Source organism: Sutterella sp. AM11-39 (assembly GCF_003472385.1).
GTDB classification, from domain to species: Bacteria; Pseudomonadota; Gammaproteobacteria; order Burkholderiales; family Burkholderiaceae_F; genus Duodenibacillus; species Duodenibacillus intestinigallinarum.
In genome coordinates, this window is the sequence record NZ_QRLV01000005.1 from 1 (window position 1) to 115,343 (window position 115,343).

At 55.9% G+C, this 115,343-nt stretch carries 104 protein-coding genes and 4 tRNA genes (1 of these 108 running past the window's edge); 37 read left to right on the forward strand and 71 right to left on the reverse strand.

What is annotated here, in order from left to right; genetic code table 11:
- Positions 1-126: 126 nt before the first annotated feature.
- The 4 genes from DW133_RS05445 to DW133_RS05460 form a co-directional block, all read right to left on the reverse strand.
- Positions 127-201: transfer RNA gene (locus DW133_RS05445), tRNA-Thr, on the reverse strand.
- Between the two features lie 14 nt (positions 202-215).
- Positions 216-289: transfer RNA gene (locus DW133_RS05450), tRNA-Gly, on the reverse strand.
- A 72-nt stretch (positions 290-361) separates the two neighbouring features.
- Positions 362-447: transfer RNA gene (locus DW133_RS05455), tRNA-Tyr, on the reverse strand.
- A 194-nt stretch (positions 448-641) separates the two neighbouring features.
- On the reverse strand, positions 642-1,001 hold the full coding sequence (locus tag DW133_RS05460; protein ID WP_118275642.1) for a hypothetical protein: 360 nt from the start codon (positions 999-1,001) through the stop codon (positions 642-644).
- A gap of 218 nt (positions 1,002-1,219) precedes the next feature.
- Here DW133_RS05460 and DW133_RS05465 point away from each other — a divergent pair, with 218 nt between their 5' ends.
- Entirely contained in the window at positions 1,220-1,699 is a 480-nt protein-coding gene (locus DW133_RS05465; RefSeq protein ID WP_118275643.1) for a hypothetical protein, read from the forward strand.
- Here the strand turns inward: DW133_RS05465 and DW133_RS05470 are convergent.
- Both DW133_RS05470 and DW133_RS05475 read right to left on the reverse strand, forming a co-directional pair.
- A complete protein-coding gene (locus tag DW133_RS05470) occupies positions 1,696-2,643 on the reverse strand; it encodes an alpha/beta fold hydrolase (RefSeq protein ID WP_118275644.1) in 948 nt (315 codons plus the stop codon). The genes DW133_RS05465 and DW133_RS05470 overlap by 4 nt on opposite strands.
- Positions 2,644-2,717: 74 nt before the next feature.
- Complete coding sequence (locus tag DW133_RS05475; protein WP_118275645.1) at positions 2,718-3,962, reverse strand: sigma 54-interacting transcriptional regulator; 1,245 nt, start codon at positions 3,960-3,962, stop codon at positions 2,718-2,720.
- Between the two features lie 205 nt (positions 3,963-4,167).
- Here DW133_RS05475 and cydP point away from each other — a divergent pair, with 205 nt between their 5' ends.
- The 6 genes from cydP to DW133_RS05505 all read left to right on the forward strand — a co-directional run bounded on the left by cydP (position 4,168) and on the right by DW133_RS05505 (position 8,023).
- Positions 4,168-4,368 carry a cytochrome oxidase putative small subunit CydP gene (gene cydP, locus DW133_RS05480; protein WP_118275646.1) on the forward strand — a complete coding sequence of 67 codons (201 nt, stop codon included), beginning with the start codon at positions 4,168-4,170 and terminating at the stop codon, positions 4,366-4,368.
- 87 nt (positions 4,369-4,455) lie between these two features.
- On the forward strand, positions 4,456-6,009 hold the full coding sequence (locus tag DW133_RS05485) for a cytochrome ubiquinol oxidase subunit I (protein ID WP_118275647.1): 1,554 nt from the start codon (positions 4,456-4,458) through the stop codon (positions 6,007-6,009).
- A 25-nt stretch (positions 6,010-6,034) separates the two neighbouring features.
- Positions 6,035-7,174: a cytochrome d ubiquinol oxidase subunit II gene (gene cydB / locus DW133_RS05490; RefSeq protein WP_118275648.1), complete on the forward strand. Its 1,140-nt coding sequence runs from the start codon at positions 6,035-6,037 to the stop codon at positions 7,172-7,174.
- 56 nt (positions 7,175-7,230) lie between these two features.
- Positions 7,231-7,329: a cytochrome bd oxidase small subunit, CydX/CbdX family gene (locus DW133_RS05495; RefSeq protein WP_118275649.1), complete on the forward strand. Its 99-nt coding sequence runs from the start codon at positions 7,231-7,233 to the stop codon at positions 7,327-7,329.
- Entirely contained in the window at positions 7,322-7,594 is a 273-nt protein-coding gene (locus DW133_RS05500; protein ID WP_118275650.1) for a cyd operon YbgE family protein, read from the forward strand. The genes DW133_RS05495 and DW133_RS05500 overlap by 8 nt, the downstream gene beginning before the upstream one ends.
- A 48-nt stretch (positions 7,595-7,642) precedes the next feature.
- Complete coding sequence (locus tag DW133_RS05505; RefSeq protein ID WP_118275651.1) at positions 7,643-8,023, forward strand: group II truncated hemoglobin; 381 nt, start codon at positions 7,643-7,645, stop codon at positions 8,021-8,023.
- Between the two features lie 84 nt (positions 8,024-8,107).
- Here DW133_RS05505 and DW133_RS05510 read toward each other — a convergent pair whose 3' ends face one another.
- The 4 genes from DW133_RS05510 to DW133_RS05525 form a co-directional block, all read right to left on the reverse strand.
- The gene (locus DW133_RS05510; RefSeq protein ID WP_118275652.1) at positions 8,108-8,665 is read right to left on the reverse strand and encodes a YaeQ family protein; all 558 of its coding nucleotides are present in this window, start codon (positions 8,663-8,665) and stop codon (positions 8,108-8,110) included.
- A gap of 1 nt (position 8,666) precedes the next feature.
- Positions 8,667-9,614 (reverse strand): AEC family transporter, encoded by a 948-nt coding sequence (locus DW133_RS05515; protein ID WP_118275653.1) that lies wholly within the window; start codon positions 9,612-9,614, stop codon positions 8,667-8,669.
- Positions 9,615-9,761: 147 nt separating this feature from the next.
- Positions 9,762-11,057: an OmpP1/FadL family transporter gene (locus DW133_RS05520; RefSeq protein WP_118275654.1), complete on the reverse strand. Its 1,296-nt coding sequence runs from the start codon at positions 11,055-11,057 to the stop codon at positions 9,762-9,764.
- A 262-nt stretch (positions 11,058-11,319) separates the two neighbouring features.
- Positions 11,320-11,739: a hypothetical protein gene (locus tag DW133_RS05525; RefSeq protein WP_118275655.1), complete on the reverse strand. Its 420-nt coding sequence runs from the start codon at positions 11,737-11,739 to the stop codon at positions 11,320-11,322.
- 253 nt (positions 11,740-11,992) lie between these two features.
- On the opposite strand from DW133_RS05525, the gene DW133_RS05530 reads away from it, so the two are divergent.
- Positions 11,993-13,840 carry a C69 family dipeptidase gene (locus DW133_RS05530; protein ID WP_158571125.1) on the forward strand — a complete coding sequence of 616 codons (1,848 nt, stop codon included), beginning with the start codon at positions 11,993-11,995 and terminating at the stop codon, positions 13,838-13,840.
- Between the two features lie 97 nt (positions 13,841-13,937).
- Here DW133_RS05530 and ppk1 read toward each other — a convergent pair whose 3' ends face one another.
- Complete coding sequence (ppk1, locus tag DW133_RS05535) at positions 13,938-16,232, reverse strand: polyphosphate kinase 1 (RefSeq protein ID WP_118275657.1); 2,295 nt, start codon at positions 16,230-16,232, stop codon at positions 13,938-13,940.
- Positions 16,233-16,569: 337 nt separating this feature from the next.
- Here ppk1 and DW133_RS05540 point away from each other — a divergent pair, with 337 nt between their 5' ends.
- The 4 genes from DW133_RS05540 to DW133_RS05555 all read left to right on the forward strand — a co-directional run bounded on the left by DW133_RS05540 (position 16,570) and on the right by DW133_RS05555 (position 20,773).
- The gene (locus DW133_RS05540) at positions 16,570-17,226 is read left to right on the forward strand and encodes a response regulator (RefSeq protein ID WP_118275658.1); all 657 of its coding nucleotides are present in this window, start codon (positions 16,570-16,572) and stop codon (positions 17,224-17,226) included.
- 6 nt (positions 17,227-17,232) lie between these two features.
- On the forward strand, positions 17,233-18,600 hold the full coding sequence (locus tag DW133_RS05545; protein WP_118275659.1) for an ATP-binding protein: 1,368 nt from the start codon (positions 17,233-17,235) through the stop codon (positions 18,598-18,600).
- A gap of 186 nt (positions 18,601-18,786) precedes the next feature.
- A complete protein-coding gene (locus tag DW133_RS05550) occupies positions 18,787-20,217 on the forward strand; it encodes a DegQ family serine endoprotease (RefSeq protein WP_118275660.1) in 1,431 nt (476 codons plus the stop codon).
- A gap of 64 nt (positions 20,218-20,281) precedes the next feature.
- Positions 20,282-20,773, forward strand: a complete 492-nt coding sequence (locus DW133_RS05555; RefSeq protein WP_147408879.1) for a GNAT family N-acetyltransferase — start codon at positions 20,282-20,284, stop codon at positions 20,771-20,773.
- A gap of 45 nt (positions 20,774-20,818) precedes the next feature.
- On the opposite strand, the gene DW133_RS05560 is transcribed toward DW133_RS05555, so the two are convergent.
- From DW133_RS05560 to hemE, 13 genes are all read right to left on the reverse strand, one after another.
- Positions 20,819-22,228, reverse strand: a complete 1,410-nt coding sequence (locus DW133_RS05560) for a dicarboxylate/amino acid:cation symporter (RefSeq protein WP_118275662.1) — start codon at positions 22,226-22,228, stop codon at positions 20,819-20,821.
- A gap of 214 nt (positions 22,229-22,442) precedes the next feature.
- Complete coding sequence (locus DW133_RS05565; protein WP_118275663.1) at positions 22,443-23,018, reverse strand: TetR/AcrR family transcriptional regulator; 576 nt, start codon at positions 23,016-23,018, stop codon at positions 22,443-22,445.
- Positions 23,015-24,466 carry an efflux transporter outer membrane subunit gene (locus DW133_RS05570; RefSeq protein ID WP_118275664.1) on the reverse strand — a complete coding sequence of 484 codons (1,452 nt, stop codon included), beginning with the start codon at positions 24,464-24,466 and terminating at the stop codon, positions 23,015-23,017. The genes DW133_RS05565 and DW133_RS05570 overlap by 4 nt, the downstream gene beginning before the upstream one ends.
- Positions 24,467-24,481: 15 nt before the next feature.
- Positions 24,482-27,646 (reverse strand): efflux RND transporter permease subunit, encoded by a 3,165-nt coding sequence (locus DW133_RS05575; protein WP_118275665.1) that lies wholly within the window; start codon positions 27,644-27,646, stop codon positions 24,482-24,484.
- Between the two features lie 20 nt (positions 27,647-27,666).
- Positions 27,667-28,854, reverse strand: a complete 1,188-nt coding sequence (locus DW133_RS05580; RefSeq protein WP_118275666.1) for an efflux RND transporter periplasmic adaptor subunit — start codon at positions 28,852-28,854, stop codon at positions 27,667-27,669.
- Positions 28,855-29,160: 306 nt separating this feature from the next.
- Positions 29,161-30,990, reverse strand: coding sequence for a glutamine--fructose-6-phosphate transaminase (isomerizing) (gene glmS / locus DW133_RS05585; RefSeq protein ID WP_118275667.1), 1,830 nt, complete (start codon positions 30,988-30,990; stop codon positions 29,161-29,163).
- 16 nt (positions 30,991-31,006) lie between these two features.
- A complete protein-coding gene (gene glmU / locus DW133_RS05590) occupies positions 31,007-32,389 on the reverse strand; it encodes a bifunctional UDP-N-acetylglucosamine diphosphorylase/glucosamine-1-phosphate N-acetyltransferase GlmU (RefSeq protein ID WP_118275668.1) in 1,383 nt (460 codons plus the stop codon).
- A 176-nt stretch (positions 32,390-32,565) separates the two neighbouring features.
- Positions 32,566-33,591 carry a Tim44 domain-containing protein gene (locus DW133_RS05595; RefSeq protein ID WP_147408880.1) on the reverse strand — a complete coding sequence of 342 codons (1,026 nt, stop codon included), beginning with the start codon at positions 33,589-33,591 and terminating at the stop codon, positions 32,566-32,568.
- 156 nt (positions 33,592-33,747) lie between these two features.
- Positions 33,748-34,515, reverse strand: a complete 768-nt coding sequence (locus DW133_RS05600) for a class I SAM-dependent methyltransferase (RefSeq protein ID WP_118275670.1) — start codon at positions 34,513-34,515, stop codon at positions 33,748-33,750.
- A 5-nt stretch (positions 34,516-34,520) separates the two neighbouring features.
- Positions 34,521-34,940 carry a gamma-butyrobetaine hydroxylase-like domain-containing protein gene (locus DW133_RS05605; RefSeq protein ID WP_118275671.1) on the reverse strand — a complete coding sequence of 140 codons (420 nt, stop codon included), beginning with the start codon at positions 34,938-34,940 and terminating at the stop codon, positions 34,521-34,523.
- Positions 34,941-35,002: 62 nt separating this feature from the next.
- Positions 35,003-35,078: transfer RNA gene (locus DW133_RS05610), tRNA-Arg, on the reverse strand.
- A gap of 40 nt (positions 35,079-35,118) precedes the next feature.
- The gene (priA, locus tag DW133_RS05615; RefSeq protein ID WP_118275672.1) at positions 35,119-37,131 is read right to left on the reverse strand and encodes a primosomal protein N'; all 2,013 of its coding nucleotides are present in this window, start codon (positions 37,129-37,131) and stop codon (positions 35,119-35,121) included.
- A 372-nt stretch (positions 37,132-37,503) separates the two neighbouring features.
- Positions 37,504-38,574: a uroporphyrinogen decarboxylase gene (gene hemE / locus DW133_RS05620; RefSeq protein ID WP_118275673.1), complete on the reverse strand. Its 1,071-nt coding sequence runs from the start codon at positions 38,572-38,574 to the stop codon at positions 37,504-37,506.
- A 94-nt stretch (positions 38,575-38,668) separates the two neighbouring features.
- On the opposite strand from hemE, the gene DW133_RS05625 reads away from it, so the two are divergent.
- A complete protein-coding gene (locus DW133_RS05625) occupies positions 38,669-38,929 on the forward strand; it encodes a DUF167 family protein (RefSeq protein WP_233542126.1) in 261 nt (86 codons plus the stop codon).
- Here DW133_RS05625 and DW133_RS05630 read toward each other — a convergent pair.
- From DW133_RS05630 to mnmG, 15 genes are all read right to left on the reverse strand, one after another.
- The gene (locus DW133_RS05630; RefSeq protein WP_118275675.1) at positions 38,926-39,342 is read right to left on the reverse strand and encodes a universal stress protein; all 417 of its coding nucleotides are present in this window, start codon (positions 39,340-39,342) and stop codon (positions 38,926-38,928) included. The two genes, DW133_RS05625 and DW133_RS05630, sit on opposite strands and share 4 nt — an antisense overlap.
- A 200-nt stretch (positions 39,343-39,542) precedes the next feature.
- Entirely contained in the window at positions 39,543-39,953 is a 411-nt protein-coding gene (locus tag DW133_RS05635) for a F0F1 ATP synthase subunit epsilon (protein ID WP_118275676.1), read from the reverse strand.
- An 85-nt stretch (positions 39,954-40,038) separates the two neighbouring features.
- Entirely contained in the window at positions 40,039-41,442 is a 1,404-nt protein-coding gene (gene atpD, locus DW133_RS05640) for a F0F1 ATP synthase subunit beta (protein WP_118275677.1), read from the reverse strand.
- Positions 41,443-41,472: 30 nt separating this feature from the next.
- On the reverse strand, positions 41,473-42,357 hold the full coding sequence (gene atpG / locus DW133_RS05645; protein ID WP_118275678.1) for a F0F1 ATP synthase subunit gamma: 885 nt from the start codon (positions 42,355-42,357) through the stop codon (positions 41,473-41,475).
- Between the two features lie 29 nt (positions 42,358-42,386).
- Positions 42,387-43,928 carry a F0F1 ATP synthase subunit alpha gene (atpA, locus tag DW133_RS05650; RefSeq protein ID WP_118275679.1) on the reverse strand — a complete coding sequence of 514 codons (1,542 nt, stop codon included), beginning with the start codon at positions 43,926-43,928 and terminating at the stop codon, positions 42,387-42,389.
- 17 nt (positions 43,929-43,945) lie between these two features.
- Positions 43,946-44,494: a F0F1 ATP synthase subunit delta gene (locus DW133_RS05655; protein WP_118275680.1), complete on the reverse strand. Its 549-nt coding sequence runs from the start codon at positions 44,492-44,494 to the stop codon at positions 43,946-43,948.
- Between the two features lie 2 nt (positions 44,495-44,496).
- Positions 44,497-44,967, reverse strand: a complete 471-nt coding sequence (locus DW133_RS05660; protein ID WP_118275681.1) for a F0F1 ATP synthase subunit B — start codon at positions 44,965-44,967, stop codon at positions 44,497-44,499.
- A 135-nt stretch (positions 44,968-45,102) separates the two neighbouring features.
- On the reverse strand, positions 45,103-45,345 hold the full coding sequence (atpE, locus tag DW133_RS05665) for a F0F1 ATP synthase subunit C (protein ID WP_118275682.1): 243 nt from the start codon (positions 45,343-45,345) through the stop codon (positions 45,103-45,105).
- A gap of 67 nt (positions 45,346-45,412) precedes the next feature.
- Positions 45,413-46,246 (reverse strand): F0F1 ATP synthase subunit A, encoded by an 834-nt coding sequence (gene atpB, locus DW133_RS05670; RefSeq protein ID WP_118275683.1) that lies wholly within the window; start codon positions 46,244-46,246, stop codon positions 45,413-45,415.
- A gap of 19 nt (positions 46,247-46,265) precedes the next feature.
- Positions 46,266-46,622, reverse strand: a complete 357-nt coding sequence (locus DW133_RS05675; RefSeq protein WP_118275684.1) for an ATP synthase subunit I — start codon at positions 46,620-46,622, stop codon at positions 46,266-46,268.
- 219 nt (positions 46,623-46,841) lie between these two features.
- Positions 46,842-47,768 carry a ParB/RepB/Spo0J family partition protein gene (locus tag DW133_RS10110; protein ID WP_199588813.1) on the reverse strand — a complete coding sequence of 309 codons (927 nt, stop codon included), beginning with the start codon at positions 47,766-47,768 and terminating at the stop codon, positions 46,842-46,844.
- A gap of 6 nt (positions 47,769-47,774) precedes the next feature.
- Positions 47,775-48,569, reverse strand: coding sequence for a ParA family protein (locus DW133_RS10115; RefSeq protein WP_199588815.1), 795 nt, complete (start codon positions 48,567-48,569; stop codon positions 47,775-47,777).
- Positions 48,570-48,611: 42 nt separating this feature from the next.
- The gene (locus DW133_RS05685; protein WP_118275685.1) at positions 48,612-49,268 is read right to left on the reverse strand and encodes a MarC family protein; all 657 of its coding nucleotides are present in this window, start codon (positions 49,266-49,268) and stop codon (positions 48,612-48,614) included.
- 135 nt (positions 49,269-49,403) lie between these two features.
- A complete protein-coding gene (rsmG, locus tag DW133_RS05690) occupies positions 49,404-50,057 on the reverse strand; it encodes a 16S rRNA (guanine(527)-N(7))-methyltransferase RsmG (protein ID WP_118275686.1) in 654 nt (217 codons plus the stop codon).
- Between the two features lie 2 nt (positions 50,058-50,059).
- The gene (gene mnmG / locus DW133_RS05695; RefSeq protein WP_118275687.1) at positions 50,060-51,961 is read right to left on the reverse strand and encodes a tRNA uridine-5-carboxymethylaminomethyl(34) synthesis enzyme MnmG; all 1,902 of its coding nucleotides are present in this window, start codon (positions 51,959-51,961) and stop codon (positions 50,060-50,062) included.
- Between the two features lie 1,026 nt (positions 51,962-52,987).
- Here mnmG and thiC point away from each other — a divergent pair.
- Positions 52,988-54,634 (forward strand): phosphomethylpyrimidine synthase ThiC, encoded by a 1,647-nt coding sequence (thiC, locus tag DW133_RS05700; RefSeq protein WP_118275688.1) that lies wholly within the window; start codon positions 52,988-52,990, stop codon positions 54,632-54,634.
- A 52-nt stretch (positions 54,635-54,686) separates the two neighbouring features.
- Here thiC and DW133_RS05705 read toward each other — a convergent pair whose 3' ends face one another.
- Complete coding sequence (locus DW133_RS05705) at positions 54,687-55,016, reverse strand: hypothetical protein (RefSeq protein ID WP_118275689.1); 330 nt, start codon at positions 55,014-55,016, stop codon at positions 54,687-54,689.
- 75 nt (positions 55,017-55,091) lie between these two features.
- Here DW133_RS05705 and mnmE point away from each other — a divergent pair, with 75 nt between their 5' ends.
- Positions 55,092-56,462, forward strand: coding sequence for a tRNA uridine-5-carboxymethylaminomethyl(34) synthesis GTPase MnmE (gene mnmE, locus DW133_RS05710; RefSeq protein ID WP_118275690.1), 1,371 nt, complete (start codon positions 55,092-55,094; stop codon positions 56,460-56,462).
- 112 nt (positions 56,463-56,574) lie between these two features.
- Here the strand turns inward: mnmE and yidC are convergent, their stop codons facing one another.
- Genes yidC through rpmH form a run of 4 tightly spaced genes read right to left on the reverse strand, consistent with a single transcriptional unit; the run spans position 56,575 to position 59,258 of the window.
- Entirely contained in the window at positions 56,575-58,323 is a 1,749-nt protein-coding gene (gene yidC, locus DW133_RS05715; protein ID WP_118275691.1) for a membrane protein insertase YidC, read from the reverse strand.
- Between the two features lie 17 nt (positions 58,324-58,340).
- Positions 58,341-58,628 (reverse strand): membrane protein insertion efficiency factor YidD, encoded by a 288-nt coding sequence (yidD, locus tag DW133_RS05720; RefSeq protein WP_118275692.1) that lies wholly within the window; start codon positions 58,626-58,628, stop codon positions 58,341-58,343.
- Positions 58,628-59,083, reverse strand: coding sequence for a ribonuclease P protein component (locus tag DW133_RS05725; protein WP_118275693.1), 456 nt, complete (start codon positions 59,081-59,083; stop codon positions 58,628-58,630). The genes yidD and DW133_RS05725 overlap by 1 nt, the downstream gene beginning before the upstream one ends.
- A 34-nt stretch (positions 59,084-59,117) precedes the next feature.
- On the reverse strand, positions 59,118-59,258 hold the full coding sequence (rpmH, locus tag DW133_RS05730; protein WP_118275694.1) for a 50S ribosomal protein L34: 141 nt from the start codon (positions 59,256-59,258) through the stop codon (positions 59,118-59,120).
- Between the two features lie 511 nt (positions 59,259-59,769).
- Here rpmH and dnaA point away from each other — a divergent pair.
- The 7 genes from dnaA to DW133_RS05765 all read left to right on the forward strand — a co-directional run bounded on the left by dnaA (position 59,770) and on the right by DW133_RS05765 (position 70,326).
- Positions 59,770-61,113: a chromosomal replication initiator protein DnaA gene (gene dnaA / locus DW133_RS05735; protein WP_118275695.1), complete on the forward strand. Its 1,344-nt coding sequence runs from the start codon at positions 59,770-59,772 to the stop codon at positions 61,111-61,113.
- A gap of 138 nt (positions 61,114-61,251) precedes the next feature.
- The gene (gene dnaN, locus DW133_RS05740; protein ID WP_118275696.1) at positions 61,252-62,361 is read left to right on the forward strand and encodes a DNA polymerase III subunit beta; all 1,110 of its coding nucleotides are present in this window, start codon (positions 61,252-61,254) and stop codon (positions 62,359-62,361) included.
- Between the two features lie 151 nt (positions 62,362-62,512).
- Positions 62,513-65,056: a DNA gyrase subunit B gene (locus DW133_RS05745; RefSeq protein WP_118275697.1), complete on the forward strand. Its 2,544-nt coding sequence runs from the start codon at positions 62,513-62,515 to the stop codon at positions 65,054-65,056.
- Between the two features lie 83 nt (positions 65,057-65,139).
- Positions 65,140-66,078 (forward strand): 5'-nucleotidase, encoded by a 939-nt coding sequence (locus tag DW133_RS05750; protein WP_118275698.1) that lies wholly within the window; start codon positions 65,140-65,142, stop codon positions 66,076-66,078.
- 22 nt (positions 66,079-66,100) lie between these two features.
- The gene (locus DW133_RS05755) at positions 66,101-68,140 is read left to right on the forward strand and encodes an FAD-dependent oxidoreductase (protein ID WP_118275699.1); all 2,040 of its coding nucleotides are present in this window, start codon (positions 66,101-66,103) and stop codon (positions 68,138-68,140) included.
- Between the two features lie 744 nt (positions 68,141-68,884).
- Positions 68,885-69,595: a hypothetical protein gene (locus tag DW133_RS10180; protein WP_147408881.1), complete on the forward strand. Its 711-nt coding sequence runs from the start codon at positions 68,885-68,887 to the stop codon at positions 69,593-69,595.
- A 35-nt stretch (positions 69,596-69,630) separates the two neighbouring features.
- Entirely contained in the window at positions 69,631-70,326 is a 696-nt protein-coding gene (locus tag DW133_RS05765) for a BON domain-containing protein (protein WP_118275701.1), read from the forward strand.
- 92 nt (positions 70,327-70,418) lie between these two features.
- On the opposite strand, the gene lipA is transcribed toward DW133_RS05765, so the two are convergent.
- From lipA to DW133_RS05795, 6 genes are all read right to left on the reverse strand, one after another.
- Positions 70,419-71,354: a lipoyl synthase gene (gene lipA, locus DW133_RS05770; RefSeq protein ID WP_369907937.1), complete on the reverse strand. Its 936-nt coding sequence runs from the start codon at positions 71,352-71,354 to the stop codon at positions 70,419-70,421.
- A gap of 2 nt (positions 71,355-71,356) precedes the next feature.
- The gene (gene menA / locus DW133_RS05775) at positions 71,357-72,289 is read right to left on the reverse strand and encodes a 1,4-dihydroxy-2-naphthoate octaprenyltransferase (protein ID WP_118275702.1); all 933 of its coding nucleotides are present in this window, start codon (positions 72,287-72,289) and stop codon (positions 71,357-71,359) included.
- Entirely contained in the window at positions 72,282-72,950 is a 669-nt protein-coding gene (lipB, locus tag DW133_RS05780) for a lipoyl(octanoyl) transferase LipB (RefSeq protein WP_233542128.1), read from the reverse strand. The genes menA and lipB overlap by 8 nt, the downstream gene beginning before the upstream one ends.
- Positions 72,947-73,234 (reverse strand): YbeD family protein, encoded by a 288-nt coding sequence (locus DW133_RS05785; RefSeq protein WP_118275703.1) that lies wholly within the window; start codon positions 73,232-73,234, stop codon positions 72,947-72,949. The genes lipB and DW133_RS05785 overlap by 4 nt, the downstream gene beginning before the upstream one ends.
- A gap of 12 nt (positions 73,235-73,246) precedes the next feature.
- Positions 73,247-74,395 (reverse strand): D-alanyl-D-alanine carboxypeptidase family protein, encoded by a 1,149-nt coding sequence (locus DW133_RS05790; RefSeq protein WP_158571127.1) that lies wholly within the window; start codon positions 74,393-74,395, stop codon positions 73,247-73,249.
- Between the two features lie 123 nt (positions 74,396-74,518).
- A complete protein-coding gene (locus tag DW133_RS05795) occupies positions 74,519-75,148 on the reverse strand; it encodes an alpha/beta hydrolase (RefSeq protein ID WP_158571128.1) in 630 nt (209 codons plus the stop codon).
- Positions 75,149-75,181: 33 nt separating this feature from the next.
- Between DW133_RS05795 and DW133_RS05800 the strand changes: the two genes are divergently transcribed.
- The 3 genes from DW133_RS05800 to DW133_RS05810 all read left to right on the forward strand — a co-directional run bounded on the left by DW133_RS05800 (position 75,182) and on the right by DW133_RS05810 (position 77,456).
- Entirely contained in the window at positions 75,182-76,006 is an 825-nt protein-coding gene (locus tag DW133_RS05800) for a biotin--[acetyl-CoA-carboxylase] ligase (RefSeq protein ID WP_118275763.1), read from the forward strand.
- A complete protein-coding gene (locus DW133_RS05805; protein WP_158571129.1) occupies positions 76,003-76,770 on the forward strand; it encodes a type III pantothenate kinase in 768 nt (255 codons plus the stop codon). Before DW133_RS05800 ends, DW133_RS05805 begins: the two co-directional genes overlap by 4 nt.
- A 113-nt stretch (positions 76,771-76,883) precedes the next feature.
- Positions 76,884-77,456: an SPOR domain-containing protein gene (locus DW133_RS05810; RefSeq protein ID WP_199588819.1), complete on the forward strand. Its 573-nt coding sequence runs from the start codon at positions 76,884-76,886 to the stop codon at positions 77,454-77,456.
- A gap of 40 nt (positions 77,457-77,496) precedes the next feature.
- Here DW133_RS05810 and DW133_RS05815 read toward each other — a convergent pair whose 3' ends face one another.
- Both DW133_RS05815 and DW133_RS05820 read right to left on the reverse strand, forming a co-directional pair.
- The gene (locus DW133_RS05815) at positions 77,497-77,943 is read right to left on the reverse strand and encodes an HIT family protein (RefSeq protein WP_118275708.1); all 447 of its coding nucleotides are present in this window, start codon (positions 77,941-77,943) and stop codon (positions 77,497-77,499) included.
- Positions 77,944-77,994: 51 nt separating this feature from the next.
- Positions 77,995-81,921, reverse strand: a complete 3,927-nt coding sequence (locus DW133_RS05820; RefSeq protein ID WP_118275709.1) for a DUF3683 domain-containing protein — start codon at positions 81,919-81,921, stop codon at positions 77,995-77,997.
- Positions 81,922-82,203: 282 nt separating this feature from the next.
- Here DW133_RS05820 and ilvA point away from each other — a divergent pair, with 282 nt between their 5' ends.
- Positions 82,204-83,745: a threonine ammonia-lyase, biosynthetic gene (gene ilvA / locus DW133_RS05825; RefSeq protein ID WP_118275764.1), complete on the forward strand. Its 1,542-nt coding sequence runs from the start codon at positions 82,204-82,206 to the stop codon at positions 83,743-83,745.
- Positions 83,746-83,790: 45 nt separating this feature from the next.
- Here the strand turns inward: ilvA and DW133_RS05830 are convergent, their stop codons facing one another.
- Together DW133_RS05830 and DW133_RS05835 are read right to left on the reverse strand one after the other, a co-directional pair.
- A complete protein-coding gene (locus DW133_RS05830) occupies positions 83,791-84,045 on the reverse strand; it encodes a hypothetical protein (protein ID WP_118275710.1) in 255 nt (84 codons plus the stop codon).
- 13 nt (positions 84,046-84,058) lie between these two features.
- Complete coding sequence (locus DW133_RS05835; protein ID WP_118275711.1) at positions 84,059-85,321, reverse strand: septal ring lytic transglycosylase RlpA family protein; 1,263 nt, start codon at positions 85,319-85,321, stop codon at positions 84,059-84,061.
- 207 nt (positions 85,322-85,528) lie between these two features.
- Here DW133_RS05835 and gatC point away from each other — a divergent pair, with 207 nt between their 5' ends.
- The 5 genes from gatC to DW133_RS05860 all read left to right on the forward strand — a co-directional run bounded on the left by gatC (position 85,529) and on the right by DW133_RS05860 (position 90,660).
- On the forward strand, positions 85,529-85,816 hold the full coding sequence (gatC, locus tag DW133_RS05840; protein ID WP_118275712.1) for an Asp-tRNA(Asn)/Glu-tRNA(Gln) amidotransferase subunit GatC: 288 nt from the start codon (positions 85,529-85,531) through the stop codon (positions 85,814-85,816).
- Between the two features lie 18 nt (positions 85,817-85,834).
- Entirely contained in the window at positions 85,835-87,292 is a 1,458-nt protein-coding gene (gene gatA, locus DW133_RS05845; protein ID WP_118275713.1) for an Asp-tRNA(Asn)/Glu-tRNA(Gln) amidotransferase subunit GatA, read from the forward strand.
- 21 nt (positions 87,293-87,313) lie between these two features.
- Positions 87,314-88,765, forward strand: a complete 1,452-nt coding sequence (gatB, locus tag DW133_RS05850; RefSeq protein WP_118275714.1) for an Asp-tRNA(Asn)/Glu-tRNA(Gln) amidotransferase subunit GatB — start codon at positions 87,314-87,316, stop codon at positions 88,763-88,765.
- Positions 88,766-88,767: 2 nt separating this feature from the next.
- Positions 88,768-89,202: a DUF805 domain-containing protein gene (locus DW133_RS05855; RefSeq protein WP_158571130.1), complete on the forward strand. Its 435-nt coding sequence runs from the start codon at positions 88,768-88,770 to the stop codon at positions 89,200-89,202.
- A gap of 294 nt (positions 89,203-89,496) precedes the next feature.
- Positions 89,497-90,660 carry a porin gene (locus tag DW133_RS05860; protein ID WP_158571131.1) on the forward strand — a complete coding sequence of 388 codons (1,164 nt, stop codon included), beginning with the start codon at positions 89,497-89,499 and terminating at the stop codon, positions 90,658-90,660.
- A 138-nt stretch (positions 90,661-90,798) separates the two neighbouring features.
- On the opposite strand, the gene DW133_RS05865 is transcribed toward DW133_RS05860, so the two are convergent.
- The 4 genes from DW133_RS05865 to DW133_RS05880 form a co-directional block, all read right to left on the reverse strand.
- Positions 90,799-91,143, reverse strand: a complete 345-nt coding sequence (locus DW133_RS05865) for a cytochrome c3 family protein (protein ID WP_118275717.1) — start codon at positions 91,141-91,143, stop codon at positions 90,799-90,801.
- Between the two features lie 138 nt (positions 91,144-91,281).
- A complete protein-coding gene (locus DW133_RS05870) occupies positions 91,282-92,796 on the reverse strand; it encodes a flavocytochrome c (protein ID WP_118275718.1) in 1,515 nt (504 codons plus the stop codon).
- A gap of 319 nt (positions 92,797-93,115) precedes the next feature.
- Positions 93,116-94,300 carry a porin gene (locus DW133_RS05875; RefSeq protein ID WP_118275719.1) on the reverse strand — a complete coding sequence of 395 codons (1,185 nt, stop codon included), beginning with the start codon at positions 94,298-94,300 and terminating at the stop codon, positions 93,116-93,118.
- Positions 94,301-94,465: 165 nt separating this feature from the next.
- Positions 94,466-95,305 carry a hypothetical protein gene (locus DW133_RS05880; protein WP_147408883.1) on the reverse strand — a complete coding sequence of 280 codons (840 nt, stop codon included), beginning with the start codon at positions 95,303-95,305 and terminating at the stop codon, positions 94,466-94,468.
- 409 nt (positions 95,306-95,714) lie between these two features.
- On the opposite strand from DW133_RS05880, the gene DW133_RS05885 reads away from it, so the two are divergent.
- Positions 95,715-97,472: a flavocytochrome c gene (locus tag DW133_RS05885; RefSeq protein ID WP_118275765.1), complete on the forward strand. Its 1,758-nt coding sequence runs from the start codon at positions 95,715-95,717 to the stop codon at positions 97,470-97,472.
- A 128-nt stretch (positions 97,473-97,600) separates the two neighbouring features.
- Here the strand turns inward: DW133_RS05885 and pyrE are convergent, their stop codons facing one another.
- Entirely contained in the window at positions 97,601-98,278 is a 678-nt protein-coding gene (gene pyrE / locus DW133_RS05890) for an orotate phosphoribosyltransferase (RefSeq protein WP_118275721.1), read from the reverse strand.
- Between the two features lie 120 nt (positions 98,279-98,398).
- Here pyrE and DW133_RS05895 point away from each other — a divergent pair, with 120 nt between their 5' ends.
- From DW133_RS05895 to DW133_RS05905, 3 genes are read left to right on the forward strand one after another with little or no spacing between them, the layout of a single operon-like run.
- Entirely contained in the window at positions 98,399-99,175 is a 777-nt protein-coding gene (locus tag DW133_RS05895; RefSeq protein WP_118275722.1) for an exodeoxyribonuclease III, read from the forward strand.
- Entirely contained in the window at positions 99,175-99,876 is a 702-nt protein-coding gene (locus DW133_RS05900; RefSeq protein WP_118275723.1) for a pseudouridine synthase, read from the forward strand. The genes DW133_RS05895 and DW133_RS05900 overlap by 1 nt, the downstream gene beginning before the upstream one ends.
- Entirely contained in the window at positions 99,873-101,231 is a 1,359-nt protein-coding gene (locus DW133_RS05905) for an MFS transporter (RefSeq protein ID WP_199588820.1), read from the forward strand. Before DW133_RS05900 ends, DW133_RS05905 begins: the two co-directional genes overlap by 4 nt.
- 2 nt (positions 101,232-101,233) lie before the next feature.
- On the opposite strand, the gene DW133_RS05910 is transcribed toward DW133_RS05905, so the two are convergent.
- Genes DW133_RS05910 through DW133_RS05925 form a run of 4 tightly spaced genes read right to left on the reverse strand, consistent with a single transcriptional unit; the run spans position 101,234 to position 104,554 of the window.
- Complete coding sequence (locus DW133_RS05910; protein ID WP_118275725.1) at positions 101,234-101,881, reverse strand: UPF0149 family protein; 648 nt, start codon at positions 101,879-101,881, stop codon at positions 101,234-101,236.
- Positions 101,882-101,884: 3 nt separating this feature from the next.
- Positions 101,885-103,852, reverse strand: coding sequence for a phosphoenolpyruvate--protein phosphotransferase (gene ptsP / locus DW133_RS05915; RefSeq protein WP_118275726.1), 1,968 nt, complete (start codon positions 103,850-103,852; stop codon positions 101,885-101,887).
- Positions 103,849-104,118 carry an HPr family phosphocarrier protein gene (locus DW133_RS05920; protein ID WP_118275727.1) on the reverse strand — a complete coding sequence of 90 codons (270 nt, stop codon included), beginning with the start codon at positions 104,116-104,118 and terminating at the stop codon, positions 103,849-103,851. The genes ptsP and DW133_RS05920 overlap by 4 nt, the downstream gene beginning before the upstream one ends.
- A 34-nt stretch (positions 104,119-104,152) precedes the next feature.
- On the reverse strand, positions 104,153-104,554 hold the full coding sequence (locus tag DW133_RS05925) for a PTS sugar transporter subunit IIA (protein WP_158571132.1): 402 nt from the start codon (positions 104,552-104,554) through the stop codon (positions 104,153-104,155).
- A 155-nt stretch (positions 104,555-104,709) separates the two neighbouring features.
- Here DW133_RS05925 and DW133_RS05930 point away from each other — a divergent pair, with 155 nt between their 5' ends.
- The gene (locus DW133_RS05930; RefSeq protein WP_118275729.1) at positions 104,710-105,081 is read left to right on the forward strand and encodes a DUF1840 family protein; all 372 of its coding nucleotides are present in this window, start codon (positions 104,710-104,712) and stop codon (positions 105,079-105,081) included.
- Here the strand turns inward: DW133_RS05930 and DW133_RS05935 are convergent.
- Genes DW133_RS05935 through fmt form a run of 7 tightly spaced genes read right to left on the reverse strand, consistent with a single transcriptional unit; the run spans position 105,078 to position 113,954 of the window.
- Positions 105,078-106,550, reverse strand: coding sequence for a TrkH family potassium uptake protein (locus tag DW133_RS05935; protein WP_118275730.1), 1,473 nt, complete (start codon positions 106,548-106,550; stop codon positions 105,078-105,080). The genes DW133_RS05930 and DW133_RS05935 overlap by 4 nt on opposite strands.
- A gap of 10 nt (positions 106,551-106,560) precedes the next feature.
- A complete protein-coding gene (gene trkA, locus DW133_RS05940; protein WP_118275731.1) occupies positions 106,561-107,970 on the reverse strand; it encodes a Trk system potassium transporter TrkA in 1,410 nt (469 codons plus the stop codon).
- A gap of 48 nt (positions 107,971-108,018) precedes the next feature.
- Entirely contained in the window at positions 108,019-108,762 is a 744-nt protein-coding gene (locus DW133_RS05945) for a response regulator (RefSeq protein WP_118275732.1), read from the reverse strand.
- 45 nt (positions 108,763-108,807) lie between these two features.
- The gene (locus DW133_RS05950; RefSeq protein ID WP_118275733.1) at positions 108,808-111,084 is read right to left on the reverse strand and encodes an ATP-binding protein; all 2,277 of its coding nucleotides are present in this window, start codon (positions 111,082-111,084) and stop codon (positions 108,808-108,810) included.
- Positions 111,081-111,686: a DUF4390 domain-containing protein gene (locus DW133_RS05955; protein ID WP_118275734.1), complete on the reverse strand. Its 606-nt coding sequence runs from the start codon at positions 111,684-111,686 to the stop codon at positions 111,081-111,083. The genes DW133_RS05950 and DW133_RS05955 overlap by 4 nt, the downstream gene beginning before the upstream one ends.
- A gap of 7 nt (positions 111,687-111,693) precedes the next feature.
- Positions 111,694-113,001: a 16S rRNA (cytosine(967)-C(5))-methyltransferase RsmB gene (rsmB, locus tag DW133_RS05960; protein ID WP_118275735.1), complete on the reverse strand. Its 1,308-nt coding sequence runs from the start codon at positions 112,999-113,001 to the stop codon at positions 111,694-111,696.
- On the reverse strand, positions 112,998-113,954 hold the full coding sequence (gene fmt, locus DW133_RS05965) for a methionyl-tRNA formyltransferase (protein WP_118275736.1): 957 nt from the start codon (positions 113,952-113,954) through the stop codon (positions 112,998-113,000). Before fmt ends, rsmB begins: the two co-directional genes overlap by 4 nt.
- Before the next feature lie 140 nt (positions 113,955-114,094).
- Between fmt and DW133_RS05970 the strand changes: the two genes are divergently transcribed.
- Positions 114,095-114,997 (forward strand): alpha/beta fold hydrolase, encoded by a 903-nt coding sequence (locus DW133_RS05970; protein ID WP_118275737.1) that lies wholly within the window; start codon positions 114,095-114,097, stop codon positions 114,995-114,997.
- Positions 114,998-115,003: 6 nt separating this feature from the next.
- Here DW133_RS05970 and def read toward each other — a convergent pair whose 3' ends face one another.
- Positions 115,004-115,343, reverse strand: the 3' portion of a protein-coding gene (def, locus tag DW133_RS05975; RefSeq protein WP_118275738.1) for a peptide deformylase. Its footprint extends 197 nt past the window's final position; the window shows 340 of its 537 coding nt (coding positions 198-537); its start codon lies off the right edge, out of view; its stop codon occupies positions 115,004-115,006.

Below are 115,343 nucleotides of genomic sequence, written 5' to 3' on the forward strand. Positions count from 1 at the left end.
ATGGTGCCCACGTTCACATGGGGCTTGGTACGTTCAAACTTACCCTTTGCCATGGTTTAACTCCTGAACAAAAGCCGGGCATGTACCCGGGGGTATCCAATCAAGAACAGTTATGAAAAGAATCTCTGGTGCCCGTGATGCGGATCGAACGCATGACCTCTCCCTTACCAAGGGAGTGCTCTACCACTGAGCCACACGGGCACGCTTGGGAAACTTGGAGCGGGTGAAGGGAATCGAACCCTCGTCGTAAGCTTGGAAGGCTTCTGCTCTACCATTGAGCTACACCCGCCTTAGCTACAACTGCAATTCGGCCATTACCCAACTGCAATTTCACTATTGTCTGACTCCTAAGAGCCAGCGCTGGTGGAGGGGGATGGATTCGAACCATCGTAGGCGTAAGCCAACAGATTTACAGTCTGCCCCCTTTAGCCACTCGGGCACCCCTCCGTAGCGAATGGCAGATTATGCGGGCCGGAAATCACTTTGTCAAGTTTTTCCGCCGAATTGACGCGAAATTTCTTTCGCAACGACAAAGAACTGAATTTTTCGGGTTGACCCCGTCCGTTCTTTAAGTTCCTCGCTGCCGGTCTGCCGGCCGTTGTCAGCGAAGAATCCGCATTCTACACAAAAATGCGACAGTTTCAAGCAATTCCCAAAAACATTTGCAAAACTACGCCGACAACCAGCAATCCCCAGCCCGCTTTGCCGACCGTATCAAGCCACGGATAATTGTCTTCGACCCATTGCGCTTCGGCATCGACCCACCGGTCGTTGCCCAGGCTGCTGCGCGCTACCAGCAGCGGACCTAATACGTAAAGACGGTACAGAATCAGCAGAATGCCGAAGTTACCCAAGGCGCTTGCAACGGCGTTGTCAACCATGTCGGAGGCGCCAGCGGCAAACGAACCGGCCGTTGCGACATAAAAGAAAAGGCGCAGCATACCGATCTGACGTTGGCAGTTGAGTCTGTTTTTTCTGATTTCCTGCGGCAGTTGCTTCATTTTTCCCTATCAATGTTTCGTCAAAAGTGGCGTGCACGTATTGTATTGACACTTGACTCTGTTTTGCCGTGCGACAAGAAGGTTAAACACCTGTCACAAAGCATTTCTGTCAGGCGACAGCTCGTTGTGTTTGCGCTACATTGTTCCTAACCTGAACGCCGGTTCATTCACCGCGTTCTCCGACTATCAACGTCTCGCTTTGCGACAAGGAACAGAAAATGTCACTTCGTTCACTTGCTTTTGCTGCAGCGGCCGCTCTGGCTCTGACGACGGCTTTTGTTCCGGCCGTTGAGGCCCGTCCGCCGGGACCTCCGCACGGCGGCCCAGGCTGGCATCGTCCTCCGCCTCCGCCGCTTCACGCCCCGCGCCGTCACCATCATCACTTCGGCTGGCTGTGGGCTCCGGCCATCGCGGGCGCAACGATTTGGGGGCTGAGTTCGCTCTACGACGATCCGTACGACGACTACTTCAGCTACCGCTTCCGCTATCCGTACACGCCCTATGCCGCACCTTCCTACGTGACGGGCTACTCGGCGGCATTAAGCGCCGAACGTAGCGCTCTTCGCGCCGAGGCGGCCGCCAACGCCGCACAGGCGGCGGCAGCGCCCAAGACCCTCTACTGGTGCGAAGCCGAAAAAGGATTTTATCCGCAGATCCGCGCCTGCCCGACCGGTTGGACGCCGGTCGTCTCGCCTTAATTTGATGATGCTTGCGCCGCCGACTGCGGCGCAAAGCGTTTGAATACCCATCCTTCAATCACATCAGCCACATCCCGAGGGCATTCGGTAAGCGGCCAGTGCGCGCACTTGACCACGGCCATCTGGCCGTCCTTGAGCGCATTGACCCATTGGCGCATGGCCTGGGCGTCGGTAAAGGTGCCTGCCGAGGCACCGATTACCAGCATCGGTACCGTGATGGATTCGGGCGCAGGCGTCGGTCGGCCCACTTCGATCAGATCATGCAGGTAGACCGCACTGTGGATGTACTTCAAATCGGCTCGTGCCGACGAGTACTCTTTGATGAATTCCTCGAGTTCCTTGCCGCCGGCGGCAATCTTTTCGCGCGCCTTGGCATCCATTGCGCGCAGATCCTGATTCTGCAGGCGACGACTGAAGCCCAGCGCGTTACCCAAGCGACAAAACCGTTCCATGACTTTGAGATACGGCAATTTGGCGCGCATCTGCAGCGCCTTCGGTGTCAGCGCTTCGCTGATGAGAGGATCAAGAAGCACGACGCCGCAGACACGATCGGCATAACGCGCCGCAAAGTTCACGGCCACCTGTGCGCCCAGACTGTGGCCGACGACAATCGCCTTTGCAACGTTTTCGGCCTGCAAAATCGCCTCGACGTCGCCGCACCAATCTTCCAGACGCGCCTGACGGCTTGATACGCTTGCCGCGTGCCCTCTCAGGTCACAGCGCAGAATGTCAAATGCCTTCCTGAGACTTGTCCCCTCGATGAATTCTTCCCAGCGCGAGCCGTTGCTTGCCACGCCGTGCAAAAAAATCACCGTACCGGCCTTTTCGCCGGAACAAGGCAAAACGGAATAGCGCAAACTCGCGCCCGGACGCTCAAGTCGTTTGGCAGTTTCACCATCAAGCAGTCGGTAAGCGAGCTTTTCTTTTTCGTAAACAGCACTCATCGCGTATCGATTTCAGAGTCTCCGAGCAAGGCATTGTGCCATTGCGCCCATATCGGCACCAAGAATTCGCTCGATTAGATGCGGCTTTTGCTTTGCGCGTGCAGCCGATAGAGCGTGCGCTCCGATATGCCGAGCTTAGCAGCGAGCTCGCTTCGCGGGCCGCGAAAAGTTTCTACAGCCCAGACGAGATAGCGATTTTTGATGTCCGCAAGCGGCACGATGTCCTCGTCTTCACCAAGGAAAGCCGAAGAGTGTGCCGCAGGCAACGTCAGGTTGGCGCTCGTCACAGTACGATCCGCCCCCTGCGCCGCTGCGCTGAGCACATTTTTGAGCTCTCGCATATTGCCCGGCCAATCGTATCGCTGCAGCATTTCGATGGCTTCGTTGGTGATCGTGCGGGAATGAACGGGCGCAATACCGCCAACGAAAAATTTGGCAAGCGGCGCAATGTCCTCCTTGCGCTCGCGCAACGGCGGTACAAATACCTCGCGGCTAGCCAAAGCGGACAAAAAGCTGTTTTCCGTCGTAAGCTCCTGCGGCAAACGACGCGCACTTGCCGACAAACGAACCGACACTTCCAATCGGGTGCCGTCGCGCCGAGAGGTGCAGCCGCCGATACGAACTGCTTCGAGTATTTCCAGCGCCACGGGAGAGGCGCGTTCAATATCATCAACAAAAAGACTGCCGCCGTCGGCACGCTCCAGCAATCCTGCGGCATTTTCCGTGCCGCACAAAAGCGTCTGCGCGGCCGACCCGGTCAAACAGGACCCCGCCACCACAACGAAAGGCCGGGAAGCGCGGGCGCTGTTTTCATGAACCGTTCGGGCATAGAGCTCCTTGCCGACGCCGGCTTCTCCGACAATCAGGTAGGGAACGTCTTCAGAGGCAAGCCGCTCAAGCGCATGCATCACCTCGGCATGTGCCCGGCTTACACCCACCGTGCCGCGGCGAAACGGTTCGGCATCGTCGGTCTTGGATCTGAGCGTTTCCAGCCAATAAAGCGTCTTACCGTCGGCTGATCGAACCGGCCGCATCGTGACCGCGAGCTCGGTGACGCGAGCGCTGCTAAAAAGCGTCTGCTCCACACAGCTCACGCCAACCTTATCGGCCTGCGCCAGAGGACACGGCAACCCGGATTTCGGACAGGGTCCTGCACGGTGCAGCGCTTCCCAACACCTTTTGCCTTCGAATCGAAAGCGACCGTAGGCTTGCGCAAACGCATCGTTTACGGCAGCCACCGTCATGTCGTCGGGCCGAATAAGCATTGCCGGCGCATCCAAGGCGTCAAGCATTGAGGCAATTTCAGCTGCAACCGGCATTTCCCTGCACCACGAAAAACAAAAATCGGAAAACTGTCAAATTTGACAGTCATGGCTCTCATTTTCCGCGATTTCAGTTTTTTTGCAAGCGTTTGTGAACCTTTTTTGCAGTCTGTCTCTATAAGATCTGCGCTGTAAGGTTGTCCGTTTACGGCGTCAAAAAGCAGTTTCTACTGTTCCCTGCAAAAAAGGTTCCCATCCCGTTATGAGCAAAGCGACTACTTCCGGCAAATCCCGTCCGCGCCTTCTCCTTGAGATCGGCGTGGTCCTGTGCTGCAAGCTGGCCTTCATTTTCGGGCTTTGGTACTTCTTTTTCGGACCGGACAAGCGTATCGAACAGACTCCTGAGAATGTCGCCTCCGGCATTCTGATGCGCGCGGATCGAACTGCCGACGTCAGCAACTGACGATTTCTTCACCCCAAAATCCTTCTCTTGAACCTGTGCACCGCGTCCTTTATGGCGCAGAGTACGGGAAACTCGGAGCCGTTTTCTATGTTTTCTTCTGAACTTGTTGATCTGTCCCGTCTGCAGTTTGCGCTGACGGCCATGTATCACTTCTTGTTCGTGCCGCTTACGCTCGGTCTGTCGTTCATGCTGGTGATCATGGAGACGTGCTACGTCGTGACGGGCCGCGAAGTCTACAAAGACATGACCCGCTTCTGGGGCAAGCTCTTTGGCATCAACTTCGCGCTGGGCGTTGCGACCGGCATCACCATGGAATTCCAGTTTGGCACAAACTGGGCTTACTACTCGCACTACGTGGGCGACATCTTCGGTGCCCCGCTCGCGATTGAAGGTCTGATGGCCTTCTTCCTGGAATCGACCTTCATCGGTCTGTTCTTCTTCGGTTGGAAGCGCCTCTCCAAGGGCGGACATCTCGCCGTCACCTTCCTCATGGCTCTGGGTTCCAACCTTTCGGCTCTGTGGATTTTGATCGCCAACGCCTGGATGATGTACCCGACCGGCGCCGAGTTCAATTTCGAAACGATGCGCATGGAAATGACGAACTTCTGGGAAGTCGCCACGAGCCCCTGGGCACAGGCCAAGTTCATGCACACGATCAACGCGGGTTACATGACCGGCGCCATGTTCGTGGTTGCGATCTCTGCCTGGTACCTCATCAAGGGCCGCGACATCGGCTTTGCCAAGCGTAGCCTGCGTCTGGGCGCCGTCTTCGGCCTCGTTGCCACGATTCTCACCCTTCACATGGGCGACGAATCGGCCTACCGCGTCACGCAGGATCAGCCCGCCAAGGTTGCCGCCATGGAAGCCATGTGGGAAACGCACGAAGCGCCGGCTCCGCTTTCGCTTTTTGCCATCCCCGATGAAGAAGCCCGCAAGAATACCGTGAGCGTTGACATCCCCTGGCTCTTCGGCCTGATGGGCACCCGTTCGCTTTCTGAAGAAATCAAGGGCATCAATCCGCTCGTCGAAGAAAACGAAGCGCGCATCATCAACGGTCAGCGTGCCGTGTCCCTTCTGGAAGCTCTGCGCAAGGACAAGGAAAACCGCACCCTGATCCAGCAGTTCAATGAAGTCAAGGGCGACCTCGGCTACGGCCTGTTGCTCAAGAAGTACGTCAACGACGTTACGCAGGCCACCCCGCAGCAGATCCGCGAAGCGGCTCTCTCCACGGTGCCCGCCGTCACGCCGATGTACTGGATGTTCCGCCTGATGGTCGGCTGCGGTCTTGCCGCGATTCTCATCTTCGGTCTGGCTGCTTACTACAGCATCAAGGGCACGATCGCCCAGAAGACCAAGACGCTGTGGATGTGTCTGCTCGCCCTGCCGCTTCCGTGGATTGCCTGCGAAGCCGGTTGGTTTGTAGCCGAATACGGCCGTCAGCCCTGGACCATTTACGAAATTCTGCCGGTCGATCTGTCCGTGTCGAGCCTCTCGACGGGTGACCTGATCGGTTCGCTTGCCGGCTTTGCCATCCTTTACACGGCTCTCTTGATCGTGGAGTACTGGCTCATGATCCGTTACGCCAAGCTCGGTCCGAGCTCGCTGGGCACCGGCCGCTACTTCTTTGAGCGCAAGGCCTGATGGACGGACATAGGAGATTCCGAAAATGATCGATTATGAAATTTTGCGTCTGATCTGGTGGCTCTTCATCGGTGTGCTGCTCGTGGGCTTTGCCATCATGGACGGCCAGGACATGGGCGTGGGTTCGCTGCTGCCCTTCCTCGGCAAGAACGACACCGACCGCCGCTGCATGATCAACTCCGTCGCCCCGCACTGGGACGGCAACCAGGTGTGGCTGCTCACGGGCGGCGGCGCCATCTTCGCGGCCTGGCCGCTTCTGTACGGCGCTGCCTTCTCGGGCTTTTACTGGGCCATGCTCATCGTGCTTCTTGCACTGATCCTGCGTCCGGTTGGCTTTGACTTCCGCGGCAAGATGGCCGGCACGCGCTGGCGCAACACGTGGGACTGGGCTCTGTTTGTGGGTTCTGCCGTGCCCCCGATCATCTTTGGCGTAGCTTTCGGCAATCTGCTTCAGGGCGTGCCGTTTCACTTTGACGAATCGCTGCGTCCGTTCTACACGGGCAGCTTCTTCGGCTTGCTCAACCCGTTCGGTCTGCTGTGCGGCGTCGTCTCTTTGCTGATGATCGTCTTTCATGGCGCCAACTACCTGGTGCTGCGCACCGACGGCGATCTGCAGCGCCGCGCGATGAGCATCTCGACGATTTCGGGCATAGCCACCGCTGCGCTCTTCATCCTCGGCGGCGTCTGGACGTACTTCGGCATCGACGGCATGGTGGTGAGCGCCGGTCTCGATCCGGCCGGTCCCTCCAACCCGCTTCTGAAGACGGTTGACATTGCCACGGGCGCCTGGTTTGCCAATTTCGCCAACTACCCGGTTCTCTGGCTCGTGCCGATTCTGGCCGTACTCGGTGCCGTGGGCGGTGTGTTCTTCGCGAAGCAGCTGAAGGGCGGCATGGCCATCGTGTGCTCGAGCGTGATGCTTCTGGGCATCATCCTCACGCCGCTGCTCTCGATGTTCCCGTTCATCATGCCGAGCTCAACCGATCCGCGTTCGAGCCTCACGATCTGGGACTGCACGAGCTCGCAGCTCACGCTTGAAGTGATGCTCTTCGTGACGCTCCTGCTGCTGCCTCTCGTGCTGATCTACACGGGCTGGGCCTACCGCACGATGTCCGGCAAGTTGAACGCCGAGTACATCCGCAAGAACGACCACGACCTTTACTAAGGCAAAACCTGACGCAGGTCGGCGTCCGCACGACGCCGGCCTCAACGGAGGAACACATGATTTACTTCTACTGGCTCACCGGTCTTGGCATGGCCATTCTCCTGTCCGTGGTGGTTTCCACCACGCTCGACAACCGGGAAGCGGCCGATGAATAAGGTGCTGCGGGGACTCGCGCGTGCCGTCAGTCTTCTGGCGGCCGTTGCGGTTGCCGCCGTGATCATTCTTTATCCGCGCCTGGTGGCGGAAGACTCCGCCAGCGTGCCGCACGGCTTTCTGGTCGTGCTCCTGATGGGGATGAGCGCAGCTTGGGTGCACGGTTTCGGCTTCGTGCCGGAAAACCGAATCCTGCGCGTGCTCTTTTCCCCCATCATCGCCTGGCCTGTGATGATCATCGGTACCTGGGGCGTGTTTCTGCGCTAGGACGCCCCTTTTCCTGACGCCCTTTCGACACAATTCTTCGAAGGCTTTATGTCGCAAACGACGTTGTACGAACGACTCGGCGGTGAGGCGGGTTTAACCGCTCTCATCGACAAGTATCTTGAACTTCTTCGCACGAACCCTGCCTACGAGGCTCTGAGTAGCCGTTACGTCAACGGCATGGCGCATTACCGCGCCCGAATGCTCGAGTACCTGACGGGCTGGTTCGGCGGCCCCGTGCTGTACGCGCAAAAGCACGGCCTTCCGTGCCTGCGCGAAAATCATCAGCGCATTCAAATCACGGCGGAGCTTCGCGATCTCTGGTTCAGCTGTATGCAGCAGGCCCTTGCAGAAAGCATCGAAGACGAAGCGCTTCGCACCGAACTCGAAGCCGTCTTCTGGCAAATGGCCGACAGCTTGCGCAATGCCTGAGTGTTAGGCACTCTCAAAATGACAAACCCCGGCGAGAACAAATCTTGTCGGGGTTTCTTCATGGAGGAGGAAAACAATGCAATCTCAGAACACCGGCTCTCCGCGGCGCATGAGCGTCTTAACCTCAATTTCGATGTTGTGGGAATCGTCGGCAAGCCATACCACGCCGTCTTGGACCGTTGCGGCAAACTTCATATTGCGCCCGGCCATGTCGGCAAGTTTCTCCAGATCGTCGTCCGAAATCCAACGCACGGACAATTTGTCAATCTTGGACATATCGCCCTTACGGGACTGCCACCAGGGCTCGATGCGCGCTTCGTCGTAGGCAAGCACCACCACGTCCTCGCTCTTGCCGGCCGCCTTGCGCAGCGTCTTGATGTCGGGGCACCCCACTTCGATCCAACGGGCGATGTCGCCCGCGTCGTTCGTTTCGTACACCGCGGGTTCCCCTTCCGTAGAAAGACCGCGCCCGAATTCCGTCTTGTCTCCGGCAAACATCAGCCAGGCCAGCAAACGCACCATCATGCGTGCCGGCGTTTCCGACGGATGCTGCGCGATCGTGATCGAGCGGCTTTCGTAGTAGCCGCGATCAATGTCGCTTACGTCAATAAAAGCTTTGCAAACCGTTGCGCCAAGCGCCATATCAATAACCCACTCCAAGCAGCGTCAACGTCAACGGGACGGTGAGCGCAGAAATAAATGTCGAAACAAAGATGGCGTTGCTCGCCGCTCCCTCTTCACTCTCAAACTGTGTGGCCATGATGTAGAGGTTGATGGCCACGGGCAGACACGCCAAAACCGTTGCGGCGTTGGTTTGTACCGAATCAAGCCCCAACAGCACGCAGAACACCCATACCAGGAACGGCTGAATACCGAGTTTGAGCGCCGTGATGACGCTTGCCTTAGGCAGAGCCGCCGTAAAGCTGTGTTCGGCCAGCCCCATGCCCACCACAATCAACGCGCAAGGCGTCGTGGCGGTGGCCACCAACGCCGCGCTTTTATCGATCACTTCAGGCAACTGTAGCCCCGTCAAGCTCCAGCCTGTACCGATCAAAATGCCCAGCACAATCGGATTTTTGAAGATGTTCTTGAGAGCAATCAGAAACTTCTTCCAGTCAATCTTGCCGCCGGTGCGCCCGAACTCCACGCAAGCCGTGGCGCTTGTCCATAGCAACAGCACGTTGAAGATGATCAGCAAGGAAATCGTCGGCATCGCGGCCGTACCGAGACTCGTCTGCACAATGGGCACACCGAGCTGCACGTTGTTGCCAAAGATGCCACCCATGCCCGTGATGACACGTCCCGTGGAATCCTGCTTGAAGAGCTTGCCTCCCAAGAAGTTTCCGATGATGTACACCACCACGCAGGATCCGAAGAAGGCTATCAATACCTTCCAATCCACCGGCGGACGGTTGGAACCGTCGCTCATCAAGTGAAAGAGCATCACCGGCATCAGGAGCTTGAAGACAAACTGCGAGAGCGCCTTTGTCACGCTGTGACTGAACATGCCGATTTTCACAAGCGCCCAGCCCAAAAACACCATCAGAAACAATGGTGCGCACAGCGAGAGATGGTGAAAAAAGACATTCATCGCAGAATTCCCGAAATCACAGCAGGCGCATTATCCGCCAAGACGAAAAATTCCGCCAAAAACAAAGCCCCGCACGATGACCGATTGCTCGATCCCCGTCCGGGGCTACTCCTCACGTCTGCCGATAAAAGGCAGAATCAAACGAGATTAGAACTTATAGACCAACTGAACGCCGAAGAGGTAGGCGTCGAGTTTGTCGAATCGACCCACCTTTTCGTTTGAACCATTTTCTGCATAAAGGTCACGCTCACCCGTGCCATGCAACCAAGCGGCAGACACATCAATCTGCATGCTCTTCGTGGCCTGGAAGGAAGACCCGAGAGCAAACCACCACCGGTCGGCATCTGGAATGATGGCTGTACGATAACGCGGATCATCAATCGGCGAAGTTTCATAACCGATACCAGCTCTGAAGGTCCACCAATTGGTGAAACGCAAATCAGCACCTACAGAAACAAGGTACGTATCTTGCCATTGATTTACTATCTTCTTCGTCCTATCTCCGATAGCAGACGAATATTCAATGTTCAATTCATCAAAGGAAGACCAGTCTGTCCAACGGAACGTTGCGTACAAGCTTAAAAGATCGTTCACATCCCACGCCGCTGTTGCCATCGCCCACGCTGGAGTAGAAAGTGACGCTTTACCATCAGTTGTTCCCAACAATGCCGAAAAATTCGGCAACATTGCCGGAGGAACCGGAATATCTGCACCAGAAGAATCCTTAGTCCATGGATTATCAAGAGTGAAATCCCCGTCCGCATGGTGGCTGACTTTTGACCGATACGACAGGCCAAAACGCAAATTCTCCAATGGAGACCACATCAACCCCAGATTAAAACCCCATGCCCAACTATCAGCATCAATTTCACCGTCAACAGTTAAAGGAGTTCCCCCAGTTAAAGAAGTAACATCTTCCTTCATCTTCAAATCTGCCGCCGCGTACTGAATTGACATGCCAGCGCCAATGCTCAGCTTGTCAGAAACCTTCCAAGCTACATTGGGGTTAAAGTCAAATGTCAGCACCTCAGCAGAGATGCCATTTTTTGCAACATCCCAATTGTCGTCGTATTCAGTACCCATTCCGAACGGAACAGTCATGGCCAAACCAATCCACATACTGTCGTTCAGCTGATGAGAGATGTAGCCATGCGGAATAGCCTGCGTGTTGTACTGTCCATTTTCAGTGTGGCCATTGTCACCCTCATATGCCAAGTCCAAACCCACGGCCACAAACCCGGCCTGAATTTGGGTGCCCGGGTGAAGGGTCATGGTGGCGGGGTTGTAGTAAACGCCGGAAAGATCGGTACCGTCAACACCCACACCGGCGTAGGCGCGGCCCAGAGCGCCGGCGGACTGTTCGGTCAGCATGAAGCCGGCTGCATGAGCGGCGGAGGCGGCACAGACTGCCATCACGGCGGCAGCAGCCGCCTTCATCGTCATCTTCACGATTGAATTCTCCTAAGGTTCAAAAAATATCCTGTTGTTGCCGAGCACAAACGACAATGTCCAACACGTTTTTGACGTGCCGGCTCGGTCAAGCTAGGGATTTTTCGTGCGCGCAAAGAACTGCTCACAGATGCGCGCGCGTAGAAAGACGCACGCATTGTGCGCAAAGAAATTTAAATTTTGAGAGCGGCTTTTTTCAGGGGTTACCCTTAGGGTCAAACGAGCGGATTAATCCGTCGGATTAATCCTCGGGCGATCAGATCGGCTTGGCGTTCCACAAACGAATTGCGCCGCGAATGATGCGATAGCCCACCCAGATGCTCATGACGAAAAAGCCGATGAACCAGATGGCCAGGCCCACGTAGATGAAGGAGAGAATGAATCCGACGAATCCAACCAGGCAGGCAAAGCCGAAGGCGTACCAGAACGTGCGAATCTGCCAGGAGAAGTGGCTCTCCACATAGGTGCCCTTAGCGTCGGATCGCATCACGTAGTTGAGAATGACCGCCACGATCGAAGGCCAGCCGAAAAGAAAGGCGCCCAGAATCGAGCCGCCCGTCACGACCCCGATGATGATCGACAGAGCGTGCAGGCCGTAGACCACCTTGGCGACCACCACGGAAGAGGTCTCCGGCGGCAGTTGAACATCGACTTGCTGCGGCAGGTTATCGGGCATAGCGGCCTCGGATTCAAGGAAAAATCGTCCATTCAATTATAAAAACCAAGGTCTCCCCATCGGAGAAACTACAACGCTTTGTCACTGTTTTCATACACTTCACACATTCCACAACGTAAACATTTCTCTTTTTTCTACACGATATCCCCTACGAAGTTTCCTCATGTTTTACCGAGTTCGGGCGAATAATTTTCCTGTGCGCTGCGCCGGTCGACGCGGCGACTTTCATTTCCAAATGAGAGAGAACTCAGAAATGACCTTCCGCAAATCGCTTCTCGCCTGCGCCATCTCGGCCGCAGTCGCAGCCATTTCCGTCAACGCCTTTGCTTGCTCCACCGTGATCGTCGGCAAGTCCGTCTCCGCAACGGGCCACATCATCGTCGGACACAACGAAGACAACGGCGGTCGCATTTTCAATCCTCAGTACTATGTACCGCCTGCCAAGCACAAAGCCGGCGAAATGATCACGTACGAACCCACGGCCGCCAAGATTCCTCAGGTTCCCGAAACGCTGGGCTTTTATTGGTCTCAGACGCTCGACCCCAACGGCTCGTCCTTCTCCGACGGCTTTGTCAATGACGCCGGCGTCGTCATCGTTTCCAACGCCTGCACCGGCATCTACGACAACGATCAGAAACTTAAGGACGGCGGCATCGGCTACGGCATACGCCGTCTGATGGCCGAACGCGCTCACACCGCTAAGGAAGCCATCGACATCGCCATCAAGCTGCTCGGCGAATACGGCTACTTCTCCGAAGGCCGCACTTACACGGTGGCCGATAAGAACGAAGCCTGGCAGATCGCCATTCACAAAGGCAACACCTGGGTGGCACGCCGCGTTCAGGACAATGAAATCGTCTACATCCCGAACAACTTCATGATCGGCAAAGTGGACGCCACCGACACAAAGAACGTGATCGTCGCCCCGGGCCTCATCGAGCGCTCGATTCAGAACGGCCGCTACAAGCCCGCCAAAGCCGGCGTCTACAACGACTTCAACTATCGTCTGGCCGTTCAGCCGCCGGAAAGACGCGCCGCCGAATACAACCGCAGCCGCAACGAACTGGCCTGGAACTACATCACCGGCAAGAAGATCACCGATCCGGAACAGTTCCCGTACAGCGTCACGCCTGATCGCAAATTCAGCGTCGATGACGTCAAAGCCATTTTGCGACTGCATGAACCGACCATCGGCGACGATCCGGGCTGGTACCACCACAACGGCTTCGGCACGTGCCGTCCGACTTCTCACGAATCGGTCGTCTTCGAGCTCGATCCGGATCCCGAATTCATCACGGCCTTCCGCGCCTATGCTCGTCCGTGCGAAACGCCTTACGTGCCGGGATATCCGCTTGCCAAACCGGCAGCCAACGCCAACTTCATGACCTGGCAGGAAGCTACCGCCGAGCAGTTCAACGCTCAGGACAAGCGCTTTAGCTACCACGCTGAATTCGCATCCACTCCGTTTATCAATCACGCCAACGTGCTTGAGTATCAGTGGGGCGATCAGATGCCCACGCGGGACATGATCAAGACGCTCGAAGACGGCTGGATGGGCGATCGCGCTGCCGTTCATGCCCAAGCCAAGGCTGCCATGAAGGTTTCCAAGCAGAAAGCGCTTGACATCCTGCACAACTTCAACGTTCAGAAGATGCAGGAAGCCCAGGGTGCCGTTGATCGCAACCTTGCTTCGATTGCACCGCACAAGATTGTCGTTCTTGCCAAAGAATTGGATCCCAAGAGCGACGCTAACGTCAAGATTGCGCTTCTGTCCGATACGCTCCTGGACGCCACCACGATCGACAAGGACAAGACCTTTGCCGGTCCGAGCCGCGCTTCCACGGTTGCCGCCGTTGTCATGAGCAATCTTGCCAAGCCGAAGGCTTTTGAAAAGAAAGACGTCAACGGCGACGGCAAGACCGATCTGGTGATCAGCTTCTCGCAGAAAGATCTGACCAAGTACATGATGGCCGGCGCCGTCTGGGATACGTATCTGTATACCTACACGAGCGGCAAGCGCATCTGCGCATTTGACACCGTTCCGGTCAAGGGACAGACCAACAAGAAGTACTCCAACGCCGAACGCGGTCACGACCGTTAATCGGCTGCCTCGGTCCCGTCTCCGACGGGCCCTCCTTAAAAAAACTCCCCGGCGAAATTTCCGTCGGGGAGTTTCTTTTGGCGCTTTCAGTGCCGGCTTATCGCTTCAGGAGATTGAGCACGCGCTTGATGTGGCTTTGCGAATCCATCGCAACGGCCCCCGCCTCACGCTTGATCTTCTTGTAGCTGCCATCGCTTAAGAGCTCCCACGCATGCGTGTTATCGGCAAGCTGCGGATTGACGATCTGCTTCAAGATGTTGTCCATGAGCTTTTTGTCGAGCACCGGTGTGAGCACTTCGATGCGGCCGTTCAAGTTGCGCGTCATCATGTCGGCGCTGCCCACGTACATGACAGGTTCGCCGCCGTGCTCAAAGTAGTAGATGCGTGCGTGTTCGAGCAATTCGCCCACAATCGAGTGCACGCTGATCGTCTCGGACACGTTCTTGATGCCGGGGCGCAGCGAGCAGATGCCGCGCACCACGCATTCGATCTTGACGCCGGCGCGGCTTGCTTCATAGAGCTCGCGCACGATGCCCTGGTCCACGAGCTGGTTGCACTTCATGATGATGCGGCCGCCGCCCTTGGCACGATGAATTTCCGCCTCTTCCCGAATCAGGCGCGTAATGTTGGCGCGCAGATGATTGGGCGAAACGAAGATACGGCGGTAATTGTCGATCACGCCGAAACCAGTCATCACGTTAAAGAGATCCTGCACATCGCTGCAGATATCATCGCGTGCAGTAAAGAGCCCCAGGTCGGTGTAGATCTTTGCCGAAGACGCGTTGTAGTTGCCCGTGCCGATATGCGCATAGCGGCGCATGCCCTTGGACTCACGGCGCACAACCAAGCAGAGCTTGGCGTGAATCTTCAAACCGGCAAAGCCGTAGACAACATTGACGCCCGCGCGTTCAAGCTCTTCGGCCCAGTTGATGTTCTGCTCTTCGTCAAAGCGCGCCTTGAGTTCGACCACAGCCGTCACCTGCTTGCCGCGGCGGCGTGCTTCCAGCAACGCACGCACGACGGGCGAATCGCTGCCGCAGCGATACAGCGTCTGCTTGATGGCAACGACGTCCGGATCCACGGCCGCCTGACGCAGGAAGCGCAGCACGCAGCCGAAGCTGTCGTACGGGTGAAACACCATCAGATCGCGTTCGCGGATTTCGGCAAAGAGATCTTCTTCCGGATCAAAAGGCTTGGGCGTGTTGGCACGGAAAGGCGGGTACTTCAGCGCGGGCTTGTCGATCTTCATCAAGCGCATGAAGTCGTTGAAGGCAAGCGGCATCTTCAGGCGCACCACCTGAGACGGATGCACGTCCAGATGACTGATCAGGAAGTCCTGAAGCGCAAGCGGCATGCCGCGGGCCAGTTCCACACGCACGATGGAGCCGAAGCGGCGCTGTTCGACATAGTCGCGCACGGCCGCGAGCAGATCGTCGGCTTCGTCTTCTTCAATTTCGCCATCCGTGTTGCGGGTGACACGGAACATGCCGTAGTTCTTCACCTTGTAGCCGGGAAAGAGCATGCCCATGCGGTTGGCAACGAGATCCTCCATCATGAGGATGTCGCCGTCGCCGGAAGCAAAGTCAATCGTCTCTTCGCCCGTCAGATCCTTGGGCACGAAAAGGAAGCGCGGCACGTTGTTCGGGTTCTTGAGACGCGCAAAGTAGGACTTCTCGTCACTTGGGTCAGTGCTTCGGAGTTCAATCACGAAGTTGATGCTGCGGCTCGAAATCATCGGGAAGGGACGTCCGGCGTCCACTCCCTGAGGCGTCAAGACCGGCAGAATTTCGGTCTCGAAGTACTTGTCGACCATCTGCCGACGCACGCCCGTGAGTTCGTCGTACGTGATGAAATGCACGTCCTTCTTTTCAAGAGCGGGCTTGAGATCCTTGAGCCACAGTTCTTCGGCTTCATCCAGAAGTTCGCCCACGCGGCGGCGGATTTCCACGAGCTGCTTGGCGGGCGGCATCTTATCGGGCCCCGTCGGCAGCACGTTGCTGCGCGCCTGACGCTGCAGGTTCATCACGCGCACCATGTAGAACTCGTCAAGATTATTGAAGAAGATCGCCAGGAACTTGACGCGATCCAGGAGCGGCACCTTGCGGTCTTCGGCCGTCTCAAGCACCTTGCGATCGAATTCGATCCAGCTGATTTCGCGATTGGTGTACAGAGACGGGGAATCCAGGTTGACCGCGGCCGGCGCCTTCTCTTCCTTGACGGCCTTGGTCGTCTTTTTCGCGGCGCTTGTCGTCTTCTTGGCCGCCGTCTTGCGGCTGCTCTTGACGGGGGCGGTCTTTACCGCTGCCGCCTTTATCTCTTGTTTCTGGTCAGGAGTCGGAACTTCCGGCTGCTTCGCTTGTTGTTGAATCTTTTCTGCGTCGCTTTCAGTCACTTTTTCTCTCCCTCATGGCTAGTGTAAATACGAACGTGACGTCGTATTTTGTGGCGCTAATTTTTCGATTTTATTACAAGCCTTTTGCCCGCGATCGCGCCGATCTTCGATCTGTCGGTCACTCAAGCGTTTTCCCCTGTTTTTTCCGCATCGTTCCCACGCTTGCGGTTTGATGTTTCACATGGAACGTTTTGTCGTATAAGACAAAATTTGACGGGCGAACCGGACAGCTTTCGCGTTATTATTGGGCAACTTCATTTTTACCGCCGGTGCGGGGTGTTTTTGCGTCCAAGAAAAGGCGCCGCCGCACGGACGTTTGACACGAAAGTAACCAACGATGCGAATCCTTCTGGTTGAAGACGATCAAATGATCGGCGAAGGTGTCGTCGACGGGCTCAAAGCCGAAGGCTATGCCGTCGACTGGGTGCAGGACGGCAATTCCGCTCTGATCGCACTGCGCACCACTCCGTTTTCTCTTGTCATTCTGGATTTAGGCCTTCCCGGCAAAGACGGCATCAGCGTGCTGCAGGAAGTGCGCTCGCGCCGCATCCACACGCCGGTGCTGGTGACGACGGCCCGAGATACCGTGTCCGACCGCGTCAAGGGTCTTGACGCCGGTGCGGACGACTACCTCATCAAGCCGTTTGACCTTGATGAGCTCTCCGCACGCATTCGCGCGTTGCTGCGCCGTTCGGCGGGCCGAAGTGAGCCCACGATCGAACGCGGCAAACTTCTCATCAAGCCCGAAACCCGCGAAGTGTTCTACAACGGCGAACCGGTGCTGCTCTCGTCCAAGGAATACGCCCTTCTCGTTGCCCTGGCCGATCGTGCGGGCGTCGTGCTCTCCCGCGGTCAGCTCGAAGAAAAGCTCTACGACTGGGATTCGGCAGTGGGCTCCAACACGATCGAAGTGCACATCCACCACCTGCGCAAGAAGCTTTCGGACAGCGCCATCAAAACCGTGCGCGGCGTGGGCTACCTGCTTGAGACCTAGTTTCGCATGGCCGCCAGCATTCGCAGCCGAATCGTGTTCACGCTCGTTTCGGCGCTCATTGTCGCGGGACTTGTGGCCTCTTGGGCCACCTATCACTCCACGCGCTCGGAATTATCGGGACTCTTTGACGAACAGCTCCGGCACACCGCGCTCGAGCTGATTGAGCGCGGTGACAACGACATCAAACATACGATTCTTGTCGGACAGTCACCCGAGATGCGCTTTCTGGTGCAGATTTATGACGCCTCCACCAACCGCGTCTACCTGTCGCGCCGCACGGATGCGTTGCCTTTGGCCGAAAGCGTGGGTTTTAGCGACATCAAGGACGAGGCCGGCACCGAATGGCGACAGTTCACCGCCACAGTCGGCACCAAAATTGTGCAGGTGGCGCAGCCCATGGACGTACGCGACCGTCTGGCCGTTTCTTCAGCCATGAACATCGTTCAGCCGATGTTCATTTTGATTCCCTTTTTGGCGATTGCCATCTGGTTTGTGATCGTGCAGGCGCTTCAGCCATTAAACCGCACGGCACGTGCCGTGGCCAAACGCTCGCCCTCGAGCATGACGCCGATCGACACCGAAGGGTTGCCCTACGAATTAAAGAGCCTCGTTGATGCCATCAATTCGCTGATGAGACGCTTAGGCGATTCGTTAAGCGCCCAGCAGCGTTTTGCGTCTGACGCCGCTCACGAACTGCGCACGCCTCTGGCGGCCATCAAGCTTCAGGCGCAGCTTTTGTCCCGCGCCAAGGATCCGGAAACGCGCGCCAAATACGCTTCGCGCCTGCAGGAAGGCGTAGCGCGCGCCACCCGCCTCGTGCAGCAGCTTCTTACCATCGCCCGACTTGATCCGGATGCCCACGACAAGCCCATGAGCGAATTCAATCTGGCGGCCGTGGCGCAAGCCTCGGTCGAAGAGCTCTCCGTGTCGGCCGAAGCCAAAGGCATCACGCTCACGCACAACTGCACCGACGTCACCATGCTCGGCATGAAGGACGCCATTGGGCTGATGATCACCAACCTTACGGACAACGCCATTCGTTATACCCCTGAAGGAGGACGCATTGAAGTCGCCGTGCGGGACGACGGCGATTGTCATGCCGTTATTACGGTGACCGACAACGGTCCGGGCATCGCTCCCGAAGAACGAACCCGCGTCTTCGAGCGCTTTTATCGCGCGCTCGGCACCAAAGTGTCCGGCACCGGTTTAGGGCTTGCCATTGTCAGCCGCATCGTGCAAATGCACAACGGCACCATTACGATCAACGACGGCTTTGTTCGTCCGCCGCACGACGGCGAGCCCGAAGGATTCGGCGCCCAGTTCTTGGTTCGCATTCCGCTGTGTCCGGCCGCCAATCAAGCAGCCAAACTGTGAACGATTCATGGTGCTGTGCGTGCCTTGTTACAAATTTAACCCGACGGCCACAGTTCCCCACATTCATCGACGCCTTTTTCCTTTATCGTTTGCCGCAACTTAACATACGAGTGCCGACAGAGCGCGTTGCATAGCCCTTGGATAGATTCGCGCGCCCGACATTCGATACCGGAGTAATAAAAGAAAATGTTCACCAAAACGCTCAAGCCTGCCGCAGTGATTACCGCTGCCGCCATTGCTTTTTCCGGCGCTCTTTTATCCGCGACGCCCGCCGTTGCCAGCGGCCTGGCCCCGCAGACAACCGTCGCCACGACCCAGCTGCCCGACTTTGTTCAGCTCGTTGAAAAATACGGCAAGGGCGTCGTGAACATTTCCACCGTGCGCGAAGCCCGCGTCGTTGAAGGCGCCGATCCGTTTGGCTTTGACGAACGCCACGCGGAAATCTTCCGCCGCTTTGGCTTTCCCTTCCCCTTTGGCGGCGGTCCCCGTCAGGAACCTGAACGCCGCGGCACGGGTTCGGGCTTCATCATCAGCGCCGACGGTCTGATTCTCACCAACCACCACGTTGTTGACGGCGCCGACGAAATCAAGGTGCGTCTGACCGACAACCGCGAATTCACGGGCAAGGTGCTCGGTTCTGACGCCAAAACCGACATTGCCGTCGTCAAGATCGACGCCAAGGATCTGCCCTACCTCACGATGGGCAACAGCGATGAACTCAAGGTCGGTGAATGGGTGGCCGCCATCGGCAGTCCCTTCGGTCTGGACAACACGGTCACTTCCGGCATTGTGTCCGCCAAGAGCCGCAAGCTGCCGAGCGATCAGTACGTTCCCTTCATCCAGACCGACGTGGCCGTCAATCCGGGCAACTCCGGCGGTCCGCTCTTTAACATGAAGGGTGAAGTCGTGGGCATCAACTCCCAGATCTTCTCTACCTCCGGCGGTTTCATGGGCCTGTCGTTTGCCATTCCGAGCAACCTGGCCATGCAGATCAAGGATCAACTCGTGAAAAACGGCAAGGTCACACGCGGCCGTATCGGCGTGGTGATCCAGAGCGTCACGCAGGATCTTGCGGAAAGTTTCGGCATGAAGACGCCCAAGGGCGCTATCGTGAGCCAGGTTGAAAAAGACGGTCCTGCTGCAAAAGCCGGTCTGCAGGAAGGTGACATCATTACGGCCGTTAACGGCAGGGCCATTGACGACAGCGTCGACATGCCGGTCATCATCGGCAGTATGGCACCGGGCTCGATCGCCAAACTTTCCATCATTCGCAACAACAAGGACATGACGCTTGACGTCAAAGTTGAGGAAGCTCCCAACGAGAGCGCTTCATCGAACGCTTCCAAGACTGCTGCCGCCAATAAGCTCGGCGTAACAGTGCGTCCTCTCAACGATGAGGAAAAAGCCAAGGCCGAAACCGAAGGTCTGCTCGTCACCGAATCGACGGGCGCCGCCCGCAAGGCCGGCATCCGTGAAGGCGACATCATCGTCAACGTCAACGGCGTTAAGATCAAGAAGACCGACGACCTGGCGCGTGTTCTCGAAAAGAACAAGAACCTGCGTGTGTTGGTGCAGCGCCGCGACGGCCGCATCTTCATTCCGGTTCGTCTGAAGTAATAATCTTCTCCTAGTGATTTCGCAAAACGGCAGCGTCTCCTCGCTGCCGTTTGCGTTTCAATCCATGCTTATTCGCCCGTTTCTGCCTGCCGACGCCGAGCCCGCGCTCGCGCTTTTCCGCCACACCGTCAAAACCGTCAACCGCCGCGACTATTCCGAAGAAGAAGTCGCCGCCTGGCTGCGCGAAGAAGACGTAACGCCCGCCATGTGGCTCGACTCCTTCACCGGCAAAGCCGCGTTTGTGGCCATTGACGACAACGGATCGCTTACGGGTTTTGTCGACTGCAAACCTCAAACCGGCCTTATCGACCGCCTTTTTGTCGCAGCTCACCGGCAAGGAGAAGGCATCGGGTCCGCACTTCTCGCACAAGCGGAAGCCGCCATTGAGCGCCCCGTTTCCACGTTTACCGTCTACGCCTCTCTGACCGCGCGGGCCTTTTTCGAGCAAAGCGGCTATACCGTCGTCACGCCCAATCGGGTGACGCGCACGTACACGCATGAAGGCCGTTCACACACAATCGTCTTGCTGAACTTCAGGATGCAAAAAAGCCGCTGACAAAGCGGCGACCCTTTTGCGTGAAACAACTTTTTTCGTCAGAGACTACTTGGAAGTCGGATGTTCCTTTCCATAGTGCGTCTCATCGAGATGCTCGGCACGCTCGTGCATGTCGGCAGTCACACCGATCGTTTCCGGATCATCGCGTACGTTATCTTCGGCATGCTTGATTTCTTTGGATACCGAAGACCCCAACGTCTTTTTCAGAGCGTCGTTATCGACTTCCTTCAACCAGTGACCGACCACGATGCAGGCAATACCGTTGCCGATCATGTTGGTGATGGCGCGCGCCTCCGACATGAAGCGGTCGATGCCGAGAATCAGAGCAAGACCGGCCACCGGCACGTGGCCCACGGCAGAGAGCGTGGCTGCCAGCACGATAAATCCCGAGCCGGTGACACCTGCGGCGCCCTTGCTGGTGAGCAACAGCACAGCCAGAAGTGTGAGCTGCTGCACAAGCGTCATCTGCACGTCGCAGGCCTGCGCAATAAAGACGGCGGCCATCGTCAGATAGATCGCCGTGCCGTCCAGGTTAAAGGAGTAGCCCGTCGGAATCACCAGACCAACCACCGACTTTGTCACGCCTGCCTTTTCCATCTTGTCCATCATGCGCGGCAAGACCGATTCCGAAGAACTTGTGCCGAGCACAATCAGGAGTTCTTCCTTGATGTACATGATGTAGTGCAAAATGGAAAAACCGTGCCAGCGGCAGATCAGGCCCAGCACCACAAAAATGAAGAGCAGGCAGGTGAGATAGAACGTCCCCATGAGTTCGGCAAGCGGAATGAGCGAGTCGAGCCCATATTTACCGATCGTAAAAGCCATGGCACCGAACGCGCCCAATGGCGCCACGCGCATGATCATGCCAACGATCTGGAAAAGAACTCGCGAAGATTTGTCGATGATTTCAAAAACAAGCGTATTGCGTCCGCCCATCTTGTGCAGCGCGAAACCGAAAAGCAGCGAGAAGAAGAGCACCTGCAGAATCTCACCCTCGGCAAAGGCGCCCACGACGGTCGAAGGAATGATGTGCAGCAGGAAATCCACCGTGCCCTGCATCTGGCCGGGCTTGGTATAGGCTTCAACCGACTTGCTGTCCAAGGAAGCCGGATCAACGTGCATGCCCACGCCGGGTTGCACAACGTTGACGATAAAAAGACCCACGATCAGAGCGATCGTCGAGACAATCTCAAAATAAAGCAAAGCGAGACCGCCCGTTTTGCCCACCTTTTTCATGTCTTCCATGCCGGCAATGCCGGTGACGACGGTACAGAAGATCACCGGAGCGATGATCATCTTGATCAACTTAATGAAGCCGTCACCAAAAGGCTTCATCATTTCGCCGATATGCGGAGCGAAATGACCGAGCAAAACGCCGATCAGAATCGCGCAAATCACCTGAAAGTACAGCACCTTGTAGATCGGCGTCTTTTTATTTGCGGTTGTCTCAGTCATAGGTATGAGATTTTTCCGTGTTAAATCAGTCGAATAGCTTTGGGCACACCAATGGTGCACGCAAAGCCCGCAAGGGTTGATTTTCTCAGCAGCATCGGTTTCCGGCACACCGGCACAGAGAAAAGCACCGATATTTTTGAGATACCGGTGCTTTTCATCAAAGAAACCAAGCAGTTTCTCTCAGAAGAGAGCCATCAGCGTGCAGTTTAGCGAATCAGCGGATAACGGTTTTCACAATGGCGTTGATCATGCGTTCGATATCGAGTTCCGGATGCGCAATCAAACGAAACGCCATGCCGTCCACAAGAGCCATATCCATTTCCTCCATCACCTCGATTTCTTCATCGGAAACTTCCGCTGAAGACCGGCTGCGGTGCATTTTCTTGATCAACTCCCGAACCTGGGCATCCGAACGTTTGACGATCTCACCCATGGAGCTGTTTCTGGCCGCCTCTTCGAGGATCTCAATTTTGACACGAGCGCGCTGTACTGCCAACTGTTTGCGCAGAGACTCGCGAAACTGTCGCCTCTGCTCCTCCAGCGAAACGCGGCCGTTGACAATTTCATCGATTTCGCGAGCAAGGCGAGCAACTTCCCGCTGTGCAAATTCGTCAATGATGGCGTCTTTGTTCTCAAAGTAGTTGTAGAAGTTGCCCACGCTGATGCCGGCGCGTTTGGCAATCTCCTGCATCTTCGTAGCTTTGATGCCGCGCTCACGGAAACACGAAGCCGCGGCGGACAGAATCTGCTCGCGCAGATTGCCCGCCGCTCCTGACGTCAACACGGTCATTTCGCGTCCGCCGTCTGAGTCGTTTCGGCCGGTTCCTCAAGCTGCGAACCTCCGCCCAACACTTTGTAGAGCGTCACGAGACTGGCGGCACGCGACAGCTGTGCACTGATCACTGCCTGCTGCGCCGAGAAGTTCGAGCGCTGGCTGTCGAGCACTTCAAGATAGCTGTCTGCGCCGTTCTTGTAACGCTCTTCGCTCAAGCGAAGCGTTTCGGCCGTTGCAGCCGCCAACTGCTGCTGCGCCAAAAGTTCGTCGGCAACCGTGCCTTCGGTCGCCAGTGCATCGGCCACTTCCTGGAACGCCGTCTGAATGGCGAGTTCGTAGTCGGCAATCGACTTCTTCTGATAGGCCTCAGCCGCACGCAGATTGGCAATGTTCGCGCCGCCCGTGAAAATCGGCAGCGTGATATTGGGCACAAAGCTCCACGTATGCGTACCGCCGTTAAAGAGCTCGTTGAGTTCTCCCGAAATGGATCCGGCCGATCCCGTAAGCGTAATGCTCGGGAAGAACGCGGCGCGAGCCACACCGATATTGGCGTTGGCCGAACGCAAAACCGCTTCGGCCGACGCGATATCGGGACGAGCGAGCAACACTTCGCTCGGGATGTTGGATGCCACCGACACCTGCGGCTTGGTGATGTCCATCTTCAGACCTTCGGGCTCAAGCTCTGCCGGCACTTTGGTGCCCACAAGCGTCGCCAGTGCATTGCGGTACTGTGCGACCGAGCGGGAGGCCTGGACGGCGGCGGCCTTGGCCGTTGCCACCGTCTGCATGGCCTGCTGCACCTCAAGCATGCTCGAAGCGCCGAGCTCGTAGCTCTGCTGGATTAACTTCAGACTCTCGGACTGGCTGTCGTATGTCTCCTGTGCGAGCTTGAGCAAATCCTTGCTGGCGCCAAGCGACAACCAGGTCTGAGCGATTTCGGTGATCACCGTCATCTGCGCCGTGCGCTGAGCCGCCTGCGTCTGGAAGTAGGCCTGCAGCGCCTGTTCGTTCAGATTGCGGATGCGTCCGAACAAATCAAGCTCGTAGGATGCCATCGCAGCACTGGCCGAGTAGGTGTGCGACGTGACATCAACCCCCGTACTGGTCGTTGAAGCAGGCGTACGGCCGGCCGTCTCTTCGGCCTGCACCGCCACCGACGGCAACAGATCCGCACGGCTTACGTTGTACTGTGCGCGAGCCTGCTCAACCGAATAGAACGCCGAACGCAGACTGCGGTTGTTTTGCAGACCAAGTTCAATGAGCTTGGTGAGACGTTCATCGGTAAAGAAGTCACTCCACTTCTGCAGCCCTTCTGTCAGAAGCGCCGCGTTTTTCGTTGCCTCATCCTGCGGCCAAACCTGCTCGACGGGAGCCTCGGGACGCTCGTACTCGGGAGCCAAGGAAATGCAGCCCGAAAGCAGCAAGGCCGAAGCCAGAGGCAAAAGACATAAGGTTTTACGCATTTGTTTCCTCATTTTTTATTCCTGAGACTCCACGGCCTTCGGTTCGGCGGCGACAACCGGTTGGGATTTCTTTCCCGAGAAAATACGGGTCACCAACACGAAGAACGCAGGCACAAAGAAGATGCATAGGAACGTTCCCGTGATCATACCGCCCAAAACAGCCACACCAATGGCCGACTGTGCTCCGGCGCCGGCGCCCGAGGCCATGGCCAGAGGCAACACGCCCAGACCGAAAGCCAGAGACGTCATCAAAATCGGGCGAAGACGCAACCGGACAGCCTCAACCACGGAAGCAAGCAATTCCTGCCCCTGATCATGCAGATCGCGGGCAAATTCCACAATCAGAATGGCGTTCTTGGACACCAAACCGACCGTCGTCAACAAGCCCACTTGGAAGTACACGTCGTTTTCCTTGCCGCAAATCCAGGTCAAGCCCAGAGCGCCGACAACGCCGGTGGGCACCACCAGAATCACGGCAATCGGAATCGTCCAGGATTCGTACAGGGCCGCCAGAGCCAGGAACACCACAAGCACCGAAAGGGCATACAAGGGAGCGGCATTGCTGCCGGCAACACGTTCCTGATACGACACGCCGTTCCATTCGATGGAGTAGCCGTGCGGCATTTGCTGCAGAATCTCTTCGATGGCCTGCATGGCTTCACCGGAAGAAACGCCGGGAGCCGGACTGCCTTGAATATTGACGGCGTCAATGGCGTTAAAGCGATCCAGACGCGGAGAACCCGATGTCCAGCTCGTCGTCACAAACGACGAGAAGGGAACCATCTGCCCGCTGATCGAGCTCTTGACATGCCACTTGGCAAGGTCGGCCTCTTCACCGCGAGAATCCGGAATACCCTGCACGTACACCTTCTTCAGGCGTCCCTGATCCATAAAGTCATTGACATAGGACGAACCGAAGGCGGCATTAAGCGTCGTATTGATTTGCGATTCAGACACCCCCAGCGTACGGGCCTTTTCGTAGTCCACATTCAGCTGAACCATCGGCGCGTCGGGCATGCCGTTATGGAGAACCTGACGCAGACGCGGGTCTGCGTTGGCCTTGGCAAGGAACTCGTTCATGACCTGCATCAGGCGATCATGCCCCTGACCGGAGCGATCCTGCAGGAAGAAGTCAAAACCGTCGGCCACGCCCAGTTCCGGAACGGCAGGCAACTGGAACACATACCCCTGCGCGTCCTTGAAGGCCGGCGAAAAGAGCGTACCGAGAGAGCGCATCATCACGGCATTGGCCGAGGACGATTCATCCTTGCGCTCAGACCAGTCCTTGAGCTTAATAAAGCCCATGGAGTTGTTCTGACCCGTACCGGCAAAGGAGTAGCCGCGCACAGTAAACACGTGTTCGACGTCCTTTTTCTCTGCCTCGCGAATGACTCTCTGGAAGCGGTCCACCACAACGTCCGTACGCTCGGCCGTTGCGGAAGCCGGCGTCTGCAGCATCATCAGCAGCACGCCCTGGTCTTCGCCCGGCATGAAGGCGCTCGGAATCTTCATAAAGCCCAGCACCACAGCGCCGATCAAGACGGCGTAGAGCACCAGCAGGCGAGAAATGCGACGGACAAACATGCGCACCGATGCACGCACACCGCTTGTCAGCGCGTCAAAAGCCTGATTGAACTTGCCGAAGAACCCGGTCGTCGCCTTTTCGTGACCCGGCTCAATCTGCTTGAGAATGGAGGCGCAAAGAGCCGGAATCAGCGTCAAAGCCACCACCACCGAAAGCGCCATGGCCGAAACAATCGTCACGGAGAACTGGCGATAGATCACGCCCGTGGATCCGCCGAAGAAGGCCATCGGCACGAACACGGCCGACAGCACCATGGCGATACCGATCAGAGCGCCGGTGATCTGCTGCATGGATTCGACCGTAGCTGTTTTCGGATCACATCGTCGCTCCATCATCACACGCTCGACGTTTTCCACCACCACAATGGCGTCGTCCACCAGCAAGCCGATGGCAAGCACCAAGGCAAACATCGTGAGCATGTTGATTGAGTAGCCCATGAGCGCCAGGACGGCGAACGTACCCAAAAGCACCACCGGCACGGAAATCGTCGGAATGATCGTTGCACGCCAGTTCTGCAGGAACAAGAACATCACGCAGACCACCAGCACGATGGCTTCCAACAGAGTCTTGACCACTTCATGCATGGCAGCGCGCACGAACGGCGTCGTGTCAAACGGAATCACCGCTTCCACGCCTTCCGGGAAGAAGGGACGCAGTTCGTCAAGCTTTGCCTGAACGCGGGCAGCCGTTGCCAGAGCGTTGGCGCCGGAACTCAAGCTGATGGCCACACCCGAAGAAGGCTGACCGTCGTATCGGCCTTGGAAGGTATAGGTTTCCTGACCAAGGGAAACTTCACCGATATCCTTGATGCGAACGACGGAACCGTCGGGCAGCGTCTTCAAAGCGATCTGCTCGAATTGTTCGGGCGTAGTCAGCAAGGAACTTGCTCGAATCGTAGCCGTGATCATGCGCTTGCCGTTGGTGGGCTGACCGGCAATATCACCGGAGGCCACCTGCACGTTTTGCGTGCTGATGGCACTCATCACGTCGGAAACTTCGAGACCGTATTTGACCAGAAGCGCGGGATCCATCCAGATGCGCATTGCATAGGAGGCACCGAACACCGTCACTTCGCCGACACCCTCCAGACGGGCAAGCGGCTCTTCGATGTTGTTCGTCAAAAAGTCACCCAGGTCACCCGAGGTGAGCTTTCCCGACGTGTCGATAAAACCGACCACCTGCAGGAATGATGCCGAGCTCTTTTGCACCTGAACGCCCAGCTGTCGGACGGTATCCGGCAACGTCGGCTCGGCCATCGACAGCTTGTTTTGCACCTGCACCTGAGCAATATCGGGGTCTGTGCCGGCCACGAAGGTGAGCGTAATCGTCATACGGCCCGTCGAGTCGGAGTTTGAGCTCATGTAGATCAAACCGTCCAAACCCGTCATGTTCTGCTCAATCACCTGCGTGACGGTACGTGACATGGTCTCGGCCGAAGCGCCCGGGTAGGTTGCCGTGACGCGAACCTGAGGCGGCGCAATATTAGGATACTGAGATACCGGCAAGTTAAAAATTGCCAGTACGCCCGCAAGCATGATGGTGATAGCGATCACCCAAGCAAAAATCGGACGATTTACAAAGAAACGACTAAGCATGCTCTGTCATCCTCTGTCGATTATTTCGCGGCTTGGGCCGGAGCGGCTGCAGGCTTTTCACCCGCCAAGGTGTACTGCACGAGGGCACCCGGACGAACGCGCTGCAGACCTTCCACAATGACCTTGTCGCCATTTTTGAGGCCTTTATTGATGATCCAGTTGGTGCCTTCGGTTCCGCCGATCACCACATCGCGGCTTTCCACTTTGTTTTCGGCATTGACCACATAAACGTACGGATCGCCTGTCGTGCGGCGCATGGTGGCGCGCTGATCAATCTTGATCACATTCTCACGCACGCCGTCGACCAGACGTGCGCGCACGAACATTCCCGGCAACAGATCTCCGTCGGGATTGTCAAACACAGCACGCACGCGCACCGTGCCGGTGCTTTCATCGACAAGAGCGTCTTTGAAAGTAAGACGACCCAAGTGCTTGTAGGTTTTGTCGCCGTCCAAGATCAGCTGAACATCGGCCGACCCGTCCTTATTGACTTTGAGCTGGCCTTTGGCAGCCTGTTCACGCAGTCGGGAAAGCTCATCAAAGGACTGCGTCACGTCCACATAGATGGGATCGAGCTGCTGCACAACCGTCAGGCGGCTGGTCTGATTGGCCGTCACCAATGCGCCCGGCGTGACTTCAGACAAAGAGACACGTCCGGTAATCGGGCTTCTGACTTCCGTGTAGTCCAGATTGATTTGAGCGGTCGCAAGCGCTGCCTTTGCAGCCTCCACATTGGCAATGGCCACCTTGTAAGCCGCCTGAGCCTGATCGTCGGCCGAACGACTCACGGCATTGATCTTCACAAGTTCGGCGGAGCGCTTGGCATCGGCCTTGGTCGAAGCCAGGTTAGCGCGGGCCTGAAGCAAAGAGGCTTTCGCTGAAGCAACCTGCGCCTTGTAGAGTGCCGGGTCAATGCGATAGAGCGACTGCCCTTCCTTGACCATTGCACCTTCTTCAAAAAGACGCTTCTGCAGAATGCCGCTGACCTGAGGGCGAACTTCGGCCGTCTGATAAGCCGTCGCGCGACCGGGCGCATCCGTACGGATGATTGCGTCGGAAAGTTCAACCTGTTGGACGACGACTTGAACGGCCTGAGGCGTAGCGGCAGCCTGCTGCTGATTTCCTCCCTTGTCAAGGCAGCCCGTGAGTGCGGTCGCGGCAAGTCCCGCAACTACCAGCACATGCGTCGTGCGAAATTTCAAAGTCATTATGAGACTCCGTTTAATGCTTTTTTGGAATTCTTCGAGGCCCCATCCGGACAGCAACGTCGCCTGCCGTTTTCATACGGTCCCAACACAAAATGGAACGAATAGCCCCAGGACTACGTTCCGTTTAGCTGAATAAAGGTTCAGCAACCAAGACTGAACGAGCGTTCAGAATTCTAGTCAGATTTTTGCTTTTTGTTGTACCAACTGTTCAAACTTTACATTCGTGCTAACGCTAAAAAAGAAAGCCGCCGGAACTCCTTCATAGACGTTCGGCGGCCTTCGGGATAGTTTTCGCTGTACGGAGGTTTACTCTACCGTGACGCTCTTTGCAAGATTTCGGGGCTTGTCGACGTCCGTACCTCGAGCCAGAGCCGTGTGATACGCCAAAAGCTGCAGCGGGACGATATGCAGGATCGGCGACAAGTCGCCATAGTTTTCCGCCAGACGGATCACGTGCATGCCTTCGGTATCTTCAATCACGCTGTCGCCGTCGGCAAAAACGTAGAGTTCGCCGCCGCGGGCGCGCACTTCCTGCATGTTGCTCTTGAGCTTTTCAAGCAACTCGTCGTTGGGCGCGATCGTCACCACCGGCATGTCGGCGTCAACGAGCGCCAGCGGACCGTGCTTGAGTTCGCCGGCCGGATACGCCTCGGCGTGGATGTAGCTGATTTCCTTGAGCTTAAGCGCGCCTTCGAGCGCAATCGGATAATGCACGCCGCGCCCCAGGAAAAGCGCATCTTCCTTGCCGGCAAAGCGCTCGGCCCACGCAATGATTGAGGGCTCGAGCGCCAGACACCCGGCCATGGCCGCCGGAATGTGACGCAGGCTCGAGAGCGCCTGCGCTTCCTTTTCAGCGTCCAATCGTCCGCTCAGCTTGGCAAAAACCAGCGTCAAAAGATAGAGCGCCACCAGCTGCGTCGTAAACGCCTTGGTGCTCGCCACGCCGATTTCGACGCCCGCTCGCGTGATGTAGGCAAGCCGGCACTCATGCACCAATGCGCTTTGCGCCACGTTGCAAATGGCAAGCGTCTTTGTCATGCCCATCGCCACCGCATGCTTGAGCGCCGCAAGCGTATCAGCCGTTTCGCCCGACTGAGAGATCGTCACCACGAGCGTTCCGGGATCCGGGATCGTGGTACGGTAGCGGTATTCGCTGGCGATCTCCACATCCACCGGGATACCCGCAATCGCTTCGAGCCAGTACTTGGACGTGAGCGCCGCGTAAAAACTCGTCCCGCAGGCCAGCATCAGGATGCGGCGTGTGTCGCGAAACACCGTTTCGGCCTCGGGGCCGAACAAAGTCGGCGTGATGCCTTCGACGCCTTCGAGCGTGTCGGCAATCGCGCGCGGCTGCTCGAAGATTTCCTTTTGCATGTAGTGGCGATAAGGGCCGAGCTCGGCCGCGCCCGCATAGGCCTGAACGATAACGGCCTTGCGTTCGACGGGTTGCCAAGTGTCAGAACCCGTGCGAGCAAAAATTTCGCACGTGTCCTTGGTCATCGACACGATGTCGCCGTCGTCGAGATACACGATTTTGTCCGTGACCCCCACCAGAGCCATGGCGTCGCTTGCAATGAAATTTTCCCCTTCACCCAAGCCCACCACCATGGGAGAACCCTGGCGCGCGCCCACGATGCGCTCGGGATGGCGCTTGTCGAAAACGGCCACCGCATAAGCACCGGTTACGCGCGAGAGCGCCTTTTTGAGCGCTTCCAGAAGATCGTCCTCAAGGTAGAAGTTGACCAGGTGCGCCAACACTTCGGTATCGGTCTGACTTTGCATGGTCACGCCCGTGGCTTCAAGCTCGGCGCGCAGTTGAGCGAAGTTTTCGATGATGCCGTTGTGCACAAGCGCAATGCGGTTGCCCGCGATATGCGGGTGCGCATTGGCCACCACCGGACCGCCGTGCGTGGCCCAGCGCGTGTGCGCGATGCCGACGGTGCCCTGCATGCCTTCGGCCTGTACCTGTTCAGCCAAGTCCTTGACGCGCGCCACGCTGCGAGCGCGATCGATTTCGCCGTTGCGCACGACCGCCACGCCGCAGCTATCGTAGCCGCGGTATTCAAGGCGTTTCAAACCCTGCAGAAAAACGGGAACAACGTCCCTGCCGGCTACGCCGGCCACAATTCCGCACATGATTTCGCCTCCGCGATCAGTTCTTCACGAACGTGTAGCCTTCGGGAACCGGCGGCTTCCACCCTTCGATCGTCGTCTGACGGGCACGCCCCACCGTGAGCTTCTGCTCGGGAGCGTTATGGGTGAGCGTCGTGCCCGCACCGATCGTGGCGCCACTGCCGACCGTCACCGGAGCCACCAGTTCGGTACCCGAGCCGATGAAGGCGTTGTCGCCGATCACCGTGCGGAACTTCTCGACGCCGTTGTAGTTGCAAGTGATGGTGCCCGCGCCGATATTGACGCCCGAGCCCATCGTCGTGTCGCCGATGTAGGAGAGATGGTTAACCTTGGAGCCTTCTCCAATTTCGGACTTCTTGATTTCCACGAAGTTGCCGATGTGCACCTTGGCCGAAAGTTCGGCACCCGGTCGCAAGCGCGAGTACGGACCGATCTTCGCGTCGGGACCGACCTTAGCCGAGTCGATATGCGTAAAGGCTTCGATGCGGGTACCCGCTGCGATTTCGGCGTTGCGAATCACGCAGTAGGGGCCGACGTAGACGTTGTCGCCGAGCTTGACATCGCCTTCAAATACGCAGCCCACATCAATCACGACATCAACGCCGCACTGCAGCTTGCCGCGAATATCCAGACGCGACGGATCAAGCACCGTCACGCCGCTTTCGGTGAGCTGCTCGGCCAGATGGTCCTGCCAGATGCCTTCCAGTCGCGCGAGCTGCGTCTTGGAATTGACGCCTTCTACTTCAAAGCTGCGGCGAGGACGCGCGGAATTGATGCGCACGCCATCGCGCACGGCCAGTCCGATCACGTCGGTGAGGTAGTACTCGCCCTGGGCGTTGGAAGTCTTGAGTTCGGAAAGCCACCCCTGCAGACGCGCCGTCGGCAGAAGCATGATGCCGGTGTTGACTTCTCGGATCTGTTTTTGACCTTCGGTAGCATCCTTCTGTTCGACGATCGCCACGATGCGGCCCTTCTGGCGCAAGATGCGACCGTAACCGGTGGGATTGCGCAGCACGGTCGTAAGAATGGCCATGCCGTCGCCGGCAGCCGTCAGCAAACGCTCAATCGTTTCAGGCTGTACGAGCGGCACATCGCCCAACAGCACCAGGGTGTATTCGGCTTCGGGGTCAAGTTCGGGCAGCGCACACTGCAGTGCGTGACCGGTTCCCATCTGCGGTTCCTGCAGCACGAAGCGCAGACCTTCTTCCTGCGCAAAAGCGCTCTTGACGGTTTCGGCGCCGCAACCGACCACCACTACGGTGCGCGAGACGCTTTCGAGCTTCTTGACGCTTGCGAGCACGTGACCGAGCATCGGCGTACCTGCCAGAGGCTGCAGCACTTTGGGCAGGGACGAGCGCATGCGCTTGCCCTGGCCTGCAGCGAGAATAACGACGTTGATCATGAATCGATTCCTAAAAAGAGACGCCCTTTTGAATTTCAGTTGGTTTCGGGCGGGATTGGGGTTGGAAATTTCGGGATTATTCTGCCATCAGATCAGCAATTTGTGGCCTGCCAACGAAAAACCCGTCGCCGGCCTGAGCCTTTGACGGGTTATCGATTCGGAAAAAACCAAAGAAATTAAGCGGAGACCTGCTCAATGCCGGCAAGCAGCCAGCCGCTCGAATCGTCGTCCTTGCGGGTGAGCACCCAGCGTTCGTTGACTTCTTCGAATTCTCCTTCGATCTTCATGGCGCCCTTGAACTGAACAACAGCAATGTGTTCGTTGGCATCTGCCATTTTCGCGACGCCCAATAGCTTGGCTTCCAGATTGATAACTTCGGAAGTCTGCTTGGCAGCGCCACGCTGACGCAGGCTGTGCGTGAGTTCAATGAAAAGATCATCGGTGGTGAAGTCACCCAGCGAGTTGTAGTCGCCCGTGTCCCAAGCCTTCTGCAGTCGCACGAAGTTTTCCTTGGCAACCGACTCAAAGCCCGCGGCATCAAAGCCGGCCGGCACTTCGAGGGCGGGAGCTTCCTCGCCCTGAGCGGCCTGTGCGTTCTGGCGGGCAAACATATCCATGACGCTGCCAGGACGTGCACCCATCGTTTCGGGCATCACGGAAGCAGATGCCGCGGCGGCTCCGGAGGCTGAAGCGGGCGCCTCAGGCGCCTGAGTCTGACGGTAGCTCGCCTGAGGTTCTTCACGCGAAGGCTGAGTGTAGGGTTGACGCGTTGCCGTACCGGCACGGCCTCCCGCCGCACGACCCGCAAAGAAGCCGAGCACCATGCGAAGCACGAAGTAAAGCGCCACCGCCATCAAAACAGCCATGATGACCTGGCCGACGCCTTCGGAAAGACCGAGCGCGCTCAAAAGAGCGGTGATGCCCAAAGCCGCGGCAGCACCCATGAGGATGTTGCGCATCATAGAGGGCTTGGCAGCATTAGCCCCAGCGCCTGCCGCGTTTTGCTGCTGAGCTGCATTCTGACGATTGGTCTGATTCTGGCGCATGGCAGGAGCCTGCGGAGCGGGCGTTGCTTGACGCAGCGCCGGAGCCGGACGACCGAGACTCATGCCGCCGCCCAAACGACGGGCGGCTTCGGCATTGTCGATGGCCGTCGTCATCATCACCAAACCCACAGCCAAAATGGCAAAAAGCTTTTTCATAGATTTCTTTCTCTGTTTCTCTTTGACGTCCGCACACGAAAAAACACCTGCCTTTTCAGCGGACAACGGCTACCAATTGTACGGATGCGCTGTCAGCCTTAAAACAGGTGTTTTCGTTGATGTGTATGCAAGTTTTTCAACAAAACTGTCTTCTCATCACGGTTTGAGACCGATGTGAAGCGCACACACGCCGAAAGTCATGTTCTTCCAAGTCACACGATCGAGCCCCACATCTTCCATGATCTTGGCAAGCGTCTGCTGATCGGGATGCATACGGATGGACTCGGCCAGATAACGGTAGCTTTCCGCATCGCCCGCGATTTTTTGCCCGAGCCACGGCATGAGCTTGAAGGAATACAAGTCGTAAAAGGGCTTGAAGATCTTCCAGCAACGGCTGAATTCGAGCACCACCACGCGACCGCCCGGACGCACAACGCGCATCATTTCCTTAAGAGCGCGGTCCTTGTGGGTCATGTTGCGAAGGCCGAAGCTCACGACGGCAATATCAAAGAAATTGTCCTCAAAGGGAAGAGCCTCGCAGTCACAAATCGCAACATGCGCCTTGCAGCCCACGGCCTTCAGTCGCTTGACACCTTCCTTGATCATCTCGTGGTTGATGTCGGTCGCCCAGACTTCGCCGGACTTGCCGACCGCTTCGCCGAAGCGAATCGCCATATCGCAGGTGCCCGAAGCAATGTCAAGAACCTTCTGCCCTTCGGCGGCGCCCGACAGCGACACGCACGTGCTCTTCCACAAGCGATGCAGACCCAGGCTCAAGACGTCATTCATCAAGTCGTAGCGTTTGGCAACCGACTCGAACACTTCCTTGACGTCTTCTTCTTTTTCACTTTCCGGCACGGCGCGGTAACCGAAGTCAACCTGCTTTTCGGTTTCACTCGCCTTGCGCTGATTTTCTTCTGCCATGTCTGTTATCCGTGCTGTTTGGACGGGCAAGTCGCCTTGGGCTTGGGCATGAACGGCACATTGGCCGGATCGGCAGGATCACGGCTTGCCCCCGCATCCTTGAGCTGCTGCAGATAGCCTTCCCACAATTCGTCACGACGCGTGCCGATATCGTGCAAATACTCCCAACTGTAGATGCCGGAATCGTGGCCGTCGTCGAAAACAAAACGAACGGCATAGCGACCGATCGGCTCAACACCCTTGACGTCCACATCTCGCTTTCCGACCTGCAGCTTGGCCTGATCGGGCGTGTGCCCCGTTACTTCCGCCGAAGGAGAAAACACACGGAGAAATTCGAAGCTAAATGAAAAGCTCTGTCCGTCGTCAAAAGCAATGTCAAAGCGCTTGCTCTTCTTGTGCAGGCTCATGTCAACGGGAAACACCATCTGCAGGACATCCTTTGAAAAAAAAGCGCGCTTGCGGCGCGCGCTCTTACACTGTATCTGTCTGGTGCCGCCGGCGGGACTCGAACCCACATCACAGCCTTCGGAGGGCCATATTCTATCCAGTTGAACTACGGCGACGAACGGCAAGCATTATACGGGAGAGTTTCTTGTCTTTCCTTTAGATGTCGGCGGGATCCACCTCAATTGACCAGTCCGTTCCAGCATCCCGAGAGTCTGGTACCGACATCGCTGCCGACCAGGCAGCAAGGAACGCGTGAAGCCTCGCGCGGGAACCCGCTTCCACCAAGAGCTGTCCGCGCTCCCAGTCCTTGAGCCGCATAAGAGGCATCGGAACCGGTTCGTAAACGAACACATCGTCTCCCGCCAATGCCTCGGCTTTACTTCTTGCACGCCGCAGAAAGCCCAGCGCCCGATCAAGCGTCTTTGCCTGTGCCGTCAATAGAGCCTGACGGCAAAACGGCGGCGAAGCGGCTTCCTCGCGCTCCCGCAGCAGTCGCTCGGCAAAACGCTCGTAACTTTGCGCCTTCATATCGTCGTAAACGGGATGATTCGGGTAACGGGTCTGGATCAACACGCGGCCAGCTCGCTCGGCTCGGCCCGCACGGCCGGCAACCTGCATGAGCGTGGCGTACAGCCGCTCTTCGGCTCTCACGTCCGGACTCATCAATTGCGCGTCAGCGTTGAGAACCACCACCAGGCTCACGCGCTTGAAGTCGTGCCCCTTGGCAATCATCTGCGTTCCCACAACAATGTCAACGCTGCCGGCGTGCACCGATTCAAAGGCCGACTCAGCTGCCGATTTGCTGCGCACGCTGTCGCGGTCAATGCGAAGGACTCGCGCCTGCGGCCAGAGCGCCTCAATGGCCTCCTCAATGCGCTGCGTGCCGGTACCTACCGGCAGAATTTCGGCGTTGCCGCACACGGGACAGCGTTCGGGCACACCGTAGCGGCTGCCGCAGTGATGGCACACCAAACGCTTTTCCGTCTTGTGAAACACCGTAAATCCCGAGCAGTGCACGCACCGCGTCACCCAGCCGCAGGCCGTACAGCTGATCACAGGCGCATAACCTCGCCGGTTGATGAAGATCAGCACTTGACCGCCCGCTTCGATGGCCTGCGTCACCGCCTCCTTGACCTCTTCGGCAAAGACGGCAGGCTTGCGCTTGGACATATCGATGAGCTGCATGTCGGGCAAATGAGCGCTTGCCACCGCACGGCGCGACAACGTCAGCCGCTTGTACTGACCGATGCGCACCTGCTGCCAGGTTTCAAGCGACGGCGTCGCCGACCCCAGCACACAGGCAATCTTGTTGTCAAAGGCCCGCTTAAGCGCTACGTCGCGAGCTGAAAACCGCATCCCCTCTCCAGCCTTGTAGCTCGGGTCGTGCTCTTCGTCGACGATGACGAGCGAAAGTTTTTGAAAGCTCGCAAAAACGGCCATGCGCGTTCCGACCAAAATGCGTGCCCGACCTTCGTGCACGGCAAGCCAGTTGCGCGCTCTCTGTGCCGGCGTCAGGCTCGAGTGCATCGTCACGACGGTGGCCTGAGCAAAACGTGCCCTCACGCGGGCTTCAAGCTGCGGTGTCAGATTGATTTCCGGCACCAGAAGCATCACCTGCGCCTGCGGATCCTTGGCCAGCACGCTTTCGATGATGTGCAGGTAAACCTCAGTCTTTCCGGAACCGGTCACGCCGAAGAGCAAAAACGGTGCGTAGCCGGTGCTTGACGACACGGCGTCAGCAGCCGCCTGCTGTTCATCGTTGAGCACTGGCGCCGGTTCATAGGCAATCTTCTTGGTTTTGAGTTCGCGCAACTTCTCAAGCCGCTTTTCATATGCAGGCGTAGCAGGCAGCCGAAAAAAAGGCGGCAGAGCGGACAAAGCCGCTTCGCCCCTCGCGCGCAGATAGTAGTCCGCCGCAAAAGCCATTGTCTTAAGCCACTCTGCCCGCAAGGGCTTCACTTCGTTGAAGACGCGCAAGACGGATTTGATCTTTCCTGCGGGCACCTCCGTTGTATCGGCAAGCCCAGTCACGATCCCCACCACCTTACGGGGGCCAAGCGGAACCAGCACTCGATCGCCGACACGCGGCAGTACTCCGTCGCCGACGGCATAGTCCAGCTCCGGCAGCGGAGCGTCGACAATCACTTTGGCAAACTGTGGAGAAGTCATGAAAAACGTGTTCGCAAAAAAATGGATCAATTGCCGATTAAGTCTTGAGGCAACAAGAATTTTAAGAGTCGGCAAGAGCCTCTTGCAGGGTGTGTACAACCGCTTTCGGCCTGTGGATAACTGTGTGGAAAACACTTGTTTTCCCAAGCCGTACAGGGGATAAAGCCACTTTAGACCGGTTCAAGGATGTCTCAATAGGATGGTATCAATTCCCTTTAAATTCAACATGTTACACACAAGAATCAAAAGAAAGACCCTCATTTTGAGGGCCTTTTCTTTCTTCACAACCTGTGATCAAAGCTGTGGATAACTTTGTGGAAAACGATTTTTCCACAACTTCTTGGGGCAGCCGGGAGTCTGCCCACTAGAGTCTTAGGCTGCGTGCATTTGACGCGAGTAGTTGTGCACTTCGTCAACCAGGATACGAACTGCTTCAGGATCGGTGTGCTGGTTGATGCCGTGGCCAAGGTTAAAGACATGGCCGCCATTGCCGACCTTGCCGAAGCTGTCGATTACGCGGCGCGCTTCACGACGGATACTAGTCTCGTCGGCAAAAAGCACTGCCGGATCAAGGTTGCCCTGCAGCGCCACCGTATCCTGTACGCAGGCTCGAGCCTTGGTGAGGTTCACCGTCCAGTCCAGACCGATGCAGTCGGCACCTGTTGCGGCCATTTCCTTGAGCCACAAACCGCCTCCCTTGGTAAAAAGGATCACCGGGACCTTCTCGCCGTCGTTTTCTCGAATGAGACCGTCGACGATCTGCTTCATGTACTTCAGACTGAATTCCTCAAAGTAGCCGTCGGCCAGAGCGCCGCCCCAAGTGTCGAAAATCTGAACGGCCTGAGCGCCCGCCTGAATCTGGGCGTTGAGGTATGCCGTAACGGCACGAGCATTGACATCCAGAATGCGGTGCAACAGATCCGGACGCGAATACATCATCTTCTTGATCGTTGCGAAATCCTTGGAGCTGCCGCCTTCAACCATATAGCAAGCCAGAGTGAAGGGAGAACCGGAAAAGCCGATCAGCGGCACGCGGTTGTTAAGTTCGCGGCGGATCACGCGCACGGCTTCGGTGACATAGCCGAGGCTGTCTTCAATATCGGGCACATACAGTGCGTTGACAGCTTCTTCGCTTTGCACGGGCTTGGCAAAAACGGGGCCTTCGCCGGCCACAAAGTTCAGACCGAGTCCCATAGCATCGGGAACCGTAAGAATGTCCGAGAAAAGAATGGCGGCGTCGAGACCATAACGATCCACGGGCTGCAGCGTCACTTCGCAAGCCGCTTCAGGACACTTGGCCAAGGCGAGGAACGACCCGAGGCGTGCGCGCGTGGCGTTGTACTCAGGCAGGTAGCGGCCGGCCTGACGCATCAGCCACAACGGGGTATAGTCGGTATGTTCGCGCTTGAGCGCACGCAAAAAAGTGTCGTTGATCGGTTTCATGGCAAAAAATTCTGTACAAAGCGTCCGAGAAAGCACGGATTCTCGCACACCTAACCTTTGTTCTTGGTTAAGAGAGGCAGATGGAGGCGTTGTCGTGAACGTTCACGCGCGTCCCGGCGCCAAAAAGGACGCCGTTGCGGGTATCTTCGACAACAAGCTGAAAGTGGCGCTTGCGGCGCCTCCCGTCGATGGCAAAGCTAACGCCAAATTGTGCGCGTTCCTCGCTAAGAAAATCGGCACAGCTAAATCCGGCGTGACGCTGATCTCGGGCGAAACCAGTCGGGATAAGCGGGTTCGCATCTCCGGTGTTGCGCCCGAGGCAGTGTTGAAAGCGTTGAGTCCCGAAGAAAATTAACGGATCACCAACACGGGACGATCGGCCTCGGCAAGGGTCTTTTGCGTTTCGGACCCCAGGAAGAGACTGCCGAGAGAGCCCAGACCGCGGCTCGCCATCACGATAAAACGAGCATCGTAGCGCATGGCCACGCTCAGAATGCCCTCGTGCGGGGTAGCGGCGTGTTCGGCCAAAATCAAATAGGGAATACCGGCGGCCTGCGCTTCTTCAGCGATGGTCTGCAAGCGGTCGCGCACCTCCTGAGGTTCGCCTTCCAGACCGTTTTCGGGAGCATCCCCCTTGACAACCGTCATGCCAAGCAGAGGCAGACCGAGCGTTTTTGCAAGCTCCACGGCCGTCGTCACGCCCTTTTCGGACAAGCTGCTGCCGTCGGTGCAAACCTGAATCACATCCGTAAATTCTTGTGCATCCATCGAGATGCTCCTTTCCATATCAATTCCATCAAGGTGCCGCTCATCGGCGGCTGTCCTTCGAATCCTAGCGCAAACTTGAGGCAGTCAGGCGACGGACAAAAGAAAAACGGCCCTTTCGCCGACGCGCCCTCATAAAAATGAGGTCACGCCTTGAAAAGGCCGCTTCTCCAAGCAAGGCGTCTTCACGCCGTAGCACACGGTTAGTGACGCATGCGCTTGATGTAGGCGATCTGTGCAGCCAGTGCTGCCATGGTCGCTTCGAGCTTGGCAATCTCCATGTTGCTCTGCGCCTTGGCGCGGTGAAGCTTCGCTTCTTCGAGCGCCTGCTTCGCCTTGGCTTCATCAAGATCCTTGCTGCGGATGGCCGTGTCAGCCAGAACAGTCACGCGGTCGGGCTGCACCTCAAGGATGCCGCCTGCGACGAACACGTTTTCCTGCGTTCCTTCCGTCGTCGTGATGCGCACGGCACCGGGACGAATGCGGGTAAGCAGAGGAACGTGTCCGGGCAGAATGCCGAGCTCGCCTTCCTGACCGGGCAGAGCCACAAAACTGGCTTCCCCGGAGAAGATGGACTCTTCTGCGCTGACGACGTCAACAAAAATCGTAGCCATAGATTGCTCCGTTAAAACGGCTTGATGCCGGTGCACTGCGGAGAGTCGCTTTTACGCTGTCCTCCGCAGGTGCAGTGAGCCGGAATTACTTGATCGTCTTAGCCTTTTCGAAGGCTTCGTCAATCGTGCCGACCATGTAGAAGGCCTGTTCCGGCAGCTGATCGCATTCGCCGTCAACAATCATCTTGAAGCCACGGATCGTTTCCTTGAGCGGAACGTACTTACCGGGCGAGCCCGTGAACACTTCGGCCACGTGGAAGGGCTGGGACAGGAAGCGCTGGATCTTACGAGCGCGCGTCACGGCCAGCTTGTCTTCCGGCGACAGTTCGTCCATACCGAGAATTGCGATGATGTCGCGCAATTCCTTGTACTTCTGCAGCGTTTCCTGAACGCGGCGGGCGACCGTGTAGTGTTCTTCGCCGATGATGTTGGGGTCGACCTGACGGGACGTGGAGTCGAGCGGGTCAACGGCCGGGTAGATACCCAGAGCAGCAATGTCACGGCTCAACACGACGGTGGCATCCAAGTGGCTGAAGGTGGTAGCCGGGGACGGGTCAGTCAAGTCGTCAGCGGGAACGTAAACAGCCTGAATCGAGGTAATGGAACCCGTCTTCGTGGAGGTGATTCGTTCCTGCAGCTTGCCCATTTCTTCGGCCAGCGTCGGCTGGTAGCCCACAGCGGAAGGCATACGGCCGAGCAAAGCGGACACTTCGGTACCGGCAAGGGTGTAACGGTAGATGTTGTCGATGAAGAGCAGGATGTCGCGGCCTTCGTCACGGAAAGCTTCAGCCATCGTCAGACCCGTCAGAGCAACACGCAGACGGTTGCCCGGCGGTTCGTTCATCTGACCGAACACCATAGCCACCTTGTCGAGAACCTTGGACTCTTCCATTTCGTGGTAGAAGTCGTTACCTTCACGGGTACGTTCACCGACACCGGCAAACACGGAGTAGCCACCGTAAGCCTTAGCGATGTTGTTGATGAGTTCCATCATGTTGACGGTCTTGCCCACACCGGCACCGCCGAACAGACCGATCTTGCCACCCTTGGCGAACGGGCAGATCAAGTCAATAACCTTAATGCCGGTTTCGAGCAGATCCACGGACGGGCTCAGTTCGTCGAACTTAGGAGCTTCACGATGGATCGTGCGGCGTTCATCTTCGCCGATGGGACCGCAGTCATCAATGGGACGGCCGAGCACGTCCATGATGCGGCCGAGGGTCTTGTGACCGACCGGCACAGAGATGCCGGCACCGGTCGAGCGAACCTTCATGCCGCGCTGCAGACCTTCGGACGAGCCCATGGCAATGGTGCGCACCACGCCGTCGCCCAGCTGCTGCTGCACTTCAAAAGTCAGGCCGGCTTCGGCCAGGGTATTGTTCTCATCCTGTTCAAGGATAAGAGCGTCATAAACCTTCGGCATCGCGTCGCGGGGGAATTCAACGTCCACCACAGCGCCGATGACCTGAACGATTTGTCCGATACTCATTGGTTTTTCCTCGGTATTCAAATCTGTTTCTTAAGACACGGCGGCGGCACCACCGACGATTTCGGTGATTTCCTTCGTAATGCCGGCCTGACGGGTCTTGTTATAGACGAGCTGCAGTTCACCGATCAGCTTCTTGGCGTTGTCCGAAGCGGCCTTCATGGCCACCATACGGGCAGACTGCTCGGAAGCCATGTTTTCTGCAACCGACGAATAAATCAAAGCTTCGACGTAGCGCTTGAGCAATTCGTCGAGCACGGTCTGCGCATTCGGTTCGTAGATATAGTCCCACGAATACGCATGCGGTTTTTCCCCGAGGGATGCGAGCTTGTCGTCGGTAAGCGGCAAAAGCTGCTCAATGACAGGTTCCTGCTTCATCGCGTTGATAAAGCGCGAGTAAGCGAGGTACACGCAATCAACCTTGCCCTGCGCGTAAGCATCGAGCTGTACGCGGATGGCACCCAGGAGGCGTTCGAGCTGGGGATGATCGCCCAGCTGAACAGCCTGGCTCACCACTTCGAGACCGGCGTGGCCGCAGAATGCGACAGCCTTGTTACCAATGGCCGTCACCTGCAGCGTTACGCCCTGTTCGCGAAGTTCGGCTGCCTTGTGCAGAACCTGTCGCTGAATGTTCGTATTCAGCGCACCGGCCAGACCCTTGTCCGTGGTCACCATGATGAGCGCGGCCTTACCGGTCTGAACCTTGTGCTTGACGAGGAACGGATGGCTGTAGTCCGCACGTGCACTTGCAAGATGCGCAATGATATTGCGCACCTTGTCGGCATACGGGCGGGCTGCGCGCATACGATCCTGAGCCTTACGCATCTTCGAGGCCGCAACCATCTCCATCGCCTTGGTGATCTTGCGCGTGTTCTGCACGCTCTTGATCTTTCCGCGAATTTCCTTTGTACTAGGCATGTGGTCCTCTCAGAGTGTGTTGGTGCCGATTACCACGCACCGTTCTTCTTGAACTCTTCGATAGCAGACTTCATGATGGCGCCGTCTTCCTTGGACAGCTCCTTCTTCTGCTCGATGCGTTCAACCAGATCGGCGTGGTGCTGCTGCAGGTATTCACGCATGGCGCGTTCGCACTTGAGAGCGTCCTTAACGGCCACGTCGTCAAATGCACCCATTTCAACAGCGTACAACGTCACAGCTTCTTCCCAAACCTGCAACGGCTGGTACTGGGGCTGCTTCATGAGTTCGGTCACCACACGGCCGCGTTCAAGCTGCTTGCGGGTGGCTTCGTCAAGGTCGCTGGCGAACTGAGCAAATGCAGCCAGTTCACGATACTGAGCCAGGGCCAGACGCACACCGCCGCCGAGCTTCTTGATGATCTTGGTCTGAGCTGCGCCACCCACACGAGACACCGAGATGCCGGGGTTGATAGCAGGACGGACACCGGCGTTGAACAAGTCGGTTTCCAAGAAGATCTGGCCGTCGGTAATAGAAATCACGTTCGTCGGAACGAAGGCGGTCACGTCACCGGCCTGCGTTTCAATGATCGGCAGAGCGGTCATCGAACCCGTCTTGCCCTTGACAGCACCCTTCGTGAAGCGTTCGACATAAGCCGGGTTCACGCGAGCGGCGCGTTCGAGCAGACGGGAGTGCAGGTAGAACACGTCGCCGGGATAGGCTTCGCGTCCGGGCGGACGACGCAGCAACAGGGAAATCTGGCGATAAGCCCAGGCCTGCTTGGTCAAGTCGTCGTAGACAATCAGGCTGTCCTGACCGCGGTCACGGAAGTACTCGCCCATCGTGGCGCCCGCGTAGGGAGCGATGTACTGCAGAGCGGCGGATTCGGAAGCCGTAGCAGCCACGATGATGGTGTATTCCATAGCGCCGTGCTCTTCGAGCTGACGCACCACGTTAGCGATCGTGGAGGCCTTCTGGCCGATAGCCACGTAAACGCAGATCAGGTCCTTGCCCTTCTGGTTAATGATCGTATCGATGGCGATAGCCGTCTTACCGGTCTGGCGGTCGCCGATGATCAATTCACGCTGGCCACGGCCAATCGGGATCATGGCGTCAACAGACTTCAGACCCGTCTGAACAGGCTGGCTCACGGACTGACGATCGATAACGCCGGGAGCAACCTTTTCAACCACGTCGAATTCGTCAGTAGCGATCGGGCCCTTGCCGTCGATCGGCTGGCCGAGCGCGTTCACCACGCGGCCGATCAGGGCCGGACCGACGGGAACGGAAAGGATGCGACCGGTGGTCTTGACCGTATCGCCTTCGGAAATGTGTTCGTAGTTGCCGAGAATAACGGCACCGACGGAATCACGTTCAAGGTTAAGCGCGAGGCCATAGGTATTGCCGGGGAATTCCAGCATTTCGCCCTGCATCACGTCGTGAAGACCGTGCACGCGGCAAATACCGTCAGTCACCGAAACCACGGTGCCCTGGGTACGGAGATCAGCCGAAACCCCGAGGCCTTCGATTCGCTGCTTCAGCAGTTCGCTGATTTCACTAGGATTAAGTTGCATTCTTAGAGCTCCGAAATTTATGCGGTGAGCGCCGCCTTCATCTGCGCAAGACGCGCACGAACCGAACCGTCAAGCACTTGGTCTCCAACACGGATGCTGACACCGCCGATGAGGTCCTTGTTGATGGACACTTCAGGGCGGAGCGTCACTCCGGGGAACTTCTGGCTAAGAGCTTTGACAAGCTGGTCGACGTCCTTCTTGGTAAGCGCGTAGGCGGACTCGATGTAGGCGTCAGCGACACCTTCGGATTCGTTTTTAAGCGCACGGAACTGCGCGGCGATCTCGGGCAAAGCACAGAGACGACCATTTTCGATGACTGTGCGCAGAAGGCCTTTCAGCTGGGAGGGAGCCTCCTCGCCGATCGACCCGGCAAGCAGGTCATACATCTGGTCATCGGTCACCTTAGGATCGGACACGAGTTCGGCAACCTGCGGTTCGGAAACCGCAGAGCTGAGAGCAAAGAGCGACTGCTCAATCTCAGCGGCCTGCGCGGTGTCCCCACGGTCTGCAAGAGCCTTCCAGAGGCCTTGAGCGTAAGGGCGGGCAATCGTCGAAAGTTCAGCCATGATTAGAGCTTCGCCTTAAGTTGTTCAAGAAGCTGTGCGTGGACGGACTTGTCCACTTCGCGAGCAAGAATCTGCTCGGCACCGGCAACAGCGAGTGCTGCAACTTCGTCACGAAGCTGTTCGCGGGCACGCTGCATTTCCTGTGCGGCCTCAGCCTTGGCGCTCGCAATGATGCGATCGGCTTCAGCCTGGGCGCGTTCCTTGGCATTTTCAACGATCGCTGCGCCGCGCTTTTCACCGTCAGAGACGATGGTCGTCGCATGAGCACGTGCTTCTGCTTCGATCTCGCGGCCCTTGGCCTGGGCTTCGGCAAGAGCTTCGTTGCTCTTGTCGGCAGCGGCAAGACCCTGAGCGATCTTGTTTTGGCGTTCTTCGATCGCTTTGATCAAAGGCGGCCAGATGAACTTCATCGTGATCCAGCATCCGATGAAGAACACCACCATCTGTACAAACAGAGAGGCATTAATGTTCATTGTCAACCCCGTTTTTGCCGCACACCCCAGCGGCGGATTAGCTTGGAGCCTCCGCCGTCAAGGTGTTCGCGGCAACGTCAATTAAAAATAGACGGTATTGGATCGAGCCTTGTGCATCGATCCTTTAAACCGGGATTAGCCGGCGAACGGGTTGGCAAAGGCGAACATCATGGCCACGCCGACGCCGATAAGGAAGGCAGCGTCGATCAGGCCGGCGAGCAGGAACATCTTCGTCTGAAGGGTGTTCATGAGCTCGGGCTGGCGAGCGGCAGATTCGAGGTACTTAGAACCCATGATGCCGATGCCAATGCAGGCGCCCATGGCACCGAAGGCGATAATGAGGCCGGAGGCCAGGGCAACCATAGCAACGTTGGTCATTGCAAACTCCTTAAGTTTTTCCAGTTAGGAATGAAAAGAGAAAGTTAGGAAAAGGAAAAAATATCTGTCAGTGTCCGTCATGTGCCTGACCGATGTAAACCAAGGTCAGCATCATCATGATGAACGCCTGAAGCAGAACGATCAAAATGTGGAACAACCACCAGCAAAGGCCGGCAAAAATCTGGCCGAACACGCTCAACGAGCCCCCGAACACGCCGAAGCTCATGGCATAGCCGCCGAGCAGAGCGATCAGGAAGAAGAGCAGTTCACCTGCGTACATGTTGCCAAAGAGTCGCATGCCGAGACTGACGGTCTTAGCAAGATACTCAATGATATTCAATGCACAGTTAAAGGGCCACAACAGGAAGTGGTTGCCGAACGGAGCCGAGAACAGCTCGTGGAACCAACCGCCTGCACCTTTAATCTTAAAGCCGTAGTACAGACTCAGGAGAAGCACGGCGATGGAGATACCCATCGTGCCATTCAAGTCTGCCGTCGGCAGCGGACGCAAGTAGTGGATGCCGAAAAGACCAGCGATAGCGGGCAGCAAGTCGACAGGAACCAAGTCGATTGCATTCATCAGCACGACCCAGACGAAAACCGTCAATGCACAGGGAGCGATAAAGGTACGATCGCCGTGCACAATCGATTTACTCTGTTCTTCCACCATATCCACAAGCATTTCAACGGCGCACTGGAACTTGCCCGGCACACCGCTCGTCGCATTCTTTGCGGCGCGGCGAAGCAACCACAGCGAAACAACAAGCATGAGGATAGAGAAGAAGATGGTGTCGTAGTTGATGACCGAAAAGTCAATGATTGACTGCATCTTGCCGGAGGCATTATGCGTCAGGTGGTGAAGCATGTATCCGGTTGAGCTAAGTGCTCCTTCTGTAGCCATAACCAAATCCCTTTGGGTCTCAGTGTTTAATAAAGATAGAAATCATCTGGCCGAACACACCGGCAATGATGCCGGCCAGCATTGCGGGCCAGACGAGATCTGTGAAGAACTTCGCCGTCAGCGCAAAGAGCACGCAGATTACGAAAATCTTGAGAAGCTCGCCCAGAAGTATCAGCGCCGGAGCAATCGGCTTTTTACTTCCGATGCTTCGAAGCAAACACAAAGCGAACATAGCGTTGGGCACAGCAACACACAAACCACCGAACATGGCAGACAAACCTGCCCCCGAACCGAACCCGATCCAGGAGCCGAGCGCTGTCACGACGATGGCTGCAAATTGCCAGAGCACGACACGAACCAATTCCTCACGATTCATACCGTGCCGAACCCCCTTTTTTAAATGGCGCTATTTTACGTGTGTACATACTCTTTAACAAGTATCTGAAGGGCTTAAAGTCCTTACCACCACAGAGGTAGGCGGCGGCGCATTCTGCCAGTTTTTTAGCGGGTTTGCCAAATCTTAAGGCGTTTTGTTATGCGCCCTCCTTTTTCGACATCTCGAAAACAAAACTCTGAGAAACGCGCCACCTATCTGTTACATTTTCTCCGGGGCCAGTTTGGCGATCAGCGCATCGAGATCGTCAAGGTCCGCGAAATCGATCACGATCTTGCCACGCCCCTTCTTTCCGTACACAACATGTACCGGTGCACCGATCGATTCGGCCAGGCGTTCTTCAAGAATGCGATCATCTGCACTTGGTTCTTTCTTACCGTCCTTGGCCTTCTTCTCATTTCCCTTATCCGTCATGCGGGCAATCAGACGTTCGGTTTCGCGAACCGACAGATCCTTAGCGACGATCTCGTTGGCCAACTGAATCTGTTCGGCCCCCGAAAGAGCCAGAAGTGCGCGAGCATGGCCCATGTCAATCTTGCCATCGGCAAGCATCTGCTTGACCGCTTCGGTCAGGTTCAGCAGGCGCAACAGATTAGTCGTCGCAGAACGGCTGCGACCGATAGCCTCGGCAGCCTGCTCATGGGTATAGCCGAATTCTTCTATGAGACGGCTCACGCCAGCGGCTTCTTCCACAGCGTTCAAATCTTCGCGCTGCATATTTTCGATAAGCGCCATGGCAAGCGCGCTCTTATCATCGACTTCTCGAACAATGGCGGGAACTGTCTTTTTGCCAGCCAGCTTGCTTGCACGGTAGCGGCGTTCGCCGGCGATAATCTCATACCGACCGCTTGCAAGCGGTCGAACGATGATCGGACTGATTACGCCCTGCTGACGAATTGAGTCACTAAGCTCCTGCAGTTTTTCCTGCTCAATAAGTGTGCGCGGCTGATACTTGCCGGCCTTGAGCTGGCCAATTTCAATCTCTCGCACAGCAGGACCCTCGTTTTTCTCCTGTGCAGCAGCCGCAGCAGCTTTCGCCTTCGCCGGCGTCGGAATGTTGGCAGGCACCTCAGCACCCAATAGAGATGACAAGCCTCGACCGAGGCGACTGGTTTTCTTAGGTGGCATAACGCGTTACTCCTTTTGAGCGGCTTGTACTTCATCTTTGACGCGGCGAATTAGTTCGCGTCCAAAATCAAGGTAGGCTTTGGCACCCGTGCTTGTCTTCTTGTAGTACATCACGGGCTTACCGAAAGAGGGTGCTTCCGCCAGACTCACATTACGCGGAATCACCGTATCAAACACAACGGCACCGAAGGTCTGGATCAGTTCGTTGCTCACGAGGTTCTGCAACGAGATGCGCGGGCTGTACATGACGCGCAGCACACCTATCACCTTCAGGTTGGGATTCTTGTTGGCCACAACTCGATTGATCGTCTCGACCAGATCACTCAAGCCTTCCATCGCGTAGTACTCACACTGCATCGGGACAATCACCCCCATGGCACAGCACAACGCATTCACGGTGATAAGCGAAAGCGACGGAGGACAATCGATCAAAATGAAATCGTAGCGATCCTCGACCTTGGCAAGAATATTCTTGAGCAAATTGTCGCGATCTTTCATCTCAGCAATTTCAAGCTCAGCTGCCGACAATTCGCGATTGGAAGGCAGAACGTCGTATCCACCGACTTCGCTCTTCTGTACGACCTGGTCGAATTTGATCTTCTTGTTTACCAAAAGATCATAAATAGTGAATTCACACTCACTTTTTTCTACGCCGGATCCTGTGGTGGCATTCCCCTGGGCATCCAGGTCCACCAACAAAACTTTCTTGCGCTTTTTTGCCAAAGCGGCGGCTGTATTTACTGCAGTCGTTGTTTTTCCGACGCCGCCTTTCTGATTGGCGATGCAAAAGATATAAGCCATCTTCTTTTTATGCTCCGTAATCTTATTTGCGCATCAAAGCGCTTAAAGTTGTGCCCACAATTCTGAAAATCCGGCCCAGAACGTGGAGACACCAAGACAAATCAAAATAAACGAGAAAATTCTTGCCAACGCGTCGGACCCGGCTGCACCAATGGCTCGTGTGATTCTGTCGCAATAGCGGTAACACACCCACACCAGAGCAATGCTCAGCCCAAGCCCCAACAAAGTGCCGACCAACTGACCAACATCCTCATAAGGAGTCGCACCGAGGGCTACGGCAACGGAAATGGCCCCCGGGCCGGTTGTCAACGGCAACGTAAACGGATAAAAAGCCATCGTCGAGAGAGCCCGCGCACTCTTAGGTTGTCCGGAAGGCGCTCCGTCTTCTTGTGCCGGCGCATTCAACGCCTGCCAACCGGCGCTAAAGAGCACAATTCCCCCGGCCATCCTCAAAACACCGATCGAAATTCCGAAGAAGTTCAAAATGATGTTTCCGGCAAACAAACACACCACCAACACGATCAGCGAATACAAACCAATGCGATTGGCCATAGCACTGCGCACATGAGGATCCACTCCGTTGGTAAGCGTCAGAAAAAACATCGCACCACCAAAGGGATTGAGCACAGGAACCAAAGCCGCGAAGACCATAATGGCTGCCGTGTACAAATTGGCAATTTCAGATTCAAGCATGATCATTTTTTAGTTCAGAGTCCTGAAAATTGCTTGATATAGCTCTCTCATATGACAATTAGATGATTCCCCATTGATTTCAAAGGAATTTTTGAGTCCTTCAACTCAAATCGCGTTTAAATCACCTCAAATTCAAGAACTTCAAGCAACCTTACGCTTGAGGACAATTAAAACACGTTCAATTTTTCCCTTTTCCAGAGTTAAACGCTGTTTTTTTTCGACTTCAACGTCGGGCGGCAACTCTTCGATTTCTTGCTCAGGAAACTTACCTTTCATTGCAAGCCAACGTCCGTCTTCTGCAAGAACGTCGCGCGTTAGTTCCACCATATCTTTTAGCGATGCAAACGCACGGCTGGTCACCACTTCAAACGTTTTACTCTTCAGTGTTTCGATACGAGCATGGATCGGTTCCACATTAGAAAGGCGACACGTTACACAAGCCTGCTTCTGAAAAAGCGTTTTCTTTTGAACAGCGTCTACCATTGTGATCCGCAGATCAGGGCGCATGATCGCCAATGGAATTGCAGGAAGGCCACCTCCGCTGCCGACGTCCAAAACATTTTTCACATCTCCGACCAAATCGGAAAAGTGCTGGACAAGTGTCAGAGAATCAGCAATGTGCAGTCGTACCACATCTTCTGGATTCTTAATGCTTGTCAAGTTGTACGCATTATTCCAACGCAACAAAAGCGATGAAAAACGAGCCAATTTTTCAGCCTGATCTTCTGACAGTTCCAACTGAATTTCATCGCGTACCTTTGCTTGGATTTCTGAAGCTTGAAAGTCCAACGCCACGTTTAGTTACCCCACTTGAGACGTTTCAAATACACAAGAAGCAAAGAAACTGCAGCCGGAGTCACACCGGAAATTCTGGATGCCTGCCCCAAGGTTTCAGGACGGACAGCCTTGAGTTTTTGACGTACTTCGAACGACAATCCAATTACTTTATCGTAATCAAGATCAGAAGGCATAACCATTTCTTCGTGTGCCAACGTTTTCTGCACCTCTTCTTTTTGACGTTCGATATACCCCTTGTACTTCAATGCGATCTCGATTTGTTCAATCTGACTTTCGTCCGTCAGAGGCGTTTCACTCACCATCTCTCCGCTTTGTTTCTTTAGAGACATGAGCGTGCCGTAAGATACATTCGGACGAGACAATAGGGCCGCCAAGTTATATTCGCGTTCGATACCGGTCCCCAACACTCGTTGGGCCTCTGCTGCTTCGATCACTTTAGGATTGACCCAGGTAGTCTTCAGACGAGACAGTTCTGTTTCAACCGCCTCCTTTTTTCTCATGTAGCGATCGAATTTTTCATCACTAAGAACTCCCAATCTGTGTGCCGTTTCAGCTAGTCTCGCATCGGCATTATCTTCACGCAAGCTCAAGCGATATTCTGCGCGACTCGTGAACATACGATACGGTTCCGTGACGCCTCGCGTTGTCAAATCATCGATCATTACACCAAGATAAGCCTCATCGCGTCTCGGCGTCCATTCTTCCTTTTCAAGAGCTCGAGCCGCCGCGTTAATGCCGGCCAAAAGACCTTGAGCTGCAGCCTCTTCGTACCCAGTCGTACCGTTGATCTGACCAGCAAAGTACAAATTTTCAATTCGCTTGCATTCAAAGGTTCTCTTCAATTCTCGCGGATCGTAAAAATCGTACTCAATGGCATACCCCGGTCTAAGCAGATACGCATTCTCCAAACCAGGAATGCAATGGATCATCTCCAACTGAACATCAAACGGAAGAGAAGTTGAGATACCGTTCGGATAGAACTCGTTTGTCGACAGTCCCTCAGGCTCCAAAAAGACCTGGTGACTATCCTTATCTTTGAACCGTTGAACCTTATCTTCGATAGAAGGGCAATAACGAGGACCAATGCCTTCGATAATTCCGGAATACATCGGTGAACGATCTAAATTTCTACGAATGATGTCGTGCATTTTCTCGTTCGTGTGAGTAATCCAGCACGGAACCTGCCGAGGATGCTCAATTCCGGGCTCCATTAACGAAAAGGATGGAACAGGATTTAAATCCCCCGGCTGCTCTTTGCATTTTGAAAAATCGATGGATCTTCCATCAATTCGAGCAGGAGTTCCAGTCTTCAGACGCCCTTTCGGAAGACCCAGATCAATCAATCGTTCTGCTAATTTAATGGATGGAGGATCCCCTGCACGGCCGGCAGAAAAATGATCCAGACCTATATGAACCAGACCATTTAAAAATGTTCCACTGCAAATTACAACACTCTTTGCAGAGAATCGACATCCTGTTTTGCTCACTACCCCACAAACTCGATTGTTTTCCACAATCAAATCGTCAGCAGCCATTTGGAAAACAAAGAGATTAGGCTGATTCTCAATGCGACTACGCATCACTACGCGGTACAGATTTCGATCAATCTGAGCGCGTGTTGCTCGGACTGCAGGACCTTTCGATCGATTCAAAATTCGAAACTGAATACCTGCGGCATCAGTCACGACCCCCATTGCGCCACCCATTGCGTCAACCTCTTTAACTAGGTGACCTTTACCGATGCCTCCAATAGACGGGTTACACGACAACTGTCCGATAGTATCCATATTGTGTGTGATCAAAAGTGTTTTCGCCCCCATTCTTGCTGAAGCTAAAGCAGCCTCAGCACCGGCGTGACCACAACCAACCACCACAACATCAAATAAATCCGGGTAATTCATTTTTTAAGGAGTGCACCAACTTCTATCAATTTACCTTCTTCAAAGGCATCTTTAAGCGTGCATATCACAGAAAAGATTGTCGACCAAAACTTTTAGCAATACAGATTTTTTTGCCAGTCGAAATTCTACTTTTCATCCATCTCATCAGATTATTTTTTTTGCGATTTTCTTGTCCTAAGCCAAACTTTCTTTTCTATCCTCCACTTCATCTCATCTTTTTTTCACCTCTTGAATGTTTCACGTGAAACACCCCTTCAGCTCTCTCCTCGTTTTATTTAGATGGTGCATTTCACTTCCTCTATTTTTTACACCATATCGCGCAGTCTCTTTATCTTTTTTGTTTCACGTGAAACATTCGCAAAATCCTAAATCTCTCAAAAAATCATAATCACCAACTTTGGTTTTAACTTTTTTTTAATGTCAACACAGACCACTTCAACCTTCTACATCATCAAACTTCACTACCAGAGATGTTTCACGTGAAACAATCTAATAACTCACCTCTCTCACCACTCACTCCATCATCATTGACTCTTTTATTTTTTCCTACACCTGCAATCACACCTACAAATATCTCTCTTGCAATCCATAAATTACTGTGCCAGTTTGTAATCGCATTTCTTCTTAGCAATACGTCACACTAAACAATCTGTTCTCTAGTCATTATTACTTCAAGATATGTTTCACGTGAAACATCCTTCCTAAACAAACTCATCCTCCTCATTTTGAAATCAAAACTATTTCAGTCCTCCACTCAATATCAAAACTTACTCCATACGACAACCGCATTTTGTTTCTTAAAAAAATTTAGATCCTTTCCTTGTCATCTCCACCATGTTTCACGTGAAACATGTGTCCTATAGATCCACCTACACAATATTTTTTCCTTTAAAATCAATATATTAGATTAAATTTAAAGGCCACCGAACATCTTTCTGTGTTAAACAAGCTAAGCAGTGTGTTTTTCAGCTAAATTGTGTGACCCTACCTTTCTTTTCAAATCTTCATCGTCTTCCGGGTGTACGCATGACAACCACAAGCACCACTATTTCGATCCAATCACCTCATCACTCAGGAAAGGATCTCCTTTTTCAGGGACGTCTTGCCGGAGAGCGCTTTTACGATGTGTCTGTCACAGGAGAAAAAGTTCCCTTTCGACGCATTCGCCTGAGTCCGACTCCTCAAGCATTCGGAGGACATCCGCAGCCTTCCGTTTACCTCACGGATGTCACCGGCCCCTTTGGAGAAAACGGAAACAATGAAACTCCAATAAAACGCCAGCGTCCGCTTCCCGGCGCTCCGACTCAATTGGCCGCCGCACGCGCAGGCATAGTGACTCCGGAGATGGCATATGTCGCCACACGTGAAAATCTCTGCCGCCAACATCTCAAAACAGAAGTGGATGCTTTAGGCAACGAAAAGTTGATCAAACTGCTGTCTCCCGCACTCGATGCTCCTCTGTTCACACCGGAGAAGGTTCGCGAGTTGGTGGCCACCAGACAAGCCGTCATTCCGTGTAACTTCAAGCACCCTGAATGTGAACCAATGGTCATCGGCAAACACTTCTCGACCAAAGTGAATGCCAACATCGGAACATCCTCATCCTCAAAGGATTGGCACGAAGAGCTCGATAAACTTAAAGAATCTTTGCTGTGCGGAGCAAATACCGTGATGGATCTTTCTACCGGAAAATCCATCATCCAGACTCGAGAAATGATTCTCAGGCACTCTCCCGTCCCTGTTGGAACAGTGCCTCTCTATGAAACACTGGAACGTGCCGGAGGCAAGCCCGAGCAGATGTCCTGGGAAATTTTCAAAGAAGTCATGATTGACCAAGCTGAGCAAGGCGTCGACTACATGACTATCCACGCAGGACTATTGAATGCGCACGTCGAGCTGACACGTTCTCGTCTGACCGGCATTGTCTCGCGCGGCGGCGGTTTGATCACTGTTTGGATGCGCAAGCATGGCAAAGAGAATTTCCTGTATGACCACTTCGATGAAATTCTTGATATTGCCGCGCGTTACGACATCACGCTCTCACTCGGTGACGGCCTGCGGTCGGGAAGTCTTCACGACGGCAACGATGCTGCACAGTTTGCAGAACTCCAGACGCTCGGCGAACTGAACCGGGCTGCCGGCAAGCGTGACGTTCAAGTCATGATTGAAGGGCCCGGTCACATTCCGCTCAACGGCATTGCCTTGAATCAGATCAAAGAAGAAAAGCTGTGTGACGGCGCTCCGTTCTATACCCTTGGACCGCTGGTGACCGACTGCGGTGCGGGTTACGACCATGTCACGGCAGCCATCGGCGGGGCCATCATCGGCTCGCACGGAACCGCCATGCTTTGCTACGTCACACCGAAAGAACATCTCGGTCTTCCCGATGCCGACGATGTCAGAGAAGGTCTTGCAGTCTTCCGCATTGCAGCGCACGCCGCCGACATTGCCAAAGGCATTCCCGGCGCGACAATTCGCGATTTGATGATGAGTGCAGCACGTTTTGAATTCCGCTGGAATGATCAGTTCAATCTGTCAGTAGATTCTGCTCGAGCAGCCAGTATGCATGACGAAACCCTCGGAGGCTCAGGAGGTCGAGACGCGCATTTCTGCAGCATGTGCGGTCCCGGCTTCTGCCCAATGAAACTCGCTCGCGATCTGTTTGACGATTAACTTGACCAAACAAATGCCCGGAAAGATGAAGTTCAGGCTTCTCTTTTCGGGCTTACTTTGTCTGTTCATCCTTTCGGCGTTTTCTTCCGACAACCAACCAGGACAACAGCAGCAGCGGCCATAAAAAGGCGCTCACTATCCACTTAATCATCAACCCAGCCGTCACTTTTTTGCTCATATTGCGCCAGGTCAACGAAAAAATAGCAACGGCACCGGCAACCCCCCAAAGCAAAATCACGCAATAAATTAAGGCTCTTTGGTTGTACGAATCACCGAACGTAGCAAAGAAAGCCGCAATTGGAACGCAGGCAACTACCACGATAGCCGCACAGACGGCTGCTGCGATGGCGTTTTGTGTGGAGTTTTTCGGGGGAAGACTCATAATATCGTTCGTAAAGACGGCAGTTGAATGACCCCGTCAATATTACCCGAGCACTGAACGCAACCCACAGTTTCTATGGTTTCCGATAAAGACCCTATCGTCGCCCGAAGCAGCGCCCCCGGCCGAGGTGGTATCGGCGTAGTTCGCATTTCAGGCACTAAAGAACAAGTGAATATTATTTCACAAATTCTTTTTCCTCAAAAAGAACTCAAGCCACGCTACGCCCATCTACTATCCTTCAAGGATTCCGACGGGCATTTGATTGACCGCGCTATTGTCATCCGTTACTTCGGCCCTGCTTCCTATACCGGAGAGGACGTCCTTGAGATTCAAGCGCACGGCGGTCCGGCCTTGCAGCAGGTTATTCTGGAACGCTGTCTTCAGGCAGGACGCGAGATCGGTCTTCGTACGGCCGAACCCGGCGAATTCACCAAGCGCGCCTTTTTGAACAATCGCATGGATTTGGCGCAAGCCGAAGCCGTGGCTGACCTGATTGAAGCCAATTCAAGTGCGGCCGTACGTGCCGCCGCCCGGTCCCTGCAAGGAGAGTTTTCTAAACGCATTCACGAAATCAACGCGGATCTTTTGGAACTGCGTGCCTACATTGAAGCCACCATTGATTTCCCGGAAGAGGAAATAGACTTTATTGAAAGCGGTCACGTCAATGAACGCGTGACAACAATCTCGCAAAAGCTCATGCAACTGCAAAACGCAGCTATGCGAGGTAAGGTTCTTCGCGAGGGTCTCACGGTTGTTCTCGCCGGCGCTCCTAACGTTGGCAAGAGCTCTCTTATGAATGCTCTGGCCTGCGACGATGTCGCTATCGTCACTGACATTGCGGGCACCACACGAGACCGCATCACTCACACGATTCACTTGGACGGTTTGGCTGTCAATCTGATCGATACGGCTGGCGTCCGTCACACCGACAACGAGGTTGAGCGTATCGGCATTGAACGCACGCTGCAGTCGGTTGAAAATGCCGACATTGTGCTTCTGCTTCGAAGCGCCGATCAGACGGAGTCCCGGGAAGAAGAAGAAGCACTGTCTCTTATTCTTCCCCGACTGCGAGAAGGCGTGGAGTTTCTCAACGTCTTCAATAAGATCGATCTTGCGACAGAAAAAGCCCCGAAAGACGCCATCGGCATTTCAGCAAAGACAGGAGAGGGTGTTGAAAACCTGGTGTCCCGTCTCAAGACAATCGCCGGAGAGTCGGAAAGCGAGGAGGGGGACTTTCTTGCACGAGCCCGTCATTTGGACTGTCTGGCACGCGCCTGCGAACATCTGCACGTTCTTGCGGACAACGCCGTCGGCCGCACCGTAGGGCTCGACATTGCGGCCGAGGAATTAAGGCTGGCCGGAAATGCTCTGGGAGAAATCGTCGGAGAAACCACCCCGGACAATCTTTTAGGCATGATCTTCTCCAAGTTCTGCATCGGCAAGTAGATCGTTGTACATCATAAAAAAAAAGACTCGCCCCGGTCTCCAGTAACGGAAATCGGGGCGAACGTTTTTTTGTCAGAAGTTTTTTACCGCCTTACGACGGTAACGCGTCTTCTCACTGATTGACCGCATTCAGACGCTTGGCGCGTTCTTTGGCAATCTGTTTGTTGACGTACCACTGCTGAGCGATGGAGAGAACATTGTTCGTCAGCCAGTAGAGAACCAAACCGGCCGGGAAGAAGAAGAACATCACACCAAAAACAAGAGGCATGATCACCATCATCTTGGCCTGCATCGGATCGGTCGGAGTCGGATTCAGTTTGATCTGCAGGAACATCGTCGCCATCATGATGGCCGGCAGGATGAACCAAGGATCGGGACTCGCAAGGTCGCTCACCCAACCGAGCCAAGCAGAATCGCGCAGTTCAACCGAAGCCAGGAGCACCCAGTACAGAGCCAGGAACACAGGAATCTGCAAAAGGATGGGCAGACAACCACCGATCGGGTTGATCTTTTCCTTGCGGTACAGCTCCATGATGGCCTGCTGATAACGCTGCTTATCCTGACCATACTGTTCCTGCAATGCCTTCATGCGCGGCGTGATTTCCTTCATGCGAGCCATCGACTTGTAGCCAGCGGCAGAAATCGGGTAAAGGATCAACTTCACCAGAACCGTCAGCAACACGATCGACCAACCCCAGTTACCGCACAAACCGTACATGAAGTTAAGAATCGAGTAGATCGGCTTGGCAAGGAACGTCAACCAGCCGTAGTCAACAACCAGATCCAGACCGTCAGCCAGATAGGACAGGCGGTTCTGATCCTGAGGACCAACATACAGCGTGGCAGCCGTGTTGACGGACTGCTTGGGTTCGACCGTACCGAGCTTCAGAATCGAGCCGACGGCAAACAGATTCTGATCAAGCTTGGACGTGTAGAACTCGCGTTCATGCTTGCCGGTTTCGCCGCGCACATCGGTCCAGGCCGAAATGAAGTAGTGCTGAATCATAGCGATCCAGCCGTTGTCGGTCTTTGTCACATGACCGGACTTGTCGCTGATGTCGTCAAACGAAATCTTCTGGAACTTGTCTTCTTCGGTGTAGATCGCCGGGCCCGTGTAGGTGTAGTAGAAGGTGCTCTGGCCTTCAGGCTTGTTGCCGTCGCGGGTCAGCTGATAGTAGATCGACGGACGGATAGCCGATTCGCCGTTGTTAACAAGTTCGTGGCGGACTGTGATCGAGTAGCGACCGTCAGAGAGTTCGTAGTGCTTGCGAACCGTGACGTTGTTGACCGTGCTTTCGAAAGTAGCCGTATAGACGTTGACTTCACGCCCAAGTTCCTTGTCCATGCGCTTTTCGGTCTTGGTGCCGATGTGCTTGAACAAAGACTTGTGGTTGGGAAAATCACCGCCAATAAAGCCGCTTTGCGCCACATAGACACTCTTGGGAGAAACGGTGAGAAGCTCAATATTGGGACGAGCGGCCGGTTCCTTACCGAGAATCATGCCGGCGATACCGACTTCGGTCCAATCGGACTGCTGATGCTCTTTCAGAAGCACGGCATGCGTGACAACGCCTCCGACTTCGTCAATCGTAAGCTTGAGCATGTCGTTGCTGACTTCAACAGGTCGCTTGGCATCGATCATGCCCTTAGCAACCGCTTCGGAACCGCTGCCGACGGTCTGAGGCACACTGTCGGCTCCGTCATTGCTCTGAGCCGCATCGGCCGTCTGCTCGGTCTGCGTTGTTGCAGGTTCTCCGAAAAATGAGGGCTTTCCGTTGTAGACGTTCCAGTTGTCCCACAACATAAAGCAGGAGGCCACCAGAATCACCCACATGAGGGTACGTTGAAAATCGCTTCCCATATCAGGTCCAAATCTTTCTATTGTCTAAGTCGGTCGATACTTTGCTTCGAAGGGTGTACGGCATCGTCGTGACACCAACAGCGCCATCGGAATTTATCAGGTACGGGATCGTATCCGCTTCCTCCGAAGGGATGGCATCGCGCCAATCGCGCAACCGTCATCCAAAGTCCTTTGAAGACTCCGTGCTTTTCAAAAGCCTCGATCGCATAGTTGGAACAGGTCGGCACAAACCGGCACTGATTTCCCACCCACGGCGACAATGTGAGTTGATACAACCGAACCAATACAATGAACAGTCGCTTCATTACGGATTGACTTCGGTGTCCAATTTGATCGTCTTGAGTCTTTTGAAAAGCGCGGCAATGGCAAGCTCGGTACTTCGTCGAACATTTTCTTTGGCCTGAGCCACCGTCACTTCGTTTCTCACAAGAAGCGGCGTTCGATAGCGCAGACTGATATCCAGACCAAGTCCTTGCTTGTCACAGACGTCCCTCATTCGAGGCAGTGCCTCACGCGCACACTCTCGCATGACGCGCTTGACAAGAGCTCGATCAACGGAGCGTCTGACGTTTTTCTTTCCGACCGTAAAACCAAAACGGACGAGACCCGTTTGCTTATGCGCCTGTGCGCACACACTCACGGAATCGCGTCCGAGTCGGATGCTGCCGGGCCCTTGAGCACGCAAAACACTTCCAAAATCCTCTGATTTGAGAATCCGAGCCGATTTCGGGAACTTATTTGCGCCAGGCCCGGGCGTCATTTTGCTCACCCTACGGCTGCGTCAATAGAGCAGCTTAGAGAGCGAGAACGTGACGGCCCTTGCGACGGCGACGGGCCAGAACTGCACGACCGCCCTTGGTACGGGAGCGGACGAGGAAACCGTGCGTGCGGGCACGCTTGGTCTTGGAAGGTTGGTAAGTACGCTTGGTTGCCATGATTGTTTCCCAGCTGTAGTTATCGAATAGGTTAGATCAGCGGCGTTGCCGACGGTGTTTACGATTGAAGACAATCGTTAGCGGCAGCCCCGGGTTAATTTTTGTCGGACCCAAGGCTCAAGAAGGGTGAGCACTACGGACATCCGGTGTCAAAGCTCGGCAGTTTTGTCGGCGCAAAATAGCCTCCTCCATACCGAGGTCTTCGAAAAGCCTGATATTAAACCTTATTTTTGGCCCATCTGTCAAATTCGAAACACAAATCCAAACAAATCGGTAGACGTTCAAAAAAAATTTTTGCACAGGATTTTGTGTTTTCTTCATTTTTAAATTCAACGAGTCGTGCAAAGTTTCGATTCTGCGGCTAAGTGAGGATCACCATGAAAAACCGAAGAACGTCCGCAACAGCTAAAATGTTCGCCCCAACCGACACTCCCCATATTGATATCAAACCGAAGTTTGCGTCCGTTGCCGTAGCTTCGCAGGAGTGTCTTTTTTATTTGTTTCATGCCCTATGAGTGATTTTTGGACTGCTTGTTTAGAGCAAATTAAGAACGACACCCCCCGCGATGTATTCCAGACCTGGTTTGCAGATCTGACCGCGGACGTCGAACTTGAGGCCGGTTCCATTACGATTTTGGCTCCTTCGGGCGCCAAACTCCGTACCGTGCGCGACTCTTACGGCACCACCATCACTCAGTACGTCAACCGCCAGGCCGGCAAAGAAATGGACATCGTCTGGGCTGTCGCTCAGAGTAAGCCTCAGCGTCCGTTTGCGGAACACGTCGAAGAGAACAAGCCCGACATTGCTACCACAGGTCTTCTGCCCAACCTCACGTTCGAAAATCTGGTGGAAGGTCAGGCCAACCAGATGGCTTTCGCTTCGGCTCTGCAGGTGGCCTCAAGCACGCACTCCGTCTACAACCCGCTTTTCATCTACGGCGGCGTGGGCCTCGGCAAGACACACCTGATGCACGCCATCGGCAATCGTTTTCTCAAGAACAATCCCAAAGCCAAGGTACTGTGCGTGTCCGCGCAACAATACACGCAGGAGTTCGTCGACGCCATGCGTCTGAAAAATGTCAACTCCGAGCGCTACACGGAAGCTATGCGAAAGTTCGACGCCCGCTATCGCGGCATCGATATGTTGCTCATCGACGATATTCAGAGCTTCCGCGACCGTGAAGGCACGCAGACGAACTTCTTCTTAACGTTCGAGAGCATGGTGCCGCACGGCAAACAGATTGTCCTCACGAGCGACACTTACCCAAAAAATCTCTCGGAATTCCAGGACCGCCTGCTGAGCCGCCTCACACAGGGCCTGATCGTCATGATTGAGCCGCCGGAATTCGAGATGCGCGTGCAGATTCTGCTACAGAAGGCGGAGCGCTCCGGCATCAACATGCCGCAGGACGTCGCTGAAATCATCGCCAAGCGCATCAAGAGCAATGTGCGTGAACTCGAAGGCGCTGTCCAGCAGATTTTGGCCTACACGCGCTTTCATCAGGTGCCGGTCACACTTGATACAGCCAAGATGGCTCTGCGCGACATTTTCAAGGCGACGGCTACGCCTGTTACCATCGACAACATCCAGAAAGCCGTTGCCGAGTACTACGGCATCAAACCGAGCGACATCGTCGCCAAGTCGCGCAAGGCAAATCTCGTGCGCGCCCGTCAGGTCGCCATGTACCTGTCAAAGGAACTCACCAACAAGAGCCTGCCGGAGATCGGCGCCTTGTTCGGAGGACGCGACCATACGACGGTCATTTACGCACACCGCAAGGTCACGAGCGAACGCAATACCGACGACGGCCTCAAGCACGATATTCACCTGCTCGAACAGCGTCTGAAAAACTAATTTTTCGATACGTTTTCGCCGCCTCCGAATCCCGTTTCGAGGCGGCGAAAAACTGCAAGAATCGTTAAAATTGTGAGATTCGCGCACGCCCGCGAGGGTATTGTGCGCATACGATTTTTAGAAAGGCAATTGACTCCCATGCAGTTTATCAAGTGCACCCGCGAGGCTCTTCTCAAACCCCTGCAAACCGTCGGCGGCATTGTTGAAGGTCGTCAGACGCTTCCAATTCTGGCCAACGTCCTCATCCAGAAGGAAAAGGACAAGGTGAGTTTCACAACCACCGACCTGGAAATCCAGATCCGTACGACGGCCGATGTCGGAACGGGTGACGAAGACTGCAAGACTTCTCTGCCTGCAGCCAAGCTGCTGGCTCTGCTCGCCGCTCTGCCCGGTGCGTCAACTGAAGTTGCTCTCAACGCAGAAGAACGCAAAGTGGTGCTCTCTGCAGCCAATTCGCGTTTCTCGCTTTCTCAGCTGCCCGCTGAGGACTATCCCGAGCTCAACACCTCCGAAATGAGTACGAGCTTCAAGGTGCCGGCTCAGAACCTCAAGCATCTGCTGCAGATGGTGCACTTCTCCATGGCTCAGCAGGACATCCGCTACTACCTCAACGGCATGTTGCTGGTCGTCCAGAACAAAAAAGTGCGCGCTGTTGCCACCGACGGTCACCGTCTGGCCTGCTGCGATGACAATTCTGAAATCGAGTTTGACGGCAGCATCGAAGCCATCCTTCCGCGCAAGACCGTTCAGCAGCTCATGAAGTTGCTACCGGATACCGACGCCGAAGTTCTGGTTGAAATTGGCAAGTCGCAGGCTCGCTTCGTGTTCGGCGATATTGACTTCCTCACCAAGCTCGTCGAAGGCAAGTTCCCAGACTACAACCGTGTGATCCCGCAAAACAACGACAAGACATTCCTTGTCAACCGCGAAGAACTAATCGGCGCACTGCGTCGTGCAGCTATTCTTGCCAATGAAAAGTTCAAGGGGTTGCGCTGGATCATCACGCCGGGCTGTCTGAAGGTGCAAAGCGCCAACTCCGAAATGGAAGAAGCCGAAGAACAAATCGCCATCAACTACGACGGTCCCGATCTCGACGTTGGCTTCAATGTGGTGTATCTGCTCGACGTTCTGGGTAATCTCAAAAACAACGAAGTGCGCTTTTCTCTGTCAAATGCTCAGGGCGCCACGCTGCTCACCATGCCCGACAGCGAGCTCTTCCGCTACGTGCTGATGCCGATGCGCATCTAATTCGAACGCCTTCTCCGTTTCGGCGCCTGTTGTCTTCAGCGGGCGCCGAACGCGTACTCTGCCTGAGCGCAGAGAGTAGGAGCATGCGCGTCGGCGCCTTGCTTTGCAACTGGGTTGGAAAAACGTTTTTATATTGGATTTTTAGCGAAAAATGGCTGATCAAGAAATCAAGTCGGACGTCTCGAGCTCTTACAACGAAAGCAACATCAAGATTCTGGAAGGTCTTGAAGCCGTTCGTAAGCGTCCGGGCATGTACATCGGCGACGTCTCCGACGGCTCCGGTCTGCATCATCTCGTTTACGAAGTGGTGGACAATTCCATCGACGAGGCCATGGCGGGCTACGCCTCCAAAGTCTACGTCACGATCCACATGGACAACTCCGTAAGCGTCATCGATGACGGTCGAGGCATTCCCACAGCCATCAAGTTCGACGACAAGCACGAACCCAAGCGTTCGGCTGCTGAAATCGCCTTAACGGAACTTCACGCCGGCGGCAAATTCGACGATAACGGCTATAAAATCTCCGGCGGCTTGCACGGCGTGGGCGTCTCGTGCGTAAACGCTCTCTCGAAGTGGCTTGAACTCAAGGTGCACCGCGACGGCTTTACGCACGCCCTGCGTTTTGACCACGGCGTTGTGGTTGATCGAGTCATTGAAAAGCAGAAGGACCCGCACACGGGCGAAATGGTGGAAGTAAGCCCTATGACTGTTCTCGGCCCCACCACCAAGCGCGGCACAGAAGTGCACTTTTTGCCTGACGCTGAAATCTTCCAACCGGTCGTTGAATTCGACTACGAAACGCTTCTCAACCGTCTGCGCGAACTTTCGTTCCTGAATTCAGGGGTTGACATCGAACTCACCGACGAACGCACGGCTCGACATGTGCTTCTCGAAAGCGAAGGCGGCGTCAAGAGTTTCGTTCTCTTCAAGAACACCACACGAAAGGCAATTCACAAGGATCCGGTCTACATTCAAAAGACCGTGATGCAAAAGAGCGCTAAGGAAAACGCCAAGGAAATTCCGGTGTACGTGGAAGTCGCCATGCAATGGAACGACTCGTACAACGAATCTCTGGCCGCCTACACGAACAACATTCCCCAGCGCGACGGCGGCACACACGTCACCGGTCTGCGCGTGGCCATGAGCAATGTCATTCGCAAATACATCACCAGCAATGACATTCTCAAAAAGGGCGACAAGTTCGACATTGCCGGCGAGGACATGCGTGAAGGCCTCACTTGCGTGCTTTCCGTGAAAGTGCCGCAGCCGTCCTTCAGCTCGCAGACCAAGGACAAGCTCGTCACGAGCGAAGTTCAGCCGGCCGTCAACGCCGCCGTTTCCGAGGGGCTGACCACGTTCCTCGAAGAACATCCCGACCAGGCTAAGGAAATCTGCAACAAGATCGTTACGGCCGCTCGTGCGCGCGAAGCCGCCCGCAAGGCACGTGAAGTAACCCGCAAGCAGGTGATCGGCGGCGGCTTGCCCGGCAAGCTTGCCGACTGCTCGAGCAAGGATCCGGCCGCAAGCGAAATCTTTATTGTGGAGGGTGACTCCGCAGGCGGCTCCGCCAAGACGGGGCGAGATCGCGAATTCCAAGCCATTCTTCCGCTTCGAGGCAAGATTCTGAACGTGGAAAAAGCCTCGGTAGACAAGCTCCTTGATTCTGAACAGATCAAGACTTTGGTACTCGCTCTGGGAACGCAGCTCAAGGAAGACTTCGACATCGAAAAATTGCGCTACCACCGCATCATTTTGATGACCGATGCTGACGTCGACGGCGCACATATCCGCACGCTGCTTCTGACGTTTTTCTATCGTCAGATGCCCCAACTGCTCGAACGCGGCCACGTCTATATCGCACAGCCGCCGCTGTACGGTGTTCTCACCGGTCGCCGCGGCAAAAACAACGTTGAAAACAAGATCTACATCAAAGACGATGCCGAGATGGAGCAATACCTGCTCGATATTGCGCTCGAAGGTGCGGCGCTATACCGCAACACGGCCGATTTCGAAGCCGGTATCTGCCTGCGCGGCACCGATCTTGAAAACATGATTGCCGAGTTCGAGCAATCCAAGTCGGTGATCGAACGCCTGAGTCTTGTGATTGATCGTGCCGCTCTGATGGCCATTGCCTCGGGCGTTGCAGTTGATCTTTCCGATCTGGAGAAAGCTCAGGCCTGCGCCCAGGCTCTGGAAGCCGAAATCCGTGATCCTGAAATCAAGGTCAAGGCCGAAATCGATTCGGAAAAAGAGCGCGTGCGCATCCGCGTGAGTCACCACATCTACGGTAACACTCACAACACGTTCATCGAACAGGAATTTCTGCGCTCCAATGAGTACCGCATTCTGCGCGATGCCGCTACCGCACTCGAGGGTGTCGTAGGCGAAGGGGCCCGCGCTGTGCGTGGCGACTCTTCTCAGCCCGTGAAGAACTTCGGCGAAGCCGTTAAGTGGTTCATGGATCAAGCCGAAGCCGGAGTGAAGAAACAACGCTACAAAGGTTTGGGCGAAATGGGGGCCGAAGAGCTCTACGAAACGACCATGAATCCGCAGACGCGCCGTCTGCTGCGCGTGCGCCTTGAGGACGCCAGCAAGGCCGACGACATCTTCTCCATGCTAATGGGCGACGAAGTTGAACCGCGCCGCGAATTCATCGAGGACAACGCCATCTTCGTGAGCAACCTCGACATCTGATCCGTCGACTCGTCCGGTAAAGAGCGTCACATTCGGGGCCTGCAGGTAAAATCGCCTGACGGGCCCGTTTTCTTTTTATTGTCATGACCACTCCGATCGAACAGCAAATCGTCATCGCCGTGAGCTCCCGCGCGCTTTTCAACCTGGAAAGCGAGCACCATATCTTTGAGGAGCAGGGTGTCGAAGCCTATCGCGCCTGGCAGGTTGCGCACGCCAACGAACCGTTGGAGCCCGGCACGGCTTTTCCCTTCATTCAGAAGTTGTTGCGCATCAACACGCTTTTCGGCGACAAACAGCCGTTTCGTGTGGTTGTTTTGAGCCGCAATACTCCGGAAACAGGGCAACGCTTCTTCAACTCGTGCCGCGCCTACAACCTGCCGATCACAGCAGGCGCCTTTACGTCAGGGCAATCCACCTTCCCGTACCTGCAGGCTTTCGACGCTTCTCTTTTTCTTAGCGCCAATAAGGAAAACGTCTTTAACGCCGTCAGCAAAGGGCAACCCGCGGGGCTTGTTATCCCTGGCTCAACCGCGCTCAAGGATGATTCGGAGACTGACGACGAACTGCGCATCGCGTTTGACTTCGACGGCGTCGTCATCGATGATGAAGCCGAAAAGGCCTTTCACGAAGAAGGCATGCAAGGCTTCGTGCAGCACGAAAGGCAAAAGCGCAACATTCCACATCAGCCGGGCCCCATGCACCGACTCTTTACAAAGCTCGGACAATTTCAGGCCTTGGATGCAGAACGCGGCAAAGGGGACCCGTATTTCAAGCCCGTGCTACGCGTCTCTATCGTCACAGCGCGCGGTGCCATGAACGAAGAACGCCTGATCACGAGTCTGAAAAGTTTCGGAATGAGCGCCGCAGAGCTCTTCTTGATGGATGGGCTGCCGAAAAAACGCGTGCTCGACGTCTTAAAGCCCCACATCTACTTCGACGATCAGCTCAAGCACGTCGAAAGTACCAGCGAGACGGTTCCGAGCGTTCTGGTGCCGTTTGGCATCAACAATCTTGTTTTGTAAAAAAACGCGAGGCGATCGGCATATGCTCAGTCAGTGGCAGCACATACTTCGACCGATCGACTGCGGTCCGATGCGCCTGAAAAACAGGCTGACGTCCGCGCCGATCAACACAGGATTGGAAAACCTTTCCAACCTAGCCGCCCTAGCTGACTTCTACGCTGAAGCCGCTGCCGACGGCGTCAGTCTCGTGACACTCTTTTCTCCGGCTCTTAGCGGTCAGGCCAAACAAAATGCGGACATTCTGCCTACTGTCTCGGACGATTTCCGTCGCTACAACCCCATTCTGAAGGCTGTATCGAGCTTTGATTGCCGGGTGGCTATAGAGCTCAACCACATCGGACAGGACGCCGGCGTTCTCTTTCCAATTTCAAGCGTTCCCGGCGTATCCAAACACACCGGAAAATCGTTTCATGCAGCCCCCGCATTTCTGATTCGCAAGGCCATACATCAGTTTGCACAATGCGCGCAACGCGCCGCCAGCGTGGGGTTCGACGCGGTGGAAATCAACGCCTCGGGACGTTCCCTTATCGCTTCCTTTCTGAGTCCTGCCATCAACACACGACAGGATGCCTGGGGAACCAATCAGCTCGGTCGCTTCCGATTTTTGCTGGAAACAGTTCGCAGCTGCAAGCGAAATTTGCCTGAAAACAAAGCGCTCGGCGTTCGCTTCAATCTCATGGAACTCTCCCCAAAAGGTGCAGCATGGGACGAGATCCTTCGCCTCATTCAGATGCTACGCATCGCCGGCGCCGACTACCTTGTCGGCATCGTCGACGGATTCGAAGAACGAGTCCCGACGCATTCGCACGCCATTCCTGAAGGCGTCTGGGTGCCGGCCTATGAAGCACTTGCGCAAGCTTCCGATTTGCCTGTCTTTTTTACGGATCCCGGCTCGGATTTCGACCGGTTGGAAGATCTCGCTCAAAAGCACGACAACGCGGTCTTTTCGCTGAGTACGCCTCTGCTGGGTGACAGTTCCTTCATTCGAAAAAAACTCGGCATCGCCGAAGGCGAAATTCGTCCATGGATCGATCACCACGACAGCGGCGTTCCACTGGACGCTTTGCGTACGAGAAAGTTGCTCAATCTCACCAATCCGTGCCAGTTTGGGCGCTTTCCATTGGCCAAGGTCAAAACGCCGACCCCAAAGCGCATTGCCGTCATCGGTGCCGGCTTGGCAGGCATGCTGTTTGCAAGCATCGCCGCCGGCCGAGGCCATGCGGTCACTTTGTTTGAAAAGAGCTCGACACCAGGCGGACAGCTCCATTTTGTCCGCGCAATCGAAGATAACGAAAATTACGATAAATGGCTCGATCTTCTCGTAAATGACCTCAAATTAAACAAAGTTAACGTCATTTACAACAAAAGAGTCGATCTTCAGGACCTTAAGAAAGAAGACGCCTTCGATCGTTTCGTCATTGCCACCGGCAGCGAACCCGAGATTCCCGACATTGCCGGCATCAACGCCTCAAACGTTGTGACATACGAAGAGTTGCTTACCGGCACCCCGGTCGGTAACCGAGTTGCCGTGCTCGGCAATGGTCGTCTGGCATTGGCTGTCAGCCGCTATCTACTTGAAAATAAATCGGAAACCAAGCGATCAGCCGAATCTTGGCTTGAAGCTTGGGGAGTCGGCAGCATCAAAGAGCACGCAGGCGGCGTCCTAGGCGTGATTCCCGAAATCGAACGTGCCGTACGTCAGCTCTATCTCATTGAGTTGGATGCCGATATTTCCAACAAGCTGCTGAAAAAAGCACATAACCGCTGGGATCTGACCTGGCTGCTGATGAGAGGCGCGCAACGCGTCACGCAAGCCAATATCGAACTCATTGACAATCATGCGGTGCGTATTTCCGATTGTCCGGATCGAAGCAACCGTCAGGCCATCCGCATTGACCATGTCGTTGTTTGTTCAGAGTGCACCCCAAATCTGCAAGATCGAGTCGGCCTTTTTTCCGGCGAAGATCGAGTACTGATTGTCGGTGCCGCTTCAACCGAGCGCGGCTATATGAATTTTGCCGACATCATCTATCAGGTCTACGAGAAGGCCAGCACGATTTAATCCTCATTTTTCTCCTCTGAATAACTCAGACCTCAAAACGCGGTTAGAGGGGGATGTTGTTCACATAGTCCGCTTGTGGATGAAAATCCCCCTCCAAACGGGGTTTGAAGGAAGCTTTTTTCCACATTTGCTGATTTTCATCCTAAAAATCTTCCTTCTTCTCGAATCGTAAAAAACGGCAATCCATTGAAAACAAAGGATTTTTTGTCTTAAAATCTAAGAAGGAGAGTTAGTTGGGGATCTGGATAACCAAAGGGGAGTAAGCCAGAGTTCTTTTCTCTTTTGTTCCAAAAAAATAAAAATATTTATGTAGAAATAGTCGTAAGTAGGTAGTGGAAAACTCTGTGAGTAAGTAAAAAATCTCTTTTAAAAACAACGCAATAGCGTGTGGATAAAGGTCTGGATAACGTTTTGAACAGGGTGTGAATAAGTTGTGGATGAATGTGGAGAAAAAAGACGCTTTTTGAAAACACCGAAAAGTTATCCACAGGGGCTTGGGTTGTTCTTTTGTTGTACACAAAGTTATCCACAGGCTGTAACAGTGAAACAGGCCGTATAGGTTTAACGTTATATTGTGGATACTGATGTCAAATCCGGACAAGACGCTGTGCTAGGATTAGCGCGGTTTTGTTTGATCTCTTCTCAGGGCGCTTGAGTCGCCGGATGCTTCTTTAGCCGATTGTCATGTCCTTTCACACGCTTTTGCCCTGGTTTGCTCCGAGGCTTTCGCCGGGCATTTCAAGAGTGCTCACCAGCATCGGCCACAAAACAGTGCTGATGAGAGGCGATCAAATTGGAACGTCGACTTTTTTCAAGCGCGTGGTTTTCGTTCAAAGCGGGTTGTTGGCTCAGGGGGTGATTAACCCGGGAGCCAGCTCGCCATTTATGCTGACGCTTTCCGCAGCAAACAGTTTCGGCGTACCGACTCGTGCGATTGACGCTCTGGACAATCTTCCCCGCCGCTATTGGGCTGTCTGCCGCTGTGAGGTGTTGACGGTAGCTCCGGAAATTTTCCTTCGTGTGATCGAAATCGACCCGAATTGGAACGAAGAGCTCAACCGTTACGCTCTTCGACGCGCCTTTTGCGAACGCCTCGGACTGATGGTGTGCCAGGCAGCAACTCCTTACGAGCGTTTTGGCGTTTTCTTGACGGTTCTTCTGAAGGCGGGCGGTACTACAAATATCGGGGAGTTTCCTGCCAAAAGTTTTGTTAGATTACCTTGTGCGCCTTCGCGTCGCTTTGTTGCAACGTTGTTGAATTGCCAGCTCGAGCAGATTGATACAATTTTTCGCGACTGGATTTGTGACGGTGTTGTGAAAATCGTTGACCACAAGATGGCAGTCAGAGCGGACTTGCTGCAAAAAAACGAAGCCTGGCTGCAACCGTTTTTGAGAATGCAGCCCGATATTGAGCAAATGAAACCTGCGCATCGGGCCTTCGACATTACGATCTGACCAAATTAACAGAAAAAAATCGGAGAATACACATTATGTTCAAGCGCACTCTTTGCGTGCTGTCGTGTGCGGCAGCTATGACGACGGCCATGGTAGGCTGTGCGCCTCTTGTGGTGGGCAGCGTGGCTGTTGCGACTGTCTCGACAGTTTCGACCATTAATGACCGTCGTTCGGCTGGTTCCGTTGTCAATGACGGTGTGATTGAAAAGCGCTTGAGCTATGAAATCACTCAGGCTCTCAAGGATCAGTTAGGCGAAGAGCCAGAAGGTCGCATCACGGTGACCGCCTATGACGGCAAGGTGCTGTTGACCGGTGAAATCGAAACGCTCAAGGCTAAGCGAATCGTGACTGAAACCGTGCAAAAGAGCCTGGACGTCCGCAGCGTTGTCAACGAACTGGCCGTTCAACCGACCATCAGTTGGACGCAGCGCATCAGCGACTCCAAGCTGGCAACGACGGTGCGCTCGCGCATGGTGATGGAAGACAACGTGTACCTGAGCCAGATGAAGGTGGTCGTTGAACGCGGCATCGTTTACATCATGGGTATCGTGACGCCGCAGGAAAATACGATCGCCATGACTGTTGCTGCCCGTACGAGCGGCGTGGTGCGCGTGATTTCGGTGTGTGACGTGATGTCAGCCGAACGCATCAAGGCACGTCTGAAGAACATCAATCAGGAAAACAAGGCTGCTCAGCAGCAAACCGAGGAAGAAGTTCCGAGCGGCTCCTAACGAACCGTCCCCGAAACGAAAAAAGCGCCTGCCCGGTTACCGGAAATCGCAGGCGCTTTGCTTTTTTGCCAAAAACGCGTTGAAATCGTGCGCTATTGCGCTTTGAGGCTATCGTCTGAGGCGTGGTAGCTCGAACGCACGAAGACGCCCGCATGCGCTGTTTTAAAGCCCATCTCAAGAGCCCGCTGACGCCAAAGGTCAAAGTTTTGAGGTCTGACATAGCGGCGCACGGGTAAATGAGCTTTGGACGGTGCCAGATATTGACCGATTGTGACGCGGTCTACCTTGTGAAGACGCAGGTCTCGCAGTACCTCCATAACCTCTTCGTCTGTCTCGCCCAGTCCGAGCATGAGACCGCTTTTGGTGGGAATGTGAGGGTTTTGCTCGGCAAACGCCTTGAGCAGCGCCAAGGAGCCTTCGTATGAGGCGCCTGGACGTGCTACTCGATACAGACGAGGCACCGTTTCGATGTTGTGATTAAAGACATCTGGCGGCATCTCTGAGAGGATCCGCAGCGCGACGTCCTCCTTTTTCTTGAAGTCAGGCACCAGAATCTCGACTTCAATGCCTTCTACGTTTTTTCTCAATTGCGAAATGACAGCGGCAAAGTGTCCTGCACCGCCGTCCTTGAGATCGTCTCGATCGGGACTGGTGATGACGACATAGCGAAGCTTGAGCGCTTTGACGGCTTGCGCAACGCGATGAGACTCATCGGCGGCGGGAGGCTTGGGAGTGCCGTGCGCCAAGTCGCAGAATGCGCAGCGGCGGGTGCACAGTTCCCCGAGAATCAGAAAGGCGGCCGTACCGTGCGAGAAGCATTCGGCACGGTTGGGGCAGGAAGCTTCGCGGCAGACGGTGGAGAGCGAATACGAAGACAGGATGTCGCGAATTGGGTCTTCGGCTCCTCCGGCAACGGAAGCTCTCACCTTGAGCCAGGCGGGCTTGGGAAGCGGTTGGGGGCAGTCGGAAGCCGCCTCACGCGAAATTTTCAATATTTTCTTGAAACTGCGTCCTGTTGCCACGGGAATCCTCAGAGAAGAATGAGACTGACAATGCCGCCGACTGTCAGACACAATGAAAAGAGCAACTCGAGTTTAACCGTGCCGAACATGACGGCGTTTAGATCATTGCCTTCGCGGCGGGGCAGTTCATCGATCAGTTTTAAAGTTCGGGGCAGTGCAAGCAGGCACAGCGACAGTCCGAAGACAGATGGGTTGTAGACGATGGCAGCGGCTACCATCAGGTAGGGCGAATAAAGCAGGGCGCAATACACGCCGATCATGGCTTGACGCCCAAGGGCAACCGCCAGTGTACGGCGACCCACTTCAGCGTCGTGCTCCGTGTCACGATAATTGTTGACGGCTAAAACCGCAGAGGCGATGAAGCCGAGGGCGGATCCTGCCAGCAAGGCTTCCGGCTGCCAGATGCCGGTTTGCAAGTAAGCGGTGCCGGCTACGGCAATCGGGCCGAAAAAGATGAAGACCACGAATTCGCCCCACGGCGTGTAGGCAATGGGTTTTGGACCTCCCATATAAGCGTAGGCGGCTACGACCGAAGCCACCGAAATGGCCAGCATGACCCAGCCGCCCACGTAGATGAGAAAGAGTGTATCGAGTGCCACAACGCCGATGAGAATTTTGATCATGCGCTCAACCTGAGCCACGGTAAGCCATCCGTTGGCGGTGGAGCGCGGCAGACCCTTACGGGATTTACGCTCGGCCTTGCGCTTGGTGTAACCGGCATCGTTTTCCATGTTGCTTATGGCTTGCATCAGAAGTGACAGAGCCAGTGTGGCAAGAGCGACAACGATATCGAACGTGTGCGTCACGGCGGCACTTACCGCCAAGCCGACGAAGACGGGGGCAGCGGCGATGCCCAGAGTTTTTGGACGGAAACTTGCGCACCAGGCAGCAAAACTTCCGGGTTTGACGCCTGGCACCGGCTGTATGTTTTCTTCAGTCATGGTTCGATGAAATTTGAATGTCGTTGAGCGCGCGAAGCAGTCTTTGTCGATACTCGCCTTTGACCGTTTCCAAGTCGCAATCCGCGCCCAGCGACATCATATCGGTGACGCGCAATCCCGAGTAGCCGCATGGCGCGATGCGTCGGAAACCGGCCAGATCCGTGTGCACGTTGAGAGCGATGCCGTGAAGCGTAGAGCCTCGGCTGACATGAATGCCGATGGAAGCGATTTTAGCGATTCCGCTGAACTCACCCATGCCCCCCGGCATCGGGACGTAGACGCCCGGAGCGCCCGGGTGGCGGATCGATTCGATGCCGAAAGCCGCGAGCGTGTCGATGAGTGTTTCGAGCAAAAGCGAGACGTAGGTCTTGACGAACAAATGTCGGCGCCGTAGATCAAGCAGCGGATACACCACCATTTGTCCGGGAGCGTGAAAGGTGATGTCGCCTCCGCGCTCGACCGGTACCAGAGGTACGTCGCCGATGCTGCCGCAACGCTGCAGGGCATCGCGGCCGGCAGTATAGACGGCCGGATGCTCGACAAACCAGATTTCGTCGGGTGTTTCCGGCGTGCGCGTCCGTGTAAACACGCGCATGGCTTCGCAGACGGGCTCGTACTGTGCAAGCCCCAAATCCCGAACAATGGGGGTGCTGACCGTCACAGCACGATTTTGACAAGCGGATGAGAGGTCAGCATCAGATAAATGCTGTCGAGCTGCGCTCGGCTGGTGGCGCGCACCGTCACGGTGAGCGCCGTGTACTTATTGCCGGTCGACTTTCGTTCCGTGATGGTTGTCGGATCGAAGTCGGGTACCAATTCACGCACGGCCGCTCCGATTGTCTCGGCAAAATGCGGGACGGAGGCACCCATTACTTTGATGGGAAAGTCGCAGGGAAATTCAATTAGGGAATCCTGTTCTTCAATGAGGTTTTGTTTGTCAGTCATTGGCTCAAATAATCAAGGTTGAGTCTTTTTTGCCGTATCTTCACGTCGAACTTCGACTGCGACCGGCTGGTTTTGATTGTCGGCAGGTTTCATGCGCAGGCGAACGGAGTCGACGAAACGGCTCAGGAAACTGCCCGGACCAACGTCGTGCATGGCGACCAGATCAAAATCATTTATGTGTTTGTTTTGAAAGTAGACGCGCAGTTTGCCGACCACTTCGCCGGTCTTGACCGGGGCGACGGCAGGCGACATGTACTCAAACTGCGTTGTAAAGCCACCTAGACCGCGCGAGACGATATCCTGACGGGGAACTGTCACCCAGATCGCATCGGCGCTGCCGACTTCAAGCTTTTCGCGATTACCGGTCAGGATGTCGATTTTGGTGACAAGCGTATTGGCCGGAAAAAGCCGCAACGTTTCATATTCCAGACGTCCGTGACGCAGCAACGTCTGTACGTCGGCCGTTGTCAGATCCGACGTTTGTCCGCCCAACAAAACGGCGATCACGTCGCGAGGCATGACGTTTTTGTTTCTGTCTCGATGCCAGCTGCCGATTACGGACGTATTGTTGGCATTGCTCATGACGCCGTCGATGCCAGCGCCTCGCCACAGCAACTGATTACGGTTGCGCAGACTGTGCGTCGTAAAGACGAACTCCTTTTCGGAAAACCACTGGTAGGCCTGCGGAAAGCGTTTTTTTACTGCAATGGCCAGACGCGCCAGATCATGCGCGCTCATGCGGTTGTCGGCATGCTCCATTGGCGAGACGAAGCGGCTTTGGTGTAAACCGAGCTTTTCTGCCGTTTCATTCATGCGGCGGGCAAAAGCGTTTGCTTCTTTATCAAAGTGCGCGGCCACGGCAAGCACCGCATCTTCGGCGCCCGTGACAGCGATGCTGTGCAGAAGCGTTCTCAGAGGATGCGGCTCGCCCGGCACCAGATAAAGGCGGCGTGAGTTGCTCGAGCGCATTACATCGGCGGCAGTAATGGACACCGGCGCACTGAGTGCGTTTTTGTCTCCTGCGACCGCGTCAAGCGCCGTATAGATCACCATCAGATGAACCAGTTCCCCCGGGGAAAGCGCTTTATCTTTGTTGTTTGCGCTCATCACAAAGCCGCTGATGCCATCAACGAGCACCCACGCTTCGGGCGAGGATGTCATGACAGGGTCTTTGCCGGGCGCCGCGGATACGGCGGGTGAAACGGTGAAGAGACTGAAAAATCCGGCTAGAGCAATGAAAAAATTGCAGAAAATTCGCATGCGACGATTTTAGCGGGAGTGGTCTCAGAGTAAAGCAACGAATTGTGAGAAAACGCGGCTCAATTGCGGCAGTTTCTTGGCAAAAACGTGGTTGGTGGCGGGAATGACGTCCACCGTCAGATTGTTGAGGTTGGCCCAGGACAGAACCGTGTTGAGCGGTGCCAATTCGTCGTTTTGCGCATGAACGACGAACGCGGGGCAGCCCGGGTGAACGATGTCAAATTTATGAACGGCCGGGCCCGCGTAAATCATAGCGGCGGGTTTACGGATCTGTGCAGCCAGGCTCATGACGTAGGTGCCGAAAGAAAAGCCGCCGAACACAGCGCGGCCTCCGACGGGAAGCGCTTCGGCAACTTCACGCATTTCAAAGACGGCGTCGATGACGCGCAAAAAGTCCGCGGCTTCTCCGGGGCCTGCGTTGTATTCACCTTCGCTGCGGCCGGCACCCCGGCAATTGGGTCGTACGACGAGCCAGCCGCCCGAAACCAGAGCCTTGGCCATGGTGGTGATGACTTTGTGATCTTTGCTGCCGCCTTGCGTGGTGATCGGATGCGCCAAAAAGGCGATGCCTTGGGTGCAGACATCGGGAAAATCGATGTCGAGTTCGATAAGGCCGGCTTCACCGGCGGTTTGTGTAGTATGCGTTCTGGTCATTTTTCGAAGGCAGTTCATTTTCTGATCTGAACCATGCATTGTAATTGGGTAAAACAAAAGTCTTTCTCTTCGGCACTGCTTGAGGCTCAAAGTTGTCTTGAGGCGCACTGGGTTGAAGAGACCGCCAGTACCAACGACGATGTCAAGGAGTGGGTGAAAAAGGCCGATGAAGATATAGCCGTTGCTTTGGTGACGGATCGGCAGACGGCAGGACGAGGCACCCGCGGCCGTCGTTGGACGGCACCGGCCGCATCGGTTCTTTTGACCGTCGGCGTACCGCTTTCCGTTTCAGAAAGCGACCTCTCGGGACTGTCTCCGGTCGTGGGGGCGGCTTGTGCCGAATCTCTTTGGAAACTCAACCCCGACGTAAGGCTTAAGTGGCCCAACGATCTTTGGATCGGCAACGGCAAGGCCGCCGGCATTCTTTGCGAACTTGTGCGCAACCGTGCGCATCGTTTGCATGCGGTCGTAGGTATCGGCGTTAATATGTGTCTCGGTAAAATCGGTGTTCCGACGACGGACGTGCCGGCAGCGGCCGTGCTCGTGCAATTGCCTGACGTGCAAAAGCTCGAAGATCTTCGTGTCCGGACGGCGGCTTGTTTGAGCTCAGCCATCGAACGCGTTTGCCGGTCCTTTTCTCCGACTTTGATCACCGAGCTTCAGGCTCGTTGGCCGCAACTTGACGCTTTGGCGGGAAAGCCCGCGGAACTGATGTTGCCTTCGGGAGAAGTGCTTCATGGGCAAACGGCGGGTATCGGAGACGGCGGCGAGCTTTTGTTTGTCGACGAGTTCGGATGCACGAGAACATATGCGGACGCTCGCATTCGACCGCTTTTAACAAATCGAGAAAAACAGTGACGGCTCTGCTTTTGGATCTTGGCAACACGGCTCTCAAATGGGCGACTTCGAACAAGCCCGAGGAGCCGCATGCCTACGTGCATTGCGGCAACGATGTGGTGCCTGACGAATTGCTGCATAAATGGCTCAATTTAAAACCCGAGCGCGTCGTCGGATGCATGGTCTCGAGCGAAAAGTTTGCGTTCAACATCACGCGCTTTTTCAACGCGCACGGCATTAAGTGGGATTGGTTGCACTCCGAGCGTGTGTTTCAAGGGCGTGATTTTTCCGTTGTCAACAAGTACGACAATTACGAGCAGCTCGGCAGCGACCGTTGGCACGCCGTGATCGGCGCCGCTTCGCTTTATCCCAACCGCCCGATTTTGGTCGTGCACATCGGTACGGCCACGACGGCCGACGTCGTGATCCCAGAAGACGATAAGACGCAGGCCTTTATCGGCGGACGCATTCTGCCGGGGCCCTCCATGATGACCGAAGCGCTGTTGACGAAGACTCGTTGCCGGCCGGGGCGCATCGGTGTGCGTTCGGATTTTCCGACCAACACGGCAGACGCGATCACCACTGCCGTGCTCGAAGCGCATCTGGGCATCGTTGATCGTTCGCTCGCAAGCCTTCGCAAGATGGGCTTTGACGATCCTTGTCTGCTGTTTGCAGGGGGCGCCGCGCCTCTTTTTGCGCCCTACATCATGCAGGAGTATCCGCAGGCCGTGATCAAGCACAACCTGGTGCTGCGCGGTTTGGCCATGCGCGCCACGAATCGGTAGGCGCTTAGCGGGGGCAGACGGTGCGTTATTTCGTCAACTTTGTTCTTCTTCTGGCTTTGTGTGCCTGTGGTTGGTTTTTGTACGACCAGTCGCGTCAACCGACGGTTGACCTGGTGGCGGAAACTAAGCTCAAGGTCGACGTGCCTGAACTTGTGCTGGCCACGATTGAAGCACGAAAGAGCGACGAGAACGCCCGCATTTCCGGTACGCCCATTGATGCGGACTGCTTTGTTTGGGGTCCTTTTGAAGGACGGCAGATGATTGCGGTTCGGTCAACGCTTAAACAGCGAGGTCTGCTGCAAAAGGCTGAAATCTCGGATCGGTTCTTGCCTGATCGGTGGATCGTTTATCTTGGACCCTACAGCAATGACATCGCGGTTCGCGCTTTCGTCAAGCAGTTCCGTCAGCAAGGCTACAAAAACGTTCGCCCGATTCTGAGCGGCGCCCTGTCCTACGGGGTGGAAATCGAGACTTTTGAAAGTAAGGAACAAGCGCAAGCGTGGATCAACGATAAAAAGGCGCCCGACGTGAAGGGGTTGCGCGTTACAAACCGCTTGGGTGAACCTTCCGACAAGGTCGATCTGGTGTTCCGAAACTTGACCGAAGATCAGCGTCAGGCTTTGTTCGCCATCTGGAAGCGTTGGCAGGGAACGGAAATTCAAAACTGCAGCTTCTACCAGAAATGAAAACGGTCCGGAAACTGAGTTCCGAACCGTTGCGTCTCTTTTATTCTGGACAGATTTTTTCAAGCGACGTCAGCAAAGAGGGAAGCTTTTCAAGCATGATCTTTGCTTTGGCGCGGCGCTCTTCGAGCACTTCCTCAGGACAGGTGCGGCGGCGCGGTGACCAGATGGAGTCCGGGAAGAAGGCGTCATCCTTGTAGCGAGCGATCACGTGCCAGTGCACGTGCGGCACCATATTGCCGAGACTGGCCAGATTGATCTTGTCCGGGTGCATGGTCTCGAGCATGCACAGTTCGCACAGACGAACGGCTTTTCTTACCATTGCGGATTCTTCCGCAGTCAGATCCACCATTTCGGCGGCATGGCGCTTGACGATCACGCGCACAAATCCGGGTAGGTCATCGTCGGACGCGTCAATGACTCGAACGAGTTTTCCGCGCCAAATCACGCGTTCGTCAACAGGATTACAAAGAGGACAGTCGTTTACCATAGTGTCGAGTCGGGCTCCGCAAGGAGCCCGCAGAGATAAAGGAGGGCAATTCTAAACGAGAACGCGCTCGATGCCTTCGGCGGTGACCTGAGTTACGAAACGAGACAGCCACTGACTGCCGAGTTTGAGTTGAGCCAATTCCACCGCGAGGAACTCGGCCTGCGTGCCGGTTGAGTCCGAATAGCGGCTGATGCCTTGCAGACATCCCGGACACGTCGTGAGAATTTTGACGGCGCTGCGGTCACGCTGTGCGCACAGCACGTTCTTTACCTTGAGAATGTTCTCCTCTTTTTTGAACCGTACTTGGGTGGCGATGTCCGGACGCGCGACGGCAAAGGTGCCCGATTCGCCGCAGCAGGTGTCGGTCTGCAGCACGGTACTGCCGTCGGCCGGGTGCAAAATAGCATTGACCGTTTTGACCGGAACGGGCGCTGCAAACGGCGTATGGCACGGATCGTGGTACATGTAGCGCACGTTGTCGGCACCGGTGACGCTCATACCTTTTTCCAGCAGGTATTCGTGAACATCCATCAGGCGGCAGCCTGGGAAAATTTCTTCGAAATGGTAGTCCTTGAGCTGCTTGAGGCAGGTGCCGCAGGAAATGAGGACGGTTTTGATGTCCAGATAGTTGAGCGTATTGGCCAGACGGTGAAAGAGCACGCGGTTGGCCGTGACGATGGCGTCGGCCTTGGCGAGTTCGCCTGCGCCGCGCTGCGGATAGCCGCAGCACATGAATTTGGGCGGAAGCACTGTTTGCACACCGGCTTCGTACAGAAGCGCCAACACAGCCAGGGACACTTCCGGGTAGAGACGTTCGTTGCCGCATCCCGGGAAGTAGAAGACGGCCTCGGCATCCTTTGCCTGTGGCTTGCGGATGATGGGCGCAACGGCTGAGTCGGTGATGCCCAGCACGGCCCGCATGGTTTGTTTCATGCGTGGCGAGGGCAGCTTGCGGTTGACGAGCGTGACGGTCTGTTCGACGATACCGGGTCTGCCGATCGTGTGCGTCGGATGACTCAATTGCGCACGTGCCGCGGCGGCGAGCATGTCGTGCGCCATGCGTTCGGCCTTAAAGCCCATGTTGACGAGACCTTTACGGGCCCACTCAACAGTGCGCGGGTTGCTCAGTTCCAGGAACTTCATGCCGGCGCGTTTGGCCATCGGCATGGAAGCTTTGCCGGAGCGCTCCAGAAGGGCACGCAACAGGATAGTCACTTCGCCGAAGTTGATCTTGACGGGGCAGGGGGTGCGGCACTTCATGCACAATGTGCAGTGGTCGGCAAGATCCTCGAGTGCTTCGAGATGCAGGTCGGACAAACCGCGGCGCGTCTGGCTTTCGTAGAGAATCGCCTCGATCAGCAGACTTGTTGCGATGATCTTGTTGCGCGGCGAGAACAGAAGGCTTGCGCGCGGCACGTGTGTCGTGCACTTGGATTTGCACTTGCCGCAGCGCAGGCAGTTCTTGATGGCGTCGCTAATCTCCTTGACCTGCGTCTGCTGCATGATGAGCGATTCAGCGCCGAGCAGGTTAAAGCTCGGTGTGTAGAGCATCCGCAGATCAATGTCTTTGGACAGCTTGCCGCGGTTGAAGTGCCGCTGCGGATCCACCTGATGCACGTACTCAGTGTAGGGTACGAGTTTTTCGGAATCCAGAAATTCGATCTTGGTGAGCCCGATGCCGTGTTCGCCGCTGATGACGCCACCCAAAGACTTGGCCAGAGCCATGACGCGGTGAACGGCTTCGACGCCCTTTTGCATCATGCGTTGGTTGTCGGAGTTAAGCGGCACGTTGGTGTGCACGTTGCCGTCACCGGCGTGCATGTGCAGCGCAATGAACACGCGTCCGCGCAGTACGCGGGCGTGAATGGCGTCAATTTCGGCGCGTACTTTTTCAAAGGCGTCGCCTGGGAAGATCTGAAAGAGTTCGGCGCGCACCTCTTTTTTCCAGGACACGCGTACCGTGCGGTCGTAAATGAGGTCAAAGACCGTCTTGCTGCGGTATTTGCGCAGCACGGCGGCAGGCAGCGTGAGCCCCAAAGCGGCAAGCTTTTCGGTTTGTTCGCTAACCTTGTCGTCGAAGTGATGGCGCAGGTAAAGCCAGCGTGCGCGGACGGACTGCACCAGTTTGAGCGCCTGAGGAACGGTGGCTTCCAACAGAAGTTCCTTAGGAACGCCCGCCGTCAGCGAAGGTTTACCGAGCGAAATGTAGCCGTGCAGGTAGTTTTCGAGCGCATCGAGCATTTCAAGCTTGTTGTCGATCGAGCACTCGATGTTGAACGTTTCGCAGCCGAGCGTGTATTCGCCGATCTTGTCGAGCGGAATCACCACGTCTTCGTTGAGCTTGAAGGCGTTGGTGTGTGCGCTGATGGCCGCCGTCTTGCTGCGTTCGTGCCAGAAGGCAAAGCGCGCTTCGGGTGTTTTGGCGATAAAACCTTCGCCGTTGACTTTGGTGCAAAGGTCGATTACGCGGCCGACGGCTTCTTCGAGAGCGGCTTCGTCGCTGCCGACGATGTCGCCCACAATCACCATCTTGGGATAGTCTCCGCGCTTACTCTTGACCGGATAGTGAACCGCTTTCAGATAGCGGTCGTCAAGGTGTTCGAGGCCGGCGAGCATACAACCTTTGTAGCCATTGCCGAGCAAGTTGGAAATTTCCAAAATTGCTTTGCCCGCAAGCGTGGCAGCGCCGAAAAATTCCAGACAGACCGTGTAAGTCAGGGGCGGCATCTTGTGCAGAATCCAGCGCGCCGAAGTAATGATGCCGTCGGTGCCTTCCTTTTGAACCGCAGGCAGCCCGCCAAGGAACTTGTTGGTGACATCCTTGCCGAGACCTTTGCGGCGGTAGATGCTGCCGGGTGTGACAAGATCGCGAGTGCTTAACACGCGCGCTTTTTCAGGGTCGGCCGTGCGGCCGTCCTTGACGGTGATGCGCCAACGGACGTCAGCTTGGGGCGAAATCTTGCTGCAGGTGTGATCCAGGCGCTCGACTTCCATCCAATTGCCGTCGGCTGTGATCATGCGGTAGCTGGCGATGTTGTCGACGGCCGTGCCCCAGAGCACAGCCTTCTTGCCGCCGGAATTTTCCGCGATGTTGCCCCCGATGGTGGAGCTGTCGGCACTGGCCGGATCCACGGAGAAAATGTAGTCGTCAAGCGCGGCGGCTTCGGTCACGCGGCGCGTCACGGCGCCGCTGCCCGTGTCGATCACAGGGACCAGGCCCAGCGAGCATTCGGGTAGATGCACCTGATGTGCACGGCTGATCGAATCGAGTTTTTCGGTGTTGATCACCGCGCTCATTTCGGTCATCGGCACGGCACCGCCCGTGTAACCGGTGCCGCCGCCGCGCGGAATGATGACCAGACCGAGCTGAATGCAGGTGCGCACGAGCGACGGAATTTCCTTTTCGCTGTCGGGTGTGATCACCACGAACGGATATTCGATGCGCAAGTCCGTGGCGTCTGTGACGTGCGCGGCGCGCATGAAGGGATCGAAACGAATGTTGTCTGCTGCCGTACAGTTTTTGAGCGCGCGCTTAAAGCGGGCTCTCAGCGCTTTGGTGCGCTCGAAGCTCGACTCGAATTTGCGCACAGCCTTATAGGCGGCAGCCATGAGCTTTTGCACCTTAACGTCGCGTTCGGCAGCCGACGGATTACGGCGCTTGTCCATTTCGCGCAGTCGGTGTTCAAGCGCTTCGATGAGAAGTTTGCGGCGAGAGGCGTTTTTCAGGAGGTCTTCCTGCAGATACGGATTGCGGTTGACGACCCAGATGTCGCCCAGCACCTCAAAAAGCATGCGGGCGCTGCGGCCCGTGCGGCGCTCGTCACGCAATTCGTCGAGAATGACGGCGGCTTCCTTGCCCAGCAGACGCCATACGATCTCTCGATCGGAAAACGAGGTGTAGTTGTACGGAATTTCGCGGATGCGTTCGACGGCGTCGGGTTTGGCTTCGATGCCTGCCGCGCTGTTTTCGATTTGCATGAGGCTGTTCTCGGAGGGCCCTCGGAGGGCGGCCGGAATTATCCCGGGGTACGGCCGTCTGACAAAGGGCGCAGAAAAGATAATAAGTTCTCCCATTGTATAGGCTGACGTCGATTGTTCGCTAAAGAAGAGTGACTAGGAAACGCAACAAACGGTTGCGGAAAAGCGGTGGTTTTGAGCAAAAAGCCGAATGATGCGGTGCGGCAAAAAGCAAAAAACAGTCGTATATTGAAGGACGCTTTGTCAGAAGCGAATAAAAACAAACAAAAAACAGGGATAGGCATGACACAGACAGAATTGGATCGCCAGGAGTATCTGCGCAAAATCCTCACGGCCCGCGTATACGATGTGGCGCGTGAAACGCCGCTTGATGAAGCCAAACGGCTTTCGCTGAGAATCGGCAACAAAGTGCTTTTGAAGCGCGAAGACACGCAGCCGGTGTTTTCTTTCAAACTTCGCGGCGCTTTCAACAAGATGGTGCATTTGAGCGCCGAAGAGCGCGCTCGCGGCGTGATTTGCGCTTCCGCGGGCAACCACGCGCAGGGTGTGGCCCTGGCGGCTCGGCGCCTGGGCTGTCGCGCGGTGATCGTGATGCCGGTGACGGCACCTGCGCTCAAAGTGGAGGCTGTCCGCAATCTGGGCGGCGAGGTGGTGCTCGTTGGAGAAAGCTTTTCGGATGCGGCTGCGCATGCCGTCAAGATGCAGGTCGAAGAGGGACTCACCTTTGTGCATCCGTTCGATGATCCGTACGTGATTGCGGGTCAAGGTACGATCGGCATGGAAATCCTGCGCCAGTATCAGCCCTCCGACGGCACGCGTCCCGACGCGATCTTTGTTCAGATCGGCGGGGGCGGTCTTGCGGCAGGCGTGGCGACCTATATCAAGGCCATTTATCCGGAAATCAAGGTTTTCGGCGTGGAAACTGTCGATTCCGACGCTATGGATCGCTCGTTTAAAGCCGGTGAAAACATTGCGCTCGACGACGTGGGTCTTTTTAGCGACGGTACGGCCGTCAAGCGAGTGGGCGACGAAACGCTTCGCTTGTGCCGCGAAAACCTCGACGGCATTGTCCTGGTCAATAGCGATGAAATCTGTGCGGCCATCAAGGACGTTTTTGAAGACACGCGATCGATCGTGGAACCATCGGGTGCGTTGTCGCTTGCCGGTCTCAAGGCCTGGGCTCGCCGAGAGGGCGTGACCAACAAGACGTTGGTGGCGATCACGTCCGGCGCCAACATGAACTTCGATCGCTTGCGCTTTGTTTGCGAACGCGCTGAGTTCGGCGAAGACCGCGAAGCTGTGTTCGCCGTAACGATTCCCGAAGAGCGAGGCTCTTTCCGTCGTCTGTGCGGACTTCTCGGCAACCGCGCCGTGACCGAATTCAACTATCGCATGAGCGACAACACGGACGCCTACATTTTCGTGGGCGTGCAGACAACCAATGCCAACGACGTGGAAGAAATCGAAAAGGCGCTCAAAACCGAAGGGTTCCCGGCGCTCAATCTCTCGCACGACGAACTGGCGAAACTGCACTTGCGCCATATGGTGGGCGGACACAGCAAACTGGCCGTCAACGAAAAGCTCTATCGCTTTGAATTTCCTGAGCGACCGGGCGCATTGATGAAGTTCCTGACTTCTCTTGCGCCGCAGTGGAATATTTCCTTGTTCCACTACCGCAATAACGGTGCGGACTTCGGACGTGTCTTTGCCGGCATCCAGGTGCCGCCTCAGGACAACGAGCTCTTTGAGCAGTTCCTAAAGACGCTCGGCTATCGCTATTGGGATGAGACGGACAATCCGGCCTGCCGGTTCTTCTTAAGCTGACAGGTCAAACTGACAACGAGGGCGGGACGCACGGGCGTCCCGTTTTCAGTTGGAGCCCACGCGGATGAGGTGCGGTGACTCGCACTCGCGATCGACCAGGCGGTAGACGCCGCCTTCGTCCTCGACGAGGTCGTAGTACCACTTGACGTTGCCCTTCATGTCTTCGAGGCGAACCATCACCGGCAGATCGAGTTCATCGAGATTGCTGTTGATGAAGCTTTCGGCTTCAAAAGGCGTGGCGAAGTTTTCCCAAAAGTCGTCGTACTGTACGATGACCTGAACCACAAGGTCGCGTCTCATATCGTTTCCTTTGTTATTGCGCGACGGCAAAAGCCGGTGAGCCGAGTGCCTGCGTCACGGTACGGGCGAATTGACTGGCTTCGTCCTTGGACGCAAAATTGCCCGACAACACTTTCCACACTTTGCCCGTATCGACCACACGCACCTGAGCGTTTTGTACCGAGGCAAGCATCATTTCGGCGTGGGCGGCAGCCTGCTTGGCATTTTCCTGCACGCCGTAGGCGCCGATCTGCACGGACCAAGATCCGGTTGAAGCAGCGGGGATGGCGGAGGGCAATACTTCGGCCGGAGCTTGAGCGGGCGCGGTCTCCTGCTGAGCGATCAGCGCGCCCATTGCGTCGTTCTGAACCGGCGTCTGTTCTTCGGGCGGCGTCTCGGCGTTTTCGACCGGAATGGAGAGCGTCACGTAGACCTGATCGTCATATTTGGAGTTGTGCGCAGTCGTGTCGCTGACGAGAGTGCCTTCATTGGCGGCAACGGCACGGGGTTGAGCCGACGGAATAGGAGCTGGTTTTGCAGCGGGCGTTACCGTTTGCTCGGCAGCCGGGGCTGGTGCCGGTTCATAGGTTTGCGTCAGCTGCGTCGTGCTCTGACGATAGGTGGTCGTCTGCGTTTGGCGAGGAGCGGCTGAAGCCGTGCGGGTTTGAGCCGGAGCCGTAGTGCTCTTTTTGGAGCTTGATGCAACGAGCACGGCGTTATCGGCCGTTGTGGACGGAATCCGACCCGCAGCAATATCGCGGCGCGTGATGCGTTCCACTCGCACGCGGGCCGTGCCTTTTTTCTGGTAGCCGAGCTTGACGGCCGCTGCATAGCTCAAGTCAATGATGCGGCCGTGCAGGAAGGGGCCGCGGTCGTTGACACGCACGATCACTGAGCGACCGTTTTCCAGGTTCGTGACCTTGGCAAAGCTCGGCAGCTCCATCGTGGGGTGTGCCGCCGTCATGGCGTGCATATCGTAAACCTCGCCGATGGCCGTCTTCTTGCCGTGGAACTGCTTGCCGTACCAGCTTGCCGTGCCGACCTGATTCATTGCTTTGTCACCCGTAACTGGGTAGTAGCGCTTGCCCATGACAGTGTAGGGTCGATTGGCCCATTTGTTGGGCTGTTCGACCTTGAGCTTTACTTCGCTACCGCCCCAGGGAAAAATCTTCTTTTGGAAAAGCCCGGGAGGTCCGTCGTTTTCGTAGTAGCCGTTAGGGTTCGACGATGAGCAGCCGGCCGAAAGTGCCAGCGCAAAGAGCGTGAGGCCCTGCAGGAAAAGCTTCGTCTTGGACATGAATCAGCGCAAACGTAAAAGGCTCGGAAGGAAGTCAATCGATCAACTATAGCTCACTCGGCGCTCTGTTCTCAGGACGCGAGTCGACGCATAGGAGTCAATTTTGTTGCTGTTCTTTGCGTGCAAGTCGACAAAAACCTTTGAAAAAGCGGTAAATTTCCACATTTACTGAAAATTTTTTCCGCCCTCTAAGAAGGAAGCACAGGTATGTCCCTTGGTTTGGACGATGTCTATCGTATTGCGGAGCTTGCGCACGTCGGCATCAACGAAGAAGCCGCTCAGCGCATGCAGGCCGAATTGAACGATATTTTCAAGATGATCGAACGGATTCAGGCTGTCGACACGGAAGGGGTCGAGCCGATGATGCATCCGCACGACGGTGTGCAGCGTTTGCGCGAAGACAAGGTGGTCTTTGGCAACAACCGCGAAGAAAACATGAAGAACGCCCCGGAAGAATTTGAAGGTCTGTTCCTCGTGCCGCAGGTTATCGAGTAAAAGAAGGATTCCAGAAGAATGCAATCGACAACTTTTCGCACCGTAGCGGAACTTTCCCGTGCGCTCGCCGCCCGTGAAGTAAGCGCCGTCGAACTGGCACAGGACTATCTTGCCCGTATCGAAGCGCACAAAGAACTGAACTGCTTTTTGGATGTCCGTCCCGAAGTGACGCTTGAACAGGCCCGTGAGGCCGACAAGCGCATCGCCGAAGGCACGGCCACGCGCCTGACCGGTATTCCTATCGCGCACAAGGACATTTTCGTGACGCGCAAGTGGGCCTCGACCGCCGCAAGCCGCATGCTTGAAGGCTATATGAGTCCCTTCGACGCTGCCGTGGTTAAGAAGCTTGATGCGGCCGGAATGGTGACACTCGGCAAACTCAACTGCGACGAATTCGCGATGGGGTCGGCCAACGAAAATTCCGCCTACGGCAAGGTCTTCAATCCTTGGAACGTCAATGCGGTTCCGGGCGGCAGCTCCGGCGGTTCGTCCGCCTGTGTGGCTGCTGGCCTGGCTCCGATTGCGACCGCCACCGATACGGGCGGCTCCATTCGTGAACCGGCAGCCTTCTGCGGTGTAACGGGCCTCAAACCCACCTACGGTCGTCCGAGCCGACTCGGCATGATCGCCTTTGCTTCCTCTTTGGATACGGCCGGTCTCATGGCGCATACTGCCGAAGACATCGCCTGGGTGCTGGGGGATATGGTGGGCTATGAACCGTGGGATTCCACGAGCGAAAATATGCCTGCCGAAGACTTCACGCGCGATCTCACCAAGGGTGTCAAAGGTCTCAAGATCGGCGTGCCGCGCGCCTGGTTTGCCGACAAACTCGATGCCGAATGCTCCAAGGCGATCGAAGCCGTGATCGACACCTACCGTTCGCAGGGCGCCGAAATTGTCGATATCGAACTGCCGACGGCCGATCTGGGCGTTTCCGTGTACTACGTTGTGGCCTGTGCCGAAGCCAGTTCCAACCTGTCTCGCTTCGACGGCGTGCGCTACGGCTACCGTGCCAAGGACTACGACGGTATTCAGGACATGATCAAGAGAAGCCGCGACGAGGGTTTCGGTGACGAACCCAAGCGCCGCATTCTGATCGGCACCTACGTGCTCTCGCACGGCTACTACGATGCTTACTACATCAAGGCTCAAAAGGTACGCCGCCTGATTGCTCAGGAATTCGATCAGGCTTTCCAAAAGGTCGATGCCATCATCAGTCCCGTGACCACTTCAACGGCCTATGACTTCGGTTCCAAGAAGGATCCGGTGTCGGCTTATCTCGGCGACCTCTACACCGTGCCGATGTCGCTTGCCGGCCTTCCCTGCATGAGCATGCCCTGCGGCATCCACAGCAACGGACGTCCGATCGGTGTGCAGATTACCTGTGCTCGCTTCAACGAGGCCAAGATGCTCGGCATCGCTCACGCCTGGCAGCAGGCTACCGACTGGCATCTGCGTCACCCCGAAGGTTTTTAATCGAGGAGCTCGAGAGACATCATGCAATGGGAAGTTGTGATCGGTCTGGAGACGCACGTTCAGCTCTCCACGGAGTCGAAGATTTTTTCCGGCGCCAGCACGCATTTCGGGGCTGAAGCCAACACACAGGCTTGCTACATTGACCTGGCTCTGCCGGGCGCTTTGCCGGTTCTGAACCGCGGTGCGGTGGAGCGCGGCGCCAAGTTCGGTTTTGCCATCGGCGCCGAAGTGGCCGAACGCTCCGTCTTCGACCGTAAAAATTATTTCTACCCCGATTTGCCCAAGGGCTATCAGATCAGCCAGTTCGAGCATCCGATCGTCAAGGGCGGCAAGGTGACCTTCCGCGTCGAACCCAAGTCGGGCGAACCGTATGTGAAGACCATTAATCTCACGCGCGCTCACTTGGAAGAAGACGCCGGCAAGAGTAACCATGGCGTTGTTGCCTACAAGTCCGGCATGGACTTGAACCGCGCCGGCACGCCGCTGCTTGAAATCGTGACCGAACCGGAACTGCGCAGCTCGGCCGAAGCCGTCGGTTACGCCAAGGCGTTGCATGCTCTGGTCGTGTGGCTTGGCATCTCCCGCGGCAACATGCAGGAAGGTAATTTCCGCTGTGACGCTAACGTTTCCGTGCGCCCGATGGGCAGCACCGAATTCGGCACGCGCTGCGAAATTAAGAACCTCAACAGCTTCAAGTTCCTGCAGGAAGCCATTGACTACGAAGTGGCCCGCCAGATCGAACTGATCGAAAGCGGCGGCAAGGTAGTGCAGGCTACGCGCCTGTACGATCCCGAGACGGGCGAAACCCGAGAAATGCGTACCAAGGAAGACTCCATGGACTATCGTTATTTCCCGGATCCCGATCTGTTGCCGTGCGTGCTCACGCCCGAAGACATGGCCCGCATCCGCAGCGAGATGCCCGAACTGCCCGACGCCATGCGCGAACGTTTCGTGCGTGACATGGGACTGAGCGAGTACGACGCCGCTGTGCTGACTGCCAGCAAGGACGTTGCCGACTACTTCTGTGCGTTGAGCGCCGTGGCGCCCGACAAGAAGATCGCCGCCAACTGGGTGATGGGTGAAGTGGCCGCAAACGTCAATGCACAGGAAGGCATGACGTACGCTCAGGCGCCTGTGACGGCCGCCAAGCTTGCCGACATTCTGAAGCGTCTGGCCGACGGTACGATCAACGGCAAGGGTGCCAAGCGCATCTTCTCGCTCATTTGGGAAGGCGCTGCGGAATCGGTCGATGAACTCATTGAAAAAGAGGGCCTAAAGCAGATTTCCGACAGCTCGGCCATCGAAGCGGTGATCGACGAGGTGCTCGCCAACAACGCCAAGATGGTTGAAGAGTTCAAGGCAGGCAAACAGAAGGCCTTTAACGCGCTCGTGGGCCAGGCTATGAAGGCCACCCGCGGCAAAGCCAATCCCAAGCAGGTCAACGAAATCCTCACCAAGAAACTCAACGGATGAGGATGGTCTCGTCTGAAAAAGTGCGCCTAACGCAGTTGCTGCGGGAAGTGCACTTTTTCGACCTCACGCGCCCGGGCCGTCTTTCGAGGACGGCCTTTTGGTGTGCTCTTCTGGCTCACCTTTTCTTTCTGGCCGTTTTGTTCATCGTGCCGTTTGAAACAGCATACCGATTACAGATGGAGCCTGACTCGGGTTTTGTTCTGTTCTGGATGAACGTGTTTTCGATCGCCGCTTTGGCTGCGCTTGTTCCGCTCAAGCGTCTGGCGGTTCGCCGCCTGCATGACGCCGACTTTTCGGGGTGGTGGCTGTGGCTTTTGGTCGTGCCCTGTCTGGGGTGGCTTGCGGTGACCGTTCTTCTGCTGCTGCCGAGCGCGCCCTTTCCCAATCGGTTTGATCGCTTTGCGGAACCGGAGGAAAGAAGAAAACAACAGCACTGAAAAATTAAGGCCGACGATTCGCTTTCTGAGCAAAGATTAGTAGAATCCCGTAGCAGGGTTAATACTCATCTTTTCTCACGCTTGATGGTAACTTTTACCAAGGGCTAATACTAGGTTTGAATGACCCGACAGATCGCCGATGAGGTTTGTCGGTTTTTTTGTGCCTGTCGGAAAAGATCGGGTGAGACCGCAGGAGGGCTCAAAGTTTTTGAGCGGAGAAAAACAGGAGCTGTCGAATCGACCGCCGCAAGTCGCAGTCGAAAGGACGGCATAAAAAATCGGAAAGGATTTTTTGTGGAAAACAAGTTGTTGTCTTCCGTAAAGGCGGGTGCTGTCGGCGCCTGCGTATTCGGCTTGTCTCAGGCTGCGATGGCTGCCAACGTGCAGATCAGCGGCCAGATCGATACCTATATCGAGTCGTACACGGCCGGCGATAAGAACACCGTGCGTATGTCTTCGGGCGGTGGTGCCGGCGGCAGCCGCGTGACTTTTTCCGCAACGGAACAGATTAACGGTGCAACCGAAGCGTTCATGCGTTTGGAAATGGGGGTGCTGACGGATCAGGGCACGAGTTCCGGCACACCTGACGTCAAATGGATCTTTGAGCGCGAAACCGTGGTGGGTGTGCGTGGCGAATTCGGTTCGATCAGTTTCGGCCGACAGTACACGCCGCACTTCATGTCTTTGCCGATGAACGAAGCGGCAGGTCAGAGTTTGGGCAGCGCCATCGGTGCCTTCGGCATTCCCGGCATCGTGTCCACCAATGGTATCGGTCTTCCCGGCAAGAATTCGTATGTTACCGGGGCGCGTCTGGCTACGACTCGCATGGACAATTCGATTCTGTACTCCACGCCTAACTTCTCCGGTTTTACGGGTTCGTTCATGGCGGCCTTTGGTGAACAGAAAACGGAGGAAGTTGACGGGACTATTGACCAGTCCAACAGTCGCGGCAACTTCTACAACGCCGCTGCGCGCTATGTGAGAGGCGCGTTCTCCGGAAACATCAGTCTGGCCCTTTGGGACAACCCGATGGTGGGCGACTACACATTTGAAAACGTGTGGTTCGGCTCTTTGTCGGCGGCTTACGATTTCGGTTCGGCAAAGTTGCACATGAACTTCGTGTTCCGCGAATCCAAGGACGAAATGGCCCCGAACCTATGGGCAACGGCGCTCGGTGTGTCGATGCCAATGGGGACGGGCAAGTTCATCGTCACGGGCGGCTATCTGCACAATACCTCGGTGGATCACGCCGACGGTGTGAGCTGGGGTGTACGTTATGATTACCCGTTGAGCAAACGCACCTTCATCTACACCGGTGCATTCGGCGTTTATAACCAGGAAAACGCCAACTTTGCTCTGGCCGGCGGCGGCAGTTCCACGTTGCCTCCCGACATCGCCAAGGAAGAAAGCGGTTTGGGTAACCACATGTTCTTCCTGGGTCTCAATCACCGCTTCTAAAGCAATCCGAGAAAAAAGTCCCGGCCTGTCAGCCTTTCGCTTCGGCGAACGACTCGGCAGCCGGGATTCTTTTTGAGGAGAGACTGATCGAATTCCGATTGAGGAGAGAGGAGAGGACAATCGGAATTCGGAAGATGATTAAGGCACCTTCGGGAAATTGAATTTGTGGCACTGTTCGCAGTAGTTCACTGTGGGTTCGTGCTGCATGTGGCACAGCGTGCAGTCTCCGTTGTGCGGAGCGGCGTGCGGATTGGGCTGAAGCTTTTCAGTTTTCTTGGCCATGGCAGCCTTCGGATGGCACTTGATGCAGGTGTTTTCATCCGGATACACGGGGTTCTTCATGTCGGGGCCGTGGCACATTTGGCAAGAAATACCGCGGGCGACGTGACGGTCCGCGCCGAACTTTTCCGCTGCGCTAACTGTGCCGCAGGCGATCAAAGAAGCCAGACCGAGCGAAATCAAAAGTGTCTTCGAAAAAGACATCGTGAGCTCCTGATACGTTGGTTCTTTTTGTTGGGGAAAAATTCTCTCTGACCCGGCACGTCCGTGCCGGGTCTAAGAGAACACTCTTATAGGAGATTGGAGGGCCGAAAGAAGACCGGCCCTCTGGGAAAAACCGGATTACTTGCCGGCAGCCGTACGGGCAGCGGTACGACCGAAGATGATGCAGTCGGCCACAGCAACGGTACCGAGACGAACCATGCCGTGCACGCCGCCGGTGATTTCACCAGCTGCGTAGAGACCCGGGATCACCTGGCCGCGGGCGTTTTCAACCTGGGCCTTGTTGTTGATCACGAGACCGCCCATGCAGTGGTGCACACGCGGCCACAGGCGCACAACGTAGAAGGGGCCGTCGCCGTTCTGGACAGCGTCCTTGAACATCATGCAGTTGAAGTCCGGATCCTTCTGAGCCTTGATGTAGCTGTCGAACTTCTCGTTGGTCTTCTTCAGTTCGTCGTACGGGATCTTGTACGTATCAGCGAGTTCCTTCAGGTTGGCGACCTTCTTGATCACGCCGTTCTTCATGGCGCGGTCAAACAGTTCCGGCGTCATGTTCTTGCCGATGATCTTGTTTTCTGCGTTCTTGACGCAGGTGTAGATCAGGGTCGGATGGCCGATGGCAACGATGGCGTCGGCGCGAACCTTACGGTTGCCGGTTTCCTGAATGAAGCGCTTGCCGGTAGCCGGATCAATCATCGGGCCGTAACCGACAGCGGATTCCACAAAGAGCGGAGCCAGACCGAAGCCGTTTTCATCGGGGCTGGTCCACGGGCCGAGCTGAATCCAGTCCATCTGGATGGTGTTGGCACCGATCATCTGAGCAGCCTGCAGAGCGTCGCCCGTAGCACCCGGATGGTTGGTGGAGCCGAACTTCTCGTTCAGACGCGGATCGTGTTCCATACGCATCTGGACGTTCTGGCTGAAGCCGCCGGCGGCGAGCAGAACACCCTTGGTGGCGCGGTAGTAGGCAACCTTGCCGGACTTTTCACGGCCGAAGCGATAGTTTTCGCGGACCTTGACGCCGAGCACAGCGCCCTTGTCGTCAACAACGAGGTCATCGACGATCGTGCGCAACTGCACGGGGATGCCGTATTCCTGGCACTTCTTGTACATCGGGTTGATGAAGCCGGAACCGGAGTTATTGGTCACGGCATGGCTACGGGGTACGGAGTGACCGCCGTGGAAGGTGACGGCCTTGAACTGAACACCGACCTTCTTGAGCCATTCGTAGTTTTCAACGGAGCTGTCGGCGATGTGGCGTGCGAGTTCGGGGTGAGCCAGACCGCCGCCTGCCTTCATGATGTCCTTGTAGAGGAGATCGGGATTGTCCTTGATACCGGCAGCCTTCTGCATGTCGGTACCGGCAGCAGCCACGGCGCCGCCGTTGATGATGGAGTTGCCGCCGTAGGAAGGCATCTTGTCGATGACGAGGACGTTCTTGATACCCTGTTCGTGGGCTTCAATGGCAGCGCCCAAACCGGCAAAACCCGTACCGACAATCAGGAAGTCAACTGTTTTGTCCCACTTGGCGGGAACCTTCACGGTCTGCGCAAGAACGGGGGCAGACACAACGCCGGCGGCACCGGCGGCAGCCAGAGAGCCGAGGAAGCTGCGGCGGGAAAGACTATTGGTCACTTTGTTTCTCCTTCACTTTGAACAAGTGTTTCGTAGTTTGGTCGAACGGTCGATTTTGACAACCTCTTCAACCTTCTGACGGTCAGTTTAGGACTAGTCAAAAAGGAGAGATACCCCTCTGCAAATAGGCTTAAACTAGGGTTTTTACGGACCAAAAATGGCGTTAAACCTCGGTTTTAAAAAGGTTTTTTCAAGGCTTAGGTGAACAATTGATCGGAGGTACGTCACAGTATGTACCTACAAAAAACAACGCACACCCCCGAAACGAGGATGTGCGTTGATCATCGGTCATGCGTTCATACCGAACGCAAGAAACGGATTAGAAGCGATGCAGAATACCGGCCGTGAATTCAAAGCCGTACGGCGTAGCTTCTTCGTTAGTGCGATTGTTTTCAACCTTTTCCTGGGTGAAACCGGTCATCGCAAAGAAACTCGTGCGCTTGGACATCGGGTAATCGTAACCAAGTGCCACGAACCAGCGGTTGAAGTCAACGTCCATCGTATTGTCCATGTCTCGATAGGCGATCTGACCCTTGATGGTGCCGCCACCCAACGGATAGTTGGCACCGAGGCTCACGCCGTAGCCATCAACGAACCCATAACCAGCACTCCCAGCAATGTGGCTCACACCGTCCAAAGTGACGCCGGCACGAGCATTGGTATTGAGCCACTGATCCTTGAAGTACTGCGCAAAAGCGATCAGCTTGAAACCGTTGCTGAATTCATAGTTGCCGCCGAGGGTCACGGTAAAGCCGTTGTCGACATCCGCGGTTTCATGGGCGGGGCTATCGATAGAGCCGTACATCGTCATGTCAGCAACCAAAACGGATTCCAGACCACCGTTCTGATAGCGCAAAGCCAGAGAGGCGTAACGGTCAGATTCTGCTTTGCTTTCTTCGCCAGTAACGACCTCGTTATCAATTGTGGAGGTCTTCTTACTGTCGTTCTTGAACGAATACATGGCATAAGCTGTCAAGCCGGCAAACGTCGGAGTGACGTAGCTGATGGCGTTGTCAACGCGGGTCCAGTCGGAGGCGGTGACGGAACCGGAGCCAAACGCGAAAGTGTAGTTGGCAAAGAGCGGGTCAATGGCGCGGAACAGACCGTCGGCACCGAGCACGCTGCCGAACAGGGGCATGCGGCCGAACTGGAACTTACCAAACTTGGTGTGCAGGTCGATATGCGATTCGCGGTCGAAGATACGGCCGGTGTCGCGGGCTGCACCCAGAGCACCGGTATCGGAACGGAAGCCGGATTCAAGCACGAAGCCGACCTTGAAGTCCGGGCTGATTTCTTCCATGCCGCGCAGACCCCAACGGGAACCGAATTCCTTGCCTTCTTCCATCGAGAACTGGTTCTTCGTTTCAGCTCCGTCGTAGTCGCCGTTGCTGCTCGTGAACATCAGAGCGGGGTTGATCAAACCGTAGATTTCGACATTGGCCGCAGTCGCAGAGCCGGCAACGAATGCGCCGAGCACCGACATGGCGATCAAAGACTTTTTCATTTGTTGTTTCTCCTTTGGGTAGAGGATTTATGACTCCACGGATTTGAGTATATGCGCCGAAGGAACGAGCAAATACATTAACCGTAAGGGGTAAAAACTGGCATAAACCCGTAATTCCAAAGGGGTAAATTTCAGGAGGGTCGCTGTTTGGCCTTCGTTTTGCGTTTACTCCGGGTGCGTTTCCGCAAGGATCTTTTTGAGCGGATTGCGGTACAGATCGCTGGAGCGTTCTTCAATGTTTCGCAGCCAGCGATGCACCGGCAACATGCATTCGAGCTTGATCAGAGCGCTGTCGTTTTGTGGGATGTAGTTACCGGAACTCTTGAGATTTCCCAGAGCGCGCTCAAGCGCGGCTGCCGAACAGTTGACGACGAACTGCAGCGCTTCGCCGCGCAGCGGCGCCGGCACGCGAATCCACGAGGTCCCGTCGATGACCTCTTCGCGACCGAACGCAACCGTCCAGGTGATGAAATAGGCCAGTAAACGATCTTCAACGCCAAGCATCGTATGCACACCGAATCCCAGACGATCCGACAGATTCACCAATTCGAATTCTCGGGCCACAATCATCAGCATTTCCGGGTCTTTTTCGCAAAGACTGTAGAGAAGCGACTGGGGAACACTGATGACAACGCTTGGCACAAGGGCGTAGTAGCTGCCGACACAGGGGCGATGCGAAAAGAAATTAAGGTTGCCGCATGCCAGGCGTCCGGGAATGGAAAACGCCATGCCGGGTTGTTTGACGCCGTAAATGGAACCGAAGCAGCGTCCGGTAATGCCGGATTTAACCATGACAAGCTTGTCGACTTTGTCGCTGACGTGTCCGAGCACGGGTTCGTTGGCTCCTAATTCCGTTTCTACACCCCAGCGTTCGATCAGGGAACGAATTCGGGAGTGCAGCGGCGGGGCGAGCCACGGATAGGAAGGAATAGAGTAAGTATCGTCTGTCAGACGATTTCTAAAAACCCCGATTTCCTTGAGCCAGCTAGAGGAAGGCGGACGCATGTTTGGCCTTTTGTTGTTAAAAAAAACTTCAAAGATTCCTGCGGTAAGAAATCGAAAAATCATCGACTAATACCGAGTGAGCCAAAAGAATTAGTCAGGGCATTTTCACAGAAAATCAATGGGTTCTCAAGAGTTCAGAACTAAAAATTGGGGAAGAGGTTGCCTGAATCGAGAGGTTGAAATTTTGGAAAGGACCGAATAAAGCGCAGTTTTTGATGACTATCCGCTCTAAGTAGAATTGCCTAAAATGCCGAGGAGACAGCTCAAAAAGACGGCATGGTCGCTTTTGCGTCTGTATCAGCTGGTTTTCTTTGAAGATTGCGATCAAAAGTCGACAAAATCAGACAGTTTACTGTCTTTTGTTGCTAACTGCATCAAACTGTCTGTTTACTACAGAGGGGAAATAGATATGCGTTTTTCTCGCGCTTTGGTTGCCGGGTTGGTTTGCTCGGCTTTTGCAGCCACCGTATCGGCAAGTCCTGTGACGACACAGGGTTCCGGTGTTGGCAAGCACGGCGACGTGACTGTTGCCGTGACTTTTGACGGCGGCAAGATCAAGGACATCAAGATCGTCAAGCAGCAGGAAAATCCTGTGCTCGCCGCTAAGGTCTTCACGGATCTCAAGCAGCACGTCATTGACACGAATTCCGTGCAGCTCGACGCCATTTCCGGCGCTACTTTCTCGTCTAAGGGGTTCCTGGACGCTGTGGCCGATGCCGCCAAGAAGGCCGGAGTAACGCTCAGCAAGGCCGATAAGAAGGCGATCAAGAAGGTTGTCAAGGCTTTGCCGAAGGAGTCGTCCTATGACGTGGTCGTGATCGGTGCGGGCGGTGCAGGTTTTTCCGCTGCGATTGAAGCTAAGAATGCCGGCGCCAATGTCGTCCTGTTGGAAAAGATGCCTGCTGTCGGCGGCAACTCTTTGATTTCCGGCGCTGAAATGAACGCAGCTAAGAATTGGGTTCAGCCTAAGCTCGGCATCAACGACGACTCGCCGGAACTGCACGCCAAGGACACCTATCTCGGCGGTGACAAGAAGGGCGATCCCAAGGTGATCAATGTGTTGACGCACAACGCCCTTGACGCTGCCAAGTGGTGCCGTGACTACCTCGGCGTTCGCTTTGAAGACGACAATCTCTTCTTCTTCGGCGGGCACTCCCGTAAACGCGCTCTGATTCCGATTGGTCACACCGGTACGGAATTCATCACCAAGTTCCAGGCTAAGGCTGATGAATTGGGCATTCCCGTCATCACCAACATGAAGGCTGAAGAACTCATTAAGGATAAGAGCGGTCGTGTCGTTGGCGTCAAGGCGACGATGAACGGGGCTTCCTACACCTTTAACGCCAAGGGTGGCGTGGTGCTTGCAACGGGCGGCTTCGGTGCCAATCCTGAGATGGTCAAAAAGTACAACCCGAAGATTGACGAGCGCTTCAAGACGACGGATGCTCCGGGCACAACGGGTGAAGCTCTCTATATGGCCGAGCGCGCGGGTGCCCAACTTGTCAACATGGGTTACATCCAGACCTATCCGATCTGCGACCCGATTTCGGGTGTAATCGAACTGATTGCGGACGCTCGCTTTGACGGTGCCATCATGCTCAATCAGGAAGGCAAGCGCTTTGTGGAAGAACTGCAGCGCCGTGATGTTCTGTCCGAAGCCATCCTGAAGCAGACCGGCGGCTACTGCTGGGTGCTCTGGAATGACAAGATCGGCTCGATTTCCAATACCGTCAAGGAACATCCGACGGAATACGAAGCCTTCACCAAGCAGGGCATTATGGCAACCTGCGACGATCTGAAGTGCGTGGCCGACTTCACGAAGATTCCGTTTGACAGCCTCAAGGCCACGATTGATCGCGTGAGTTCCATGACGGGCAAGGGCAACGACAAGGATTTCAACCATCGTTCCGGCTTGCTCGACATGACGCAGGGCAAGTACTACGTCATCAAGGCCGTACCGAGCGTGCACCACACAATGGGCGGCGTGCGCATCAATGAGAAGGCTCAGGCTCTGACGGCCGAAGGCAAGGCGATTCCGGGTCTTTGGGCGGCCGGTGAGGTCACGGGCGTAACGCACGGTACGAACCGCCTCGGCGGCAATGCATATACTGACATCATCGTGTTCGGTCGCATTGCCGGTAAGGCAGCGGCCGAAGCGGCGAAGTAATACGTTCCCAATTTAGCCGATCATTTTCGCCTCGGGGTTCTGATGAACGTCGGGGCGAAATTTTTGGTGATAAAAAAGCGCAGTGTGAATGTGCCACCTGCGCTTTTTGTTGAAGGTGCCAGAGGAAGTTAGGCGCCGTACTGTTCGCGATAGGCCTTCACGGCTTCACGGTACTGCGCGGCGGCCTTGGCAGCGGGCGAGTCGCCGTCCATGAAGCTCAGCAGATCCTTGAGGTTGGCGATGCTCACGACGGGCATGTTGAAGGTCTTTTCAACATCCTGAGCTGCGGACGTGGCCGTCAGATTGACGGCGTCGCCGCCCTTTTCCATGCGGTCCAGGGCGATCAGAACGCCGGCGGGCGTAGCACCGTTGGCGGTGATGAGCGCGACGGATTCACGCACGGAGGTACCGGCGCTGATCACGTCGTCGATGATGACGACGCGGCCTTTCAGGGGGGCGCCGATGACTGTGCCGCCTTCACCGTGATCCTTGGCTTCCTTGCGGTTGAATGCGTAGGGACAGTCACAGCCCATGCGGGCAAGATTCATGGCGACGGTGCTCACCAGCGGAATACCCTTATAGGCAGGCCCGAAGAGCATGTCGAACTCAATGCGACCGGCATCACGCGCAGCCAGAAGCGCCTTGGCGTAAAACGCGCCGAGCGTATCGAGCATCTGGCCGGTGGAGAACAGACCCGCGTTGAAGAAGTACGGGCTCATGCGGCCTGCTTTGGTTTTATAGCTGCCAAAGCGGAGAACGTCGGAAGCAAGGGCAAATTCAATGAACTGAGACTGAATGCTGGGCATGATGGGCACAAAACGAAAAGAAAATTCAAAGGTAATGCGCGGCAGGCCAATTGCACGCGCAAGCTAAAATTCTACGGCATTTCCATTGTCTCTATTTCCCCGAAAAAGGAACTCAACCGCATGCTTCGCGTCGTGACTTTTAACGCCAACGGCATTCGTTCGGCCGCCAACAAAGGCTTTTGGAACTGGTTTGATCAGATCGACGCGCAGGTGCTGTGCGTGCAGGAACTCAAAGCCCAGGAATCTGACATTGAAAACGAAGTTCGCCATCGCACCGGCTACAACTCTTGGGTTCACTGCGCGCAGAAAAAAGGATATTCGGGCGTCGGATTGTGGTCGAAGGTGGAGCCTGACAATGTCGTGATCGGTTTTGACGGCGGCGAATTCGACGACGAAGGCCGTTATGTTCAGGCTGACTTCAAGAATTTGTCGATTGTCTCCGTGTATTTCCCGTCGGGCAGTTCTAGTGATGACCGGCAGCTTGCCAAGTATCGCTTTCTGGACGCTTTTGAAAAGCACATGGAAAAACTGCAGGCAAGCGGCCGCGATATTCTGATCTGCGGCGACGTCAATATCGCACACAAGGAAATCGACCTGAAAAACTGGAAAGGAAACCTGCAGAACTCAGGCTTTTTGCCAGAAGAGCGTCAGTGGGTGACGGATCGACTCGAATGCGACGGCTGGCACGATATCTTCCGTGAGCTTGAACCCGGAGCGGAGCAGTACACCTGGTGGAGTCAGCGAGGCCAGGCCAGAGCCAAGAACGTCGGTTGGCGCATTGATTACATGTTCGGTACCGAAGGCATTGCCCGCGACGCGAGAAGTACGTTCATCTACAAAGACGAGAAATTCTCGGATCATGCGCCGCTTGTGATTGATTTTGAACGAGAAATTTGATGCGTCTGGAGCAAATTCTTTTTTCTCAGGGGTTTGGCACGCGTCATGAATGCCGAGGTTTGATCGCGCTCGGACAAGTTGCTGTTAAAGGCGAAGTCGTTGATGATCCCGACGCGGACATTGATGTCGAGTCGCTTGACTTTACGGTCAAGGGCGAAACGTGGCCGTATCGGGAAAAGGCTCTCCTGATGATGAATAAGCCTGCGGGCTACGAGTGCTCGCAAAAGCCGATTCACCATCCGAGCATCATGCAGCTGCTGCCGCCTCCGCTGCGCTGCCGCGGTGTACAGCCGGTGGGAAGGCTGGACGCGGACACCACGGGACTTTTGATTTTTACCGACGACGGCGCTTTGCTGCATCGTTTGACGCACCCCAAGCGGCATGTACCCAAGCGATATCGCGTGACCTGCAAGCATGCGCCGAGCGACAAGATGCTTGAGGATTTGGTCGTGGGCGTTAAGCTCAAAGACGAAAAGGAGACGCTTGCCGCCGACGATATCGTGCGTGTGGATGAATACACCATTGACATGACGATCACCAGTGGCAAATATCATCAGGTCAAGCGCATGGTTGCCGCAGCCGGCAATCGCGTCGAAGCGCTGCAGCGCATTGCGTTCGGCGCTTTAAGGCTTCCCGAGGATTTGGCCTGTGGTAAATGGCGCTGGCTTTCCGGCCCGGACGTTTTTTACGACAAGAAATGACACCCGAGAAGAGCTCTAAAAGAGAAGGCGGTGCACTATCCTGGCTTGCGATTTACCGTGAGCCGGTTGTTTTGCGCATGTTCTTTGTGGGGTTCAGTTCGGGGCTGCCGCTTTTGTTGGTTCTGGGAACTCTTTCGTTTTGGATGCGCGAAGTCGGCGTTGACCTTAAAAGCATCGGTTTCATGAGTTGGGTCGGGTTGTGCTGGGGCATGAAGTGGCTCTGGTCGCCGCTTGTTGACAAATTGCGCATTCCGCTGTTGTCGTCTCGACTCGGACAGCGCCGGGCATGGCTTCTGACGGCGCAAATCGGACTCATCGTTTCGCTTGCTCTGATGGCCTTTGCGGATCCGGCCAAAAGCCTGACGCTGACGGCCGCTCTGGCGCTCACGACGGCGTTTTTTGGTGCTACGCAGGACATTGCGCTTGACGCCTTTCGCATTGAAAGCGGTTCGGAAGAAAAACAGGCGGCCTTTGCCGCCACCTATCAGACGGGGTACCGACTGGCGATGATTTGGGCGGGGGCCGGCGCTCTGGCGATTGCCGCCTTTTTCGAAACGCAGTTCGGGACGGCCGTCGGTTGGAGATCAGCGTATCTTGTGATGTCCGCGAGCATGTTGGTGGGCGTTGTCACGGTGCTTTTGAGCCCTGAGCCGGAGCAAAGCCGGCGAGTGCATGCACAGACCTATGCAAGTAAGCGCGAGTGGATTTTCGAAGCGATCTGTAAGCCATTTTTGGATTTCTTCTCGCGTTTTGGCTGGGGTGCGGCAGTGATTTTGGCGTTGATTGCCACCTACCGCATCAGCGATGTGGTGATGGGCGTCATGGCCAATCCCTTCTATGCGGATTTGGGCTTTTCCAAAGAGGAAGTGGCGGCCGTAAGCAAAGTCTTCGGCTTGATCATGACATTGGTGGGCGCTTTTGCGGGCGGCGCGATCGCCTCGCGCATCGGTGTCATGCGAACGCTCTTTTTGGGCGGCCTATTGTCGGCTGTGACCAATTTGCTTTTCTCGGCTTTGGCTTTGCGCGGACACGACACGGCGTTTCTGGTTCTGACGGTGAGTGCCGATAACTTTGCGGGCGGACTGGCTTCTGCGGCTTTCGTGGCCTATCTCTCGGGGTTGACCAATGTGGCTTACAGCGCCACACAGTACGCGCTATTTTCGTCCGTGATGCTGATTTTGCCCAAGTTTCTGGCGGGCTTTTCCGGTGTGGCGGTGCAGTCGGTCGGTTACGCGACTTTCTTTACGGCGACGGCTGCCATTGGCGTGCCGGTTTTGATTTTGGTGGTGTTGGCTGGCGTTGTTCGCAAAAAGAAAACGCCGCACGAGGCGGCGTCCGGAACAGTTCAAGACTGAGGTTAACGGCGCTTTTTTGCGAAAACAGGTTTCTTCGCGGGCGCCTTCTTGATGTCGTCCTTGCGGGTGACTTCCGCGATTTCCTGCACGCAGGCTTCTACGTCTTCGAGAGCTTCGTCGAGGTTGGCAAAGCGAACCTCCGCTGTTGCGTCATCTGCCTCGGCTTCCTCTTCTGCGTCTTCTTCGTCAGGCGACTCGTGGCGCAGAATGCCAACCAAAGCGGCTTGAATGGCCTTGTTCTGCGACTTCATAAGTTCCGGCCACAGACTGCAGGCAAAGGCAAAACCATCGGCAAAGGGTGCGAGCGCGGCCAATTCGCCTTCGGGATCGTCCTCATCAATGTCCTCGTCGTAGATGATGGGATCGACAGGCTTTTCATGCAGAATGCGCGACTCGATGTCAGCGCCGCGGGCCAGCACCAGACGGCGCAGTTCGGCATGTTCGGCGGGATCGGCCAGTTTGGCGCGGCGATTGCCCGAAGCGTCCAGCACGTAGATGAACCAATCGTCGATGGAGGGCGGGACCTTGAGCAGACACAGCGCCGTGAGAAAGCCGTCGAGCTGATCGGCTTCCATCGGCACGAAGGGATCGGGCACGGAGGCGAGCAGTTCACCCAGGCGGTCGATTTCGGTGAGAGTCAGAGGTTTCATTTTTTAAGCGTCTTTAAAGCTTTGCCAGGGACGGGCACACAGCACTTGGCTTGCCGCAAAGCCGGCAGCCAATTCATCGTGGTCGGCAAAGTATTCCAGAATATGTTTGCGAATGTCCTGAATCGTGTGCGCACGATGGATGCGGCGCATCAGTGCCGTGGCATCCTGGGCGTTGGCGGCGAGCATGAATTCCTTGATGGGCAGCAGTCGGGCGCTTTCCATGGAGAAGTGCCGCAGTCCCATCCCCAGCAGCAGGAAGGCGAAGACCGGATCGGCGGCTGCTTCGCCGCAGACACTGATTTCCTTGCCGGCACGGTGAGCCGTGTTGATGCAGTTGTAGAGCATGGAGAGCACGGCCGGGTGAAGCGGATCGTACAGATAACCTACATCCGGGTCCTCGCGGTCAACGGCCAGAAGATACTGAATCAAGTCATTCGTGCCGACCGAAACGAAGTCCAGACGCTTGAGGAACTGCTTTAAGCAAAGCGCGGCCGAAGGCACTTCCACCATGCCGCCGATCTGGATGTTTTCAGCGTATTTGACTCCGCGATCCTTGAGTTCTTCCTGAGCGCGGCGCACGTAGCTGAGAACGATGTCGGCTTCGGTCATCCAGGAGAGCATGGGGACCAATAGGCGGACGCGGCCGGTCGCACCGGCGCGCAGAATCGCGCGCAGCTGCGTGAGGAACACGTCGGTGTGGCTCAAGCTGAATCGGATGGCGCGTCGGCCGAGTGACGGATTGGCGATGGGTTTGTCCGGATCTTCGCCGATCGACTCGAGCGCTTCGCGCGAAGGCAGTTTGTCGCCGCCGAGGTCCATGGTGCGGATCGTGACGATCTTGCCGCGCATGGCTTTGACGACGCGTGTATAGGTTTCGAACTGCTCGTCTTCGCTCGGAAAATTCGGGCGGTTCATGAAGAGGAATTCGGAGCGGAAGAGACCGACGCCGTCGGCGCCGTTGGACATTGCTTCCTTGGCATCCTCGGGCAGAGCAAGATTGGCGAGCAGGCTTACGGCACAGCCGTCGGCGGTCACGCAATGCGTGGCCTTGAGCTTGCGTTGACGCAGACGCACCGCATTCATTTTGCGGATGCGCTCGGACATCTGCGGCATACCGTCCTTTTGCGGATTGACGATGACGATGCCCTTGTCGGCGTCCATCAGCAAAACGTCGTCGGTCTGAATCACTTCGCAGGCGTTGCTTACGTTGACCAGCGTTGGGATTTCGAGCGAACGTGCCAGAATGGAGGAGTGCGACGTTGCCGCGCCCTTTTCGATGATCAGGCCCGTGATGGATATGTCCTGACGGCGCTTCAGAATCAGAATGTCGGCCGGACTGAAATCTTCGGCCACCAGAATGACCGAGCTCTCGCTCATCATGCGCGAGACGGTGTCGGCCGGGCGACGGCGACCGCTCAAAACGCGTTGCACGCGCTCGATCACTTGCGCGATGTCGTCAATGCGGTCGGCCAGATAGTCATCGTCGATTTCTTCGAAGCTACGGCGAATGTCCTCTAGCTTAAGCGACAGGGCCCATTCGGCGTTGATCAGACGCTCGCGGATGATGTCCTGGGTTTCCGAGATGATCGAGTCGTCGTTGAGAAGCTGACGGTGCAGTTCCAAAAAGGCGATGGCTTCCGTCGGCGCGTCTTCCTCGCGATTGAGTTCCGCAATCAGTTCGCCGAACTCCTTGTCGACCGTGTGCACGGCGGCGCGCAGGCGCGTGAATTCGGCGCGGGTCTGTGTCTTTTCGATTGTAAAGTGAGGAATCTCGAGTTCGCCTTCGGCAAACATCTGCGCGTGGCCGAAGGCGGCGCCGGGACTAACGGCTGTGCCGCCGAGCGTGACGGGATCCGATTCCGGAGCAGCTTCAGCGCCCGGAGCGATTTCGGTGCCGGTGTCAACTGTTTTTTCTTCCGCTACGTCGGTCGTCGAGGCAGGGGCAATGTCGTTGAGCAGTTTGTCCATCATTCGTCCTCGCCGAACTTCGACTGAAAGAGGGCCACGATAGCTTCGAGTGCCTCTTTGTCATTGCGCCCGTTGGTGATGATTGTGATTTCATCGCCGCATTTGGCGGCCATGGTCATGACGGCAAGGATGGACTTGGCATCAATGCGTTTGCCGTTTTTGTCGAGGATGACGGAACAGTCAAACAAACCGGCGGTTTTAGTGATAAGGCCGGCTGGGCGAGCATGCACGCCCAGTTTGTTCGAGACGGTGATGGTTCTGGACTGCATGAGTGTAGATTTTTTTACCTTGTAGTGCAGCAGGTTAGTCTTTTCGGAGTGCGGGCTTGGCCGCCGAAGCGATGCCGGCTTCGCTCACAACGCGCACAACGTCGGCAAGCGATTCATCTCGGTGCACGATGGCGGTGAGTACCATTGGCAGGTTCATGCCCGAGAGTACCGCCGTGTTGTCGGCGTGCAACATTGATTCGGCGATGTTGAAAGGCGTAGCGCCGACGATGTCGGTCAAGACCAGGCAGCTGTCGGGGGCTTTGGGCAATTTTTCGTAAATCCGAGCTCGCCACTCATCCGTATCGGAGTCGGCCGGAATGTCGAATGCTTCCACGCGGTCGGCAATACGGGCGTCATGCGAGAAAACATGCTCGGCACACTGCTTGAGGGCTCCTGCAAGCGGGGCATGAGCGATAATAAACAGATACGTGGTCACAATAGGCGCTCGAAAGGAACAAAGAGGCGAAAGTCTAGCGCAGGTTGACGATCGTTACCTGTCCGAGTTCGCAGACGAATTCGGAAATCAGCCCCATTTTAAGTCGAATTGGGCGCTAATAGACTGAAAAAACACAAATTTTCCTGAGGAAAAACATGGCTGTACTTGAGTTTCGTTCCCCCGCCAGCGGCGGCTTTTTCATGATGCCGACGACGTTTCAGGGCATTTGCGAAGTGCTTGAACGTCCCTATTCCGAATCCGGCTGCTGGCTGCCCGAAGATCTCCCTGGTGTGATCGAAAAATTACAGGCGGCGGTGGATCGTGAAAAGGACATGATTGATCAGGGAAAAAAGCGTGAACGGGAGCGTGAGCTCAAGGGCTACCCCGGCAGTAACCCCTGGCCCGATGAAGAAGAGGAAAAGAAAGCGCTCGAGCATGTGACTTTTTCCATGCGCGTCTTCCCGCTTCTGGAAATGCTGCGTGCGGCGCAGAAAAGGGGCAAGAAGGTGATGTGGGGCGTTCCTTAAGCACGCCAGAAAGAACGCGTAAAGAGCACAAAGACGGTTACCAGTTCCAAACGTCCGATCAGCATGCAGAAGGTGCACAGCCACAGCTGAGCATCGGTAAGAACCGAGAAGTTGGCGTTGGGTCCTACTGCGCCCAGGCCAGGACCGATGTTGCAGATGCAGCCGAGCACGGCGCCGAAGGCCGTGGTAGCGTCTAGCCCGGTCAGCAGCAATCCCAGGAAGGCGAGAACCGTGGTGGCAAGCCACAGCAGCATGAAGCTCAGCGCCGAAAGTACGGTCTTGTCTGCCAGTACTTGACCGTTTAGAACCATCGGGCGCACCACGCGGGGTTGAGCTGTGGTGACAAGCTGCAGCGACGTGTATTTCACAAGCATCACGACGCGCAGCATCTTCATGCCGCCGCCGGTGCTCCCGCCGCAGGTGGCAAAACAGGCCACCACAAACATCAGGATGTAGATTGAAGCGGGCCATTGTGCGAAGTCTTGGCTCGCGTAGCCAGTCGTCGAGATGACGCTGATGACGTTAAATGCGGCCAGGCGCAGAGCGTGCAGCGGCTCAAGCGAAGTGTCGCTCATAAGGAGCAGTCCCGTGGCGCAGGCTGTCGTGAGCGCGGCGATGCTTAGCCACGACAGACACTCTACGTTTTTGAAATAGGCGACAATCGAGCGTTTTTTCCAAGCAAAGAAATGCAAGGAGAAGCTCACGCCGCAAAGGAGCATGAAGACTATCGCCACAGCCTCGATATTGGGATTGTTCCAGTGGGCAAAGCTCTCATCGTAGGAAGAAAAGCCGCCGAGACTAACCGTCGTGAACATGTGGATGATGCTTTCGTAGGTGTTCATTCCAGCTAGCCGGTAACTTATAAAGCACGCAAATGAAAGCGCGATGTAGATGCCCCACAGGCCCTTGGCCGTATCGGCGATGCGAGGCGTCAGACGCGACTCCTTCATGGGGCCGGAAAATTCCGCGCGGAAGATCTGCGAGCCGCCCACGCCGAGCATCGGAAGAATGGCAACAGCTAGCACCAGGATGCCCATGCCGCCGAGCCAGCTCATCATGCAGCGCCAGAAGTTGATTGATTCCGGCAGTTCACTCAAGCCTGAAAGCACGGTTGCACACGTCGTCGTGATTCCGCTCATGGATTCGAAATAGGCGTGTGTAAAGGATATGCCTGGAATTTCGAGCATCAGAGGGATGGCGCCGAAAAGCGGCGTGACCGCCCAAATGATGGTTGCGAGCAAAAAACCGTCGCGCGGCAGTAGTTCTCGCCGATGGCGTTTCGTGAAGACGTAAAGAGTCAGGCCCGTGATCAAACACAGCACGAAGGCGATCTCAAAGCCGTATGCGGCGCCGTCGTTGTAAAGGCTTGAGACAAAAACCGGCAGCAGAAGCAGACACGCGAAGGCGATCAGCACCGGACCGGTGATATTGAGGACGGGTAGCAAAAAGTAGCGTAGGTTCGCAAACATGCCGACTCCGTCAGAAGAATCCCACATCGACCGCAAAGAGCTTTTCGACCTGTGGAATCACGCGCTTGCCCGGCACGAAGACGATGACGCGGTCCTCGGGTTCGACGACAACGTCCTTTTGAGCGATGAGTACCTCCGGTTCCTCAATGTCATCGGTGTCGCGCACCAGAGCGGCGATTTCAACGCCCTCGGGAAGATCAATGTCGGCGATACGCTTGCCGACCACCTTGGAGCTTCTCTTGTTGCCGTGCGCCACGATTTCAAGCGCTTCGGCAACGCCTCGGCGCAGACTGTGGGCCGCAAGTACGTCGCCGCGGCGCACATGGCGCAACAGCTCGCCGATGGTCGCCTGCGTCGACGATACCGTCACGTCAATCTGCGTGCCCTGCATCAAGGCGCTGAACGTGTCGCTGTCGGTGAGAGCAATCACGCGGCGGGCGCCCAGTTTTTTGGCCAGCAATGCGCCCATGATGTTGTTTTCGTCTCGCGAGGACAGCGAAATGAAGAGATCGCAACGATCGACGCAAAGTTCCGTGAGCGCTTCTTCGTCGGTGAGATTGGCTGTTACCAGTTCCGTGTCTTTTGGAACGGCGGCGGCAAGCGACGTGCAAAGCGCCGCATCTTCGTCAAGGATGGTGATCGTGTAGCCGCGGCGACCTTCGGGACCGTTTAAAAGACCGGCGAGCTGTACGCCCAGGCGAGCGTTGCCTGCGATCATGATGCGGCGGATGCGCTCTTCATGCTGACGCAATTCGCTGATGACGCGGCGCACGTCGCGGCCGGAAGATAGCGCAATGACTTCGTCGCCGCTTTCGATGACGGTTTCCGATGAAATGTCCAGACGACGGTTGCGACGAAACACCGACACGATGCGTGCGGGTACATGCGGCAGATGTACTGCCAGGTCGCCGATCGGTCGTCCCACCAGCGGACTGCCCGCAACGGCGCGCACGCAGAAAAGCACGGCCTTGCCTTCGGCAAAGTCAATGATCTGAAGCGCTTCCGGAAATTCGATCAGACGCAGAAGACTTTCGTTGAGTGCCTGTTCAGGCCAAATGGTGCTGGTGATCTGAAAGCCTTCTTCGGCAAGAAGGCGCGGATACTGTCGCAGTTCCTGATTGCGGACGCGGGCAATACGGGTCGGGATGTTGAAAAGCTGAGAAGCGAGCAGACAGACCGCCATATTGGTTTCGTCGTTGGCGGTGACGGCAAGAATCATGTCGGCGTCGTTGGCACCGGCGCTTTCCAGCACAGACGGCGAGAGGGCGTTACCGGTTACTCCTCGTAGGTCCAGGCGGGTTTCGAGCGCACTAACCCGTTCGGCATCCTGATCCACGATCGTGATGTCGTTGGATTCGTTGACAAGGTTTTCGGCAACCGAGCGACCGATGCGGCCGGCGCCGATGATGAGAATGTGCATACGATGCCGATCATAAGCCGAGCGGGCGAATTTGTCGCCCGCTGCAGCTTAGAAGTGATCCGGGTCCGGAGTGCTGTCGTGCGCAAGCGTGTCCTTCAGGGGCGTGTGCTTGTGCAGGTCGCTTCCGAGGCGCGGAATTTCCAGGTTCAACAGTTTCAGTTTACGGTACAGATGCGTGCGCTCAAGTCCGGCGTGGCGAGCGACCTTCGTCATCTGGCAGTTTTCGTAGGACATCAGGCAGGACAGATAGGCCTTTTCGAAGTCGTCGCGCAACTCCTTGAGCGGACGATTGAAGTCGAGCGTGATGTCGGTGCCGGGAATCTTCAGCACAGGCAAGGATTCGAGGCGTTGTGGGGCTGGAGCGATTACAACGGGTTCCTGCGATTTTTCCTTTTGCTGCTGGTAGCGCGCAAACGTGTTCTGGCGTTGTCCCACGACCAGAGCGTGCTCCACCGTCGAGAGCAGCTTTTGCATGGAAATGGGCTTTTCGAGGAACGACAACGCGCCGAAGCGGATGGCTTCGACAGCGTTTTCGATGGTGCCGTGACCGCTCATCATGACGACGGGGCAGTGCAGCAGTCTGCGTTGTCCCCATTCTTTGAGCAAGGTGATGCCGTCCGTGTCGGGCATCCAGATATCCAACAGGATCAGGTCGTACTTGTCCTGCAGCACAAAAACGCGGGCCGCTTCTGCGCTGTCGGCTGTGTAGACGGTATGGCCTTCATCAGTGAGAATGTCCGAGAGCATTTCTCGGATACCAAGTTCGTCATCGACGATAAGGATTTTTGACATACTGCTTGCTGTTCAAACTTCCAAAAGCGTGCCCTTGTTCAAATTTCAGGACGGCGATTCCACAATGTTACGCACCTTTTGCTCCGCAGGCACGTTTTTATCCTCAGGGTTTGCGTTTTGATGGTCTTCAGGGGCGTGATTATCCGCTGCATCGGCGTTTTGACGGCGGTTGAGCGGGAAAACCAGTGTGATTTTTGCACCGATTACCTCGCCGTTGACTTCCGTACGGTTGCCGAGCGAGATGCGGGCGTGGTGTTCGTCCATGATTTTCTTGACCATCGGCAGGCCTAGGCCCGTACCTGTCGGTTTAGTGGTGATGTAGGGCTCGAATGCTTTGGCTAGCACCGAAGGCGAGAACCCTCCGCCGTTGTCGGTGAGAGTGACGCGCACGCCCGTTGCCGTGCCGTTTTGCATCTGCAGTTCTGCCGTGAGGCAAATGAACGGATCGGGACTGTTGCGGCCGATTGCTTCAACGGAGTTGCTGATGAGGTTGTGGAAAACCTGACGCAACTGATTGGCGTCGCCTCCAATTTCGGGAAGATTGCCGTCGCAGTGCAGCTGAACTTCGGTGCCTGCACTGTGGTAGAAGTCGACGACTTCGGCAAGGAAAAGCTTCAGATTCAGAGGCTTGAGAACAGCTTCGGGAAGCTTGGCGAAATCGCGGAAGTCGTTGACCATCTGCTTCATGGCGTCTACTTGCGTGACGATGGTGCCGGTGGTGCGGTGCAGCAGCGCCTCGTTCTTTTCGTCGAGTTTGCCGGTGAGTTTCATCTCGAGACGCTCGGCCGCCAGACGAATCGGCGTGAGTGGGTTCTTGATTTCATGGGCTAGTCGACGGGCGACTTCGCCCCATGCGACCGCGCGCTGAGCGTCGAGAATGCGTGTGATGTCGTCAAAGATGATCACGAAGCCGGGGCCGTTTTCAAGATGCAGCCTAGAAGCACGCACAAAGAGCGTGACGTCGGCATGGCCTTCGGTGCTCGTGATCGGCAACTCAAACGAGATGGGCGCATCATCGTCCGTGAGCTCCATTTTCTGAGTGAAAGTCTGGGCAAGCGTGGGAGAAACGTCCTGAACCATGGTGCCCGCACCGATTGCGTCAGTGTGCAGGATGTCGGCGGCGGCCGCATTACTCATGGCTACGCGCAACTTGTCGTCCGTCACCAGAACGCCGGATGAAAGATTGGCAAGAATCAGCTCGAGCTGCGAGCGTGCTTGTTCGGCTTCCTGGCGGCGCCGCTCGACGTTTTCTCGGGCGTCAGCCACCTGGAAAATCATGGTGTTGAAGGATTTGGTGAGCAGGTTGATTTCGCTATCGCCGGAATATTCCTTAATCGGGCGCAGGTCGCCTTCAGCCACCTTTCGCGTGCCTCGTGCCAGCTGAAGCACGGGAGCTGTGGTGGCGCTGGCAAACACGAACGCGACGGCAACGGCGACCAAAACGGCCAGCAGCATCGTGAGCGTGAGCGTGATCGTGTAGACGTTGCGAAGCGCCGTACGCGAAAGCACGAGTTCCTGATAGTTTCGATAGCCTTCAACGAGATCAATGGTGTGCTCGGCCATGGCCTTGGGCACGACCTGCGTGAGCTGAAGATAAGTGGTGGGCTGCAGCGCGGCGTAGGCGTCCATCGGCACGATGCTGCGGATGCGCAGCGACCCTTCGCTTTCGGGCTGTTCGCCTTCAAGCAGATAGATGCCGTATTCGGCACGCGCCTTTTGCAATTGGGAAGCCGTCGGACGATCAATGATTGCGGTGACGGTGGGCGAGAAGGAGCTTAAGAGAATTTCGCCTGAAGATGAAAAAACGATGGCAGAAGCCGCGTCCGATGTTTCGCGCATACGATCAAGCGTGAGCGCACGTTCACCTTTGGAGGTAGCGTTCAAAATGGAAGCGATGCGACGGGCTGTTTGCAAGAGCTGATGCTGTTCGCGCGTGAGCACTTCGCTTGAAAGTGCAACGCCGGAGTCAAGCGCCTGTTCCACGCGCACGTCAAACCACGAGTCGATGGATCGCCCGATGAACTGACTTGACACAAAGTAGAGCAACAAGCACGGAAATACGGCTGCGAGTGACAGGTAGAGCGCCAGATTGATGGTCATTCGCGAACCGAACACCTTGTTGCGGCGCTGCTTGAAGAGACGGTAAACAACGGCGCCGATAAAGGCGAGCAGAGCGATCGTTGCAAACGAGGTGACGATGAGCAGGATCGGGAAATAGCGCTCAAAAACGGTGGAATTGGCGCCACCTGCGGCCATTGCTACCAGAAGAACAACCGCAACAACGATAGCGGCGGTCAGGGGAATGCGAAACCAACGGGTCATAACCGCGACGGATCCGGGAAAAGGGTGGCCTTGAGCGCCTGCTGGACATCGATGGTGATCCAATCGCTGTCAAGCTCCCAATCGGAGTTTCCTCCGACGATGACCTGCAGAGGTTTGGGCAGACGGGAGGAGTCAAGCCGCATACGCGCCTCGATCTCAAGCGAAGAGTCTTTGAGCAAGGAGGATTCAGCGATGCGCCAACCGATCAAGTGACGCGTGATCGGAAGAATCTGCTCGAGCGTGTCGTAGGTTTGGGAGAGACCGCCGCGAGAGAACCGATACTGACGGGTAAGCGGACTGAAACTGATGCGCTGAACGAGTTCGAGATGCCCCAGATCCTTGTCAAACCAGAGCGTGCGTTTGCTTTGCAGACGCACTTCGCAGACGAAGTAAAGCGCAATGCCGCGACGCAGACTGTCGATGAGTGTTTCGGGCAGATCGTATTCCCAGCTCAAAGACAGGAAAAGATCATTGCCCTGTGGCTCGAGCACGGCTTGCATGAGCTGAATCTCGGTCGTGTCGGCCGAAGCCGCGCGCGGCACAAGTGCCGCGATCGGAGCGGCGGCGGCAGCGGCGCAAAGTTGGCGGCGAGTGACAGTCATACCGAAATCAGCGTTTCCGCAAAAGTGAATAGAAGAATCCGTCGTGCGGCCCGTCGATGAGATCGGGCATGTCAGGATTGTCGCACGGCATCAGGCGCAGTTGCGAACACGAGCACTTTGGAAGTGCAACGGCTTGTGCATCATCGTGCGCTTCAAGAAAAGCCTTGATCTGCTGCGAACCTTCTTCAGCGAATACCGAACAGACGGCATAGAGGAGTCTGCCGCCGGGTCTGACGACGGGCCAAAGGGCTTCCAGAAGGCGTTTTTGCTGTTGCGCGAGGGCAACAATATCGTCCGGGCGACGAGAAAAAACGATCTCGGGGTGACGACGCACGATGCCGCTTGCCGTGCAGGGTGCATCAAGCAAGACGGCATCAAACGGCTTGCCATCCCACCAACGGGAGATGTCGGCCGCGTCGCACACGCGAACATCTGCCTTGAGAGCCAGTCGCGAGAGGTTTTCCTCAATACGTGGAGCGCGTTGCGGGTCGGATTCCAGAGCCGTGACCGAGCAATCGGAGAGTTCGAGCACGTGCGCCGTTTTGCCGCCGGGGGCGGCGCATGCGTCGAGAATGCGTTCGCCCGCTTTGGGGGCAAGGAAAAGACCGGCTAATTGGGCGCCCGCGTCCTGGACACTGACCAAACCTTCGGCAAAACCTGGAATGCGGTGAACGGGCCGCGCCTTTTCCAGCAGCACGGCCTGACCGCCCAACGCACGAGCGGGACAGCCGGCGGCCTGTGCGTCGGTCAGCCATTTTTCAACAGATGTCTTGCGTACGTTGACGCGCAGTGTCATTGGCGGCTTTTTGTGCAGCGTCTCGAAAAGAGTATCAAGGTTTTGGGGGCCGAATTCCTTGCGCATGCGGTCGATCCACCAGCCCGGTGCGTTGTAGCGGGCGATGCGGTCGGCGAGTATCGTTTTGTCGAGCGCCGCCTTTTCGCGCAGATAACGACGCAGACAGGCGTTGATCAGGCCGCTTGCGCGGTACGTTGCGTTGTTCATGCGCGCCGCGTTGATGGCTTCGTTGACGACGACGTAGGGTTTATCGGGCTGCTCGTTGAGTTCGGAGAGCGAGACGGCTAGAAGTGCCGCCACTTCAGGAGTCGGACGGCGTGAGACGAGTTTGGCGACAAGTCGCTCCAGGAAAACGGCACGGCGCAGCGCGCAGTAAAGAATCGATCGAACGGCGGCTTTTTCGTCGGGCGAAGCGCTGGCGCATCGGACTTCAATCGTGCGGTCAAAGGCCGCTTGCTCGGAAAGATCACCCCAGCATGCGGCAGCAAGCGTCAGCGAACGGCTAAGAGTGGCACTCATTGCAGCACGTCCCCGACGGTAAGTCCGGTGCTCTGTACAAAGGCGGCAGCCGGCATGGCGGGTTTGCCCGCACGCTGAAGTTCAAGACAGTCAATGGCGCCGCTGCCGCAGGCCACGATCAGTCGGTGTCCGGTCTGCAGTACTTCACCGGGTTTGCCGCAGGCGTCAATCGTCGCGGCATTGCGGATTTTGACGGTCTCGCCCTTGAGGACAGCCGTTGCGAACGGAAACGGATTGAAGGCACGAATGCGGCGGGCTACGACCTCGGCCGGAAGAGACCAGTCAATCGGTGCTTCGGATTTAAGGATTTTTTCGGCGTATGTGACGCCTTCTTCGGGCTGCGCTTCCCAGGTGAGCGAATCGGCCTGTTCGAGCGCCTTCACGATCAGCTCGGCGCCCATTTCGGTGAGACGCTCAAAAAGCGTAACCGACGTGTCGGTGTCGGTGATTGCCGTTTCGGATTTCAGGATCATGGGGCCGGTATCAAGGCCTGCTTCCATTTTCATGAGCGTAATGCCGGTGACCGCGTCGCCCGTTTCGATGGCACGCTGCACGGGAGCCGCTCCACGCCAGCGCGGCAGGATCGAACCGTGAATGTTTATGCTCTTGATGTCACCGTCGCGGCCGATGCCTCGGGCGGCGTCAAGCGCGCGCTGCGGCAAAATCAAGCCGTAGGCGGCAACGATCAGCACATCGGCACCGGAATTTTCAAGTGCGACGAGCGCTTCTTCGGCCTCTTCCGGAGCTCGCTTTACGGAAAGCGAAATCGGCGTCAGGACGGGAATGTTGTGCGCCAGAGCCACTTCTTTGACGGCAGAGGGCTTGAGCTTCATGCCGCGGCCGCTCGGACGATCGGGCTGAGTGAGAACAAGACAGACCTCGTGCCCGGCGTCAATCAGGGCGCTCAGGGCGGCAGCAGCAAAGGCAGGGGTGCCGGCAAAAGCAATACGCATAGAAACTCTTGAAGAAGCGGGAAAAATGGTGTGTTGCGCGGTATTGTAGCGGCTTGGTCGGAAAGGCTGAGTAGAATCGGTCAGGTCGTCTTGCAAGCGACGGCATGCTTTAGAGGTTAAAAACAAAACGGATTCACACCATGGAAAAGATGCTTCTTACCCGGCGCGGTCGTTTCGGATGCCGTCTGTACGGCGATCCGGCCATGCCTCCGCTTGTGCTGTTGACGGGCTTAGGGATGAATGCCGCTTCCTGGCCGGAGCCTTTCCTCACGCGTCTGGTACGCAAGGGGCTCTATGTCATTGCGCCGGATAACCGAGACAGCGGATCGAGTATGCTCGGTACGGAGTCCGTGAGCAAGACGCGTATGTTCGCGAGCATCGCCAAGTACATTGCGGGCGGCTCCGTGCATGCTGAATATCGTCTTGAAGATATGGCTGCCGATACCGAAAGCATCATGGATGAATTGGGAATTGAACGCGCGCACATTGCCGGCATTTCCATGGGCGGCATGATTGCGCAGGTGTTTGCCTGCCGTGCGCCGCACCGGACGGTGAGCCTCACGAGCATGTCGTCGGCAACCGGAAACGTCATCACCGGCGTGGGCAACCCGGTGGCCATTCGCCAGGCGTTGCAGCCTGCGCCGAGCACCAAGGATCGACTGGCTTGGCGCAACTATCTGCGCAACGTGATGACGGCGATCGGCACGAAAAACGAGATCTACAGCGATGAGGCGCTCGACAAGATCATTGACGTGGAATTTGAGTACGAGGTGCCGCCGCAGGCCAAAATGCGTCAGCTGATGGCAATTCTTGCCTCAGGCGATCGGCGCGAGCAGCTGCGTCAGCTTTCTGTTCCGACGTTGGTGATTCACGGTACGGCCGATCCGCTTTTGCCTCTTCGCGCTGGTAAAGAAACGGCCGAATGCATTGAGGGGGCCCGCTTTATGCCGATGGAAGGGATGGGGCACGACCTTGCCGCATCCCGTCAGCTGGAAATGGCAGACGCCGTGGCCGCGCATTGCTACGGCACGACGCTGCGGTAAGACGAATCAGCGGTTTTCGCGCTTGGCCTTTTCTTCGCGGGCCTTTTCCTTGCGGCGCTTGGCCAGTTTGGCAGCGGCGCGGGACTTCTTGAGCTGGCTCAGATGGTCGATGAAGACGATGCCGTCGAGGTGATCGAGTTCGTGCTGTACGCATACGCTCATGAGCTCGTCGCACTGCATTTCGAAGAATTCGCCCTTGAGGTCCTGCGCCTTGACGGTGACAAACGAAGGACGCTTCACTTTCTCATAGAGGCCGGGCAGAGACAGGCAGCCTTCTTCGCATTCCTTGATCTCTTCGGAGCGGGAGGTGATTTCAGGGTTGACCAAAACGTGCAGATCGTTTTTT

Coding starts and splice junctions, on each gene's coding strand:
- gatA (WP_118275713.1), top strand. CDS start 85,835: ATGCAATCGACAACTTTTCGCACCGTAGCGGAACTTTCCCGTGCGCTC.
- rpmH (WP_118275694.1), bottom strand. CDS start 59,258: ATGGCAACCAAGCGTACTTACCAACCTTCCAAGACCAAGCGTGCCCGC.
- cydP (WP_118275646.1), top strand. CDS start 4,168: ATGAGCAAAGCGACTACTTCCGGCAAATCCCGTCCGCGCCTTCTCCTT.
- DW133_RS05505 (WP_118275651.1), top strand. CDS start 7,643: ATGTCGCAAACGACGTTGTACGAACGACTCGGCGGTGAGGCGGGTTTA.
- atpA (WP_118275679.1), bottom strand. CDS start 43,928: ATGCAACTTAATCCTAGTGAAATCAGCGAACTGCTGAAGCAGCGAATC.
- DW133_RS05475 (WP_118275645.1), bottom strand. CDS start 3,962: ATGCCGGTTGCAGCTGAAATTGCCTCAATGCTTGACGCCTTGGATGCG.
- DW133_RS05470 (WP_118275644.1), bottom strand. CDS start 2,643: ATGAGTGCTGTTTACGAAAAAGAAAAGCTCGCTTACCGACTGCTTGAT.
- DW133_RS05920 (WP_118275727.1), bottom strand. CDS start 104,118: ATGCAGTCCAGAACCATCACCGTCTCGAACAAACTGGGCGTGCATGCT.
- gatC (WP_118275712.1), top strand. CDS start 85,529: ATGTCCCTTGGTTTGGACGATGTCTATCGTATTGCGGAGCTTGCGCAC.
- DW133_RS05745 (WP_118275697.1), top strand. CDS start 62,513: ATGGCTGATCAAGAAATCAAGTCGGACGTCTCGAGCTCTTACAACGAA.
- trkA (WP_118275731.1), bottom strand. CDS start 107,970: ATGCACATTCTCATCATCGGCGCCGGCCGCATCGGTCGCTCGGTTGCC.
- priA (WP_118275672.1), bottom strand. CDS start 37,131: ATGACTTCTCCACAGTTTGCCAAAGTGATTGTCGACGCTCCGCTGCCG.
- dnaN (WP_118275696.1), top strand. CDS start 61,252: ATGCAGTTTATCAAGTGCACCCGCGAGGCTCTTCTCAAACCCCTGCAA.
- DW133_RS05465 (WP_118275643.1), top strand. CDS start 1,220: ATGTCACTTCGTTCACTTGCTTTTGCTGCAGCGGCCGCTCTGGCTCTG.
- DW133_RS05515 (WP_118275653.1), bottom strand. CDS start 9,614: ATGAATGTCTTTTTTCACCATCTCTCGCTGTGCGCACCATTGTTTCTG.
- DW133_RS05885 (WP_118275765.1), top strand. CDS start 95,715: ATGCGTTTTTCTCGCGCTTTGGTTGCCGGGTTGGTTTGCTCGGCTTTT.
- DW133_RS05460 (WP_118275642.1), bottom strand. CDS start 1,001: ATGAAGCAACTGCCGCAGGAAATCAGAAAAAACAGACTCAACTGCCAA.
- pyrE (WP_118275721.1), bottom strand. CDS start 98,278: ATGCCCAGCATTCAGTCTCAGTTCATTGAATTTGCCCTTGCTTCCGAC.
- thiC (WP_118275688.1), top strand. CDS start 52,988: ATGACAACCACAAGCACCACTATTTCGATCCAATCACCTCATCACTCA.
- glmU (WP_118275668.1), bottom strand. CDS start 32,389: ATGATCAACGTCGTTATTCTCGCTGCAGGCCAGGGCAAGCGCATGCGC.
- atpB (WP_118275683.1), bottom strand. CDS start 46,246: ATGGCTACAGAAGGAGCACTTAGCTCAACCGGATACATGCTTCACCAC.
- dnaA (WP_118275695.1), top strand. CDS start 59,770: ATGAGTGATTTTTGGACTGCTTGTTTAGAGCAAATTAAGAACGACACC.
- DW133_RS05660 (WP_118275681.1), bottom strand. CDS start 44,967: ATGAACATTAATGCCTCTCTGTTTGTACAGATGGTGGTGTTCTTCATC.
- menA (WP_118275702.1), bottom strand. CDS start 72,289: ATGACTGAAGAAAACATACAGCCGGTGCCAGGCGTCAAACCCGGAAGT.
- DW133_RS05545 (WP_118275659.1), top strand. CDS start 17,233: ATGGCCGCCAGCATTCGCAGCCGAATCGTGTTCACGCTCGTTTCGGCG.
- DW133_RS10115 (WP_199588815.1), bottom strand. CDS start 48,569: ATGGCTTATATCTTTTGCATCGCCAATCAGAAAGGCGGCGTCGGAAAA.
- DW133_RS05765 (WP_118275701.1), top strand. CDS start 69,631: ATGTTCAAGCGCACTCTTTGCGTGCTGTCGTGTGCGGCAGCTATGACG.
- DW133_RS05555 (WP_147408879.1), top strand. CDS start 20,282: ATGCTTATTCGCCCGTTTCTGCCTGCCGACGCCGAGCCCGCGCTCGCG.
- DW133_RS05595 (WP_147408880.1), bottom strand. CDS start 33,591: ATGAAAAAGCTTTTTGCCATTTTGGCTGTGGGTTTGGTGATGATGACG.
- DW133_RS05540 (WP_118275658.1), top strand. CDS start 16,570: ATGCGAATCCTTCTGGTTGAAGACGATCAAATGATCGGCGAAGGTGTC.
- DW133_RS05525 (WP_118275655.1), bottom strand. CDS start 11,739: ATGCCCGATAACCTGCCGCAGCAAGTCGATGTTCAACTGCCGCCGGAG.
- DW133_RS05675 (WP_118275684.1), bottom strand. CDS start 46,622: ATGAATCGTGAGGAATTGGTTCGTGTCGTGCTCTGGCAATTTGCAGCC.
- DW133_RS05950 (WP_118275733.1), bottom strand. CDS start 111,084: ATGACCCGTTGGTTTCGCATTCCCCTGACCGCCGCTATCGTTGTTGCG.
- DW133_RS05820 (WP_118275709.1), bottom strand. CDS start 81,921: ATGCAAATCGAAAACAGCGCGGCAGGCATCGAAGCCAAACCCGACGCC.
- DW133_RS05875 (WP_118275719.1), bottom strand. CDS start 94,300: ATGAAAAAGTCTTTGATCGCCATGTCGGTGCTCGGCGCATTCGTTGCC.
- DW133_RS05935 (WP_118275730.1), bottom strand. CDS start 106,550: ATGTTTGCGAACCTACGCTACTTTTTGCTACCCGTCCTCAATATCACC.
- DW133_RS05815 (WP_118275708.1), bottom strand. CDS start 77,943: ATGGTAAACGACTGTCCTCTTTGTAATCCTGTTGACGAACGCGTGATT.
- hemE (WP_118275673.1), bottom strand. CDS start 38,574: ATGAAACCGATCAACGACACTTTTTTGCGTGCGCTCAAGCGCGAACAT.
- DW133_RS05865 (WP_118275717.1), bottom strand. CDS start 91,143: ATGTCTTTTTCGAAGACACTTTTGATTTCGCTCGGTCTGGCTTCTTTG.
- DW133_RS05835 (WP_118275711.1), bottom strand. CDS start 85,321: ATGTCCAAGACGAAGCTTTTCCTGCAGGGCCTCACGCTCTTTGCGCTG.
- DW133_RS05520 (WP_118275654.1), bottom strand. CDS start 11,057: ATGACGATGAAGGCGGCTGCTGCCGCCGTGATGGCAGTCTGTGCCGCC.
- DW133_RS05565 (WP_118275663.1), bottom strand. CDS start 23,018: ATGACCGTGTTGACGTCAGGAGCGGCGGGCAATCTGCGCGAGCAGATT.
- yidD (WP_118275692.1), bottom strand. CDS start 58,628: ATGAAGCGACTGTTCATTGTATTGGTTCGGTTGTATCAACTCACATTG.
- DW133_RS05955 (WP_118275734.1), bottom strand. CDS start 111,686: ATGACTGTCACTCGCCGCCAACTTTGCGCCGCTGCCGCCGCCGCTCCG.
- DW133_RS05750 (WP_118275698.1), top strand. CDS start 65,140: ATGACCACTCCGATCGAACAGCAAATCGTCATCGCCGTGAGCTCCCGC.
- DW133_RS05905 (WP_199588820.1), top strand. CDS start 99,873: ATGACACCCGAGAAGAGCTCTAAAAGAGAAGGCGGTGCACTATCCTGG.
- DW133_RS05570 (WP_118275664.1), bottom strand. CDS start 24,466: ATGCGTAAAACCTTATGTCTTTTGCCTCTGGCTTCGGCCTTGCTGCTT.
- DW133_RS05910 (WP_118275725.1), bottom strand. CDS start 101,881: ATGAAACCTCTGACTCTCACCGAAATCGACCGCCTGGGTGAACTGCTC.
- DW133_RS05600 (WP_118275670.1), bottom strand. CDS start 34,515: ATGGCAGAAGAAAATCAGCGCAAGGCGAGTGAAACCGAAAAGCAGGTT.
- glmS (WP_118275667.1), bottom strand. CDS start 30,990: ATGTGCGGAATTGTGGCCGGCGTAGCCGGCAGGGACGTTGTTCCCGTT.
- DW133_RS05575 (WP_118275665.1), bottom strand. CDS start 27,646: ATGCTTAGTCGTTTCTTTGTAAATCGTCCGATTTTTGCTTGGGTGATC.
- DW133_RS05635 (WP_118275676.1), bottom strand. CDS start 39,953: ATGGCTACGATTTTTGTTGACGTCGTCAGCGCAGAAGAGTCCATCTTC.
- DW133_RS05725 (WP_118275693.1), bottom strand. CDS start 59,083: ATGACGCCCGGGCCTGGCGCAAATAAGTTCCCGAAATCGGCTCGGATT.
- rsmB (WP_118275735.1), bottom strand. CDS start 113,001: ATGAGTGCCACTCTTAGCCGTTCGCTGACGCTTGCTGCCGCATGCTGG.
- DW133_RS10110 (WP_199588813.1), bottom strand. CDS start 47,768: ATGCCACCTAAGAAAACCAGTCGCCTCGGTCGAGGCTTGTCATCTCTA.
- DW133_RS05830 (WP_118275710.1), bottom strand. CDS start 84,045: ATGAGACGCGACCTTGTGGTTCAGGTCATCGTACAGTACGACGACTTT.
- DW133_RS05495 (WP_118275649.1), top strand. CDS start 7,231: ATGATTTACTTCTACTGGCTCACCGGTCTTGGCATGGCCATTCTCCTG.
- DW133_RS05560 (WP_118275662.1), bottom strand. CDS start 22,228: ATGACTGAGACAACCGCAAATAAAAAGACGCCGATCTACAAGGTGCTG.
- fmt (WP_118275736.1), bottom strand. CDS start 113,954: ATGCGTATTGCTTTTGCCGGCACCCCTGCCTTTGCTGCTGCCGCCCTG.
- DW133_RS05790 (WP_158571127.1), bottom strand. CDS start 74,395: ATGACATCCTCGCCCGAAGCGTGGGTGCTCGTTGATGGCATCAGCGGC.
- DW133_RS05580 (WP_118275666.1), bottom strand. CDS start 28,854: ATGACTTTGAAATTTCGCACGACGCATGTGCTGGTAGTTGCGGGACTT.
- DW133_RS05970 (WP_118275737.1), top strand. CDS start 114,095: ATGGAAAAGATGCTTCTTACCCGGCGCGGTCGTTTCGGATGCCGTCTG.
- DW133_RS05500 (WP_118275650.1), top strand. CDS start 7,322: ATGAATAAGGTGCTGCGGGGACTCGCGCGTGCCGTCAGTCTTCTGGCG.
- atpE (WP_118275682.1), bottom strand. CDS start 45,345: ATGACCAACGTTGCTATGGTTGCCCTGGCCTCCGGCCTCATTATCGCC.
- DW133_RS05685 (WP_118275685.1), bottom strand. CDS start 49,268: ATGATCATGCTTGAATCTGAAATTGCCAATTTGTACACGGCAGCCATT.
- gatB (WP_118275714.1), top strand. CDS start 87,314: ATGCAATGGGAAGTTGTGATCGGTCTGGAGACGCACGTTCAGCTCTCC.
- ilvA (WP_118275764.1), top strand. CDS start 82,204: ATGACACAGACAGAATTGGATCGCCAGGAGTATCTGCGCAAAATCCTC.
- DW133_RS05800 (WP_118275763.1), top strand. CDS start 75,182: ATGCATTGTAATTGGGTAAAACAAAAGTCTTTCTCTTCGGCACTGCTT.
- cydB (WP_118275648.1), top strand. CDS start 6,035: ATGATCGATTATGAAATTTTGCGTCTGATCTGGTGGCTCTTCATCGGT.
- ptsP (WP_118275726.1), bottom strand. CDS start 103,852: ATGATGGACAAACTGCTCAACGACATTGCCCCTGCCTCGACGACCGAC.
- atpD (WP_118275677.1), bottom strand. CDS start 41,442: ATGAGTATCGGACAAATCGTTCAGGTCATCGGCGCTGTGGTGGACGTT.
- DW133_RS05795 (WP_158571128.1), bottom strand. CDS start 75,148: ATGACCAGAACGCATACTACACAAACCGCCGGTGAAGCCGGCCTTATC.
- atpG (WP_118275678.1), bottom strand. CDS start 42,357: ATGCCTAGTACAAAGGAAATTCGCGGAAAGATCAAGAGCGTGCAGAAC.
- mnmE (WP_118275690.1), top strand. CDS start 55,092: ATGGTTTCCGATAAAGACCCTATCGTCGCCCGAAGCAGCGCCCCCGGC.
- DW133_RS05855 (WP_158571130.1), top strand. CDS start 88,768: ATGGTCTCGTCTGAAAAAGTGCGCCTAACGCAGTTGCTGCGGGAAGTG.
- DW133_RS05485 (WP_118275647.1), top strand. CDS start 4,456: ATGTTTTCTTCTGAACTTGTTGATCTGTCCCGTCTGCAGTTTGCGCTG.
- DW133_RS05900 (WP_118275723.1), top strand. CDS start 99,175: ATGCGTCTGGAGCAAATTCTTTTTTCTCAGGGGTTTGGCACGCGTCAT.
- yidC (WP_118275691.1), bottom strand. CDS start 58,323: ATGGGAAGCGATTTTCAACGTACCCTCATGTGGGTGATTCTGGTGGCC.
- DW133_RS05705 (WP_118275689.1), bottom strand. CDS start 55,016: ATGAGTCTTCCCCCGAAAAACTCCACACAAAACGCCATCGCAGCAGCC.
- DW133_RS05755 (WP_118275699.1), top strand. CDS start 66,101: ATGCTCAGTCAGTGGCAGCACATACTTCGACCGATCGACTGCGGTCCG.
- DW133_RS05945 (WP_118275732.1), bottom strand. CDS start 108,762: ATGTCAAAAATCCTTATCGTCGATGACGAACTTGGTATCCGAGAAATG.
- DW133_RS05785 (WP_118275703.1), bottom strand. CDS start 73,234: ATGACTGACAAACAAAACCTCATTGAAGAACAGGATTCCCTAATTGAA.
- mnmG (WP_118275687.1), bottom strand. CDS start 51,961: ATGAATTACCCGGATTTATTTGATGTTGTGGTGGTTGGTTGTGGTCAC.
- DW133_RS05880 (WP_147408883.1), bottom strand. CDS start 95,305: ATGCGTCCGCCTTCCTCTAGCTGGCTCAAGGAAATCGGGGTTTTTAGA.
- DW133_RS05895 (WP_118275722.1), top strand. CDS start 98,399: ATGCTTCGCGTCGTGACTTTTAACGCCAACGGCATTCGTTCGGCCGCC.
- DW133_RS05510 (WP_118275652.1), bottom strand. CDS start 8,665: ATGGCGCTTGGCGCAACGGTTTGCAAAGCTTTTATTGACGTAAGCGAC.
- DW133_RS05630 (WP_118275675.1), bottom strand. CDS start 39,342: ATGGATGCACAAGAATTTACGGATGTGATTCAGGTTTGCACCGACGGC.
- DW133_RS05605 (WP_118275671.1), bottom strand. CDS start 34,940: ATGGTGTTTCCCGTTGACATGAGCCTGCACAAGAAGAGCAAGCGCTTT.
- DW133_RS05930 (WP_118275729.1), top strand. CDS start 104,710: ATGGCTGTACTTGAGTTTCGTTCCCCCGCCAGCGGCGGCTTTTTCATG.
- DW133_RS05530 (WP_158571125.1), top strand. CDS start 11,993: ATGACCTTCCGCAAATCGCTTCTCGCCTGCGCCATCTCGGCCGCAGTC.
- DW133_RS05550 (WP_118275660.1), top strand. CDS start 18,787: ATGTTCACCAAAACGCTCAAGCCTGCCGCAGTGATTACCGCTGCCGCC.
- DW133_RS05655 (WP_118275680.1), bottom strand. CDS start 44,494: ATGGCTGAACTTTCGACGATTGCCCGCCCTTACGCTCAAGGCCTCTGG.